Consider the following 102472-nt stretch of genomic DNA (forward strand, 5'->3'; position numbering starts at 1 on the left):
GGCCAACCTGAGTTACGGGGACGGGGAACTCGCCGGTACGCGCAAGTTGGTATGCGGTGGTGCGGCCGATGCCGAGCACGGCTCCTGCGGTCACGACGTCGGTAGTAGTGCCGAGCGCACGGACTGCGTCGACTGTCCAAGTCGATCGATTCACGACTCCTCCGATCCGGTTCGGCGCAGGATGAGCACGTCTTCGTGCTGCGGGAGCCATTGCGGGTCACCGTTGGCGATGGCGTAGCGGACGTTCTTTCGTTGGAAGAAGGAGGCGTGGTCGATCGCTCGGCCGTCTTGAACGCCAGCGATGAGAGCGACGCATTCCTCAACCAGTTCGAACCCGGCCACCTCTCCGGCGGCGACGACCATACCGGTGACGTCGATGAGTTCGCCCTGGCGGCGGTAGGGGCGGGCCGTGATGACCACGTGTCCTCCGGGACGGAGGAGGGCTTGGCATCCTGCAAGGATCTTTGTGAAGCCTTCGGCCAGTTCGTCGTGCCGGCGGTAGGCGAGATTCTTCGGATCTGCGCCATAGGTGTCGTAGATCCGGCGGACTTTGCCGCGCCCTCGGCCGGGAGTTACGGCGCGGCCGTGAACTGATGACCCATACGGCGGCGAGGTGATGACGAGCGCGACCTGGCCACGGATCTGCGGCGGCAACAGCGAAGGCAGGCACCGAGAGTCGCCCGTGTAGATCTCGCCATGGCCGGCCGCGCCGTTCTTGGTGGCGAGGGCGATGTTGATGGCGGCCAGTGCCGCCCAGCGGTCTTCGTACTCGACTCCGATGCCCCGCCGGCCAAGATGCATGGCCTCGACCACGGTGGTGCCGATCCCAGCCATCGGATCGGCGACGAGGTCGCCGGGGTCGGTGTAGGTGTTGATGGCGTAGCGGGCGATGGTGGGCAGCATCTTGCCGGGGTGGGCGATCGACTCGGCGGCGTAGCGGCCCTTACGCAATTCCCGGGAGAGCTGCTGGCCGGTGAGCCACACGGAACCGGGGTAACTCTGGGCAAGGAGCCCAGCCACGGCGGAGTTGCCGTTCTTAGAGACGCGACGCGGGATGGGCGGCGTTTCAGGCATCGACGGCCTCCAGGGTGGCCGAGGCGAACGCTAGAAGGTCGCGATGAGCGCGAACATGCCTTCCGTCAAGCAACGGCGGTCGGCCGACCGCGCCGAGTTCAGTGCGGGGTTCGGTAGGCGGCAGCGGCGCGAGGAGCACCGGGATGTGCTGGTGGTAGAGCAACCCAGCGGCGCGGGCGGCGGCGATGACGTTTGAGCGGTGCCCCATTGCGTCAGTGCCCGGCCCGCCGATGAGCAGCGTGAGCAAGAACCCGCCGGGGCGCAGGTACGCCCGCCACGCATCGATGGCGCGGCTAAGGGATGGCGTGTCGCGGCTATCGACGTCGAGGCGTGGCAGAGTGGCGATGACCAGGCCGACCTTGGGCTCCGGCTGGGCGGTCAGCCCGTAGTGCTCGCCGAGCGAAGCGTCACCCTGTGTAAGAGAACCGGCGGCGCGGCGGTGGAGGTAGTGGGCGGCCGCGGCGACGGTCGGGTGGGCGTCGAGGTCCAGCACGGTGTCGCCGTCGCGGGTGTAGTGGGCGATCAGGTGCGCGACGTGCTCCGGGTGGATGCCGTACCAGTCGGGCAGAGTAGCGCCGGAGTGTTGGCGCGGACCCTGGCCGTGCGGTCGGAACAGCAGCAGCGCGATGGGAGCGCGCGGCGGGTAGCTGTCGGTGGGTTGGGACTGCGACATGGGCGTGGTGGGCCATGTCCGCTGACGAACGCTGACATATAGAGATACAGATTTCTGGCCGATTTTCGACATCGTGCAGGGCGCGTCAGCTCCGGCACTGCTCACTCAAAGGGCGGCAGTGCGAGTCCTTGAACAAGATCCTTTAGAGATTGAACACCCAGGCCACGGCCGGTGATGCATCCCGACTCCCTGTGGCGGAGCTTGCCCGATCAGAACTTGCAGGTGGGCGCCATGAACACCACGCCCAGGCCGGCTTGATCAGGGTGACCGGACTCTCAAGCCAGATCAGTGCACACCATGAACAAGATCGCCAGCGACCGTGAACAAGATCGACTAGGGCGGATTCACACCTCCCTCAGCTTGAACACACCGCGCAGCGGCGCTCCGTTGAAGGGCTTCTCAACACCACTCGCCGCCTGCACCGCACCAATGTTCATCGATCGCGTCGGTCCGCGTTCCACTTAGGGAGCCCTCTCTTTAGTGGCCATGAACAGCGAGGCGCAAGGCCGGGTGTCAGTACGAGGCGGAGCAGGCAACGTGCCTCGCTTCCCAGCGCACCAGCCGTCGCCGCATACACAGAGTGACCCACTTGAACAAGGCCCACATGTTCAAGATCTGTTCAACCTGAGTGGCGGGATAGGTGCCGTACTCGCCAGGCGCTCACTGAGCCGCCGGGCGTTCGTCACCCACATTTCGGGGGAATCCTGATGTCCAAGTCTGTTCGTTCGACCGTGCCCGCCGGCGTCAACGCTCCGGGCCTGGTGCTCGGTGAGCAGCCATTCGACGTGGCCGCGACCGCCTTGCGGTTGCTCACCACCGGCCCGGAGCCGCTGTCGGTGGACGGTGCGGCGCTCGGCGGTGGCCTGCCGCGCCGCCGGATCGTGCTGGCGGAGCTGGCTTCGATCCTGATGCATCCGTCCTGCGGCCATGTGACCAGTGATCGGGTGTGGCGGCTGCTGATCGAGCGCGCCCGTAACGACGGCCCCGCCTGGGTGGTTGGCGCGGTGGGGGTGGCGCTGCCGGGCCTGCGGCAGGCGGCCTATCGGCTGCGTCACTACTCCGGTGACGTGCAAGCCGAGCTGCTGACCAGCTTCGTCGCCGCGCTGCCCGCAGTTAACTCATCCGGTGCCCGGGTAGTGCAACGCCTGCTCAGCGCCACCTTCACCGCCGCCCGTGCCGAGCTGCGAGCCAGCGAACCGCGCCGGGAATCCGACCACCTCGACACCACGGCGCTGTGGCCGCGAGCCGGGCATCCGGACCTGGTGTTGGCCCGCGCGGTCGCGGCCGGTGTCATCACCGCCGCCGACGCGGAGCTGATCGGCGCGACTCGGCTGGCCGGAACCTCGGTCGCGGAGTACGCCGAGAGCCTCGGTAAGCAGGTCAAGGCGATCTACAAGGCGCGGGACCGCGCCGAGGGCCTGCTCGTTGCAGCCATGAACGCCGGGCTGCTGTCGGACCCTGACGCGGAAGTCATCACCGAAGCGACCATGACCCTACGCGTCGACTTCCAGCACCGTCTTTAACCTGCGGCTTGTCGAAAACAAGGCCGGAATCTGTATCTCTTAGTGCGGACTTCTCCGCACCTGGTGACCTCGCTCGACCGGTCCCGCTGACGGCGCTGACACCCGTGACGGCTCGCCCCTTCCCCGATGAGGAGGACGGCCATCCGCACCGGTCGCACCTGGGTTCACCGCATCCCTTCACCCGTGACGCCCGGCCCCCGCGCGCTCTGATGCGAGGGCCGGGCCACCCGGAGGTGCCCACGTCCCATGACCCGCCACCCGTTGAAGAGGTCCACCCCGCCGCCGGGCCGCCCGAGCGGCGACCGCCGCCTCCAGCTCGTTCGTGGAGTACGGCTTCTCGTTCCCGCCGCCATCGCCGCCGCGGTGCTCGTGCTCGGCGCGGGGCCGGAGGCGGCCTTCGCCGCCGCGCCGGCCGAGACGGTACTCGCCGCCGATTCCATCGCCACTGTCCTGAACAACGTCCGGGCTTGGGCGATGGGTTTCCTCGCCGCCTGGGCTTCGCTGTGCCTGACCGTCGGCTTCCTGCGCTACACCAGCGGCGAGGCCGACGAGGTGGAGAAGGGCAAGAGAGCGCTGCGCAGCGCCGCCGTCGGCTATGCCGGAGCGCTGTTGGTCCCGCTGCTGCTCACGATCATCGCGGCGTGGACCGCATGATGGCCCTCCACCGCACCGCGCGCCGCCTCGTCGGGGCCGCGCTCGTGTTAGCCGCGATGCTGATTGGGCTGGCCGCTGCCGGGGCGGCGTGGGCGGATCCGCCTCCGGCTCCCGCTCCGGTTACGGGGACGCCATTCCCCACGCCGAATACGCCACCCCTGATTCCGACGCCACCACAGAACGGCCCGAGCCCGACAGCGCCGTCGTCTCCGGAGGTGCCGCAGCCGTCCCCGCAGCCGTCCCCGACTCCGGACAGTGCAGACGATGACGATCCGGGGCTGTTCGATATCCCTGGGCAGATCCGTAAGGCGATCAACGACTTTCTGATTTGGGTCGCCAAGAAGATACTGAACCCGGTTCTGGAGGCCCTCGGCTCCACAGCGCTGTCCACGCCGGACCTCACCGCGAACCCGGCGGTGACAGCAGTGTGGACCACGAGCATGGTCACCGCGAACGCCCTCTACGGGCTCCTCGTGCTGGCCGGCTGCTTCACCATCATGTCTCGCGAGTCCGTGCAAACGCAGTACGGGCTCAAGGAGATCGCGCCACGGGTGGCCGCCGGTGCGGTGCTCTCAAACTTGAGCCTGATCATCTGCGGCAAAGCCATTGAGGTGGCCAACGCGCTGACCGTCGGCGTCATGGGCCAAGGCGTTGAAGCTCAGGCCGCGGCCGACGCGATCGGCGAATACCTGACGTCGACGCTGACCGGCTCGTCAGTCAACATCATGTTCGGCTTGCTCGGCATCGCCGTCGCGGCGCTGGGCATCATCACGGTGATCACCTTCGTGATGCGGGTCGGGTTGTTCATCGTGCTGATCGGAATCGGCCCGATTGTGCTGGTCCTGCACGCCACACCCCAGACCGAGGGCATCGCCTACACCTGGTGGCGCGCAATCGGCGCGTGTCTGGGCTTGCAGGTCGGCCAGGCAGTGATCGTGCTGGTCACCGTGAAGGTGTTCCTGACCCCGAAGGGCATGGAAGTTCTCGGCGTGCCGGCCAGCAGCAAAGGTCTGCTCGGCGTGCTGGCTTGCATCACGATGCTGTGGTTGCTGATCAAGCTGCCTGGCCTGATGAAACAGTTCGTGCTCGGCCCCCTCCAGCTGCAAAGCCAAGGCCGGGGGCTGCTCGGGCAACTGCTTCAGGCGTTCGTCACTTTCAAGACCCTCGGCGCTGCCGCCGGGCTGCTTAGCGCGGGCCGCAACGCCCTGCCGCAGCGGGCCGCCATGAGCCGTCCGACGAGCGTGGTCAGGGCGGGGACTGCGACGCGATCGGTCCCCAAGAGCCGGGTCACGCCGTCCCCGGGGCGGTCCCGGCCGTCCCCGGTTGCCCCGGTTCAGTTCAGCCATGCTCCGGCCACCCAGACTCCGCTCGCCGCACCGGCAGCCGTCAACGGCCCGCCCGCGTTTAGCGACTCGCCGCAACCCGCCACGCCTATCTCGGCCCCAACCGGCACCGCTCCCGCCGTGCCGTTCTCTCACCTGCCCACCACCGGCCCGGCGATCGCTCAGCCGAGCAGGGCAGCGGCGACCCCGATCTTCAGCAACAGCACCCCTTCGCCTTCGAGCCCCTCGCCGACTAGGCCGCTACCTGAGGCAACGTTCTCCTCAGCACCGGCGAAGCAGACGGCACCAAGTCGGCCCCCAGCCCCGGTCACACCGGTGTTCTCCAACGTGCCGGCTTCGCGATCGAATAAGCCGAACACCTCGGACCCGGCGGCGGGTCAAGGTGCCACAAGGAAGGCGTCGACCGGACGGCCGACAGCGGCGCGGCGCGCCAACGATCCGCCGACCAATCCGAGTCCTCGCCGCTTGCCCACGCGGCAGGCACCTGCGACGACCGCATCGCCGCCACCTACCTCGTCAGTGAAGCCGCTCCCGCGACCCGCGCCACGCGGCACCACGACACAGGCATTTCGGCCCGCCGCGCCGTCGTCGTCTCCACAGGCCAGAGACACCGGGACGGAGCCGTCCCCGGCCTCGTCCCCACCGTCCTCGCCGCCGGCGCGGCGCCGTCCCCGAGGAGGTAAGTCATGAGCCGCCGTACCGACGAGCCGCCGATGCGCGCGCGCATTCCCGCTGACGTGGAGCGCCCGGACCGGGTCGTATTCGGGATGACCTGGCATCAGCTGGTCATTCTGACCATCACCGGCCTGCTGCTCTACGTCGCTTGGACCGTCGTGGCCACGCTGGTGCCACCGCTGCTGTTCCTCATTGTCGCGGTCCCGATCGCCGGAGCGGCGTTCTTCCTGGCTGTCGGCCGCCGCGACGGCATCAGTCTCGATCGGTGGCTGCTCAACGCGGTCCGGCACCGGCAAGCACCGCACCGGCTCGTCCCGGCCGATGGCGCTATCTATCCGGCCCCCGCCTGGGTGGCGACCACGGCCGGGCCGGGCGACCGGCTCCCGCTGCCTGCACCGCTGCAACTTCCGGCCCGTGGCATCACTGCCGACGGGCTGATCGAGCTCGGCTCGGACGGCACAACGAGCCTGGTCAGCGCCTCAACGGTGGCCTTCGGACTCCGTACGGCCACCGAGCAGAATGGCCTCGTAGCTGGGTTCGCCCGCTGGCTGCACAGCCTCGATGGCCCCACCCAAATCGTGGTGCGGGCCCGGCGTGTCCATCTGACTCACCTCGCCGATCGGCTCCTCGCCGACGCGCCTGGATTGCCGCATCCGGCCCTGGAAGAGGCCGCACGCGCGCACGCCGCGTTCCTCGACGACCTCGCCGCCCGGCGGGAGCTGCTGCATCGGCACGTCACCGTCGCGATGCGCAGCACCCGCGGCCCTCGTCACACAGTCCACCAGGCCGCCGAGACGGTCCGGGCGCTGTCGGGCTGCGAGGTCGCCGCCCGAACGCTCAACCGCGAGGAAACGGCCTCGGTGCTGGCCAGTGCACTCAGCCCGTCTCCCCACCTCGGCCCAGTCATCCGGACTCCGGCGCCTGATTTCGGCGAAAGTGAGCACCTGTGAACTTCTTGGCGCGTCGCCGCCCCCGCGCCTTCCCCCAGCCGGAAACGATCATCCCCGGCAGCCCGGACGCGGTCGAGGTCGGGGGCCGGTCGGTTCGGATCGGCGACGGATACACCGCCACCCTGGCCGTGACCGGCTACCCCTCCGAGGTCGGTCCCGGCTGGCTCGAGCCGCTACTGTCCTACCCCGGCCGCGTCGATGTGTCGCTGCACATCGAACCCGTCCCGCCGGTCATCGCCTCCCAGCGCCTACGCAAGCAGCGCTCGCGGTTCGAGGCATCACGCCGGCAGGACGCCACTAAGGGCCGCCTCGACGATCCAGAGCTGGACGCGGCCGCGGCCGACGCCGCCGAGCTAGCCTCCCGCCTGGCCCGGGGCGAAGCCCGGCTGTTCCGGCTCGGGCTCTACCTGACCGTGCACGCCGACAGCGAACCGGAACTCGCCGACCGCGTGACCGAGGTCCGCGTTTTGGCCTCGTCGCTGCTGATGGATGTCGCCCCCGCCACCTGGCGGCAGCTACAGGGCTGGATCACCAGCCTGCCCCTTGCCTTCGATGCCCTGGGAATGACGCGGGTGTTCGACACCGACGCGCTCGCCGCCGCGTTCCCGTTCACCAGCCCCGACCTGCCCAGCACCACCGGCGACGGCGTGCTGTACGGGCTGAATCTGCACTCGCCCGGCGTCGTGATCTGGGACCGGTGGGCGCAGCCCAACTACAACTCGGTCATCCTCGCCCGGTCCGGTGAAGGCAAGTCCTACCTGGCCAAACTCGACCTGCTGCGCAACCTCTACCAGGGCGTCGAAGCGTTCGTCATCGATCCCGAAGACGAGTACGTACGCCTGGCCGAGGCGGTTGGAGGGACCATCATCCGGCCGGGCGTCCCAGGCGTGCGGATCAACCCGCTCGACCTATCGGCAGGCGATGGCGAGGACGCGCTCGTGCGCAGGGCACTGTTCATGCAGACGTTCGTCTCGGTGCTGACCGGCGGAGCAGGAGTGTCGCCGGAGGAAGCCGCCGCCTTGGACGTGGCGGTCCTGGCCGCGTACCGGGCCAAGGGCATCACGTCCGATCCACGTACGTGGCGGCGGCCCGCGCCGCTGCTGGCCGACGTCGCCGCCGCCCTGGACGAGTCCGGCGAATCCGGGCGCGTCCTGGCCGCACGGCTCTATCCGTACGTCGCCGGGTCGTTCAAAGGTCTGTTCGACGGCCCGACCAGCACTGCCGCCGCCGGGCATCTGGTCGTGTACGCGATCAAGGACCTGCCGGAGGAGCTGAAGCCTGTCGGCACGTTGCTGATCCTGGACGCCATCTGGCGCATGGTCAGCTCCTCTCACCAGGCCGGCACCCGACGCAGACGTCTGGTCCTGGTCGACGAGGCGTGGCTGATGCTGCGCGCGGGGCTCGGGGCACAGTTCCTGTTCCGGCTGGCGAAGTCGGCCCGCAAGTACGAGGCCGGGCTCGGGGTGATCACGCAGGACGCGGCCGATGTCCTTTCCACCGATGTGGGCCGGGCGGTCGTCTCGAACGCGGCCACGCAGGTGCTCCTACGGCAGGCGCCGCAGGCCATCGACGCAGTCACCGAGGCATTCGGACTCACCGACGGCGAACGCGCGTTCCTGCTGTCCTGCTCACGCGGTGATGCCCTGCTCGCTGCCGGGGCGGCGCGGGTGGCGTTCCACAGCATCGCCTCCGACGACGTCGAACACGGCCTGGTCGTCACCGGCCCCGCCACGCCGCGCCGCTAATCCCTCGCTCGGATGGGAGAACCCGCCATGATCCTGTCGGCTTTTTCGTACCCGCTTTTCGGCCCCCCGTCCCCGCTGCTGGGCCCGTCTTCCCCGGCGTCGTCTCCGTCCCCGCAGCTGTCCCCGCTCGGCTGCATCCCGGGCCAGAACGGCATTCCCAGCTCGGTCACCGGCGAACTGCTGTGCGGCACTTGGGGCCAGACCGCCCCCGAGGCGCTCTGGCACAGCCTGCGTGACCGCTGGCCGCTCTGGGCGGCCGGCATCGCCGTCGTCATCACGCTCACGGTGGTGTGGCGAGTCTGGAGGCGCCGGGTGTGGCGCAAGCACGCCCGCACGGCGCGGTCGCTGGAAATCATCCCGCCCGTCTCGGCGAGCCCGGCCGCCACCGTCGGGCTCTGGCGGCTGCTCGCCACGCTGCTGCCCGCACCGAGCCGGTGGTCGCTACGCCCGGCCCGGCTGGTCTGGGAGGTCCGCGCCGACGCGCACGGAATGCGGTGCGGCCTCTGGCTCTCCCCGGGGATCACCGCGACCTCGGTTCGCCGCAACCTGGAGAGCGCCTGGCCCGGCGTCCGCGTCGAGGAAACTGCCGCTCCGCGCGTCCCGGCCACCGAGACGTCGACCACCGTGGCCCTGCGGCCCACCCGGCCCGACTGGCTACCTCTCGTGGAAGACCCGCCGACCGCGACACCGCGCTCCTGGGCGAAGGCCCAGCCGGACGAAGACCAGCTCCGCGCGGTATACGAGGGCCTCGCCGCGGCCGGGCGTACCGGCGGGGGTCTACTCCAGGTGCACCTCAGCCGCGCCCCGGCCTACCGGCTGCGGGTACTGCACCGGGCGATGACCCATCCCGAGCGTGCCCGCCGTCTCAGCGGCACCCTGCGGATGGCGGTCCTGCTCACGGACGGCCTGCGTAAGGCGTTGCTGGGCGTGACCAGCGTGTTCATGCCCGGCTCATTGAGCCATTCGAGCCGTCGGCGGACCACGATGACCGACCCGTACCTGACCGAGCTGGCCCGCCAGGCACGGCTTAAGTATCAGGCCGGGCCGCACTTCCTGGTCGCCGTCTTCGCCACCGCCGGCGGCCCGACGAAGGACGCCGCGCGCTCGGCTGCCGCCGCGATCACCGGCGGGTTCGGCCTGTTGTCGGCGCACTTCGGCCGTCGGCGCCTGCGCCGAGGCGCTCGCGCTGCGGCCGACCGGTGGGTCCGCCAGCCGCAGATGAGCCTCGCCGGGGTAGACGAGGTGGCGGCATTGGCTGGGCTGCCGATCGAACCGGCCGTGCACGGGCTTCCGGCCGCCGCGTCGCGGCGGCGGCCGGGTGGTCGCGACGTCTTCCGCGCTGGACCGGTCGTCGAACTCCGGACCATCAGGAGCCGTTCGGAGCGGCGGCGCGATGGTGACAGCGGCGAGCCGACGGCATGGAACGCGCCGTGACCGCCCCTGCGGCGAACCAGGAGCGACGGCTCACCCTAGTGCCGCTCGATCAGCGGCATGGGCTGGGCGGCAAGGTGATCGGAGTCGCCAACGCCGGCCCGCGCACGAGGATCGGGATTTCCCTGCCGGACTGCCGCTACCACCTGCACGCGCTCGGCCCGACCGGCACCGGCAAGACCACCCTGCTGATGCGGCTGATCCTCGGCGACATCGAGGCAGGGCGCGGGGTCGCCGCATTCGACCCGGCCAAAGGCGACCTCATCCGGGACCTGCTCGACCGGATGCCCAGCGCCGCCGGAGACCGCCTCGTCCTGATCGACCCGGACGAACGGCACGCACCCCCAGCGATCAACTTGTTGGACCCACGGGTGCACGGCGGCACCCCGCACGATGTGGCCGCCAACGTCACCGCCGTGATGTCGAAGGTCTTCGCCCGCTGGTGGGGACCACGCCAGGCCGACCTCTGCTATCACGGCCTGCTCACCCTCGCCTACCTCGACGGCTCCACTCTGCCGCAACTACCCCGGCTGCTCTCGGACGCCAAATGGCGGGCCGCCCGGGTCAAGGCGGTCACCCGCAGCCTGCACGCCTGGGAGGGCAACACCCTCGGCGAGTTCTGGGAGGGCTTCGACGCGCTTTCCGTGGGGCAACGCGCCGGGCTCGCCGCGCCGCTGTTGTCGCGGCTTCGCCTTGTGCTCGCGCACCCGTTCGCGATGGAGTTGTTCGGGGCGCCGGCGACCACGTTCTCGTTCGGCGAGATCCTCGACGGCGGCGTCCTGCTCGCCCGCCTACCCAAAGGTGTGATCGGGGAAGACGGTGCCCGGCTGATCGGCTCTCTGCTGCTGGCCGGGCTCTGGCAGGCCACGACCGCCCGCGCCCGCATTCCGGAGGATCGGCGGCCGGACGCCAGCGTGGTCCTGGACGAGTGCCACAACTTCCTGCACCTGCCGATCGGCATTGACGACGCTCTCGCCGAGTCCCGCGGCCTGCGCGTCTCCTGGTTGCTCGCGCACCAATTCCTCGGACAGCTGTCCGGGGAGATGGTCGAGGCGATCGACGCCAACGCCCGCAACAAGGTGTACTTCGCGCTCGCCCCCCGCGACGCCATCGACCAGGCCCGCCATCTGCGCCCGTACCTCGATGACGGCGACCTGATCCGGCTCGGCGGCTATGAAGTCGTTCTCCGTCCGGTGGCCCGCGGTCGTACACTCCCGCCGGTCACCGCCGACACCCTCCCGCCGCCAGAAGCGATCAAGGGCCGTGCCGTCGAGCTGCGCCACGCGGCACGCGAACTCACCGGCCTTCCTCGGGCTGAGCGTAAGCGGCTGCTCGGCCAGGCGACGGTCGCGGCCGGCGCCGATGCCGAGCTCCGCGAGGACCCTTCGGTGCTGCCACTGGTGGGTCGTAACACCTTTGCTGTTCAGGGCGAGAGGTCTAACGAGACCTCTAACGAGCGGTCCAACGAGGAACCCAACGGGGCCGAACACTCGCCTGAACACTCCCCCATGAACATGCCACCTGCCCTGGTGGATGACGGTGTGGAGGACTGGTGGACCGGAACCGACTGATAAGAGATATCCCTCCTACTAGCGCCACCGGCACGGCCTCCTCGCGAGGCCGACTCACCGCCTCCGTCGTAGCCGGCGAACTCACGAGAATCACACCCCGAGACCGTCACCTGCTCGACCTGCTCGATCAGCACAAGACCTTCACCACCGAGCAGCTCGTCGACCTCGCCTTCGGCTCCATTGGACGAGCCCGCAACCGGCTCAACACCCTGCACGCACGAGACATCCTCGACCGGTTCCGGCACTACCAGCGCCCCGGCTCGCAATCATGGAGGTGGACCCTCGGCCCGGTCGGCGCGGCCATCATCGCCGCCGCCAACGGAGCCACGCTGCCGCGTCCGGCCGCCGTACGCGACGTCACGGCCCGACTCGCCATGTCGCCGACACTGGCCCACCTGCTGACCATCAACGGGTTCTTCGTCGCGCTGATCGGGCACGCCCGCACCCACGACGGCGCGCGCCTGATCCGGTGGTGGAACGAGGCCCGGTGCCGGGAAACCGTCGGTGCGGTCGTGCGTCCGGACGGTCACGGCGTGTGGCACACGGGCGGGCGGGCGGTGCCGTTTTGGGTGGAGGCTGACCTCGGCACGGAAACGCTGTCGCGGGTCGCGGGCAAGCTTGCCGGATACGCCGCGTTACCGCCGTCACGGGCGCATCCGGTGCTGTTCTGGCTGCCCACCGGCGCGCGTGAGCTGAATTTCCACGCGCACCTCACCCGGTTAGGGGTGCCCGACGGGCTAACCGTGGCGACCGCCGCTGCCGACGACGCGGCCGGGCCTGGTGGCCCGGCGGGGCCGGTGTGGCGGGTCACCGGGCGCGGCGGGCGGGTGAGCCTGGCCGATCTCACCCCGGCCGGGGGCGGTGCCCGGTGGGACGCCTAGCGGCCGGTGTCGCGGTCGCGTTCCTGGCAGTCGTAGTAATCGTCGCCGCTGGAGCCGCCGGGGTGGTTGGGGCCGTGTTTGGTGGGGGCGGCGGGTACGGGGCCGGGTGTGCCGCGACGGTGACCACGCCGGGCGCGAGCACGGCCGGGTTGACCGCCGAACAGGCCGATAACGCCTCGGTGATCGTCGCCGTGGGTGAGCGGATGCGGGTACCGGCGCGCGGTTGGGTGATCGCCGTCGCTACGGCGTTGCAAGAGTCGAACCTGGTCAACCTAGGCGACTTGGGCGTGGCCAACGATCACGACTCGTTGGGCCTATTCCAGCAACGCCCTAGTCAGGGGTGGGGCACCCCGGCACAGATCATGTCACCGGACTACGCCGCCGGGAACTTCTACGAACACCTTCTAGCAGTGCCGGGGTGGGAATCGATGCCGCTCACGGTGGCCGCACAGCGGGTGCAACGATCGGCGTACCCAGACGCCTACGCCAAACACGAGACGCGCGCCTCGGTGATCGTGGTGGCATTCACCGGCGGGACGCTGCCCGCGTGCGACGGCGCGGCACTGAGCCCGGCCGGATGGACACAGCCCGTAGCCGGTGACGAGGCCGGTTCCGGGTTCCGCACCGCCGACCGGCCCGGTCATGACGGGGTGGATCTCATCGTCGGCCGGGGAACCGTGATCCGGGCCGCCTCGTCCGGGATTGTGGTCCGGGTGCGGTGCAACGTCGCCGGGCACTCGTGGGACGCCCCGTTTCACGCCGCCATGCCGTGCGACAACGACGGATACCCGGGCCTTGGTGGGTGTGGGTGGTACGTGGACGTCCGGCACGCTGGCGACGTCGTGTCGCGGTATTGCCACATGGTGCGCCAACCGATCGTGAAGGTTGGCGAGTCCGTGACCGCCGGTCAACCGATCGGCTATGTAGGCACCTCCGGCAACTCGTCGGGACCTCATTTGCACTACGAGATCCACATCGGCTATCCGGCCACCGAAAGCAACGCCATCAACCCCGTTCCTTTCATGATCAGCAAAGGCGTTTACCTTTAGCTGGAGAAGTGATTCTTCGCACATTAATGGGCTTGACTTAGTGGCCGTTTCGAGCGACAGGCTCACAGTCATGGTCAACGCCCACAGCGGCCACCCGCAACCCGCGCGCCCGGCCGTTGACCGGGTGCAGCAGGATGACTGGCCGATTTTTGACCACCCGCCCACGGCGCGCTACGTGCGCCGACACGGGCCGCCCTGACCGCATATACCGGTGCACCACGAAAATCGACCAGCGGCCACGGCGGGCCGGTTAAACGCGTTACCTGTCACGCGTCGCCGTCGCACGACCGAGCCAAATTGCGTTGCCGGTTGCCATGCCGGAAAGAGTCTTGAAAATGCGGGTTGACATTTACCCGGCGCAGAGCGTTCATGGACGTGGGCAGCAAAAACACCCACCAAAAGCGCACCGCAAATAGCGGTAACGCTATTCCCATCCCTATTTCCGGAGGTTTCTGCGTCATGGCTACTACCGCCGCCCCGTCCGCCGTCGAGTCCGTCACCGCCGCCCTGACCGCCAACCCGGGCGGCATGATCACCCGAGACCTCGCCGACGCCACCGGTCTTACCGTCACCGTGGTCTCGAAAGCGCTGTCCACGATGGAGACCACCGGGGACGCCCGCCGCGAAGCCGACCCGAAGGGCCGCAAGTCCGCTGACACCTGGTACCCCGCCGCCCCGGCCGACGACACCGCCCCGGCCACCAACACCCAGGCCGACGAGTCCACCGACGCCACCCCGGCCGACGACACCAGCCCAGCGGCTGACGCCCCGGCGACCGATGGCCCGACTCCGGTCGACGAGGCCACGGAAACCGGCGTTTACGCCGACCCTGCCGACGTCGTTCCGGCTCCGGCCGACCCGGTGACACTGCCGGAGGCCCCGGTGTCCGGTGCGCCGGTGGCCCCGGCTCAGCCCCACCTGTGGGTGCTGATGATGGCCGGTGTGCTGGGCGGTCACCCGGAGGGCGTCACCGCCGATGACGCAATCGACGAGAGCGGCCTGTCGGTCGTCAAGGGCGAGGCCGTCCTCGCCGCTATGGAGGTCGCCGGTGCCGCCCACCGCCTGCCGATCACCAACGACGGCACCGAGCTGTGGGTTGCCGGCGACAACACGAAGCTCGCAACGGTGGACCCGGCGAACGCGCCCGCCGTCATCGCGTGCCCGACGTGCGGGCACGAGCGCAAGATCCGCCGCGTATCGGCGCTGCGGCGCACGCCCACCGGCGGACCGGCCCGCGTCACCGCCGAGGTCAACACCGACGGGTCGGCGAAACTGGCGAAGGGTGAGCTGGTGCGCATTGTGGAGGCGTTCCACCGCGACCTCGGCCCCGGCCACGAGCTGTCCCCGAGCACGATCGGAAAGGCGATCAACCGGAGCCCCGGCGCGATCGTGAACGCCCAGCGCAAGCTCAGCGCACGCGGCGTGCTGATCATGACCCGCCCGGCACCGGAGACGTACGCCATGGCGGACAACGCCCCGGCCCCGGCCGACGATGTCCGCGCCCTCATGGCCCCGCCCGCGACCGACCCGGCGACCGGCTCCAACAACGCCGACGACCCCGACGACACCGAGACGTGCGACACGGCCGGTAGCGACGACACCGACGACACGGCCGGTAGCGACGACACGACCGGCACGGACACCGCTGACGCGGCCTGACAGGGACCTTCACCGGGGCCGGGCATCACGCCCGGCCCCGGCGCGCGTACACCCCGACCCACGGAAAGGCGCACTGATGACGACCCCACCGACCCACCCCGCGCACGACCCGGCCGAGCCCGGCTCGCTGCGGTGCCCCGAGTGCGGCGAACCGGCCCGCGCGGTCGCCCCGTCGGACTGGTCCATGCCCGCCGCCATGCCGCGCCCTGCCGCGTCACACCACGACGGCACCCCGCTATGCCCGGTCCCTGGACCGCATGGCTCACAACCGGCTGACCCGATCACCCACCCGGCTGCCCCGCCGACAGACGGCCTCGTGCACCTCGTCGCGGGCGGAAACATGGTCGCCGTGTTCAGCCACGCCGACACCGCCGCGATGCAACGGGCCGTCATGGAAGCCGCCGGACTCGACACCGTCACCGCACGCATCACATCGGAACAATGGGACACGGCCCGCCCACTGATCCTCACCGATAACCCGGACCTCGTCATCACCGACGTCCGGCGCGGCACCGACGGCGGCCCGGCATGACCGGCCCCGGCCCGATCCCGCCGGGCGTGCCCGCGTCGTTGGCCGCGCGGCCCTACGACACTCGGCGCGGCCTACCGATCCCGCCGGTCAACATGCACCCCGGCCCGGACGGCGGTACCGGCCCGCGTGTGGACTTCACCACGATCAACACCGTGACCTCGACCGAGCTCGCCGCCGCGCGCCGGTGCTCGCTGTGTGGCGACTTCATGGGCTATTGGGTGGCGTTTCTCGGCACGCCTCGCACGGCGGAGCTGCTGCGGTTCACCGACCCGCAGGGGCACCCCGACTGTATGCGTGCGGCACTGATGCTGTGCCCGCATATCGCGATTGCCCGGCACCGTCGCGCCCGTGCCGACCGGCCCGGCGCGGGCGTCATCCCGGCCGGATCTCACGGTGACAAACCCGCCGGGTGGACCCTAGGGATCACCCGGCGATACCGGATGGTGCCCGCCGACGGGTTCATCGTGTACCTACCGGCCCCGTTCCACACCGTGCACACCTATCTGTACAGCCCGGACGGGCGTCTATCCGACCGGGCAGACATCCCGTAGTGGCCGCACGGTGCGGCAGCGTCAGATTCGCTGGAGAAACCTCGATCGACTCCAGCCGACGGCCTTGAACCGCTCTTCCAGGTAGGAAACATTGACATTGACGGCAGGCCGTCGGGGCGCAACCCACTGGCGGCGTGCCACAGCCCCATCCCATCAGCACGGAAAGGAAACACAAGACGTGGCACACGAACTTGAAACTCTGGCCAACGGGCAGACCGCCTTCGCCTCCGCCCGTCTGTCGGCCTGGCATCGACTCGGCCAGATCACCGAGGGCTGCATGACCGCCGAAGAGGCGATGACCGAGGCGTGGCTCGGAGGCTGGAATGTTCGCAAGATCGCACTGTCCGGCACGGAGGTTACCGAGAACGGAATCACGCGGATCGACTCGCCGGACAAGTGGATGACCGTGCGGACGAACCCGCAGACCAGGACCACCGAGTACCTCGGGATTGTCGGCGACGACTACACCTGCGTGCAGAACGAGGAAGTTGCCGAGGTACTCAACCTCCTGGTCGACCAGTCCGGCGCCCACTTTGAGACGGGCGGCTCGATGCGAGGCGGACGAAGTGTCTTCGTCACCATGAAACTGCCCGAGGCGATGAAGGTCGCTGGGATCGACGACATCGACCTCTATCTGGCCGCGACCACAAGCCACGACGGCACCGCCTCGCTGCGCGTGGACGCCACCCCGGTCCGCATCGTGTGCGCGAACACGCAGCGCATGGCCTATAAGCGGTCGAAGGGCTCGTACACCTTCCGGCACACCTCCAACGTCAAGACCAAGATCTCCGAGGCGCGTGAGGCCATCGATCTGGTGTGGCGGCACATCGGGGCGTTCGAGGCTGAGGCCGAGAAGATGATCAACGACACGCTCACCATGGGCGAGTTCGAGAAGATTGTCGCCCAAGTCTGGCCGCTGGCCGATGACGCCTCGGATGTTACGAAGAACAACTCGAAGCAGCGGATGAGCACGCTGCGATACCTCATCCGGGACGCGGACACGCAGAAGGCGATCAAGGGCACCCGCTGGGCCGGATACCAGGCCATCACCGAGTGGATCGATCACTTGGCTCCGGCTCCGAGCGCCGAGATTCGCGCGACCCGCGCGTTGACCAGTGCGGGCACGGACATCAAGGCCCGCGCGTTCGAGCTGCTCACAGTCTGATGAGCCGCCGTAGGTACCGGGGCCGACACCACACGGCCCCGGTCCCGGCGGGCGTCACGGACGCTGTCCGGCGCGCCTCCCCGGACGCGACACCGACCCGGCCGCCGACCTCCGCCAGCGCGCCTCCCACGCGGCACCGGCCCGCCTCGGCGATACCGCCCCGGCGCACCGCCGCCCCGATGCCGGTGCCTTCAGCCCTGACTCTAACGATCTCGCCTTCGAGGGAGAGCCGCACCATGACCAGCCGAGACGACATTCTCGCCGTGGTTAACAGCCTGTGCATGACATGGGCCGCCGCGCAGGTCGCGCACGAGCGGTCCCGTACCGCTACCAACCCTGAAACCCAGGCGGACCAGCACGCCCGCGCACAGCACGCCCACGAATTGACGCAGCAGCACTACGACGCCCTCCTGGCACTGCTCACCGCCAGCGTGCCGGACGACGTGAGCGCGGAGGCGTTCCTTCCAGTGCAGCCGCTGCCCACCGGCGAGGTGGCCATCCACGCCCGCGACGACCGAGCAAACTCCGTACGGCTCAAACTCACCGGGGTGCAAGCCCTGACGGTGGGAGCACACCTAACCGCGTACGCCGCCATCAGCCTCGACCGATCTGGCTTGAAGGTCGCCGAGGCGCTACCGCCGCTTCCAGCCGATCCGGCGGCTTCGGTGCATCCCGCCCCGTCCCCGCCCGGAGGCACTGGACCGGCCCCGGTGGTGCCGGGCACGCCGCCGCCCGCCGTGCCGCGCCCGACGATCCGCTGACACGCGATTGGCGCGGCTGGGCCTTAACACCGGCCACGGTCGCGCCAGCACCTCCAGGGAGAAAGCTCATGCCTTTGATTGCCATAACCGACATCGCCTTCACCGCGCTCTCGCGCCGCGCCAAGGACGAGGGACTCGACCCGGCCGACTTAGTCGACGCCCTCTTACGCCCTCTCATCGATGAGGACGCTGACGTCTCCGTTGTGGCGCCGGCCGCCGTTGAAGTCGAGAACACCGCGAGCAGGGGCGTCGGATCGGAGCACCTCGGTGCCAAGCTGTCCATGCTCGTCGAGCAGTACGCCGCTGCTTACAGCCGCGCCGAGCAGGCGGCAGCCATCGCCCAGCGAATCGGCAGGCAGGAACGCGAGCGCGCCGAGGCGGACGCTGCTCTTGCCGGGCAGGACGCGATGGTGAGCAACGCCAAACTCATGACCGCGATAGACGCGCTGGCGACCGGCACCGTGAGAGCGGTCCCCGACACTCGACTCCCGGTCTGCACCTGGCAGCGAGGCGTGGTCGAGGTCCGTGCCGTCAGTAGCGACAACAGCCGCTCGGTGCGCGTGCGCTACACCCCCGCGCAGGCCGTCGCCGCCGGTGCCGCGCTCATCGCTTGCGCCGCCGTCTCCAACAGCAACTCGGTCACCCAGCTCCCCCCGATCCTGCCTCCGTTCCCGGAGCGAGTGGAGACCGGCGACTTCGCCGCGGCCGGCACGAGGAGGTCTCGATGAGCGAACCGTCCGAGACGCTCGACGGGGTGCGCTACTTCGACGCCTCCATCGCGGTCACGCTGCTCAACGGCATCCAACCCCTAGATCCCATGATCGCCGCCGTCCTTCGCGGCCTGAACCTGCGTATATACCCCGGTCGTCCAGCTGACGGTGACCGCAGCGACTACGTGGTGCTCGACCTGAACGGCGTCTCCATCGGAGTGCAGCGCCGTGCCAAGGCCCTTTACCTGCACGCCGATACCACCGAGACGAGCGACAAGGCCGTCGCGTTCGAGGTCAACGGTGGCGGCGAGAACGACTACCCCTTGATCTGAACGAGGAGAACTCCCATGGATCTCAACCTTATCGACAACACCATCGTCGAGCCGCTGCCGCGCCTGCACGACGTGGTCACCAGCCAGGGCCTCGAACCCTTCGAGCAGCGGCCCGGCGTCGTCATCGATATCTACCGTCAGCCGGATCACCCGGCCGGGGACCGGTACCGCGTCGAGTACCGAGACGGCAGCACCGAGTGGTACTGGGCCTCCGAGCTGACCGTCTTAGCGGACGCTTTCAGCCCTGCGGACGTCATCGCCGACCTCGGCTCAGCCCGCATCCAACTCTTCGAGGCGCTCACCAAGGCCGGGCAAAACGACGTGCTCACCGCCAGGCTCAGCGTACTGTTCGACAAGCTGATCGCGACGGCACGGACGTACCTCGGCGCAGACCTCGGCCACGGGCCGGACCACATCTCGAACTCGAGGCTCGACGATCAGGACGAGCCCGAGCGCCACCCCGCTGAAGGACGACCGGGCGTGACTGTTCGCCCCTCGACTCAACCGCCGCCGCAATCGCGTGAGGTAGCGACCACGGCCGACGGCCTCGCCCCTTACTACGAGAAGCGCGGCGTCGTCATCGATGTCTACCTGGCGCCCGAGCTACCCGACGGTGACCGGTACCGGATCGAGTTCCGGTACGGAGCCACCCTCCTCAACTACAACAGCACGCCAATCACCGAGCCACTGCCAGTAGACAGTCAACTCGCTGCATACGGACTCGCCGCCGCGCGCACACTGCTCGACTTCGCCTGCGCCAGCTGCCGGCCTGAAGACGTCCTCCAGATGAAGGTCAGTGCCGTCCTCGATCACCTGACGTACGTCGCCGCGACTCACCTTCCTCTCAATCTGAACAGGGAAGAGAGGTAGCTGTGACCCCCACCTGTACAGATGGTCGATCCATCGCGAGCCTGCCGCTGGCGCTAATGGCGTCGCTGGCCTGGGACGTTGCGGGCAACGAGCAGGAAGGAGTCGACCGATGACGCTCACTCCCGCGTGGATGTCGCCGACGCCCGACGAGATGCCCTTCCATTGCCGCACCTGCCGACGGGCGCTGCACCGGCACCAGGGACCCAGCGGCGCGCTCACGTTCCTACACCCGGCCGAGGTTCGCGGCGGCGAGGTCGATCACCAGGCTCGGCCGGCGCCGGTGACCGAGGTCGAGAACCCGATCATTGAGTGCGACTTTTGCTCCGGCCCGGTCGCCGCCTGGGTGTACGTGTGCGCCGACCAGGAGAGCGACCTCCGATACGTCACCCGGCGCACCGTGGAACTCGGCGACTACCAGCGTCGACACCACGCCGCCCGGACCCGCGCCGTCGAGACGGCTCTCGGGCCGGTGCAGATCTGGGGTGAACGGTGGAGTGCCTGCGACGGCTGCGCCGCCCTGATCCAGGAGCGTGACCTCTACCGCCTGATAGCCCGGGTCACCGATACCATGCCAGCCAAATTCACACGCGGCAAGCGGCTCATGCGAGTGCGCGGACACCTGCATGGCACCTACAGCACCGTGCTCAACACCCTACGGCCGGGTCGATACCGGATCACCGAGCACCATCCGCTCGGCCTATGGCAGGAGCCGAACCAGGCAGCGTCAGAGATCGTTGATGGCGGCCCGACGGAGGCGCCGCCAGAGGCCGAATAGTTCGCACTGCGGTGTAAAGATCCTGCGGCTGGGCGGCGGCCGGTCGGGGCACACCTGAAAGGGTGTGCGCAACCCCCGACCGGCCGCCTCGCCGCTCGTAGCCACCCCACGGCCCATCAGCCGTATCAAGCCTGAGCAGCGTGCCGCCGATGCTACCCAGCCATCAAGCTGGTATCGGCACTCCAGCACGCCCGCAACTCGGAGACCCGCGACAATGACGACCGTGGCTCGCCGAACCTTCTCTGACCGTGTCGCCCTCGACCGCGATGGTGTAGCTACGCAGACCGGCGTGGCGCGCACAACCGTCATCAACTGGATCCAACAGCGAGCCCGGTTCGGCTTCCCGGAGGGCTTCACCGACGACTCCGGCCGCGAGTGGTTCTGGGCCGACGACATCGACGCTTTCCACGCCGCCCATCAAGCCGCGAAGCTGGCCGAGCTGACGGAGGTCGACCGTGGCGGTGATCCGAACGAACTGGTGACCTCCGGAGAGGCCGCACGGATTCTCGGTTACAGCTCGTACCGCAACTTGCCGGTCGAGCTAACCGGGCACCCCGACCACGTCGAGATCCTGTCCGACGGCCGTAGGCGGCGATTCTGGTACCGGCGCACCGTGTGGGCGCACGCGGACGCCCGCAGAGGCCGCCAATCCACTGGTCACGCACCCCGCACCACCGGCCCGCGCAAGCCCCACCCCTACGCCGACGACCCTCGCCTGCAAGCCGCCGCAGACCTGCTCGCCGAGGCGGCAGCTACCGGACATGGCCGGCGCGGTCTCGGTGCCGAGCTCGCTCGCCGCCTCGGCGTTGCGGAGCGTACCGCCCAACGCCTGCTGACCGCCGCGGAGGCCGATCAACCGAGCTAAGGGCACTAGATACTGAGGGCATCGCCGAACATTAATCAAGCCCGTTGCTCTTGAAGCAACGCATGGATTCGTTTTTGAAGCTGCCACGTGTGACTAGTGTCGGCGAATAACTTCCGCGCCGGCTCCTTGTTTCCTGATATGCGACAGAGTAGGGCAACGGAAAGAAGCATCGAGGCACTGTCCGCCAATATTCCCAATTCCACCTCATTTGCCACATACTCAGGCTCGTGCTTCAGCTTGTTGTATGCACTCCAAAATCGATGCGACCACTCCCTGGAGTCACCCACCCAGCGATCAAAATGGCCGCCCACATGCCGCGCAATCGGCCAAGACCAGCCACATCCTTGGGAACCCTTTTTGCAGCATTTCTCCTTGACCCACTTTACTCTTCTTCTTCTGTGAGCTGCCACCCAGTACTCCATGGCTGCGGCGATCTCAAGCAGGCGGAGAGGAGCCGACGCTCGCCCTTGCCGATAGGGCTCAATAATCGGCCTTACCGCACGGAGGTGATTGTCGCATAGGACAATCCACCGCCGAAGTGCGGGCAAACCACCTATGTCCTCCAATCTCAGTAGAGGGAAATCTCTACTTTTCGCGGCCGTAGCGCCCGTGGGTGCCGCCATGAGCCAGCCATCCCAAAGCTGCGATCGATCAATCTCCGCACCATCGACGTCGGGTGTTGCACGACCGCTCTCTGCCGCAATAAAGCCTTCGTAGCAGAAGGACAGTAGGTCTTGCACACGAAGCAGAGGCTGACGTAAGTTCCACAAAGACTCCGCCCTACCGACGCTTCGGCAACTGAGTTCTACAGGCGCGTGGATGATCCTTTTGTCCGTCGAACCACGCGTATACCAATGGGCCGAGAGAACGAGCTCCCTGCCGCCAGAGAGGCGTATGCTTTGCTCTGGCTGCGACTCGACAGCGATCGTAAATGACTTTAGCTTGCCATCGTCACGATGCCCTAAAGACTCGACCGAGGTTGATAGTCCGAACCACGAGGAAATTCCGAAAAAGTGGGCTGAAATCGACTTGAGCCGCTCACTTCGGATCTTCTCTATCGGAACGTCGCGAAGAATGGTGCGACCCCGATAGTGTCGGGCCGACGCCGCACCCCCCATACGAATTTTCTGACCAGCACCCTTAAAGTCGAGCAGTAGCACTGTCCCATGTTCTGTGGATCCGGTGATTAACCGAGGGTAAGGAAGGTGACTCAACAATTCGTCTCGAAAGCTATCCTCATCAAGCGTTTTAAGTTCAAACGTATCGGGTGCGGTGAGGCTCAAGTAGCCCCGTTCGTAATCCGAATCCGTGTCCTTAGGGCCATCAAAACCCGGCCAGAACCAGCCCATGACGCCATCAGCAATAGCGAGGATTTCGTCTCCCATAAAACGCCTTTACCGGCTTCCCTGAGGGGCATCTAGACGGCGAGTGCATCACGGTCAGCATAGAGGAATGATTGACTGTCAGCTACTACTAACCGACCAGTTGTTCGTAAACGTTCAACCTTGACATGACCGGCATGTCTGGCGCCAAAGGCACGCGGCGCACTCTCGCCCATCCGCGCGCGCATTAATCCTTCGGCCTCGCGGCGAGCACCATGGCCAGCAGTTCCACGCAGGTGCGAAGGGCAGCACGAGCAAGATGCGCATCTAGACGGGCATCCCCGCGCGCGCCACGGCATGTTGTCGAGGGCAGGAGGTGACTCGACGGCGACGCGGGCGTTCGCCGTGCCGTTGCGCGGAGTGTCAGTCATCGAGCGCCCCCACTGGCGACGGGCCGTAGCTGCCGTTCCGCAACGCGGCGGGTGGCCTTCGAGGGTTCGGCGTCGAGGTCGGCCAGGCGATCCTCCAGGCAGCGGAGCGTCTGCCGGACCGCATCGGGGCGTTGTGCGCGGCCGTGAATGCGCATGATCCGCTGGTACAGCTCCTCGTTGATCGGGTCGAGGTCGGTGGCGCGTTGCAGGGCGGCGATTGCCTGCTCCGGCTGGTCGATCTCGATAATTTCGGCGATCCGCGCATACACGGCGAGGATCTGGTGCCGGTAGCTGCCTGCGTAGTCGGTGACCCAGGCTCGGTCCTGACCTTCGGCGAAGTCCCCGCCGTACAGCTCGGCGGCCTCGCGCAGCGCGGCGAGGGCGGTGGAGTCGTCGGGCGCGGTGTTGGCGCGTTCGATAGCGGTCAGCATCTGCCACAGGTCGACGGCGAACAGCTGTGAGTCGAGTTGGTAGCGGCTGGTCGCCGGGTCGTAGACCACGAACATTTCCTCGGCGCTGCCGGTGGCGGTGCGAAGGACACGGCGGGCGGTGTTGATGTCGGTGCGGATTCGTTTGGCGGCGGTGGCCATTTCAGTGTCGGGGTGTAGGTCTGCGGCGAGCTGTTCGAGGCTGCGGCCAGCTGGGTGCACGGCGAGGGAGGCAAGCACTGTGTAGGAGCCGCTGCGCATTCCAGTCGTGACCGGGCCGGTGTCGGTGGTGATCCGGACCGGGCCAAGCACCTGGAGCCGGACCGGTGCGGTGATCTCGACGGTTTGGGCAGGTACGGGCTCGGCTTCTTCGGCGGTGATCGAGTCCGATGTCGTGGTGGCGTCGTCGGCGATGCCGGCGGGGTCGTCGAAGTCGTATCCAGGTTCGGGCCGGGGCATTGTGTCGGCCAGCGCGGCGAGAACGGCGGCAAGGTCGGTGGCGGCGAGGGTGGAAAGACGACGTAGTCCGAGAGTCTGCTCGTCGCCAGTGGTGCCGTCCGCGGCGACCTCGACGGCGGTCATACCATCCAGCTCGCCGAGGACGACCGGATGCAGATGCAGTGCGGCGCGGTGCGCGCCGACGGCAAGCAGACGGCGCGCGTGCCGAGGGGCGGCTTCGATGAGCAGCACGTACGCCGGTTGGGCCTCAGCGTGGTCGGTGCGGGCGTTGAGGTCAATGATGCTGTCGGCGTCGAAGGTGTCGAGCAGTCTGCGGCGCAGGATCATTTCCTCTTCGGCATGGGTGACGGCCGCCGCAGCGTCGGCGAGTACGACGAGCCGTTCTCCGTCGTAACTGGTCCCGTCGGGGTCCAGCCCCACCAGCGGGGCACCAGCGGGCAGGAGACGGGCAAGAGTCTCGGTCGTGGTGATCACGACTGGGTGAGCTTCCGTACTCGGGGCGGCGCCGGTGGCGAGCACGGCGCTCAATAGGGCACGAGCCGCCGAATCGGCTCCGTCGCCGTGCAGGGCGAGACCGGGGCCGGGCAGCTCGAAGAGGCTGACCTCTGCTCCGGCGGCATCCACACCGATGGGCGCGGCGACAGCAGGCGCCATCGGCTGGCGCTGGGCCTGCTCGGGGTGCCGGAGCCGGTCAGCGGCGGTCTCGATCGGGGTCAGGGACTCGGGAAGTGGTGCCGGTTGTGGCTCGATCTGGGCCGGGGTGGGGACGACGAGCCGGGCGCGGCGGCGGCGTTGCAGACGGACGAGAGAAGCGACGGCAGCTAGCAACGCGGCCAGGCCGAGGCTGACCCACCCTTGCGCCGGTAGGACGATTCCGGACTCGTCGCGGTCGCGCCCATCATCTTCGGCTGTCGAGGAGGTGACCTGCGGTGCGGCGGTCGTGGGGCTGCTGTTTTCCGCTGGAGCGGTGGTTACCGAAGTCGCCGCGGAGGCGGTGGCAGAGCTGGCCGGCGCGGTACTGCTCGGTGCTGGGTTGCTCGGAGCTGGCGAAGCGGTGTGCTGCGGCGCGTTGGTGGTGGGCTGTTTGGTGGCGGCCGAGCTGGGCTTGGTCGTGGGCTCGGCCGGTGGCGTGGCGGAGGGCTTCGTGTGGAGTGGCGTGTCGTCACGCGCAGGCAGCGCCAGCACCCAGCCCACGTGGATCTCGTCAGGGTCTCTGAGCGCGTAGCCGTTGGCCTGCGTGTGGCCCCGGTTGAGCTTGTAGATCTCGCGCCACCGGTGCGGGTCGCCGAGCTTGTGCTCGGCGAGATCCCACAGGTTGTCGCCTACGACGACGTGGTGCACGCCGCCTGGTGCGTCGCGCGCCCACCCCGGAATGCCGGTGCCGATGTGCGCGGCCACTGGCCCGGCGGCGGCAGCCGTGATCGCGGGGCGGGGACGGGGAGCGGTCGCGGCCACGGGGGCGGGTTCTGCTGGGGTAACGGCGACAGCGGGCCGGTGAGCGGCGGCATCGACGGCGGCTGCGGACGCGCTGGACCCGCCGACCGTGGCAGTGCGGGCGACGTCGAACAGTAGGCCGCCGATGATCGCGCCGACGAGCACGGCCGCAACCCACCGGATCGGGCCACGCCCGGAGACCGGTGGCCGGAGCCTGCCCTGACGGGCAGCCGAAGCAGCGGCTGATGCCTCGATCACTTCGATGACGGTGTCGCGGACGAATTGCGCCCACAGCACCCAACCGATCGAGGCGAGAAGCGCCACAATCATCTGATCCGACCAGGGACTCGTGACTGTCACCATCAGCTCGGACGCTCCGGGCGGTGTGCCGAGCTGAGCCCAGCCGAGCCAGTCCAAGGGCCATCCGGCCGAGGCGATAAGCAGCCACGGCACTCCAGCGACGAAGCCGAGCATCACAGCGGCGGCGACCAGGACGCGCAGCAGGCGGCCCAGGGCGGCGAAGGCACGGAACATACCCAGTGCTCCTCGAAGAGGCTTAGGTGTTGGGGCCGTTGATGCCCTGCACCGCGACCGCGGTCGTGGAAGCCGAGACCCGCAGACTTCGTACGCCGACCAGTTGCAGTAGCTGAGTGCGGCTCGTGCGGCGCACGGTCACGGTGACGGTGGTGGCCGTGGCGGACGCCTCGCCGTCGACGCCGGCGCGGGCGAGCCAGGAGCGAGCCACGGACGCGGCGCGGCCGGGCTCGAGCTGGGCACGGCCCTGTGTGCGGTACAGGTACAGGTCGAGTTCTTGTGCTCCGGCGCGGGCGGCGGCCTGCGCGGTGTCGAGTGCGGACACCTTGACCGACAGCGCGAGCCCGGCGTCCAAGACGAGCCCAGCGACGGCGAACAATGCCACGCTGAACAGCACTGCGAACGGAGTGATCTGTCCGGCGTCTCGGCCACCGGTACGGCGGTGCACCCATGGCGCCACGGCCCCGAATCTCCGAATCATGGTCCCGCCCACCTGTCCACCGGCGAGGTCGTGCTCGCCTCCACCGTTCGACTCCCGGGAATGCCGAGCATGAGCAAGTCCGATAGGGCGACCTGGCACGACACTCGCACCGTCACGGAGCCGCCGGGCTGCTGGTTGCCCGAAACCGTGACGCTGGCCGAGCGGCAAGTCGCGCCGCGAGCGGCGAGTGTCGCGCGGGCGTTACGTTCCGCCTGCGCGACCCCAGCGCCCTCGCCGAGCAGCGACGCGGACCGGGCGCCACTGCTGGCAGCGGCCTCCGCGTCAATCTGTGCCGAGACGAGACGGCCGCACATCACCACGAACAGCAGGATCGCCACAAGCAGAGGCGTCAGCAGGGCCATCTCGGCAGTGCTGGCTCCGGCGTCCGGCGATGCGGCCGCCTGTCGGAGGCGGACGACCAGAGCCCGGCGAAGCTGCGTCACGACGCGCCTCCACCAGAGTTGACCCAGCGCTCTACCGGACGCACCACGACAGCCCGGACCTCCCACGCCATGCCCGGGACCACGGTCCCGGCACGGCCACGGATTTCCACGCGGACCTCGGTGGCGGTGCGAGTTACCGACACCGACGGGTTCTTCAGCACGCCGTTGCCGATCGCGGAGAGTGTGTCGCTGCCTGCGCCCCGGCCGGCATCGGCACTCGACTGGTAGGCGGCGGCGGCGTTTGCGGCCCGGCTCGCGGCGGCCTGCGCAACGTGGGTGGCGTGCATCCACACTCCGGCCTGGATGACCATCATGATGATGAACAGCAGCAGCGGCATGGCGATGACCAACTCGGCCGTCGCCGCGCCCTCGTCCGGGCGGGCGGCGACCCGCCCCCACCGGGCTCGCAACCGTCCAGCCGTGCCGAGCGCCGCCTTCGGTGGACGTTCGGCACGGCGGATCTGTACAGCGGTCATCAGCAGGCCCTCACCCGAGGTTGATGCTGTTGGCCTTGCCGGACACCTTGGCGTAGATGATCCCGATGGCGAGGATTGCCAGCGTTACCAACACGGCGGTAGCTACGACAGCCTCCGTGGTGTAGCCGCCGTCCTTCGTGGCGCGCACCATCTCCCAACGGTGGCGAATCTCAGCAGCGATGTAGGTCAGTACGGCGTTCATTTTCCTTCCCTCCTTAGCGGGCGACGAGGAGACTCATTCGCTGGAAGCTCACTCTGCGTGCGTAGGCGGACGCTGGTCCGAGGGTTAAAGACCGTTCATCACGGCCGCCATTGCCGGATAGCCCAGGAAGATGAGGAACCCGGCGAAGAGGAACACGATGGGCAGCGCCATGCGTTCGGTCGCCGCGTTCGCCTCGCCCTCGGCATCGGTGAGCTGCCGGTCGCGCAACGCCACAGCCCGCGAGCGCAGCGACGCCCGAACCCGCGCGCCCTCGGTGCCCGCGAGCCCGACGGTCGCGGCGAGCTGCTGCAACTCCGCGACCGTGACCCGCCGCCCCAGCGCTCCGAGCACCTCCCACGGCGGCACCCGGGCCAGCCGAGCTTCCGCGAGGGCATACCTCAGCTCTGTGTACGCCGCCCCTGAGCCGACCCTCGCGGCGTCGTCGAGCGCCTGGTCTACCCCGGCCCCGGACGCGAGGCTAATCACCACCAGATCCAGGAACGAGCTCAGCGAGTCGCGGAACGCCGCCCGGTACTTCGCCGCGTCCGCCCGCACGGATAGCTCGGGGGCCAGGAACCCGGCTGCGCCGAGGATCAGCGACGCGAAGGCGGGCGTCGTCATGCCGGTGGAGATGCCAGCGAAGCCGAGCAGCGTCGCGGCGGCCGGGGGCAGCAGGAGTCCGACTACGGCGGCGGTCGCTTGTTCGGCCAGGTGGACGTCAACCGGCTTGTCCAGTGCGGCGAGATCTCGGCGGGTACTGGCCACCGGGAGCCCGGTCGCCCGGAGCCACCGCACCGCCGGACGGCCCCACCGCCCGGTCCACCCCGACGGCGCGCCCCTCGCCTCAGCGGCCAGGGACATCGTCTGTGGGGCGTCGAGGGCCTTGTCCAGGCGCGGTGGCCGAGGGAACCAGCCGACAACGATCAGCCACAGCCCGAGGCCGGTGCCGAGACCGGCCAGCAGCACCATCCCGGTCATGACCGCACCATCTCCGCCTCGGACGGTGCGGCCACACCCGCGAGTACGCGCGCGGTGTCGCGGTCCCGCATCAGCCGGGCGAGCCACCAGAATGCGAACGCGAAGCACGCTCCGGCGGCCAGCAACACGAGCTGTCCGAACGGCGAGTCAAATGGCGCCAGATAGCCTCGGTTAAGCAAGGTCAGCACGCCGGCCATCGCCAGAGTCGCCCCGACGATCACCCGCGCGGAGGTTCGGTTGCGCTTGCGCCCGGCCGTGATCCGCTGCCGGGAAGCGACCTTCGCCCGCGCGGAATCCGCCAGCTCGCCAAGTACGTCGCCGAGCTGCCCGGCGCTGCCGCGCGCGGCCATCAGCAGCCCGGCTACGACCAGGTCGGCGGTCGGGTCGGCCAGCTCGGCGGCGAAAGCACGTAGCGCATCGGTCAGCCGCCAACTGCGCCGCAGGCGGGTCGCCAGGCGGGTAACCTCGTCGCGGATCGGCTCCGGGGCCTCGATCGCGCTCGCGGCGATGGCCTGTTCCAGTCCGGCCGCGCCGGACAGGTTGTCACGCAGCGACTCCGTCCAGGTGGCGATGGCCTCGATCCGGGCCACTCGGCGGGCGTGGTCGCGGTCCGGGCCAATGACCGCCGGAAGCACCCACGCCCCCACGGCCGCGAGCCCGGCGGCGACCGGCCAGCGGGTCAGCACCGCCACGACCAGCGCCACGGCCACGCACAGCCCAAGCCGCCGCCGGTCGACCGGTTCGCGGTTCGAGGTGAGCCTCGACCACCATGAAGGCGCATCGAGTTCCGCGGGCTTATCCTGACGGCCGGACAGCCCCACCCCTATCAGCACCAGCCCGAACGCCGTTCCCAGCCCCAGCAGCGCGGCTAGGGGCACCGTCATGGTCATGACGACCACCCGCCGCCCGGCGCGGAACGTGCCTGATCCAACAGGCTGGGATCGAATCCGGCCGCCGCCAGCGCCTGCACCAGCGCGTTCGAGGGCGGCGCACCGGGCACCGCCCACCCGTCCGGGCCGGGCCGGAAGATCTCATTGGAGGCGACCCCGGTGCCGTCGCTATCGACCACCTCACGGACCGAGGTCACGACCCGGCGACCGGTATCGGTTAGCGCGAGATGCACGATCAGATGCACCGACTCCGCGACCAGCAGATTCGTGGTGGCTGGATCCAACCCGGCCTGCGCTGCGTACAGCACGAGCTTCTTGAACACGCCGGCCGACGAGGAGGCGTGAATGGTGCCAAGCGAGCCGTCGTTGCCTTGGCTCATCGCGTTGAGCATCGGGATGACCTCGTTGCCCCGGACCTCGCCGACGATGACCCGGTCTGGCGACATCCGTAGGCCCGACCGGAACAGCTGCGACATGGTGAAGGCGCCCGCGCCCTCGACGTTGGCTTCCCGGGCCTGCATCGGCACCACGTCGGGGTGCAGCTCCTCGTCGGCGTCCAAGGCCAGCTCGTAGGTGTCCTCGATCGTGACGATCCGCTCGTCCGGCGGGATGACGGAGGCCAGCGCCCGGAGCATGGTGGTCTTGCCCGCGTTGGTCTGCCCGGCTACGAGAACGTTGAGCCGGGCCTGCACCGCGGCTGTCAGCAGGCTGCGGAGCACCGGGTTGAGGGTGGCGAGCTGCTCCAGTTCGGTCAGTGTGACCTTGACGTAGCGGTGCCGGCGGATCGAGAGTGCCGGGCGCCGGGTCACCGACATGATCGCGTGTAGGCGGGAGCCGTCGGGCAGCTGGAGGTTCAGCTCAGGCGATGCGCGGTCCCAGCGCCGTTCCTCCGCCCCTTCGCCGTCGGCTTCGGCACGGCCGGCGTCGGCGGCGAGTCGCCGGATCAGAGCCACCATCTCGGCGTCCGAGTCGGCGATCGGGCCGACTCGTTTGCGGGTGCCGTCGGCATGGCGCACGAAGACCCGATCGCAGCCGTTGGCGGTGATGCCCTCGATGCTCTCGTCGGCCAGCAGCGGTTGCAGGCCACCGGCCCCGAGCAGCATGTCCTCCACCGCGCGGGACACCCGTGACTCCACGTCGGGGCGTAGGGGCGGCCGACCGGCGCGCATCTCTTCCGTGGCGAACGCATCCAATGCCTCGGTGATCAGGCTCTTTGTAGCTTCCTGCTGCGCGGCGGCCGACATCGGTACGCCGGTCTCGGCCTCGTGCGCGCGGGTGACGCGGGTCAGCCGCTCGGCCACGTCGCGGCGGATCCGCCGGACCACCGTGATCTCGCTGACCTCGCCAGCCGGTTGCAGCATCCCTGCGAGGAGTTGCCCGTTCAACGTTGGGGCGAGCGGTGAACTCATCCGATGGTCTCCTCACGAGCCGGGTCGGAACTAGCAGGCGGCGCAACGGTCAGGTCGGCAGTGAGGCCGTCGAGCACGCTGGCGTAGGCGCGCATCAGGGGAAGCTGCCGCCACCGTTTCCCGGCTAGCAACTCCCCGGACAGCAGCGCCGCCGCTTTCCGGTCGTCGGGCAACGGGCCGAGCACCTCAACCGCGCCCGGCTCGCGTGCGAGCTCCTCCGCGACGTGGGTTTGCAGCACATGCGCGACTTCGGCGGCCGGGTAGGCCCCTCCGGCGGCGAGCAGTATCACCAGCCGACCCGCGCCGATATCCACCAGTTCCGCGAGGGCCTCCCGCAGATGCGCCAGCTCGTCGGCGCGGGCACGTGCCATCACGAGCACCACGTCGGCCAGTCGCAGCACCGGCCACGCCGCCGACCCGGTAGACAGCCGCCCGCAGTCGGCCACCACAAGCCGGTCGGGCGCCGTCAACACCGCCCGACCGGTCCCGGCCAGTTCCGGCAGCGCGGCCCGGGTCTGAGCGCCACCGGCCGGAGCTGCCACAACGGGCACCACGACATCGCCCACGACCGCCGGTTGCACCCCGGCGGCGAAGGCGGTATCCGGATCGGTCGCACCGCGTGCGGCGGCAGCCACATCCACCAGACTCGGTGTAGCGGCCAGCTCGAGGCGGCGCATCAGATCGCCGCCGGCCGGATCGCACTCCACCACGGTGGCTCGTGCGTTGGCCGAGGCTGTAGCCGCCAGCCCGAGCGCGGTCGTGGTCACGCCGGGACGGCCTTTGAGGTAAGTCACGGCCAGCAACGGCATCTCAGTTACCTTTCCGGTGCGGTCTGCATCAGCACCACTGCGCCCTCTGGGGCTGCGGCCAGCCGCGGCCCGTCCGAGGCGTCCAGCAGGAGCGTGATCACCGTGGAACCCTGGCCGTCGCCAGCGAGGTCCACGCCGAGCACGACCGCCCGCAGCCGGGTCGGCGCCGCTGTGGCCTTGGCCGCCGGATTCGCCTGGCCCTCTGCGCCTGTGCCGGTGGCAGAGACGAACACCGCCACCCTCGCCCCATTGGTAAGCCCTTGCGGATACTGGCCCGGCTTGAGGGCCAGCGACGCGGTGACTTTCCCGGGGGGCGGAAACGCCGCATCACCGATCAGAGATGGAGTCAGCAGCGTGCCGGCCAGCAGAGGCACCACCGCCGTACGGCCGATCACCTCTTCAGCCTGGGCGACCGGGATGAGCAACACTCCGGGATCGTCGGCAGCCGAAACCTGGGTAAGGTCCGCGACGGCAATGACCTGGCCCGCCGCGACCGGCCGGGCCACGGCCAGCACCTGAATCCGGTCACCGAGCCGTACCGCGCCCCAGGCGTACCCCAGCACACACACAACGACCAGCAGCGAACCCAACGCCACGAACGGCAACCTGCGGCGACGCCGGGCCGCGCGCCACGGGCCACGCCCAACACGCGGCGCGGCAGCCGCCGCACGACCGTCCGAACCTGTTTTCGGGCGCACGGAACCTAGCGCCATGACCAACGTCCTCCCCGTGTGGCGCTGCTACGACTGATGCTTACGATTCAGCGGTTGATGAGGGTCCTCGACTCTTGGACCTGGGCCTCCACCTGACCGGTCGTCGTCAATCCCGGCACAGTTCCGGTCTGTCCTGCTCCGGCCCAGCTCACTGTCCACTCCACCGTTGCCGTCACGGTGAAGGTTCCAGGCGTTTGGTAGGTGTGGCCGCAATCCGGCGATGGGCTCTCCGGGTCGAACCCCGGCGTCCATTGGGTGCCAGGTCCGGCGCAGTTGATGGCGGGCGTGCCATCGCCCATCGACCATCGCACTCTCACTGGCTGAGCGGTCGCTGTCACGCTTACGCCCGGAACCGAGGCAGTTGCCGACTCCGTCCGCCATGAGCCGGCCTCCAGTGCAAGCCAGACAGGCAAATAGCGCAGTTGCGGACCGGGTGGGTTGAGCTCAATGACAACCTTCGGGAGTACGAGCTTGGATCGCGCCTGCTGGGCCAATACCTCTGGTGATATCACCGGCGGCCCTCCCGGCACCCATACCGGTCCGCCGAATCCGGAAGAGGCTTGGCCGTCATCGCCGTAGCAGATCCGTTCGTACCATCCCCCAGCGCCTTCGGGCTGTCCGCCAAGATTTTCGATCATCGCGGGCGATAGCTCAGCCGGTTTGTAGTAGCAGCCATCCGAACCGGCTTGCCCACCGTCCCGTTGACAGGGGATCTCCTTCCCGGACGGGTTCCGGCACTTACCATCCCCACCTTGGCCGCCGCCGCCGTTGCTTCCGGAGCCGGAGCCTGGCTTCTGGGGCGTGCCGGCATTGACGTTGCACTCTGGCCGCGTACTGCCATCGCTGCACGTCACCCCGCCGGTTCCTGGGTCAGCGCGAGCCATCATCGGAAGGCCGAGAGCGGTGGAGGCCGTGATTGTGGCCACCAGCAGGACGCGCTTGAAAGGCGTCAGCATGTCCCGCTCTCCTTCAAGATAAAGGCGCTGACCTTCCATCCGTCAGCGGATCGCTTCACGGTGGCTGTAGTGCGGTGCCGGCCGCCGGGGACGTCGTTGACAAGCCCGCCACCGGCCTTGTATTTGAGCCAACTCTCGTCATTGACGCAGTCCACAATCGTGGCCTCAGTGGGCCGAGCCGACGGCGACAACTTCGTGATCTTCGGTTCAAGCTTCACGTCGCCCTTGGTGACCTGCTTCCGCTTGCGGTCCATGTAGAGAGAACTCGTGATCAGCGTCAGCGCTTGGTCCTGGGCGTACTTCCGCAGATCAGAGGACTCAGGATCCGATGTCGCCGCCGCTTCGACGAAGACCGACCACATGCCGCGGTAGGCGGCAAGAGCGTCGTTCGGAGCATCAGCGCTCGGACTGAGCGCCGCTGTGGCCGGCGAGCTAACCGGAGGTGCGGCATCTCCGACGCGTGGCTTATCACCGGTGCACGCACTGGCGAGCAAACTGACCGCGAGCCCGGCCAGTGCAAGCCGTGAAAACATCGGGAGTTACCTTTCCGGTCGCGAGCGTTCATAGTGGAGTTGGAGTTCCTGCCGCCGCGTCGACTCCAGCCTCACCGCAAGGTCACCAGTCGTGTTTACACCCACACCCACGAGTGATTGCAACCTCCGTACGTGTGCGTACGCGCCTTGCGAAAAGGGAATACACGTACGTCGAGGTACGCACTTGCCGTACGTGCCTCGCGCACGCACACTGACGGCGTAGTGGCATCCGTCGCCCCTCTTCGGGGACGCCCTTGACGACCCACCAAGGCGGTGAATCTGAGGAGGTCGAGTGGCTTGAACAGCTACAACCGGAACGAACGAACCCTCACGCTCCTCGGACGCAGAGGAGCCTACGAACTGCTGCTCGCGTTGAGCGTCCGGGACGGATCCGCAGCCTTCTCTGAGCTGGAAAAGGAGGCACCGCAGGTGATGCCTCTGCTCCGCGCCTTGATCACGGAGGGATTCGTGACCAGCGCAGGCCCCGGCACGCTGGACTTAGAGCCCGGGGCCGAGCTGCGGTTCTCGCTAACCGCTAAGGGCCAGGCCGTCACCGCCCATCTTGTGCGAATACAGCAGTGGCTGGCCGAACGGCCACCCCAGCCCCACATTGGACGTCTGCACTGACTGCCTAGCCAACGGCAAGCCGCCGAGCCGACTGCCCCGGCTCAGAGCGTCGGGAAAAATACGAGAGATCGTCACGTATTAATCGGAACGCGGTGTCGTTCGTCCGATTGATCCAATACAATGTGCCCCTTCCGGAGAGTCACGGGCTCGTAACTGAGGAGGTGGGCAGTGATGACCAACGAGCTGGAAGACATCCTCAACCTGGCCAAGCGGAAGCTAGCCGTCTCGATCTTGCGAGCCTTGAGAGACCAGCCCATGCGGTACTCCAAGCTCCACCACGCGGTGTCGCAAGCCAGCTCGCGCACGGTCCACGCGCGGACGCTGACCGACACGCTCAACTACTTGCGCGACACCGGCCTAGTTGACCATGTCCAGAATGAGAGCGGCGCCAACTACCAGTTGACCCGAGGCGGTCTCGAACTGGTGGACCTGTTGGCCGAGATCGAGCGGTGGGCCAAGCAGCATCGTACGAGCGGGCAGTAGACCAGGAGTGTTGGTCGTTGCCCTCGTTGCGGGTGCAGCTGGCATCGTCGCTGGCGTGCCGGCCACGGCACTCGCCTACTCGGTGCCCCTTGAAGGCCCAGTCCGGCTTTCTCCACGACAGTGGCGTTGGCATTCCGTGTCGGGATGGCGGGCTGTCGGCCCCTCGGTCCTCACCGGCGTTGTAGCCGCCTCGGTCTGCGCGCGTCTCCCGCTCTCGCTAGTTCTACCGGCCTTCTGGCTCTTCGCGGTCGGCGCCACGGCCTTGGCGATCATCGACGTTCGCACGTTCCGTCTTCCCCACGTACTGTCTGGAGCCCTGGCAGCCACCTTCGGCGTAGCGATGATCGCCGAAAGCCTCGCACGACAAGATGGGGACTCCTTGATCACAGCGTGCGCGGCCGGATCGGGAGCGTTCTTGCTCATGTTGGCTGTGGCGCTCATCCTGCCAGGCCAGCTCGGTCTCGGCGACGTAAGCCTGGCGGGAGTGATCGCCATGTCGCTCGGCTGGATTGACCTGGCTATGGCAGCCCGAGGACTTCTCATAGGCACCACGATTCAGGCTCTACTCGCCGGTGTTGCCTTCGCAATCTATGCCGGTGATCGCCGACGACGCATCGCGTTCGGGCCTGCCCTGCTCACCGGCTGGGTAGCGGCTGTGCTGCTCCAAGGCGCACCGGACTGGTAAACGCCGCGCGGCCAGCAGCCCTACTGACGGTGGTCGAGGGCTGGGACCGGGCGCTGACATGCCAAGTAGGACCGGGTAGCTTAGCCCCCGCGCCGGAGGTCGAAATCGCCTTCATCGTCCGGGTGACTCGGTGGATCTGAGGTGGCTGAGCACAGGCGCGGCGTGCAGTAAACGTTGCCAGGAGGCGGTCAGCTGGCGAATGCCGCGCTGTGGTGGACGGCCCGTGGGGTGGCGACGGCAGATTGGCGGGTGGGTGCAGGCTTTGCTGGCGATCCGAAGGGCCAAGGTGTCGCGGTCTTCACTGGCCGGAAGCAGCTGTGGGTGGGCAGCAAGTAGCTGGAGGGCGGCGCGGGTCCGGCCGCACCCGGCGAGGATCATGGCGTAATCGGCCAGGATGTGCACGCCCTCGTCTTCCGGGCCGTCCCCAGCTAACCAGGATGTCAGGGCGTGGTGGATGGCGGTGGTGGCTTCATCGCAGTGGCTGATGGCGTGCAGCGCCCCGGCCAGGTGACGCCGTCCGCTGACTGACTCATCCGGGTCGCCGACCTCCTCAAGAATGGTCAGTCGGGTGCGATGAATCCGATACGCGTCCAGCACCCGTCCTCGCTGAGACAGGGCCTGCCCATAGAGCAGCATCGCTCGCAGCCGAAGCGGCTCGTCGGGTTCCCACCGCTCGGCGGCCACCCGATAGGCGTACTGGGCCCAGGCCAGCCGCAAGGCCGGGTCCATGACGCGTTCGCAGTGACCGATCGCGGCGGCCACAAGCAGTGGATGGTCAGGTAGGTGAGCTGGGTCAGCGCCGTCGAGGAGCAGCTGTTCGCCGAGCGTCGGCCCGACCCGGTCACACCCTGGCGGGTCTGACTGGAAGCTATCGGGCTCGTCGTTGATCCCAGACATTGAGAGATGCGGGCGGCCGGGACGGAGGCGTCTGTGTACCTCGACCGGGTGCCGCTTGCCACGCATGATCGCTCTCCGATGAGTGTTTGTTTCGCTGGCTAGGAGGAGGGAGGGGCACACCACCGCGGTGCAGGCCACCACGCCCGCAGCGGTGTGCCCACTCGTCCGGCTCGGGTCCTCGGGGGCCCCTTCGTCCACGGGGTAGACCCGGCCGGGGTCGGGACGGCTCACCTGCGGGAATGCCGCCACATCTGGTACAGCGGAGGCCCTCCGCTGCCGGGCACGTAGAGATCGATGGGGTCATAGCCGTGCCGGGCGAACAGGAGGCTGTCGGCGTTGGTAGTGGCTTCGACGAAGGCGTGGCGGCCCTTCCTATCGAGCAGGCGGTGGTGGTGGTCAAGCAGTTGGCTGCCGAGTCCCTGACGGCGTGAGCCCGGCTGGACGGCAAGGTAGGCGAGGTGGTCGTGCCGGCCGGACGGGTGATGTGCGGCGCGGGTCTTGGCGAGTTCGACGAAGCGGCCCAGGTGCTCGCCGGTTGCTTCGGCCAAGCGGGACTTGAAGCCGGGAATGCGGGGGCCTTGCGTGCCGTCGAGTCGGTACCAGATCGCGGCGGCTTGACCTGCGCCGATGACGTCGACCTGTGCGTGAACCATCGCGTGCGGGACGATGATCCGGAAGAACCGGTGCAGCACCTGGTGTCGGGCGTGTTCGTCGCTGATCAACCAAGGGCCATGAATGCTGTAGGTAAAGGCGGTAGCCATGAGCTTGATCACCGGTTCGAGGTCGCGGGCGGCGGCCTGACGAACTGCCATTTCGCGTGTGCCAGTGCTGTCGGTCATGGGTTCCTCTTCGGCGTTGCCGCGCAGTCAGGGACGAGTCGATCAGGGTGTGGGGGTGGAGGGCGCGCCGGAGCAAGCACAGCGCGCCCTCCATTCCGGCCCGGCTCAGAAACCGGGACAGGGGGCTGCCGGGCCGGAGACTGTGGGAGGAGTTGCTAGTCCCGGAGCCCTGGAAGCCACATCGGGTACAGCAGCGGCCCGCGAGGGCCGACCTGGTACGGAGTCAGCAACGTGTAGCCGTGCCGCTCGTACAGACGGCGGTTCCGATCGCCGGTGGCTTCCAGATAAGCGGGCCGTCCGGCCGTGTCGGGATGCTTGTGACGGTGATCGAGGAGACGACTGCCGAGGCCCTTGTTCTGCAATGCGGGTTGGACGGCCAGGTATGCGAGGTAGTCGTGCTCTCGGCCGGCCGGATGGTGCCGGTGCATCGCCTCGTCCAGCGCCAGGAAGCGTGGGAGCCATTTGCCGACAGCGTTGACCAGCCGGATGTCATAGTCGGGCAGGTCGAACCTCAGGCCCTGTTGCCCCACTCGGTGCCAGATCGCCGCGGCGGCTGGCATCGCGGCTTCGTCTTCCATGATCAGGTCGACGTCGGCGCAGCCCAGGGCGTGCTCAGCGAAGATCTCGAAGTACGGCCAGTACCGGCTGGCGCGGTCGGCGATGTCGGGGACCAGGTACGGGGCGAGATCGCCGTGGAAGAACGCGGCCACTAGCAGCATCGTCAGGTGGTGCTGGTCGTCGGCGCGGGCGCGGCGGATGACCGGCAGGGGTTGTTGGGCGAGGGTCATCGGGCGCTCCGAAGCTCGGCGATGGCGCCGCCCTGCCCGATCCGCGCATAAACGGTGGGCTTCGCCAGCTTCAGGACCAGGGCGACGACCACACCGAGCAGCGCGAAGATCAGGATGGCGGACGGGAAGTACCAGCGCAGGCGGTCGCCCGCGTCGACTCCGAGCAGGAGGTGGAAGTTTGCGACCGTCTGCCAGAGGATGAGGCTGAGCAGCCCTCCAGCGACGATCGGGCACAGCACGCCCCGCCAGACACTGACGCGACGCGGTCTCGTGCGATCGATTCCAGCCCATGCGGGCGTGCCGCGGCTCGTATCGTGCGAGTCGGCTCGGCGGCGGGTCCGCTGCCGGATGAAGTAACCCAACATCGCGAATGAGGTCAACACCATCAACGTGAGCACGCCCAGGCCCGCCGAGGCGGTGATCCAGAAGAACAGCTGGGCATAGGGATCCCAGCCCGCGATCGTGTACAGGTAGATGACCGCGAATCCGATGAGTGTTTGCAGCAGCGACGCCGCCACCGGCGCCTGGGTCTTCTGCCAGGCGCGGCCGAACGCGGCGGGCAGGATCCCGTCACGGCCGAGCGCGTACGCGTACCGGTTCGACGTGTTGTGGAATGACAACGCCGCCGCGAACAGGCTGGTGACGAAGAAGATGTGCCCGGCGATGATGACGAACGCGGGCAGGTAGTCAGCGGCGAGGTTGAAGATCAGCGACGTGCTTTCCTCGCCAGCGCGCGCGACGATGTTGTCAGGTCCAGTGCGAACAGTCACAGCCCAGGCGCAGAAGCCGTAGAGCAACCCGATCGTGAGGAGCGCGGCGAACGTCGCGATGGGGATGGTCCGGCGGGGGTCTCGGGCTTCCTCGGCGAGAACGGTGGTGTTCTCAAATCCGACGAACCCGGCGATGGCGATGGTCGCCAACACTCCTGCGCTGCTGGCGAACAATGAACTCGGGGACAGGGTGGCGAAGCTGACGGTACCGCCCGCCGGGTGAGTGACGTGTACGGCGGCGAGGATCAGCGCGATGGCGATCTCCGCGATCAGCAAGGCGCCGAGCAGCTTGGCACTGAAGTCGATCCGGAGCAGGCCGAAGGTGCCGACGACGAGCCACGCGGCGAAGGCGCACCAATACCAGTCGGTGTCCCAGCCGAATTGGCTTTCGAGGAAGTTCGACGCCTCATAGCCGATGCCGCCGTAGAGGCCGACCTGCATGGCGTTGTACGACAGGAGCGCAACGAACGCGGTCATCGACCCGGCCACCCGGCCGAGTCCGGCGGTGACATACATGTAGAACGCGCCTGCATTCGGGATCTGCCGGGCCATCGCCACATACGGCAGCGCGAAGATGCCCAGGACGACAGCGACCGCGACGTAGGCGATCGGTACGCCACGCTGCCCGGAGATGGCCCAGGCTCCGGTAGCGCCGCCGGCGATGACGGTCAGTGGGGCAGCCGCCGCAAGGACTTGCACGAGAACGGCCCAGACACCAAGGCGGTTCTTGGCCAACCCGCTTTGGACGTTACTGAGGGGTGGAGCTAGGGCTGTCACGGGGACTCCAGGAGAAGTGAGGAGTTGTGCTGCGAAATCCGTGGCGAGCTCAGGCCAGCTGCCCGGTCTTGGCGTTGACCATTCGCTCGAGTACGTCCAGCAGCACGACGTCGTATGGCTCCTCCAGCTGCGCCGCTACTTGCTGCATCGCTGATTCGTAGGTGCCCGGCGGGGCCGCGAGCAGCACGTCGTGCAGCAGTCCGGAGGCGTGGCACAGTCCCACGAGGATGGCGTCGGTGTGCGACAGGGCACGTCCCGTGCAGCACTGATCTGACAGGCGCGCTCGCGGCCACGCGGCGTCGGTGCGTCGGGCCGGTTCGTAGACGTTGACCTTGCCCGTGAGACGCCGCCGATGGCTGACGGTGATCTCGTTGGCACGGCACAGGCGGTCCGCTACTTCCTCCTCGGCGGTGTCGGCGAGGAAGGCGATCCATTCCTTAAGGGCCAGGGACGGACGCTGCCCGAGAATCGTGTCGAGGACTTTGTGTCCTAGCGCGTCGCGAGGCACTGTCCCGCGCTGCCGGGCATCGTAAGTCGGTTCCACGATCTCGTCGTCGAGTTCGAACCAGGGACCGAGTTCGGCGAGCAGCGCGGCGGCGAGTGCCTTGCCGGCCAGGTCGGAATGCGCACGCAGAGTGCCGGTGCGATCGTCGAGCATGATGTAGAACAACTGATCAGCTAGAGGCGTCACTGGCATCGTGCACGCCGACGGCGGGTCCTGATGTGCTGGCACATCGTCGGCGAAGCTAGCGTCGTCGGCTGCCTGCGGATGCGCTGGCCACGCTGGTACCTGCAAGGGCGCCTGGTATGGAGATGGCGGCAAGTCCGGTCGGTGGGCTGGCGGCGCCTGCCATGCTGGCTCCGAAGCGGTGTCCGGATAGCCGGGTCCAGGGGTCGGCGCCGGTGGGACGCCGTAGCTGAGCGGCTGACCGTCGGCGTAGACGCGACCGGGCGGCGCAACGAATGGACGTGTATCCGGGGCGACAGCTGCGTGCCGGGGGCCGCTGCGGCCATCGCCGGGGAGGCGTCCCGGCTCTTGTCGCGGATGCGTCATGGCCGCCAGCACCTTCCTAGCTCTCCGGTGCGCCTTGGGCCGCCGGTATCGGTCGTGAACTGATGGGTGGTAGGGGAAGGGCCGGACGCGGCGGCGGTGACAGGGGAGAACGCGCGGCGCCCGGCCCTCCAGCGCGGCCCGGCCGATCGGGTATCCCGCGCAGGCGGGTCGGTCCGGGCACCGATCCCGGCCGCCGCGCCAACGAAGGCGATCGACGATAGATCCGGGCCTCTGCGGAGAGACGTGACAGCGGCCACCGTTGACACCGTGGTCAAACGCCGTGGTGTGGGAGGCCGAAGAGGGATTGCCTTCGCCGCGCTGGCGGGGCCGCTGAACGCGATGGCCCGTGTCTCGCGGCGGTCGTCGCTGTGCAGGCGGTGGCCTGGTTGACCGGGCGGCTGGCGGCCTGTGACGAAGCGGGCGGCTCCTTCATCGAACGCGTTGTCTATTGCGTCCAATGTGGACTTACGTACCGTCTTCTGAGCCATCGAAGGATCCTCAGAGTTGGATGCTGGTAGCGAGCGACGGGCAGGGGCGACGCAGCTGGCTGGCGTCGGATTGGACCGAGTGTGGCGTGGTCGAACCTCGCTGGCAGGATCGCCAGTTGCGGCCAAGCCTTGTTCCACCGTCGGGGAAAATGTGGAGGTTCATGCCGGCTGCCTCGGGGTCTGGGTGACGACGTGGGCCCCGTGCAAGTGCCTGCCGGGTTGGCAGTCGACTCGGGCGGCCAAAGCCTTCAGGGGTGCTTCCATCAGGACGGCCTCGTCAGCTACTACGGGTGAGAGCAGGTCGACGCTGTCGAGAGGCTCCATCGCACCCCCAAACAGGGCGGGTATGGGGCCGTCGATTGGCAAGGCCTTGGGCCGGCGGCAACGGTCATCCATGGCGGATTTTGCGGCGCGAAGCATCACCGCTGCGGCGGAATTGCCGGGAACCTTCTCAAACAGTCCCGCGAGCTGTTGGCGACCCTTCCCGCAGTCTGTGTGGTGATACTCGGCAATGGCCATGAGCGCGGCAGCCAGGACAAAACGGCTGAGGTTGGCCGTCGGGTCGTTGTGCGCACAGGCCCGCCGGTAGCTGTAACAGGCGTTGAGTACGGCATTGGGGTGAGGGCGCCCCTTGCTGTCGTGATAGCGCAGGTTCACGTCGGCGCTGACGGCCAGCAGGACGAGCACGCGGCCATGATCAGCTGCCGGTTGCATTTCCATAGCGCGTTCCGCTACGGCGGTGCAGTCGTCAAGAGCGACCTCAAGGTCAACGTAGGAGCTCAACTCGACCCGAAGGATGCTGAGATCCAAAATCTGTTCCGGAGCCAGACGATCGCTCTCCTGCGACAGCCGCCGATGGATCTCAGCGAGCGCGTCATTGACGCTGCGAGCGCCGGACGCCATGATGCTGCCCAACGGGCCACCGCGGCCGACCTTCGCTTGAGGCTTACTGGTCACGGCCGCGCCTCCCGACCAGCAACGCACGGCGCGCCCGGACTTCCGCCGCCTGCCTATCTCTGACCCGCCGGGCCGGATTGAGGTTCGGCTTCGCATCGGGTGCGAGCGTGGCGAGGCGGAGCTCAAGTTCCGAGTGAGACCCGGTCACGGCAACGCGTGTGGCAGCTGCCGCGACCGGGAGACTTTGGGTATGCAGGCGACTGGATGAGGGAGCGGATGTGGTCGCAACCGCCACCTCGTCCGAGCAGGCGAGCGGCGCCCGATGCTGATCATGTTCGGTCGTTGCGAGCATGTCCGTCACCTCCACGGTCCGGGTCGTTGGCAGCGTCCATCGATAAGGATTAGCCTGCTCGCGCGGTAGTTGTGCCACGCGCGTTCCGAGATCCAATGCTCACCCGTACGCTGTGCTCTACGGAAGACACTCCCCGTCCATATCGTGTCCCGGACATCCTGGACAGACGCGCACACTCGCAACGGGAGCCGACATGATCGACCGCTCAGAAACCTTCGCTGAGGCGCTGCGCCGGCTGATGAAGGAACGAGGTCACACGTTCCGGACGCTCGCGGTCGAGGTCAAAATATCGCGATCAAAATTGGCCAACATGTGCCAGCCAGGCACTCCCGTCACCGACGAGGACGCGGCCGCCTTGGATGTGGCTTTAAAGTCCGGCTTAGCCTTGGCTAATGCAGCCCGCAACGATCGTCAGCTGGCTGTGGCGGCGGTGCTGCACGGACGCAACCGCTACACCGACCTCGCCGTCTCCCTGAGCGGCGAGTTCGTAGTTCAAGGAGTGAGTGCTGTGGACCGACGAAGTTTCCTCCAAGCTGGCGTTCTTGTGCCTGCGGTCGTGCTCGAGCTCAGCCGGCTCGGGCTCAGCGACGCAATGACCGCGCGCGGCGACATCTCTGCGGCCGAGTGGGAAGAGATCGTCGCCGAGCACGGCTTCGCGTACATGACGACACCACCGAACGAACTCCTTGAACAACTGATGATTGACGTCCTCGCGATCCAGTACGCAGTCGACGGCGAGAGCGACGACAGCCTTCGAGCCCGCGACCTGCGCCGATGTGCCGCGCTGCTCGCCGCGTTGACCGCCATGACCCTGGCCAACCTCGGGCAGTTGCGTGAAGGACGACGATGGTGGCGCACCGCCCGCACGCTGGCGGACAGGTCCCAGGACCCAGCCACCCAAGCGTGGGTTTACGGGAGAGAGATCGTCCGCGCCCTGTACGAGAACCGACCCGTCGGCGCGATCATCAAGATGGTCAACAACTTCGAGGCCAGCCTGCCAGCAGTGCCCCAGGAATCGATGCTGGAGTTCGTCACCGGCAAAGCCCAGACCTTGGCCCTCGCCGGCCGCCGCGAGGAAGCCGAAGCATGCCTGCCGACGCTCGAAACGATCTGCGACGGCCTGCCAAGCTCGGTCATCGCGGACGGCGATTCGATCTTCGGATGGTCCTTGGATCGCCTCAAATTCACCCAGTCGTACGTGTACTCCTTCACCGGTGAATACCCGAAGGCAGCGGAGGCTCAGGCAGCCGCAATCGGGCTCTACGCCCCCACCTACACTCGCGGTCCAGCGCAGATCGAACTGCAACGAGCGATCTGCCTAGCGAGTGTTGGCGACTCGACCCAAGCGTCCACACACGCGCGTGCGATCATCGATGACCTAAAACCCGGCGATCGGATCCGGCCGGTCGTCGACCTGGGGTACCGGGTACTCGCCGCCATCCCACAGAAGGACCAGAACCTTCCCGAAGTCCGTGACTACCGGGAGTTTCTAGGCTTCACGAAAGAGATCGAGGTCTGAAGTTGGCACCCGGCACCACGAACCTCCAGCTCCGCCACACGGACGCCGAAGAGACACTCACCCTCCGGGACCAAATCCTCCCGGTGTACGCGTCATCGCACGCCGACCAGATGCATGACCCCTGGTTCGCACCAGAAAAGTTCTGGGAACGCCTCATCGACATCTACGCCAAGACGCGCGACTTCGACCTGGTCACAGCATGGCTCGACGGGACCGTGGTCGGATACGCGTTCGGAAGCCCCCGGGACAAGGAAGACCTGTGGCCGGCCATCCACAAGGTCTTCCCCCATATGAAGCCACACGGGCCGGTCTACATCTTCCGCGAGTTCGCCGTATCGCCGGAATTCCACCGCCGTCATATCGGCACGGCGATCCATGACGAGCTGCTGCGGGACAGGCCGGAACAGGTCGCCCACCTGCTTGTGCGGCCCGACAACGAAGCCGCCCACGCCGCGTACGGGCGCTGGGGATGGAAGTTCGTGGACAAGGTCCAGCCGTTCGAGGACTCGCCGACCTTTGATGCACTCGCGCTGGACTTGACCCAGCGGGCCTGACCCGCGCCGGTCAATGTCGGTGATCCTTGGGCGACGTTTGATGGCGCAGCGAAGGCACGACGATGGCCCCGAGGCTCGGGACTCGCGAGATGATCGGCCAGCCGCGGTTCCCTACTTTTGGCCGCCGGTCAAGAAATGAGCAAGGCCCAGCAGCAAGCCGACTGCCCCTGCGAAGGCGGCTCCGCCCGTAAGGATCGCGTTCGGGACCGTTGCACCACCGGCTTTCGCTAGGAGTCCGGCTGTTCCGGCAACCAGTGCAGCGACCAACAGCATCAGCAGCATCCAGACCCATCGTGGGGTTTCCGGCTCAGAAGAGCGCCTGACCTCTGGTTTGTGACACAGGTTGAGTTCCGGTTGGGTCGTGGTGGGTCGCTGACGTAAGCTCATTTCAGATCCGTTCTGACAGGATTGGGTCGAGGACGGCACCCGCGCCAACGGGTGCCGTCGCCATATCCGGCCAGGTCATGACAGGTACGGCGATACAGCGAGCCATCCTCGTGCACGTGCAAATGCTCGTGCATCGGTTCTTGCATCCGATGTGGATGCCAGAGCACTGTAGCGCACGAGAGCGCCATTTACCCTCCTCGCCAGGGTCACTAAGGGTGACATCTTTGCGTGACCATGCGGTCGCTGAGCGATACTCTGGCCATCGCTCCTGTTGTCCTATCCCGTCACCGCTCCCCAAGTCCGGATGGGTTTGCCCCACCCCCCAATTGGGATTCAACTAGTGGTTGATTCCTAAACGGGAGGCGGAGTAGTTTCCGGGGCAACATCACTCACAGTGATTTTTTTGATGTGACTCTCTAGTCGTATGAATCTGTTCTAGCGACAAGTCCTCTTGTTGGGAGTTCAGCCGGCAAGGAGCGCTCATAGTCCTAGGCGGCCCGAGGTTGGTCCCCATCTAGTCAGAGATCCAAGGAGGCAGGCAAGAACCCGGCGCACAGGCCGATTCGTCCGTTGCCCCCAAGGTCAGGAGCTGCTGCGCGTTGCCCAGCAGGACAGATAGCCTCGCGTTGATGGCCGCCCCTGGTCCCGGTTGGTCGTCTTCAGGCGCCCCGGCGCGGTGGCTGACGGCAGATAGAGCCTCCTGCCGTGCGAGGCGCAAGTCGATGTGTTGATGTAGGGCGGCGATCACCGATGTAGGCGGTGTCGTTCCCAGGTCTCCGCTGCTTCGGCCATCGCCTTCTTCCAGGAGACCGGCTCGGTGTTGGCGATTTCTGTCCACATTTTGGCGAGCGCCGCGGCGAAGATGTCGATCGAGCGCGGCGGCGCGTCTTGCCACGCGGGTGCCGGGGCCACGCAGGCTTCGGCTTCGTGGGGTGTGTGTCCGGCGTGGATGAGGCGCACGATGAGGCAACTCGGGTCGATGAAGGCGGCGCCGAGGGTCGGCCATGCCCAGTCGAGCAGGCAGGCGGTGGGGCCGTCGATGAGGACGTTGTCGTGGGCGTAGTCGGTGTGCAGGAGGGTGTCACCACGCAGGAGGGGCAGGTCGGCGTGGTCCATGTATGCCGCCCACCGTTTTTCGGCGCGTTTGAGCTGGGGCAGGTCGGGACACCATACGAGCGCCAGGCGGCGCACCGCGTCGACGACCTTGGGTAGGTCGGTGGAGCCCGGCGAGTAGTCGGCATGTCGGCCGGCTGCGGCGCGGAAGCCCAGCAGGCTCCAGCCGTCGATCTCGGTGTGCCACAGGAGTTCGGGTGACAGCAGGCTCACGTACGGGCTGACGGCCGCCTCGCGGTGCTGGGCGGCCGCGCGCGGATCTTCGGTTCGGAGCCCTTTGACGAACACGGAGCCGGCCCGGGTTTCGAGCAGCGCGGCGATCGAGGAGTTCTTACCGGATGGGGCTGTTGTGGCTGCATATACCGGTCCGGTGCAGGCTTCGATAGCTTGCCGGATGGGTTCGCTGAGCTGCTCCCAGTCGGTGCGCTGCATGATCTTCCTCGCGGTCGCGGATCATGAGGCCGCCTCGCCGTCGCAGAAGCTAAATCACAATATCGGGACAGCGCAGCGCGGATCGTCCCAGTATGTGATCCGCGCTCCGCTGCTAGGTACCAGCACTAAGCGCCTTGTTCGGCAGCCTTCAGCGCTTCACCGACCGCGGCCTCCGGTGTATCGACGTAGCGAATGCCCGGAACATGCTCGCCGTCCGCTTGAACGACTCGCCATCCACCCAGAGTAAAAACAGGCACGTCACCGCGACGCATTGCAAGGGCGACTTCGCTCAATGTTCCCCAAGAGCCACCGATGCTGATGACCGCGTCGGCACTCCATACGATGATCGCGTTGCGGGCCTCGCCCATATTGGTCACGATCGTCGCTGAAAGGTCAGGAGAAGCACCTTCTCTGCTGTCATTCGGGCGCACGCCGATCACCAAGCCGTTTCTTGATCTAGCACCGGCTGCCACGGCTGCCATCACCCCTACACCGCCGCCGCACACGATCACGGCACCTTGTTCCGCGAGCAATTCGCCTACGCGCCGGGCGTTAGCCTCGTCAGCTTCGGTGCAGAATCTTGGACCGCACACGGCTACCTGGATTGCCATAAAGGATGCACCCTCCACAGTTTGATCGACTTAGTTTGCCAATTCCGGCAGCTCACGCGTCGCGGTGTACGCGCAAAAAAGGTGAATCCGCTCTCTCAGTTCGGCAGCTAAAGCAGCATTGGAAAACTGCTGTCCGCTAAGCGTTCTGTCAATCGCAGACATCCGCTTAACCACGGGGAGCGTCCTGCTTTCAGCCGGAAGCGCGAAGACCGGTGTGAGGTGTTCCTGTGCCGCATGAAGATCGGTCAGTGCGAGGTGGGAAGCGACAAGATCAAGCTGTGCGGCAGCTACGAACTCGGGGCACTTGTCGACGTCGGCTTGGCCAGCAAAGAGAGCGAGTGCCTGCTCTGCCTCGGCTGCCGCTTTCCGCGCGTTGCCTCGTCCGCCGAGCGCTAGGCGGACCTCGCTGGCGTAGTAGGCGGCCTTGCCTGGGGCGAATCGGAAGACGCCACCGGGGTTGTCATCGCCAGGAATGACGTGAGACCGGGCTGCCTGTGACGTACCTAGCGCCCGCTCGGCCTCGCGGTGGTCGGCTGCTGCTGCGTATGCCCGCGCCTCCTGGCTCGCTAGCCGCAGCAAACTCGTGCCCATTGTCGCGTAGCGCTGTCCTGAGTGGGCGAGATCGGCTGCTCTTCGGTAGTCGCCGTTCCAGAAGGCGACGTTTGACTGTACCCAGCGAACGTACGAGCGAAGTTGGTCGTCCTCGGCGAGGTCTGCGCAGAGCCACGCTGTGCGCGTGTGCGTGTCGGCGGCGTAGCCCTGGCCGAGATCAGCGCATGTATGCGCCAGGAGTGCACACAGCTGGCCGGCCACCCGGTATAGGCCCGGAAGGACGGCAGGACGCTGCCTCTCGTCTAGCAGCTCGAAGACATCGGTGCGCAGCTGGGAGATGGGCCGGAACATCGTGAACGGTGGGCGTAGCAGGTAGTCACCGGCCAGCTTGCGCACGTCGGCATCAAGCTGCTCTAGGACATCTTGGTCTACGGCGCCTCGCTTCTGCCGTACGAAACGGGCAGCCTCCTCGGCGGACATCGCGATCTCCTCGCCTAACGTGCCATCGACGCTAGCGTGTTCCTCCTGGGTACGCGCTGCTTCAGACGGTACGTCGCTGGCCGGCATCGCCAGAGAGGGAGTCGGAGTCGTCACAGGTACGGCGGGTCGCTCGACGGATGTGGGCATAGCAGCGCTCCGGCCCACGGTGAACAACTGCGCGGCCGTTAGCCCCGGAAACATCGCCTCAAGGACGCGGCATGCGTCCGGGTGAGGAAGGCTCTTCACCTGCCCAGCAAGCCAGCGCGCCAACTGCGAACGGCTGGGAGCTGAACCCACTAGGTCCCGATCAAGATCGCCAGCGATGCGGTCCCACTCCTTGCAAAAGGTCGACCACTTTTGCCAGTGCCGCTCACGTAGCAGCGCCTTGAGGAGTGTCGGTTGATTGCTCACGGTGGCCGCCTTTCGGCTCACGCACGCTGTCGATGCCCACAGGGTAACGGCAATGTTGGCGCTCGCTAACACTCGCCGGTTCCGGCGACACCAGACGACATAGGAATGCGACAACCGCGCGACACGGATGCGGTGTCCGCGACTCTCGCACGGTCGAGACGCGACCGTGCGGCGATCCATTCTGTGATCGCGGGCTACAAGGCGATCAGCTGAGCGCCAAAGCGAAGTGGGTGTGGACTCGCTGTCACGTTACTGCACATGACGGCGTGCAGGTTGTAGATCATGCGCCTCCAGGCCCCGGATCACATCCTCCGCATTTTTTGATGTTGGCGGCAATCCGAGGGGTGGATGCATCGTGGCCAGGCCGGATGACACGAAGATCAAGCCGAACGATCTGTTGAGGGTGGCGCGGCTGCGGGTTCTGTCGCCGGCGGGGTCGGGCCGGCCGTTGTCGCGGGCGGAGTTGGCGGAGTTGGTCAGCGCGTGGGTGTATGAGCAGACGGGCCTGATCGATCCCTTCGACGCCAGCGACGTGGCCAAGCTTGAGCGCGGGGAAGTCCGGTGGCCGCGTAAAGTCCGCCGTCGGGCGCTGCGTCACGTGCTCGGTGCGTCCAACGATGCGCGGATCGGCTTGTTGTCGCCCTATGTGAATCGGAGCAGCGATGAGGCGTTCATGGCCAAGCATGGCCTGACGCCGCCGGATCCGGGATCTCGTGAGCTGGTGTCCGTACCCGCCACGGTGGTCACCACCAAGTCTGTTCCGACCGGGCAGGGGCCAGTGGGGAGTCCGACGGTGTCGTGCACGGTGGAGGGCACCGAGTCCGGTGGTGTGCGGATCGTGGTGAACCTGGAACCGGGGGTGCCGGGTGCTGAGCCCGCGGTGGTGGTGACCTCCGGGCCTGTGGCCGAAGTCCGCAGTCTTCCCGGTGTTCAGCCCGCGCGGCGGGAGTTGTCGGCATGAGCGCCCTCGATCCGGGGTCAGCAACCGCGTTCTTCGCCGCTGACGCGAGTCCGAGGGGCGGTGAGGTCGTGACGAAGAGCGACGTCGTACCCAACGAGCTGTTCTGGGATGCGCGAATGAGGGCTGGCCTGTCGCGTCCGGCGGTGGCGGATCTGGCTAATCAGCAGTCGGTGATGGCGACGTGTGAGCACGAGCCGCTGACGGAGAACTACATCGGCCGCATCGAGCAAGGCCGTATCGGCGGGGGCATGTGCCCGGAGCGCCGGTCCGCGCTGTGCCGCACTCTGGGCGTAGATGATCCCGCGAGCATCGGCCTAATCAGCGAGCGCAGGCGTCCTACGCGTTCGGCCGCGTGTCGTCCTCGGGCTGGCGAACCTGGGGCGGTGCCGGACGGTGAGCAGGTGCGTGAGGCCTTCCGGGTCCTCGGTGTGCGGCTGGCGGCAGCGCGTAAGGCTGAAGAGCTGACGCAGCAAAAGTTGGCCGCGAAGATCCCGTACTCCCGCAGCACCGTAGCCAATGTGGAGATGGGCCGGCATGAAATCGCCCGTGCTTTCTGGGAGCACGTGGATCCCGTTGTCCGCGCTCGCGGCGTGCTCCTGGCCGCCTACGACGAAGCGTCCGCCCTGTCGCGCCAGGTGCGCGCGCTCGAAGAACTCCGGCGTGGCGGGGCCGACAGCCCTCAGGATGCCGCCGGGTTGCCCGAGAGGGGTGCGTCGTCCGCTGGTCATCCTGCGACGTCCGGGCCTGTCGCGGCGGTGGCGGGGGCGGTGACGTTGACCGTGACTCCGACGGCGGCCGGTGGGGTGCGGATCGTGATCGAGACGGGGCCGCCGGATGATCCCGGCGCGGATGTCGGGTCGGATGGCGAGGGTGCGCGGGTTCTGCCGCTGGTGGCTCCAGCGCGACGCGGTGCCCGGCGTGGTCGGCGGCTGGCGTGAACGGCTCGTTGTGGGAACTGCGGGTCAAAACCCTGCGGTCGGCGCGGGGCGCCCGGATTCCATAGCGCTAGGTCCGAACCTATGGGGAGGCGAGTGGTGATGGTGCAAGCGTTCGGGACGCGGTTGGCGGTGCGGCCGGTGCCGCTGGCGGTGGAGTTGTCGGCGATCCAGTACGACGCGGAGCGGCGCGCGCTCGCGTGCGCGTGGCACATCGTATGCGGCGCTGGCGTGACCGACCCGAAGCTCGTCGTGAGCTGCCTGGTCCGGCTCGGGACGGCCGACCTCCCCTGTGGGTGTCGGCCCACGGCCATCGCCGCAAGCAGGCGGACACGAGGGCGGGACACGGCCGTGCTCGGCGAGCGGCTCACCCTCGACCAGGCGCTCGCCGAGCGTGTCACTCATCGGCGCTATGCCCCGGCCCCCCGATGCTCAGGATGCCGGGACGGTCATGAACTCCGTTGTTCACAACATGCATGTAATGAAGGGAACCACTGTGACTGACCCACCCGCCGAATCGCAGCGGACCGCCAGGCCCGACGGACAACCCCGCGAGGACGGCGTCAAGGACGTCGATCGCGCGGCCGAGCTACGCGCCGACCTGGTGGAAAAGCTTCGCGCTGAAGGGAAGATCGTCAGCCCCGCGGTGGAGGCGGCCTTCCGGGCGGTGGCCCGCGAGCGCTTCCTTCCCTCCGATGTGCCGCTCGAGACGGCCTACGCCTACGACGACGCGGTGGTCACCAAGCGCGACGAGCACGGGGTGGCGTTGTCCTCGGTGTCCGCGGCCTACATTCAGGCGCGGATGCTCGAACAAGCCGAACTCCGACCACGCGCGACGGTCCTGGAAATCGGCTCCGGCGGGCTGAACGCCGCGCTCATTGCGGAGATCGTCGGGCCGCAGGGCCGGGTGGTCAGCGTGGACATCGACCCGGAGGTCACCGACCGGGCGGCGAAGCTGTTGGACGAGGCGGGCTACGGCAGCCGCGTGCGAGTCCTGGTCGCCGACGCCGAGCACGGCGTGCCGAACGAGGGCCGGATCGACGCGATCATCGTGACGGTCGGCGCCTGGGACATCCCACCAGCCCTGCTGGCTCAGCTCGCCGACGAGGGAACTCTCGTGCTGCCGTTGATCATGAATGGCGTCACCCGCACGATCGGCTTCCGCCGCGAAGGTGACCATTTGGTCAGCACGTCGGTCGAGGTGGCCGGCTTCGTGCCGATGCAGGGCGCCGGCCGTCACCCGGAGCGGGTCTTCGTGCTGACCGACCCGAACGGCAAGCAGGTGAAGCTCCGATTCGACTCCGGTGTCCCGGCCGACATGAGCCCGCTCGACGCGGTGCTCGCCACCGAACGGACGGAAGCGTGGTCGGGCGTGACGATCCCGCACCGGACGTCCTTCGCCGACCTGTACCTATGGTTCGCCTGGCACCTGCCCGGGTTCTGCCTGCTGACCGTGGACGACGGCACCGAGCTAGCCAACGAGCGCGGCACCTGGTTCCCGTTCGGCGCCGTACGCGGCGGCGGGTTCGCATACCTGGCGATCCGACCCGCGATGGAGGGTGCCGGGGTGGAGTTCGGGGCTCGCGCCTACGGCCACGACCGGGAACTCGCCGCCATGGCGCTGGTAAAGCAGATTCGGGCATGGGACCGCGACGGCCGGCACGCCGAGCCGGTGTTCGGCTACTGGCCCGCAGGCACCGACGTAACCCGGATTCCCGCCGACGCCGCCGTCATGGACAAGACGCACGGCGTCGTCACGATCTCCTGGCCGGCCCCGTGAGTGAGCAGCGCGCGGCTCGCCCGCACCGGCCAGGTGGCCAACAAACCCTCCGCACCCCGTAAGGAGATGATGTCGATGGCTCCGCCGACTGCGGTCCTCGACGCACCCACCGCCCCCGAGGCCGAGGCCGTCACCGACGACGACTTCGAGCTCGACATGCGCGTGGTCGAGGCCACGACGCCGCTGGAGGTGTTCATGTGCAACACCAACGACGGCTGCGGTTCGACGTGTAGCACGAGCGCCTGCTCCACGTCCTCGTACGACCCGCGCTGACCGCGCAACACATCCCCTCTGACGCCGTCGGAGCCCGCGCCGCCTCGCGGGCTCCGACGGCTTCACCCCTTGGCTCGCTTGGAGGAGCGGCATGCCGACCGTTGTCCACCCCTACCGGCCGGTCGGCCCCGTGCTGGTCCGCGCCAGCACCACCCCCGGCGCCGCCGACAGCGCGCCACCGTCCGGCTCGGCCGCATCCGACGAACTCGCCTGGCTGGCCACCCAGTGGTCCCAACCCGAGCTGCGCGACGCGGTCACCCTGGCCAGTCCCGACCTCGCCGCACGCGTCCACCAACTGCTCACCGACGGTGACCCGCCCACCCGAGCGGTCCACCGCGTCGTCACGGCGACCGCCTCCTACCTGGCCCGCTGGCAGCGGCGAGCCACCCCGTTCGGGTTGTTCGCCGGTGTCACCGCCGTCACGATCGGCCCCACCGTCGCGCGGATCGGAGAACGGCACACCGCCGTGGCTCGGGCCGACGCCGACTGGCTCACCCGGATCGTTGACCGGCTGGAACAGGACCACGGCCTACGCCGCACGCTCATGGTGGTCGCCAACAGCGGCGGCCACGTCCGCGATGGCCGGTTCATCGTCGCCGCCCGCCCGGCACCCGGCCAGCGCTCGCCCGGCCCGCTGCGGGAAATCTCCACGCGCTGCACCCAGCCGGTGCGGCTAGCGCTCGCCCACGCGGCCACACCGGTGCGGTTCGACCACCTTGCAGCGCAGCTCGCCGGGCAGCTTCCGCAGACCGAGCTGCGCACCATCGAGGCGCTCTTGCACGGCCTGATCGACGGCCAGGTCCTGATCACGAACCTGCGCCCGTCGATGACCGCCGTGGACCCCCTCGCCCACGTGCTCGCCGCGCTTGGGGAGGCCGACACCCAGAATCTGGCCGAGATTCCCGCGCTGATCGACCGACTCGACGACATCCACGCAGAACTGCGCCGCCACAACAAGCAGGCCGATCCTCGGAGGCAAACGGCGTTGCGCGCGGTGGCCACCGAGATGATGGCCGCGATCGTGCCGGCAGCGGCCGAGCCGCCGTTGGCCGTGGACGTCCGGCTCGACGCGACCGTCAGCTTGCCGCAGCGAGTTCTCGATGAAGCCGCGTGCGCGGCCGGGGTGCTGCTGCGGGTCACCACCCAACCGTTCGGGTCACACGCCTGGCTGGACTACCACGCCCGCTTCCGCGCCCGGTACGGTTCCGGCGCGGTCGTGCCGGTCCGCGACCTCCTCGCGGACTCCGGCCTCGGCTATCCGCCCGGATACCTGGGCGAACCACGGGCACGACCGGCGTGGCGCACGCTCACCGAACGCGACGCCTACGTGCTGGCGCTCGTGCAGCGGGCGATGCTCGACGGCGCCGACGAGATCCGCCTCACCGACGCCGACATCGAGGCCCTCACCGTGGGCGACCCCGCCGCTGCCGTGCCCCCGGCGCGGCTGGAACTCGGCGTCTCCGTGCACGCCGTCTCCACCGAGGCGATCGACCGCGGACAGTTCGAGCTGCGGATCACCGCAGCGCCCCGCACGCACACCAGCATGGTCGGACGGTTCGCCCACCTGTTGACCGCCGCCGACCGTGACCGGCTGGCCCGCACCTATCCGCCGGGCCACGGGCGGGGTCTGGTCGTGGCGCAACTGTCGTTTCCGCCCCGCCGGGTGCACAACGAGAACGTCGTGCGCGTGGCCCGGCGAACCGCCCGCGTGGTGTCGGTCGGCGAACACCCGAACGGCGACGTGATCCGCATCGACCACCTCGCCGTCACCGCCGACGATGACCAGCTCTACCTCATCCACGCGCCGACCGGCCGGCGCGTCGTCGCGTACCTGCCACACGCCCTCGCGGCCGTGCAGATGCCGCCGCTGGCCCGGTTCCTCGCCGAGGTCGGCGACGCCCGCACCGCCGTCTTCGGTCCGCTCGACCTCGGCGCCGCTGCCCGCACCCTGCCGTATGCGCCCCGCATCCGCTATCGGCAGACCGTGCTCGCCCCCGCCCGCTGGTGGCTGACCACCGCCGACCTCACCGCACCGCACCCCGACGGCGACAGCGAGACCTGGGACAAGGCCCTCGACCGGTGGCGACGGCACTGGCGTGTCCCAAGCAGGGTGATCGCATGCCACGACGAACTGCGCCTCCCGGTCAACCTCGACGAGCCAAACGACCGGCGGCAACTGAACACCCGACTCAGCCGCGCCAGCCGGCTCGAACTCCGCGAGGACGCGCCCACCGACGGCGACGGCTGGCTCGACCGCCCGGCCGAGCTCGTCATCCCCATGACCCTCACCACGCCGCAAGCCCGGCCGGTGCCGGTCACCGCCCCGCCAGGCCGCACCTATCGGCCCGGCGCGTCCGCCGTCGTCCACGCCCGGCTCATCGGCAATCCCGCCCGCTTCGACGACCTCCTCACCAGCCACCTACCCACATTCGCCGACGGCCTGACCGACCACGGCCTCCTGCGCTGGTGGGTCAGCCGGCACCGGGACATGATCCGCCTGGACGCCGACCAGTACCTGTCCGTCTGCTTCCGCCTGAAGTCACCCACCGGGTACGCGGCCGTCGCCGCCCGCCTCGGACAGCTCGCCGACGACCTGCACGCCAGAGGGCTGCCAAACGATCTCGTCTTCGCGGAATATCACGAGCAGCCCGGCCGGTACGGCGACGTGCCAGCTCTGGCCGAGTGCGCCTTCGCCGCCGACACCACCGCGGCGATCGCCCAGCTCCGCCTGGTCCAGCAGACCGGCATCTCCGGTCAGGCGCTCGCCGCCGTGTCCCTGGCCGAAGTCGCAGCCGGATTCGCGCCCGACCCGGTAACCGGCTACGAGACGCTGCTGGAGCAGCTCAAACGGCACACCGACCCGGTCGACCGCGCACTGAGCGACGTGGCCCGCAACCTCACTGACCCGGTCGGCCTGTTTCCCCGGCTGCGCGCACTCGCTGGCGGTGAAGCCGTTCTCGCCGCGTGGGACGCCAGACAACAGGCACTGCGCGCCTACTACAGCGCGCTCGACGACGAACGTGCCTCAGCCCGCGTACTCCGGACGCTCCTGCGCGAGCACCACCACCGAGCCGTCGGGGTCGATCCCGACTTCGAGCGCCAGACCAACCACCTCGCTCGCGCCGTCGCAATGCGATGCCTCCACATCGGCAGCCTCAACCTCAGAACCGTCCAATGACCGCCGCCACACCAATCACCCTCACCGAGACCGAATCCGGTGCGCAGTCGCTCGCCTCCGGAACCGCCGGGCACGCGCTGCTCGCGGTCGAGCGGGCGATCAACGGCGGCGCCAACTGGACAATGGCTCAACATCTGATCAAGCAGGCGGCGGCCCGGGTCGACGCCGCGCTGCATACCGGGCTTTACTACGGTGCGCCGGCCATCGCCTTCCTGCTGCACTCCACGATGGCCGACGGCCGCGACCGCTACCACGCCGCCCGGCAAGCCCTCGACCGGCACGTCCGCAGACTCACCCGCACCCGCCTTGCCCACGCCACCCAGCGGCTACACGATGGCCGGCCGGCCACCTTCGGCGAGTACGACCTCTTCACCGGCCTGATTGGCTTCGGCGCCCTGCTGCAACAGTTCGCGCCCGACAGCCAGGAGTACGGCTTGGTGCTGTGCTATCTCGTTGAACTGGCCCATCCCCGCTACCACGACGGTCTGCACGTTCCCGGATGGTGGGTCGACCATGACCCTGATCCGCTCTACCCGACCGCCGGCGGGCACGCCAACCTCGGGATGGCCCACGGCGCGGCCGGGCTGCTCGCGCTGCTCTCCAATGCCGCCCGCCTCGGCCATCAGGTGCCCGGCCAGTCCGAGGTGATCGTCTGGCTGTGCGGCTGGTTCGACCAATGGCGCCAGGAGTCCCGGCACGGCCCCTGGTGGCCGCAGTGGATCACCCGGGACGAGCTGCGCACCGGCCACCTCACGCACGGCTGCCCCGGCCGGCCGTCGTGGTGCTACGGCACCCCCGGCATCGCCCGCGCGCTGCAACTGGCCGCCATCGCCACCGGCGACCGCGCCCGTAAGACCGTCGCCGAACACGCCCTCGCCGCCTGCCTCACCAGCCCACAGCTCGACCGGCTCACCGACCCCGGCATCTGCCACGGCCTCGCCGGGCTGTACCAAACCGCGCACCGGGCCGCCGCCGACACCGCCAGTCCCGTCATCGCCCAGCAGCTCCCCGCCCTCGCCGACCGCCTCACCGCAACCGAAGACGGGGACGGCGACGACAGCGGATTCCTGACCGGCACTATCGGTGTCCGGTTGGTGATGGAAACCATCCGCGCCGGCCAGACCTACACGAGGTGGGACGCATGCTTGCTGATCGCCTAACAGTCAACCCCGGGCAGCTCGCCCAGCGGGTGGAAGCGGTGCTCGCCGGCACCGCTGTCGAACACTCCGCCGTCGACGGCATCGACCTGACCGACGCGGTGGAAACTTACCGAGCTGCCGGGCGGGCCGCCCTGGACTGTAGGCAAGAGCGCGCCTGGTTCCAGGCGCGGATTACTTGGCCGGAGTGGGTCGACGCCGAATCGGTGTTCGCCGCGCACGTCGCACCCCGCCTGGACGACGTCCGAGACGGACCGGCCTGGTGGTTCCTGCGCAAGTACCCGCACTGGCGGCTGCGGGTTCGCACCTGCGACCACCGCGCGGTCGAGACCCTTCTCGATGACCTCTCATCGGCCGGCACGATCGCCGGCTGGCAGCCCGGCATCTACGAGGCCGAGACCGCCGCCTTCGGCGGCGAGGTCGCCATGGCCATCGTCCACGACCTGTTCTGCGCCGACAGCCGAGGCGTGCTCACCTACGCCCGTCAGCACACGCCACCGCTCGGCCGCCGCGAACTGTCTCTCCTGCTCCTCCAGGCGCTGAACCGGCATGCCGGGCTGGACTGGTTCGAGATCGGCGACGTCTTCGCCCGGGTGGCCCAGATGCGACCCACCCCGGCCGACCACGACACTCCTGGGATCGACGCCTTGGCCGCGAAGGTGCATCCCGTGCTGGCAAGCGACATCACCACCGAGATGCCTCTGTTCACACGCGGCGGACCGGTCGCCTACGCCGCCGACTGGCTGGCCGCGTTCATCCAGGCCGGCCGGCTGCTCGGCGAAGCCGCCGCCACCGGCCGCCTCGACCGCGGCCTACGGGCAGCTCTCGCACAGATCGTGATCTTCCACTGGAACCGGCTCGGCTTGCCCGCCCATACCCAAGGCATCCTCGCCCACGCCGCGAAAGCCGCCACCCTACCTCGGAGTTGACCCATGCCTCCGTCACCGCTTACTGCCGCCATCCGCCGGTTCCCGCTGCTCGGCCGCCCCCGGCCCGACTGCCCAGCGCTGCCGCTGCGCATCCAGGAGATCGCCGACGCCGTGGACGCCGCACGGCAGAAGGCGGACCACGGCATGGCCGACGCCGCCCACGCCCTCAACAAGGCCGCCCTGATCGCCAGCGACGCCGGCATGACCGACCTCGCCAGGCACTTGTGCTGGCAGCACATCGACACCTACCGCCATGCCGGACGGCCCCTGACCATCCTGGAAGCCCGCTACCTGCTCGAACCGGTCCTCAACCTCGCCCGCCTCCAGATCCGCACCGACCAGGGCACCGCCGCCGTACGGCTCCTGGAATCGATGTACTCGGCCGTCACCAAGCGCTGCGATCTCGTCGTCACCGACCGGACCCTGCCGCTGGCCAACCTCGTCGGTGAACCCGCAGACCGGCGCCAGCTACGGCAATGGGTCTGGCTCCAACTCATCGGCGAAGGCGTCCGCGCCCTCGCCCTCGCCGGCCGATGGGACGCCGCCGCCGAACACGCCCGCCACTACAACGGCATCGGCGACCACCTGATGGAAGGCCGCCAAGCCGACATCATCAAGCACTGCCTGCGCGGTGACCGCCCGCAGGCCCGCACCGTGCTTGCGGAGACCACTACCACCGAGCCCTGGGAACAGGACGTTGCTGCCTGCCTCCATCTGATGTGCCTCCATGCCAGCGACGAACCGACCGCACCAACCGACTCAATGCCGCTGCTACAGGCAGCCGTCACCCGGTACGACGGCTGCATCGGCACCGCCAACTACGCCTCGTACCGCGCCCGACTCGGCCTCATCATCGCCACTCTTGCCGACAGCATCAGCCCAAGCATGGCGACCAGCCTGCTCAGCCGGGTCGCAACGAACGCGATCAGCTCCGCAGACGGATACGCGGCCCGCGACGTACTCGGCTTCCGCGACCTCATCGAGGGCATCACCGACGCCCAACGTAGCGGTCTCAACTGCCTCGCCGGGGAGGCAGGTCTTGCGATCGGGACGCTGCCCGAGTCAATCCTGCAGTCGCTGACCGCGGTGAGCGACGAGGCAGCGGCCGTGCTGCATGCCGCGCTTGCGGCCCGCAGCGTCGTTCACACCAGTGTGGCCATCAAGAGCGGGGTGACGACGCGGTGAAGGGCAGCGCGGACCTCGCCGTGGCGCGGTCGTTTACAGATGCCCGGTAGAAACGGTCCCGTCCGGCTCATGGACGCATGCGAGTGCGTGTGAGCGGAGAACCAAGATTGCTGACGCCTACCTCATCTCCCGGCGTGCACCGGCCGAGACGCGGAGTCGCCGGACCTCAACATCGTTCCGACGTGTCTGACCGACGCCGTGAACGCCAAGACCTGCGCGCCGCCCTACACCGTCGTTCAACAGCCGGCCGGACCAGCCGTCGACCTTCCGTACCTGCTCGCAATCTGCTGGCAGCTACTTCTCCGACACAACTCGCCTAACGCAAGACACGCTTTACGGTCATGGCCAACAACCAATAATGTTGGGGCGGATCATCGGAGTCGCTGCGCCCACGCTACAATGGCGCGGCCCAGCGAAGGGAGAAAGGTGGCAGGGCAGGACGACCGCAAGGACGGTCCGCGTCCAGCGAGTCGTACCGCGCCATGGCCGCCGGCTCAGGTGGAGGTCAAGCCTGATCCCGTCGATGACACGCGTCAGTACGCCGCGTCGGTCGTGAGCCCCCTACGCTATCCCGGTGCCAAGCGACAGCTTGTTCCGCTCATTGAGCGGATAATCGCCGGAAATGTTCCACCACCTCGATTGTTCGTGGAGCCCTTCTGCGGAGGAGCGACAACTGCGCTGCGACTGGCCGGCACCGGGGTCGTTGAGCATGTCGTGCTTGCAGACGGCGATCCTCTGGTGGCAGCGTTCTGGTACACGGCCGCATTCGACACAACGTGGCTGATAGACGCGATGCGCGAGGTGCCGGTAACAGTAGAACGGTGGAAGTGGTGGCGGAACTGCAATTCGACTTCAGTTCGGGACCTAGCGCTCAAATGCCTTTTCCTCAACCGAACTACGTTTTCTGGGATTCTGCATGGTTGGGCCGGCCCGATCGGCGGCCTGAACCAGAACGCCGAGACCAAGTACAAAATTGACTGCCGCTTCAACAAGGATGCCCTCGCGCAGCGCATCAGCGCCGTCGGGCAACTAGCAGACACGGGGCACATACTTGAGGTGTGGAGTCACGACTGGGGAACCAGTCTAGACCTTGTCGGCAGTCGGTACCGAGGGCTTGTGGGGCCGGAAGAGGCGGTGGTGTACCTCGATCCACCGTATGTTGAAAAGGCCCCGTATCTGTATCAGTGGTCCTTTCAAGATGATCAGCATCGCGCCCTCGCACAGGTGCTTTCCGGCGACACCCCGTTTCGGTGGCTGTTGTCATATGACGACAACGCCCTCGCACGCGCACTGTATCCTCCCGCCGAAAGGCACCACGTACTACACGCCATGCACCGGTACACCGCAGCAGGGCTAAAGGCGGACGAAAAGAAGGGGAAACGACAAAGAACCGTCCGCGCCGAGCTACTCGTGACCAACTTCCCGGACATCCCAGAGTCGGACGACTACCACGTCGTTGGTGACACCACGTGCGTCTCATGCCAGAAGGCCGACTCGGCAGACGCGGACCGGAGCTAAGAGAGGGCTTCCGTCCTCGGCGGACAGACGGCATCATGATTGATCGTGTCGTTGACGCCACTGAGTGTATTTTCTGATCTTGTTTCGCGATGCGCCGCCCGGGGCGCCGTGACCGGCACTGAGCCGCCGACCACCCGAGGCGCACGATGGGCCTCTGGTCGATCGCCCCAAGGTGTCGTGCACTATCGCTCCTGATGCAGCCGCTGTCGCGTAGAGCCGTCGGTACTCCGAATGGGTGAAGCCGCAGCTTTTCTGTCGTACCCCCCTGGTACCTCTATCTGCGGTGCGTTCAGCGTCCAGCGGGCGCATGACCAAGGAGGATTCACGTGACCATGTTGTCCGGCATCGCCGGGGCTGCGTCGGCTGGCGGCAACCCGCTCACCTGGCTGCTCGACGGTGCTAGCCGCCTAGGCGGCATCTATCACCTCGGCTATGACCGTGCGACCGTCATCACCGACGATCTGGTCAAGCGCGACGCTGGCGGAGTGCCCCGCAACGGATTCCTCCTCGCGGCGGCGACGAAGCCGACGAAGGAGACCAACGCACCGCTCGATGAGGAGGAAGTCATCCTCCTGCGCGTGCGTAGCACCGCGGCACTGCCCAATGAGGCCGAGTTGGTCGCGACCCGGCTGGCCGCGATGCGTGACGCCGACATCCGCGACAAGACTCCCTCCGAAGTAATGGACAACCTCACCTCGAGCCAGACCCAGCTATCGGCGTTCGAGTGTGACGTGCTCGGCACCTTCTACGCCGACACCGTCGCTCGCCGGCCCTTCATCCAATGGGGCGCCGACATCGACAACGTCTACGCCGGCGCCCGATACTTCGTGTACCTGCCCTCAGCCGAGGTGTTGTCGTTCGTCGCCTCCTACCCTGAGCGGACTGAGCAGGAGATCGCCGAGTCGGCCACTCCAAGCCTGATCGAGTTGGGCACCGTGCGGTTCGCCTCGACCCGCCGTCGGGCGACAGCGGCGAAGATGGATGCCGTGCCGGTGAAGGTTCGAGTCACGGACTTCATCTCACGCAAGACAGCCGTGCTCGGCATGACGCGCGTGGGCAAGTCCAACACCAACAAGACGATCTGCACGGCTGTGTTCGAGCATGCCGCTCGCACAAAGGTCAAAATCGGACAGTTGATTTTCGACCCACAGGGTGAATACGCCAACGTCAACGACCAAGATAAAACCGGCCTGAGACTGCTCGGTACGGGAAGCGACCTGGTGCACATCTACAAGATGCGCCCGGACGCGAAAACCGGGCAGGAGTTCCCGCTGGCCGTCAACTTCTTCGACACCGACGAGCTGCCTATGGTGTGGGAGTTCGTGCAGAACTCTTTGGCCGACGTGACCACCGCCTACGCCAACGCGTTCAAGACCGCGGCCATCTTCGACCCGGATCGCACCGACTTCCCCAGCGGCCCGGCCGGTGACAAGGAGTTCTACGACGAGCTGGGCAAGGCGCAGCGTGCCCGGTTGGCGTTCTACGCTCTGTTGTCCAAGGCCGACTTCCCGCCGCCGCCGCGCGGGTTCTCGCTGTTGTTCAAGATAAACAAGCCGCTGCGGGAGGCATTCGAGCAGGTCCGCCCCCAGCACATCCGAGTCGTCAACGAGCGTCAAGGCTTGTGTGCGGTCGACTCACCGGTCGCTGCGAAGCGGCTGATGGACTGGCTGTCAGCGCGGATCGATGAGGTGGTGACGGGGAGGGTGCCTGCCCAGTACGCCTCGCTCGACCTCCAGTCGTGGCAAAACTGCGACGCGTTCATGAACATCCTGACCGTGTACGACGCGAAGGTGGGCAGCGTCGTACTCAATAAGATTCGTCTGCTGACGGACTTCCACGACCCGACTAGCACCGGTGATCTTGCTGACCGGGTGTGGGCGGACCTGAAGGAAGGCCGGATGGTCATCATCGACCTGTCGATCGGGTCGGACCAGGTCATTAAGATGCTCTCCGAGCGCCTGGTGGTCCGGCTGATCGACAAGGCGAACGACCGGTTCCGCAGCAACCAGCCCGCCGTGCCGATCCAAATAGTCGTGGAAGAGGCACACAACCTGTTCGACCGTGACAAGTCGGGCAAGTCGAAGGTGCAGGATGACCCATGGGTACGGCTCGCCAAGGAGGCCGCCAAGTACGAGATGGGACTCGTCTACGCCACCCAGGAAGTCACCAGCATCGACAAGCGGATCTTGTCGAACACGTCGAATTGGGTGGTCGCTCACCTGAACTCGGACAACGAAACGCGGGAACTGGCCCACTACTATGACTTCGGGGTCTTCGCGGACGGCCTCCGCAAGGCCGAGGACAAAGGCTATGCCCGAGTGAAAACCTTCTCCGGCAAGTACATCGTGCCGGTGCAGATCGCCAAGTTCGACCACGACATGATCAACCGGGCGCGGGCCGCAGCCGGTCTCCCGGCCATCTCGGTCGAGGATTGAGGGCAACGAGCAGATGTCGTACGACCAGGAACGTGCTTCCCGCATAGGCCACGTGCCCACTGTTCTAAGCCCCGCCGTGGCTGAAGCGATGAAGCGTTGGGTGACCCCTTCAGTCAGCGTCGAGGAACCAACACAGATCACCAGCCGGCTCATCCCGCTGGATGAGGTTCCTCGCGACCAGCGCCCCGATCCGTCGTTCACCATCGCCTTCGACGGCTCCAACCAGGAAGTCGAGGCCCGCGCGGGATTCCCGTCCGTGCGGGTGGGCTTCCTGCAGATCGCGGGCGTCTACGTCGACATCCTGCGCTTCCTCAATGCCAACCGCAGCGGCCTGGTCGACGCCCGGGAACTCGAACGCGCCCAAATCACTCAGACGGTCAACGCTGTACTGCCGGGCTCGAATGTGACGATCAAGGGGTTCACCGGCAAGGAGTCCTGGCGCGCGGAGTTCGACCGTGCGCTACACGAATCCGGCATCGACGACTTCGGCGCGAAGTTCACCCTCGCTGACGCCTTGATGACCATCCACGGCGCCCCGGGCAGGCCGGCGCCTCACGCCGAACTCGCTAAGTGTCCCAGCTGCGAGAAGGCCAGCTCTCCAGTGCAGACCGTCCCACCTGGCGGCGGGCGCTGCAGCCAATCTGGCTGCGGCGAGGCACTGCATTTGGCCGACGTGCTTCGCGTGTACGAGGAATTCAGCGACGAAGGGGAGAACCTCGGCCCCCTGAACCGAGCGATGAACATCGCCGAACGGCTGTTGCTTGTCGCATATATTGACGGCTTCTACCGCGAGGACCCAAGTAGGCTTTCTCAGGGACTGTTCATCACCGACGGACCCCTGGCCCTCTACGGACCGATGGCTCCGATGAAATCGAAGTTTCTGTCCTACTGGGAGCAGCTATGCAGTGACCTCGACCGCCGCGACATCGCGGCGCCGTTGCTTGTTGGCATCGAGAAGACGGGCCGCTTCGTAGACCACGCCCGAGCCATCCAGGATCACATCAAACCGGGCCACGTGATGGTCCTCGATACGCCGTACGTCAACCAGTACATCGTTAACCAAAAACCCGAACATTTCTACGGTCAGGACGAGTTCTACGGACGCCGGTTCTTCTACCGCACCACGACAGGGGAAGTTCTTGTCGTCACCGTGCCGCGGCTGCCGAGTGGCAGACCTTATGAGAAGCCGCAGAAGAATCCGGACGGCACCTTTGTCTCTGGGCCAGAAGAGCAACTGGCCTCGTACCCGACGCTGCGTGCCACACTTGAGGCACTCGACCTTCTACAGACTCGCCTCTACCCCAACGCCGTCATCCCCGTCGCGCTGGCACACTCGGCGTCCTCGTTGCCGCTAGGGACCGGTCGCAGCGTTCTAACTCTTCTTGCCCAGCAAGCGCTAAACATGCCGCGCGACACGATCAGTCTCAGTAGGTTCAAACCGCCGCGATACGGTCAGAGGTAGGCGGGAGGGTCTTTTCTCGCCCCCGCATACCTCCCACTTGCGGCTACCCGCGCCCTAACGTTGCCTCACCCGCCACGCCGTCCCTGGTGAGGCGGCAACTCCTTCGGCGACCCAAAGCGCCGGATCGGCCCGGCCATACATCTCGCGCAGTCCGCCGTCAACCCAAGGCGAGACTGCGAGACCGCAGCGGGCCAGGATCAGCGGAAGGGCACGGGCAACGCGTCGCCGGGCCGAAGAACGACAATGCCGTCGAACTCCACGAAGCCGTCGGGCTCCAGACCATCAGGCAACCTGAAGAACCGTGCTTCCAGACCCCCGGCAAGCTCACCAGTGCGTGTCACCGGGATCGGCCCACGGTCCCGCTCGGCGAGCGCAAACGAGGCTCGGTGACCGAACAGCCCAACCAACCCAGCCGGCACGAACTCGTCGCCCGGCATCAGTACCTGCCGACGCCGCACGCCGGGCTCGATCTGCGTTACGTGGATGACACTCTTCGGCGACAGCGACCTACCCGCCGCCACCGGCAACTCCATCCGTTCCGCCGCAGTAATCCACCGGCACCGATGCTGGGCATCAGGCCGCTGCTCGAACCAGGCCGCGTCCGTAACCATGAGCGCATCCAACGACGTCGCCATGGGGCAGGTTGGCTCATGGACAAGTGTGCCGCCCGACGGGCGCTTGCCACAGTCCGGGCATTTAGGGCCGGCAGGGTGTCCGCTGCGACGTCGACTTGCAGGCACGGTTTATCAGACTCCTCGCCCTGTCAGGCCGCCTCAAAGCGGTCTCTAAATACCATACCGATCGATGTCACGCAGGGCGGCCGTGAAGGGGCCAAGGCGCTATGGCGGACGACGACCGCGCCGCCCTGAGGCCGAAGTCCGGTGATCAGCTCCGGGTGTTACCGAGGATCAGAGCGCGTGTCCTGGGCGCATAGCACCATCTTCGTACTAGTGTACGAGAGTTCGCGATCGCCCCGGTCGAAGGCTGGTACCGCGAGCTCAAATAAGGGCAAAAAGCGCGCAGCGAACATTGCGACTCGAACTGGAGGGTGACCGTGATGGAGCAACGCCAGGCGGCAGAACTGACTTGGGTATTCCGCCCGGCTTCAACGCGACCTGAGCGTTTCCAAGCCTTGGCTGGCACGCCAGTGCACGGAACCGGGCCGGTCTCGCCCGACGGAGAGGCGGAGGTCGTCCTGGGCGACGGCACTCGTCTGCGCGCAACACCAGCCGAGATCGTCGCCGAATAGCGTCAGGATCGGTAAGACCGCAACCTGGGGCTGTGCCGAGGTTATCCACAGGGCGTCCCAACGGCTGTGGATTCTGCGATGCTCGACAGGTCGTCGAGGTCACTCCCTCGCATCGCCGGCCACGGCTACGAGCAGGTGGGGCGAGGCGAGCAGCAGCGCCATCGACAAGCGGCGGCCCGCCCGCGATGTCGCAGACGGGCCGTCGCCCTTTGCCTCAGTGCCAGCCTCGGCGCCCGGCATCACTCGCACAAGGCCCCGGCACATCGCGAAGAACTGCGCGACAAGATCGTCAGCGTCGGAGAACAGTGACGTCTCTTGTGCGAAGTCAAGGGTGATGTATGCGACCTCGAATGGCGGTGGCGAAAGCGACTAACTGCTCGACCGTTCCTTGCTCTGCTATGCGTCGGAGCGCATATCCAAGGGCTTGATCGTGGAAGCCTTGTTTGCTCACCCATTCGATAATCTGGTCGAGGTCTATCGGAAGTTTCTCGTCCTGCATGTTGCCGCGCACTCGACCCTGCAATTGGCCCAGTGGCCGACCGATGCGTCCGCGATCACGTGGCGTCGTGGCCGGCGATGACTCCCTATTATTTGCCGATTTCGGATCTACGATTTGGCTGCGCCGGGCCGGCCAGTTGCCCTCCGGCAATTTGCGAATCTCCTGTCGCCTCTTCACGAGAAACGATGGACCGAAATCGCTCGTTACCCATTGCCAAACGCCGTCTTTGCCTTCAACGGGATCGATTCCGTGGATGGGTTTGACCCAACCAATTCCGCCGATCGCCACTTGGCCTCCCGCCAGTCCAACCGCTTCGAGTTGACTCCGCGGCGGTGACCAGTGCAAAAGATCTGGGTAACTGAATGTCTCGGTAGGGCCATTCGTTGCAATCGTCGCGAGCCGAATTGCTTCCTCGCGCATGTAGGCCGAGTCTAGCAATGGCGCCGGCAACGTTGGCTCATCTGAAACACCGACGATCGCCGCCGCCATTGTGGCGATGGTGTCGGTGTCCGTTTGGAGTGAACGGGCTGCGAGTAGGCTGACGGCTGCCGGATCTGATGGGAGAGCGGCGGCTAGCACGAGTGCCGCGACTGCCGTGGTTGTACCGCTGCCTCGCTGTGCTGGATCCGTAAGCTTCAGGGCTGCAATGAGGCCCTCGTACATCCTTTCGGGGCTGTCTGTCGTTTCGGTAACTTGCTGAGCCGTGACGAGTAGCTCGCGACATTCATCAACTGTGACATGCCATGCTTCGGCAAATGGGCGACCGGTAGCCTTTTCCCACGATGGGCGCCACAACGAAGCTAATTGATGATTTCCGTCGATTAGCTCGACAGCTTTGTCGACGACGTTGAGTAGTTCAGGCAAATCTTTGAACTTTGGTGCGACCCCAGAGTCAATCGCAACGCCTAGTGCAACGGCGTGCAAGACAGCGCCAACCAATGCGCGGGGGTGGCCGTGGGTTGTCGTTCCGTTGACGATGACATCGAGGAGGTGCGGTCCGAGGCTGGCAGGACTCTGAGCAGACCAGATATGCGGTTGAATACGCATGGCGACGCCATTGCCGCCAGCATCGTGCCATCCTTCAAAGAAATTGCCGAACCATGGGATGTTGGGCTTTGCCAGGTTGGCCGCCGCCGCCTTGCTCGCACGTCCGCCGCCTAGGGCATAGGCCGGCCATACCGGGAGTTCTACACGTGCAAATGCCTCTACATCGAACCCGTGGCCCGAGATCGCCCTCGCCGTGGCCAGGCGTAGCTGAGTGTCATCTGAATAGCATCCGGCGGGAAGAGTGACTTCTACGCCGAATCGTCCTCCTACGCGGCGCACCCATTCCACGGGCTCCACGAGCGGACGACCGCCGAGCCGCCGGCTGAGGCCATTTTCATCCGTGAGTTCTGAGATAAAGCCGACAGCGTCGGCCCAAGCCGCCCACAACATTGAGGAAATGGTGCGCTGCCGGCGCTTCGCCTCGCTTTGAGTCTCGTTCACTGGAATACCTCCGGCCTCACTGTGACTGGCACTCGCGGCACATGCGGGAAGATCGCAAAGAGCCCGTGCACGTGATCCACATTCTCGCCGTCACGTACGTATATGGCCGTCAGCTTACTGATCGATAATTCGCCGGGATACAATACTTCCGCCTGAGGGTCGGTGGTCCACTCCAGCGGCATTCCCTGGTACCGGACCTTCCTTGAACCGTAATATCCCCATTCGACCGACCCCGCAAAAAGCTTGCGCAGCGCGGGCGCCCCCATGCCGCGTTCAACGCAATTATGATATGTGTTGTTCGTGGTGGTGAAATAGACCCCAGGGTCGGCCAGAATGGAGCGATCGAACGCCAGTACGGCCCACCAGGTCTCGCCATCGTTATGCCAGCTATTTGCTGAAATTCCAAGCATTCGCCCGTTAACGCGGCTTATGGACAGATTGACGTAATCAGTCCAGTCGGCATCCTTTAAGCGGTCGGTGCAGTTTGGTTTATATATGTGCTCAATGTAATGATCCGCGTCTAGTCGATCACGTGACCGGACCGCGCCGGTCGCGAAGATCCCGAGCAGGCCGTTGCCGGTTGTGAAGTGCAGTACCTCGGTGATCCCTCGTTCGGCGACGTATGTGGTGATCTCGTCAGTTTTGGCCGGTCCGCCGCTCACAAGGTCACCAACTCGTAGGTATCGGGCTTGAGCAGACCGAGGACCGTCGAGGGGTCGTCCGATTTGTAGCCAATGATGACAGATTTCCGTGCCCGGCCTACGGCCATCGCGATGAGGCGGCGGAGTCGGTCGAGCTGGGCGTCTCCGTCGCCGCCACCATGCGGCGTGACCTCTTGGTTGAGGCCCGGCATGATGACATGGTCGAACTCCAGGCCCTTGGCCGAATGGATCGTGCAAAGTGCCACTTGCTCGGGGCCTGTCGGCCATGTGCTTGCCCGGGTCAACTCCGTCCATGGAATCCCAGCCGCCTTGAGCCGTGATCGCAGGTAGTCAAACCATCGTCCGCCACGGGGCTGGAGGAACACGACCGACTCGCTGGTCAAGTCCACGGTGTTCAAGAGCCTGGCCAAGACGTAGTCGACCTGGCGGCTGTACTGGCCCGACACCACCACCGGCAGCGGTCCGTCAGACTCGCACGCTTCAAAGTCAGGAAGTGTGCCGTCATCCTCAAGCGGAAGACCCTCGACGAGGGGCCGGGCAAAGGCGGCGATCTGCTTGGTGTTGCGGTAGTTGCGCTTGAGCGGGTGGATCTTGGCGAACGAGTCGATCCCGGCTTCCTTCCACGTGAAAAACCGTGGGTAGATTCGCTGGGCCGCGTCGATCACGAACGTGGCCGAGAAGGGATCGTTGAGGTGCTGTAGCACCGTGCGGATCTGGTTGGCGGAGAAGTCTTGGGCCTCGTCGATGATGACAACGTCCCACGGGGGTACATCGTCGACCCGCCCAGCCGCGACGGCGATATCGTTCCAGTCCATCAACCCCTTCTGCTTCTTCAGGTCGATGTACGGGAAGATCACCTCGTCCAACAGTCGTCGCCGCAGCCCCTGGTCCACCCGAGGGGTGGCACCGCGCCCACCACGCCGGGCCGGCAGGTAGGCTTCAAGGTCATCCAGCTCGAACCGGCCTAAGACGTAATCAACCTCCTCAATAAGGAAGTCGGTGTCTCCGGCCAAGGGCCTGACCAGGGGCCGCAACAGCTTCGCCGAGTCGTCTCGGTCCAGAATCTCGGCGCCGCCCAAAAGGTCCACGGCCCACTTTCCGAAGGTCAACACTTGGAGTTCCAGCCCGACGTGGCCAATGACCTGAGCCCGAGCAAGCTCGCTGATGTATCCCTCAAGAGTTCGGTTGTAGGTCAGTACCAGCACCCGAACCGGGGCTTCCAGGCCGAGTCGGGCGCGGCGTGACGACCATGACTCGCACAAGATCCGAAGACGATAGAGAGCTGTCGTTGTCTTTCCGCTCCCAGCGGCACCGCGGATGAGGACATACCCCGGCTTGGTGTCCCCGAGGATGGTCAACTGTTCGGGGGTAGGGGAGATAGGCGGAAGGATCCGCATGGCCGCCTCCTGGCGGGTCGGGGCTCGGTGTGCCGAGCTCACATGGCGGCCATATTACTCCGCCGACGCCCAACGAGCAGATGCGTCCCTTCTTCTTCCCCTTCGGCTGGTCCGCCTCGGCATGCTACGCGGCGCGGACCGCCGGGTGGGGGTTGATTCCGCTGGCGTTCGAGCGCCAGCGGACGAGATCCTCCGAGGCGCCCAGGTGCCGGCCGTCTGGGTGTGGTCCAGGCCAGCGAACTTGACCTGCTTGATCGCCGCCTCGGGCACGGGCCCGGCAACTGGTTTGCCCACGCCAGGCGCCCCCACGATCGTGGAGGTCACCTGGCCGACGGGTGGTACCGCACGGTGGGACAAGGGTGACATGAACGGCGGTCCGCATGGTTCCTGGGCGGACGAGCTAGCGGCCAACACCCCAGTTCGCACGCCGGGGCGGCGGAAGGGGAAGGGTCACGCTTACCACCAAAACACGGCCGGATGTGTCGCAGTTGTTTGTGGTGCCCCCGGCAGGGCATCAACCTGCGCCAGCCGCAGGCGGCGGTGGGTGCGCTGACACGGAACGGCCCCCGTTTACCCCCCGAAACCCGTGCATACTGCTGACCAGTCCTGACAAGTAGCGATCATCTTGGGTTGGCTTTTTGCAGGTCAACGCCAAGTTCTGGTGCCTGATGACAAGTCAACAGGCGTGATGGTTGAGGAGCGTAGGTTGACGGTTCAATTCGCTGTGGGCACCGGGCAGCCCGTACGCACCGGATTTGGTTCGCGGGTGGACCTTGGTGTGTCGCTGCGTGGCCCCACCGGGTTGGTGCGTGGTCTATAAGTGATCCATGCGTGATCCACGGTCCTGGTACCGGATGTCACACGTCAGCCTAAGCCGGCATTCCGAAAGCACGGACTTGCACGCAAACTGGTATGTAGCCGCGTAAGGCGACACGACGCGGTAGCGCCTGACAGGCAGAGCAGCGGACTCTTAATCCGCGGGTTGTAGGTTCAAGTCCTACGCGGCGCACCGGTGATCGGGGCTCTGATCAGACCTTCACGTCTGATCAGAGCCCTTTTCGTATCCCTTGCGGATGGTTGTGTGATCCATGTGTGCTCTGGGTCCCTGACGGCCGCCGACACGAGCCGCCAGTCGCCGCCGTTCCGGCCCAGGTGGCTCAGATCCTGGACCCCGCAGTCACCGTTTCCCGCCCTGCACCACCGTTCCAGTTCCTGGTCGGTGAGTCGGATCGGAGAACAACACTGCGGCGTCATCGCTCTCACGGGCGAGGGCCAGCGGCCATCGACCACCGACCTGCGCCAGAGATGACACCGGCCCGCCGGCGCGCCAGTGGATTCGGCGTACCGGCACGCGCGACCAGCGTTGTCCGAGCGGAAAAGTGTCATACCCGAATGCGATCGTCTGCCGGTGGCGAAGAGGAACCTGCTGCGGGACACACACCCTGACCTGTATGCGCAGTTGCACCCGGCGCTGAACGACAACGTCGCGGAGATCGCATCTGGCTGCGCACGCAAGAAGGTCTCCGTGACGAACTCGCTCGCAACGAGGTCGCCGCACAGCTCGACCCCGAAGGGAACAACGGCCTGCTCGCCAGCAAGATCGTCTTTGGTAGTAACGCCAAGGTGTGGTGGCGCTGCCCGTCCTGACCGCCCGTGGGCTTCGACGGCAGCCTGGTGCGGGATTGCCGTGCAGGAGGCGCTCTTCGATCGCGCTACCTTCGCACCGGACCCTCCATGAGTCATACGGGGGTCGGCGCCGCCACCAGCGCCATCTCCGAGTACCGCGGCGCGGGCCACCCGCCGCCGCCGAGCGACGCGCAGCTTTCCTGCTCGCTGACAACGGCTGGATGAGGCGCACGACGGGGCAGCTCGGGTCGATGAAGGCGGCTCCGAGGGTCGGCCATGCCCAGTCGACCAGTCGGGCGGTGGGGCCGTCGACGAGGACGTGCGAGGCGAAAGCCGAGCAGGCTTCAGCGTCGATCTCGGTGTGCCAGCGGAGTTCGGGTGACAGCGCCCTGATCCTTGGCCCAGCGGTCGTCCCGGAGCTGGCAGGCAAAGTGGTCACCGCGTTCGCCTCAAGCCCTCGGTCAAGGATCCGACAAAGTCCATCCACTCGAGCCGGTTGTGCGAATCGCCGTCAGATGGAAGCTCCGATACGTCGTGGGCTTGGCCGTGCACGAGGAGGGACCTCACATGGGTACCAAGTTTCTGTCCACACCGAACCGGTCGTGGAGATGGCGACTGCTGGCGACGGTGGTGGCCGCGGCCGCGGTCGCCGTTCCCAGTCCTGCGATCGCGGGGAACAATTCGGGAGTCAACGCCGGTTTGCGTGACTTCGACGCGGTCACGACGGTCAATGAGAACAACGTCTGGAAGCACATGGCGCTCATCCAGGACCGCTACGTCATCTACAACGACAGGGGCATCATCGAAGGGCCCCGCCGGATCCAGGACAAGTGGCCCTTCCTGCCGGCCCTCTTCCACCAGGATCTGGACGGCGCCTCGGTCGACTTCCTCGGGCCGGGCTTTCGCTGGATCTATACCTTCACCAAGGGGCCTTTCGTCATCACCTTCCAGGACAGCGGCATCGTCGCCGGCCCGATCCTTCAGGTTCAGGACTATGACGGCATCTCCAGCTACAACCCCGGGCAGGGCATCCCGGTGAGCTACTTCGCCGTCCGGGGCTCGCAGTTCGTCACGTTCACCAACCTTGCCGGTCCGGCGGTGAACACGCCCCTGTCGAGCATCCCGGGGGTGACCGAGCAGTTCACCCACGACCTCGACGACGTGTCCGTCGAGCTGGAGAGGGGAAGCCTGAAGTACAGCTTCTACCGCGACAACCAGCGGCTCATCGTGCAGAACGGCAGGGTTCTCGAACTTGCCGATCTGGCGCAGAAGTGGCCCTTCCTGGTCAACTTCCGCCAGCCATAACGAAGTCAGCCGTAACGAGGAACGACGCTCGAGGGTTGCGGCGACCCGGCCAGGGTCGCCGCCCCGGCGGCCTCATTCTCCCCCTCGTGAACGCCGAGAGTGCGACCGCGCCGTGAAGGGGCGGACGCGTCTATAGGCTTGCCGGGTGAGTCATTTTGATGTCCTTGTCCTCGGCGCCGGGCCCGGGGGATATGTCGCCGCCATTCGTGCTGCGCAGCTCGGCAAGACGGTTGCTGTGGTCGAGCACAAGTACTGGGGTGGGGTCTGCCTCAACGTGGGCTGCATCCCGTCCAAGGCGCTGCTGCGCAACGCCGAGATCGCGCACATCATCACGCACGAGAAGAAGACGTTCGGGATCGAGGGGGACGCCACCATGTCCTTCGCGCCGACCCACCAGCGCAGCCGCAAGGTGGCCGAGGCGAGCGCCAAGGGCGTCCACTTCCTGATGAAGAAGAACGCGATCACCGAGATCAACGGCTGGGGCACGCTGACCGGGCCGAAGTCGATCGACGTCGACGGTGAGCAGCACACGTTCGACAACCTCATCATCGCCACCGGCGCCACCGTGCGGATGCTGCCCGGCATGACGACCAGCCAGAACGTCGTCACGTACGAGGAGCAGATCCTCGACGAGAAGCTCCCCGGCTCGATCATCATCGGCGGGTCCGGCGCGATCGGCGTCGAGTTCGCCTATGTCCTGGCCAACTTCGGCGTCGACGTGACGATCGTCGAGTTCCTCGACCGGATGGTGCCCACCGAGGACGCCGACGTGTCGAAGGAGCTGTTCAAGCACTACCGCAAGCTGGGCGTGAAGGTGCTACTGAGCACCAAGGTGGAGCAGGTCGAGGACACCGGCACCGGTGTACGCGTCACGGTGAGCCCGGCCGGCGGCGGCGAGTCGAAGGTGCTCGAGGCCGACCGGATGCTCGCCGCGTTCGGCTTCGCCCCGCGCACCGAGGGCTACGGGCTGGAGGCCGCCGGGGTCAAGCTCACCGATCGTGGCGCGATCGAGGTCGACGCCCGCGGCCGTACGAACGTCGACGGCGTCTACGCCATCGGCGACGTGACCGGGAAGCTGATGCTCGCGCACACCGCTGAGGCGATGGGCGTGGTGGCCGCCGAGACGATCGCCGGCGCCGAGACCCAGGAGATCAACTTCGACATGATCCCGCGGGCCACCTTCTGCCAGCCGCAGATCGCCTCGTTCGGCTACTCCGAGGAGCAGGCCCGGGCCAAGGGGTACGACGTGAAGGTGGCCCAGTTCCCCTTCTCGGCCAACGGCAAGGCCCGCGGCATGGCCGAGACCGCCGGCTTCGTCAAGATCGTCGCCGACGCCGAGCACAACGAGATCGTCGGCGCCCACCTGATCGGCCCCGAGGTCACCGAGCTGCTGCCGGCCCTCACCCTCGCCCAGATGTGGGACCTGACGGCCGACGAGGTGGCCCGCAATGTCTTCGCCCACCCGACCCTGTCCGAGGCGGTCAAGGAGGCGATCGAGGGCATCGCCGGCCACATGATCAACCTCTAGCGACTCAGCGACACCGTTGGGACGCGCCGCGGCCGCACAGCTTCCTGGGCTGTGCGGCCGTGATCTTTATGGAGCCCTCCTGCCTGCGGTCAGCGTGGCATTGTGGCCCTCGATGGGGACGGGAGAACGATGACGAGTGTTCGTGCGGCGACCTCGATCGACGAGGTCGCCGAGCTGTGGAAGTCGCTCGTGCGGCATCACTACGCGGTCGGCTCCGCGATCAGCCAGGCGGGCGAGCCGATCGGGCCGGAGCAGAGCTGGCTCGCCCGCCGCCGGCAGTACGAGGCGTGGTCGCGGGAACCGGGCTGGCTGCTGCTCGTCGCGGAGCGGGACGGTGAGGTGGCGGGCTACGCCGCGGCCCGGATCACGCCGTCGGCCAGCGCCTGGGACTTCGGTGATCGGGTCGGGCGGCTGGAGACGCTGACCGTGGCGCCGGCGGCCCGATCGCACGGGCTCGGCACGGTGCTCGTCACCGAGGTGCGTAGGCACTGGCGCGACTGCGGGATCCGAGCCGCGACTGTCACCGTCATCGCGGGTAACGACGACGCCCTGCGCTTCTACGAGAGACTGGGCGCTGTGGACTTCAGCCGGACGGCCGTCTTCCCGATCTGACCGGCACCAGATCGACGAAGGTCCACGATGTCGCGTCAGGCGAGGATGACAGTCTTGCCGGGGAGTTCGCCCGCGGCGGCCTGGGCGTGGACGGTGGGCAGGTCGGCCAGGCCCACCCGCTGGGCGATCTCGACGCGCAACTCGCCGGTGCCGACCCGGGCGGCCAGGTCGGCGAGCTGGTCGGCGTCGCTGCGGACGTACAGGTCGATGCCGCGCACGCCGCGGTGCTCGTCGGAAGGGGCGGGCATCCAGACGGTGGTGTTGACCAGGGTGCCGCCGTCACGGATCAGCGTGAGCAGCGCGGCCAGCTGGTCAGGGGTGATCGGCGCGAGATTGAGGACCAGGTCGACCGGCTCGGTCACCTCGGCGGTGGTGTGGCCGATCACCTCGTCGGCGCCTGCGGCCTTCACGCGCTCGGCGCTGCGCGGGCCGGCCGTGGCGATCACGTGGGCGCCGATCTCCTTGGCCAGCTGCACCGCGTACCCGCCGACCGCTCCCCCGGCGCCGTTGATCAGCACCCGCTGGCCGGCGGTCAGTTTGCCGTGGTCGAACAGCGCCTGCCACGCGGTCAGGCCCACCAACGGCAGCGCCGCCGCGTCGGCCAGCGGGATGTTCGCGGGGGCCCCGGTCAGGATCTCCGCCGGCGCGATCACGTACTCCGCGGCCGCCCCGTTGCCGGTCATCGGCAGGAAGCCGATGACCCGGTCGCCGACCGCGACGTCGCTCACGCCGTCACCGAGCGCGTCGACCGTGCCGGCGACGTCGATGCCGGGAGTGTGCGGCAGCTCGACCGGGATCGGGCCCTGCATGTAGCCCGCGCGGATGTTGCCGTCGACGCCGTTGAACGACGTCGCGGCGACCCGGATCCGGACCTGGCCGGGGCCCGGAGCGGGCTGCTCGACATCCTCGTGGCGCAGGACCTCGGGACCACCGAACTCGTGAAAACGCACTGCCTTCATTGCCGCACCTGCTTCCGTGAGCGCCGTCGATCGGCTTCACTCAACTTCGCAGGATCCGGCGCGGTTAGCCTGGGCCGGCCTGGCCCACCTTGATGATGGCCGGTTCGCCCGCGTCGACGACGATCTCGGCCAGACGCGCCGCATCGGCCGATCCGGGCGCCGCGGTGAGCATCAGAGCCGCCAGGTCGTCGCCCGGGATGGCGAGCAGGCTGCCGACGAGCGTGACGGAGCCGCCGTCCGGGTGGAGGAACGCGGCACTGCTCTCGTACGCTGTCACCGGCCGGGGCGCGCGCCACAAGGTGTCGAACAGGCCGCTCCGGCTGCGCATCTCGTCCACCAGGGCGGCGAGCGACGCGTCCGCGGGGTACCGCAGCAACGCGTTCCTCAGGCGGTTGACGAGGATCGCCTCGTGATCGGTCGCGTCGGCCGCGGATTGCCGGAAGCCGCTGAACGGATCGCAGAACGTACGCCAGGCGATGTTCCACTCCCAGGGATCCCCGGTGAGATGCCAGTGGCCCAGGGCCAGGAACGCGCTGTTGACCGCGACCAGGTTCATCGCCGCGTCGGAGACGAACATCGGAGTGTCCGTGAACCGCTCCAGCAGCCGCATCGCACCCGGGCCGACCTCGTTCGGCACCTGCCCGTCCGCGGCGGCATACCCGGCCAGCGCGCAAAGGCGCTCGTAGTCCGCACGCCCCACCCGCAACGCGCGGGCGATGGCATTCACCACCCCGGCCGACGGGTGGCTGCGCCCCTGTTCCAAGCGGCGTACGTAGTCCGCGGACATCCCCGCGAGCTCGCCGAGCTCCTCGCGCCGCAGCCCGTTCACCCGCCGGCGGCCGACCGGGAGCCCGACAGCCGCAGGGGCCGTCCTCTCCCGCAACTGGCGCACCGCGGCGCCGAACTCGTGACGTTCCACGGCCCCAGTCTGCCGGGCCGGTTCCAGCGGCGGTGATGGCGTACCGCTACCTTCTCCTGGTGGCTCGCCATGACGCCGTCCGAATCGGACGGACCCTGAAGGGGCTCGGCCCGGTCCTGGCCGTGGTCGTCGCCGCGGCGGCCGTAGCGGGTGCGGTCGCCTGGGCCGAGGTGCCCGCCAGGCTCAGTCTGCACGGCGGGTTCGTCGACATCTCTGCTTACCGGTACGGCGGCCGGCTGGTCCTGGACGGTCTGCCCCTGTACGGGTCTCGTGACCCGGCGACCAATCTGCGCTTCACCTATCCGCCGTTCGCCGCGTTGCCGATGGCGCCGCTGGCACTGCTGCCGTTCTGGCTCGTCACGGCGTTGTGGACGGCTGCTTCGGTGGGCGCGCTGGCCGGGGTCATCCTGGTGGTGGGCCGCGCGCTCCGACGTCCCGTTCCCGGATGGCTGGTCGCGCTGCTGACCGCCGGCGCGTTCGCTCTGGAGCCGGTGTGGCAGAACCTCACGTTCGGCCAGATCAACCTGTTGCTGATGCTGGCCGTCCTCGTCGATCTGACTTATCCGGAACGGCGCTGGTCAGGCGTACTCGTGGGCATCGCGGCCGGGGTGAAGCTGACGCCCCTGGTGTTCGTCGTGCTTCTGGTGCTGGCCGGCCGGCGGACGACAGCGGGGCGGGCGCTGCTGGCCTTCGCCGGCACCGTCGCGATCGGCTTCGCGACGATCCCCGGCTCGGCCAGGACCTACTGGGCCGACAATCTCGTCAAGGCGGGCCGGGTCGGGCCGCCGGAGCTGGCGCACAACCAATCGGTGTTCGGGACGCTCACTCGGCTGCTGGACGGTGTGCCACCGACTCTGCTGTGGCTCGCGGTCGCCGGTCCGCTCGCTCTTGCGATCGTCGCCCTCGGCGCCGTGTGGTGGCGCCGCGGCGACCGGGTGCTCGGGGCGGGCTTCGGAGCGCTGGCCATGCTGCTCGCTTCGCCGGTCTCGTGGTCACACCACTGGGTGTGGGCCGTGCCTGTCGGGTTGGCGCTGTGGACGCACAGCCGATGGGCGAGTCTTCTCTGGACCGCGGTGTTCGTGGCCCGCCCATTCGTGTGGCCGCCGTGGGGTGATCGCCGCGAGTACGGCTGGGGCCCGATCGAGCACGTCCTCGGCAACGCCTATCTGATCGCCGCGCTCGTCCTGTACCTCTGGGCGGCGGTGCGGCTCAGGGCGCACGGGACAGGTCCGGCCCCAGGCCGTAGCCGGCGTGGATCTCCACCGCGCTCACTCCCAGCGCGTCGAGACTTCGGTGCCGTTCGCGGTACGCCCTGATCTCCGCCGTCACGTACCGGTCGACACCCGGGTACGGATGCCACGCTCGGCGCAGTAGGCGAGCATGCGCCCGGGAAACGTGTGCGGGTTGCCGTCGAGAGGGTAGTGCCGCCCGCATCGCTCGGTGTCGAACCACAAGAACGGGATCGACATCGGGCGGCAAGGGCGGGCGAGCAGGATAGGTCTCGGATCGGAGCGCCAGAAGCCTGTCCACAGTGATGTGCTGCCGGCCCACGCGACCAGAGGCTCGTCGGCGAAGTCGGCGGAGGCCTCCGCTTCCCTGCGGGCCAGGCCGAACTCGCCGTGGACGGGGCGGTTCGCAGATCTAAGCGAGCTTCGGAACTTTTGTCTGACGGAGCAAAAGTTAGTTCTATCTTGGACTATCTTTCGCATGAGGCGCGCGATACCGTGCTGACATCTAGGCGTAACACCGTTCACATGTGTGACGCCGGCGCTTCGGCAACGCCGGCTCTCTTCCGTTCTGTCGCTTCTGACATTCGTCCTGTCGTACCCGACAGCGGCTCCCCCGTGGGCCGCGGTTGGAAGGTGGAGAAGTCATGTCCGAGCCGCAAGCCAAGAAGTCCCTCACTCGCCGCCGTCTCCTCACCGCCTCGGCCGGCGCCGCCGCGGCGCTGGGTGCCGCCGGGCTCCCGATCCTGTCGACCGGCACCCCCGCGATCAGCCACGGCAAGCTGCGCGCCGAGCCGCTCGTCCCGGCCCGCAACCGGGGAATCATCCTCTACAGCGTCCGCGACCGGATCTCGGCGGCGCCGGACGACTCCGGCGTCCCGTACGGCTTCGAACGGGTCCTCGCCCGGCTCGCCGAGATCGGCTACAAGGAAATCGAGTTCGCCGGCTACAACCAGCACACCTCGATCCTCGGCCGCCAGATCACGCCCGCCGAGATCCGCAAGATCCTCGACGACAACGGCCTGGTCGCCAGCGGCACCCACACCCAGATCAACGCGGCCACCTTCGAGCAGCAGCTCGACATCGCGCAGACGCTGGGCATGAAGCACATCGGCACCGGCTCCGACCCGACCGGCAGCGCCTACCGCAGCGACTGGGACGCCGCCGCCGACCTGTGGAACGAGCTCGGCCGCACGGCCCGCAAGCGTGGCCTCAAGCTCTACACCCACAACCACGACGCCGCGTACGGGTTCCTGCTCGACGCCGGCCCGCTCGACGCCAACGGCAAGCCGACCCGCTCCACCGGCACCCGCAAGCTCGAGTATTTCTTCACCAAGGCCGATCCCCGGTACGTCTTCTTCGAGATGGACATCTACTGGGCGTACGTGGCCCGGTTCAAGCACCACACGTACACCGACGCCTGGGGCCGCACCAAGACCGACCTGTTCGACCCGATCCTCACCGTGGTGCCGCGCACCGAACGGTTCCCGCTCTTCCACGCCAAGGACGGCGACAAGCAACCCACCCAGGCCAACGGGTACGTGATGACGCCGCTCGGCGAGGGCGACATCAACTTCCAGCAGTTCTTCGAGGAGATCGGCGAGCAGAACTACCACCACGCGAACTGGGAGCAGGACACCGCTCCCGGCGGCGCGGCGAACCCGGGCCAGTCTCTGAGCTTCGCGGAGCTGAGCTACCGGAACATGTCCGAGCTGACCATCTACCGCCGATGAACCGGCGATGGCTGGCCGCCGCCGCGGCCGCGGTCATCACGATCGGCCCCGCGACGGTGGCCCACGCGCACCCGGGCGGTCAGCAGCCCGACGTGCTCGTGTTCACCGAGACCGCCGGCGTCCGGCGTGACTCGATCGACAAGGGCGTCCGGACGATCCGCGACCTGGGCCGGCAGCACCGTTTCAGCGTGACGGTCAAGGCCGACTCGTCGGTCTTCACCGCCGCCGGCCTGGCGAGATACGAGGCGGTCGTCTTCCTCAACACCACCGGCGACGTGCTCGACGACGCCCAGAAGAGCGCTTTCGAGGCGTACATCAAGAGCGGTAAGGGTTTCGTCGGCGTGCATGCCGCCGCCGAGACCGAGCCGGGCTGGACCTTCTATCGGGACCTGCTCGGTGCCGCCGCGACGAGCGCTGCCACAGGCGAGAAGGCCGTGACCGTGGCCGACCGGGTGCACCCGTCGACCGCGTCGATCCCGCGCACGGCGACGTACACCGAACAGTGGTACACGTTCGACAAGGACGTGACCGGCGTCTCGCACGTGCTGGCGAGCACGGACAGGCCGCTCTCCTGGTGCAAGGACTTTCAGGGTGGACGGTCCTGGTACACGGGACTCGGGCACGCGACGGCGACGTACGCGAACAGCTCCTTCAAGAGGCACCTGCTGGGCGGCATCCAGTGGGCGTCGGGGCAGGTCCCCGGCGACTGCGGCGCCACCGTGCAGAGCAACTACGAGAAGGTCACCCTCAACGACGAGCCGGGCGAACCGATGACTCTCGCGGTTCTGCCCGACGGGCGGGTGCTGCACAACACGCGTACGGGAGAGGTGAGGCTCTACGACCCGGCGACCGGCCTCAGCCCGGTCATCGCCGAGATCCCCGTCTACGTGCACGATGAGGACGGCCTGCAATCGGTCGCCGTCGACGCGAACTTCGCCGAGAACCGTTGGGTCTACCTCTATTACGCGCCCAAGCTGGACACGCCGGTCGACAACCCGGCCACGCCCGCGGTCAACGAGGGCGACGCGCCCGCCACCAGCACCGACCCGACCGTCTGGGACAAGTTCAAGGGCTACAACCAGCTCTCCCGGGTCAAGCTGGTCGAGACGCCGTCGCCGCACCTCGACCTGAGCACCGAGCAGCAGATCATGCGGGTGCCGGTCGACCGGGGCAACTGCTGCCACGTCGGCGGCGAGGTCAAGTTCGACGGCAAGGGCCTGCTCTACCTGGTGACTGGCGACGACACCAACGCCGGCGGCTCCGACGGCTTCACCCCGATCAACGAGTCGCCCACGCAGGGTCCGGCCTACGACGCGCAGCGCTCCTCGGCCAACACGAACGACCTGCGCGGCAAGGTGCTGCGCATCAAGGTGCGCGGCGACGGCTCGTACACGATCCCGTCCGGCAACCTCTTCCCGCCCGGCAAGGCCAAGACCCGTCCGGAGATCTTCCTGATGGGCGTGCGCAACCCGTTCCGCTTCGACGTGAGCAAGAGCGGTTACGTGTACGTGGGTGACTACTCGCCCGACTCCCGGGTGCCCAACCCGGCCCGTGGCCCCGAGGGCACCGGACGGTGGATCGCCACGAACAAGGCCGGCAACTACGGCTGGCCGTACTGCTACTCGCCGGACCTGCCGTACATCGACTTCGACTTCGTCACGCGTACGTCGGGAGCGGCCTTCACCTGCACGACGCCGGTGAACGAGTCGCCGCGCAACACCGGGCTGCGTGAACTGCCGCCGGTGCGCGACCCGCAGCTGGCGTACACGTTTAACGCCGTCACCCCGTGCCCGACCGCCTACCTCCAGGATCCGCCGGTGGCGTGCGGCTTCGACTGGCCGGCGCTGGGCACCGGCGGGGTGGGGCCGATGGGCGGCCCGCAGTACTCGTACGACCGCCGGCTCGACAACGACATGAAGTTCCCGGCGTACTACGACGACACCGTGGTGCTCGGCGAGTTCACCCGGAACAAGCTGTTCGCGCTGCGCACCGACGGCAGGGACAAGCTGCTGGCCATCGAGCCGATGCTCACGGGCTTCACGTGGGCGAATCCGATGGACCTCGAGTTCGGGCCGGACGGGCAGCTCTACGTGCTCGAATACGGCAACGGCTTCTTCCGGGCCAACCCGGAGGCGCAACTGTCGACGGTGCGCTACGTGAAGGACGGCCGCTCCCCGGTCGCCCGGATCACGGCGACCCCGCTCTCGGGCCAGTCGCCGCTGACCGTGCGGTTCTCCAGCGCCGGCACGTCCGATCCCGACCCCGGTGACACGATCACCCTGGCCTGGGACTTCAACGGGGACGGTGTGGTCGATTCGACCGCCGCCGAGCCGGCCTACACCTACACGTCGAACGGCACCTACAGCGCCCGGCTGACCGTCACCGACAGCACAGGGCGCACGGCGGTGGCCACCCGCACCATCACGGTGGGCAACACGGCACCGGTGGTCGAGGTGGTGACGCCCGCCAACGGGTCCTTCTTCAACTGGGGTGACACCGTCCCGTTCGAGGTGAGGGTCACCGATCCCGAGGACGGCGCGGTCGACTGCTCCAAGGTCGAGGTGTCCCTGGTGATCGGCCACGACGAACACGGGCACGGCATCAACTCGACGACCGGCTGCACGGGCACCCTGCCCAGCCCAGCCGACGGAGCCGACCACGCCGGCGGCTACCTGTTCCTGGGCGTCAGCGCCACCTACACGGATGCGGGCGGCCTCTCGGCGACGGGACAGGCCACCGTGCAGACGTGGCGCCAGCAGGCCGAGAACGCCCAGGTCAAGAGCGCCGTGGCCGCAGCGGTCACCAACGACGTCGACGGCTCCGAACACCTGGCCGCGATCGACAACAACGACTACATCGCCCTCCGCCCGATCGACTTGAACGGCATCACCTCGGTCACGCTACGAACGGCGGGTGGCTCCGCGGCAACGGCCGGCCAGCCCAGGGCGACGGTCGAGGTCCGCAGCGGCTCCCCCACCGGCGAGCTGGTGGCCACCCTCCCGGTGAACGCCACGGCCGGTGGCGCCTACTGGGCGAGCCAGACCTTCCCGCTGAGCGGGGAGGCCGGGGAGCAGGAGCTCTACTTCGTCTTCAAATCCATAGCCGGCGGCCCGACCACGAACCTGTTCACCTTGAACTGGGTCGAGTTCGGGGCCGCCTCCTGAGAGTGGCGGGCGAGGGCCGGACCGCCGAACCGGCCCCGCCCGTCCACCCCGCCATCCATCGCCGCGCCAGTCGACGGTGGCCAGACCTGGTCGAGCCCTGGTCCGCAGTCATGAAGATGAAAGATGCGCCCGAAGAACTGACATACGCACCGCAGCGAATTACGAGTATTCGAGCTCTCGAATAATCCGGCCTGCTTGCTCCCGATGGTCTATTGAGCTGGGCTCGAACTCGCTCAAGTCATCTTCCGTAAGGAATAGGCTTCCCGCAACAATGTACCCGCCCCGACCCCGTCCATCCATTAACGAAAACACGTAACGTCCATCGGTTTCTCTTTCCTCGAGGCCAAACATGCGTAACGCTTCTTCAGTTGGAACAACATCGACCACTAGTGAGTCATAGCGCTGCTTCAACTGCAATGTCCGTACCGCACGAAACATCAAATCTACACGGGTATCCGCACCGGGAGCGATCCCGCTTCGCAGTAGTGCGACGCTGTGGCTCACCTGGTAGGACCAGAACTGGAAGCGGCGATCAAGAACAATAGGCACTGACAGTGTGCGCACAACACCTCACTAGCTAAACGGGTTGATCTGCTTTATTCCTTCGACATAGAAGTCAATCTTCCCTAAGGTGCCCGCATCACGGAAAAAGGCCAGCTCCAGATCTGTTGCACCGCCAATTTGCCGCGCATTGCGCAACAATGACTGCCCCACCACAGAGGCCACTCCGTCCTCAACACCATGCATGCTGTCCAGATTGAAGGAGACACGAATCCCGGGATTGTCGAACTTGAGCAGATTGGCGGCGGTCCACACCGTACCGCGCCAATCCGTGTCATTCATTAGCGTTTCGGCACCATTTTTCTTAGCGAAGTCGTCCAAGGCGTCACCCTCAAGGCCCAGTGCGACATGCTGGTCTCCACAATTGTGGACCAACACCGGCGTGTTGCCGACCACCACATAGTACGTGTGGATCCTGTCGACGGTCAGGTCGTACATGGTGCGGGTACCGGCGTAATTGACGGTTCCCGAGATACCGACCGAGGTGGAATGGTCGGACCGCAACCTGTCACCGGCGCTCAGATCGCCCGCGTCCATCCATCGCTGTTGGGCAGAGCTCCAGAAGGGGTGATGCTGCGTGGTTTGGACAACGGCAACCCGGTCACCGACCTGCACCGTTAGATCGGTCAAGACGGCGCCACGATCGACCGCGGCGGCGTCATCCCGTGGTGGGCGACCGCCGGTCCCGTCGAACCTCGGCAGATCCCCGCCGGCCGGCGGTCCAGAGCGCAACCACCACCGCAACCGCGGCCACCAGGCCGGCAGCCCACGGGATGACCTTGCGGAACGGCGAGGGCTCCGCGGCGATCGTCGTGGTGATCCACTCGCTGATGTTGTCGACGCGGGCGCTGTAGTCCGGCCCGCTGTGCGGGCACCCCGGTCCCGCGCTGACCACGCCGACCAGCGCCGGCGCCTCGCCCTTTCGCTCGCGGAAGTACGGCCCGCCCGAGTCGTGCGGGCACGGGCTGGTGTCCTCGTTCGGCGCCACCCCCGTCATGCCGAGCAGCGAGTCGCCCACGCTGTCGATCCGGAAGCGGCCGGTCTGCAGGCGGGTCACCGGCACGTAGGCGCCGTCGCGCGTGGTCAGCCCGAAGCCGGTCAGGCGCACGGTCTCGCCCACCTCCGGCGGGGTCGTCGCGAGCCGCAGCGGTGTGACGTCCGTTACCGGTGAGGCCAGCTCGGCGAGCGCCACGTCGGCGGTGTCCGACTGGCGCACGGCCACCACGTCGACGTCGTGGCCGCCCTTTCCGGCGACCTTGACACGGCCGACCGTCGCCGTGGTGCGCTCCGCGACGGGGTGGCCGACGCGCTTGCCGGACGCGTCGCGGAAGCAGTGACCTGCGGTGATCACCCAGCGTGGGGCGATCAGCGCGCCCGAGCAGGAGCTGTCCCGGGTGCCGTGGTCCTCGGTGGGCAGGCCCTTCATGGTGAGCAGCACCGCGAAGGGGTAGGCGCCGTCGCGCGCGTTCTCGCCGTACGCGATCGCTGCTGCCGGCGAAGCGGGCCACAGCACGACGAAAGCGGCGAAGAACGCGGAAAGGATTCTGAACACAGGAGACCATGGTTATGAGCGGGTGGTCGGAGGGGCGTCAGCAGCGCCCTTATGAATCCTTTATGCGAGCTGTGCGAGCGTGACGCGGTGCGAGTGTTGGTGGCGGAGGACGAGCGGGTGCTGGCCGACACCGTGGCGGAGGGGCTGCGGCGGCTGGCCATGGCGGTCGACGTGGTCTACGACGGCGAGGCGGCGCTCGAGCGGCTGGCCGTCAACCGGTACGACGTCGCCGTGCTCGACCGGGACATGCCGGGGCGTACGGGCGACGAGGTCTGCCGCTGGATCACCGGCACGCAGAGCGAGACCCGGGTGCTGCTGCTGACCGCCGCGGCCGGCATCCGCGACCGGGTCGAGGGGCTGGGCCTCGGCGCCGACGACTACCTGACCAAGCCGTTCGCCTTCGCCGAGCTCGTGGCCCGGTTGCAGGCGCTGTCGCGGCGCACCGGTCCCGCGCTGCCGCCCGTGCTGGAGCAGGACGGCGTGGTGCTCGACGTCGCCCGGCACACCGCGAGCCGCGACGGCCAGATCCTCGCGCTGTCGCCCAAGGAGTTCGCCGTGCTGCACGTGCTGCTGCGCGCCGGCGGGCGGGTCGTGAGCGCCGAGGACCTGCTCGAACAGGCGTGGGACGAGCACGCGGACCCGTTCACCAATACCGTACGGATGACCGTGATGACCTTGCGGCGCAAGCTCGGCGACCCGCCCGTGATCCACACCGTGCCGCGCGCGGGATACCGACTCGGTTCATGATCCGCCGCCGCGTTCTCCTGCTCTGCGCGCTGGTCCTGCTCGCGTCGCTCTTCGTCCGGCAGCTCGCCGAGCGGCTGCTGGCGCTCTGGTACGACTTCGGGCCCTCCTGGTGTGCCACGCCCGGCCCGGACAGCCCCTCGGCCGTGTGCCGTCAGCTGTTCCGGCATCCGAGCATCCCGATGGTGGCCGCCGAGGCGATCGTGCTGGTGCTGCTGCTTCTCGCCTGCCTTCCCCTCGTACGCTGGTGTCTCGCTCCGCTGAAGAGCCTCGTGCCGGTGATCGCGAACGTCGGCCCGCAGAACCTGGGTTATCGCCTGCGCCCCGAGGGCGGCGACGAGCTCGCGGTCGTCGGCCGGGCGATCGACGACATGATGGACCGCATCGCCGTCGGCTACGAGGCGCAACGGCGCTTCGCCGCGGACGCGTCGCACGAGTTGCGCACCCCTCTCGCCGTACAGCGGACCCTGATCGAAGTCGGCATGGCCCACGCGCTCAGCGAGGATCAGCTCACCCTGCTCACCGCCCAGTTGCTGGAGACTAACGAACGCAACGAGCGCCTGATCGAGGGTCTGCTGGTGCTCAGCGAGAGCGACCGGGGCCTGCTGTCGCGCACCCCGCTACGGCTCGACGAGATCACCGCCGAGGTGCTGGACGCGTACGAGTCGCGCGCCGCCGAGGCCGGGCTCACCATCTCGCGGGAGCTGAGCCCGCGGGTGGTCGAGGGCGAGCGGGTGCTGCTGGAGCGCCTGGTCACCAACCTCGTGCAGAACGCGATCAAGTACAACCGCCGGGGCGGGACCATCGACGTGCGGGTCGGCGACGATCCGGCCCTGCTGGTCGCGAACACCGGCGACGACGTGCCGCCCGACGAGGTCTCGGCGCTGTTCGAGCCGTTCCGGCGGCTGCACGGCGCCCGCATCGACCACAGCGGCGGCGCGGGTCTCGGCCTGGCGATCGCCCGTTCGATCACCCGGGCGCACGACGGCATCATCGCCGCGTCCTCCACCGGCCGTGACGGCCTCCGCGTGCAGGTGTCGTTCCCGCGCCCGTTGACGAAATAGTCACACATCTGAAACCTTGAATGCCTGCCCACGAAAAAACTCAGCAGGCTTCGCGAAATTTTCTCGTAGCAGGCCGAATCTTCGGGGCAGTAACTCCCCTCCATCCCCGGCCGGCCGCCGGGACCCCCGAACCTCGGCGGCCGGCACCCCCGCAGAACAGAGGTCTGCCCATGAGAAGACGGAGACTGTTCGCCGGCATCGCGGTGGCCGTGCTGGCCGCAGCGGGACTCTCGCCCGGCGCGGCGCACGCGGCCGGCGGCCCCAACCTCGCACCCGGCAAGCCCACCTCGGCGAGCGCGGCCAACGGGCCGTACGTCGCCTCGAACGTCAACGACGGCAACGCCGACACCTATTGGGAGGGCCCCAACAACGCCTTCCCCCACTGGGTGCAGGTCGACCTCGGCACCGCCACCGCCATCGACCAGGTCAAGCTCAAGCTGCCACCGGCCGCCGCGTGGGCCACCCGCACGCAGACCCTCGCCGTGCAGGGCAGCGCCAACGCCTCCTCGTGGTCGACCCTGTCCGCCTCCGCCGGCCGCACCTTCAACCCGGCGAGCGGCAACACGGTGACCGTCGACTTCACCGCGGCGAGCGTCCGATACGTCCGCGTCACCATCAGCGCCAACACCGGCTGGCCCGCGGCCCAGCTGTCGGAGCTGGAGATCTACGGCACGGGCGGCACCAACCCGGACCCCGATCCGCCCACGGGCACCAACCTCGCCGCCGGCAAGCCGATGGAGGCGACCTCCTCCGTCTTCTCGTTCACGGCGCCCAACGCCAACGACAACAACCTCGCCACCTACTGGGAGTCCAACGGCTTCCCCGCGACGCTGACCACCCGCCTGGGCGCCAACGCCGACATCACCGGCGTGGTCGTCAAGCTCAACCCCGACCCCGCCTGGGGCGCCCGCACCCAGGGCATCCAGGTGCTCGGCCGGCAGCAGGGCGCGGCCGGCTACACGTCGCTGAAGGCCCGCGCCGACTACGCGTTCGGCGGCGGCGGCCAGAACACGGTCACCATCCCCGTCACCGGCCGCGTCGCCGACGTGCAGCTGCAGTTCTTCACCAACAGCGGCGCGCCCGGCGGCCAGGTCGCCGAGCTCCAGGTCCTCGGCTCGTGGGCGCCCAACCCCGACCTCACGGTCACGTCCGTGACCTGGTCGCCCTCGGCGCCCGACGAGGCCACCGCGATCACCGTCTCGGCCACGGTCCGCAACGCGGGTTCCGCCGCGTCGGCGGTCACCTCCCTGGACGTACGCCTGAACGGCACCGTCACCGGAAGCGCGAGTGTCGGCGCCCTCGCCGCGGGCGCCTCGGCGACCGTGCAGGTCGACGCGGGCCGCCGCGCCCAGGGCAGCTACCAGGTGTCGGCCGTCGTCGACCCGGCCGACACCGTCGCCGAGCTGAGCAACGACAACAACACCCTCACCGCGTCGTCGGCGCTGGTCGTCGCGCAGGCGCCCGGCCCCGACCTCCAGGTCACGAGCGTGACACCGTCGCCCGCCAACCCGGCTGTCGGCGCTCAGGTGAGTTTCGCCGTGGCAGTCAACAACAGGGGTACGACGGCAGCGCCCGCCACGATCACCCGGGTGACGGTCGGCGGCACGACCCTGAACGCGAACACCGGCACGATCGCCGCCGGGGCCACCGTCACCGTGACGGCCGGCACCTGGACGGCGACCAGCGGCGGCGCGACCATCACGGCCGGCGCCGACGCGACGAACGTGGTCGCCGAGACGAACGAGAACAACAACAGCCGTACGCAATCCCTCGTCGTCGGGCGCGGAGCGGCGGTTCCCTACGTCTCGTACGAGGCGGAAAGCGGCACGTACAGCGGAACGCTGGTGGAGGCGGACGCGAAGCGCACGTTCGGACACACGAACTTCGGCACCGAGTCGTCCGGCCGCAAGTCGGTGCGGCTCGCGAGCACCGGCCAGTACGTGCAGTTCACCTCGGCCAACCAGGCCAACTCCATCGTGGTGCGCAACGCCATCCCGGACGCGCCCGGCGGCGGCGGCATCACCGCGACGATCAGCCTCTACGCCAACGACCAGTTCGTCCAGAAGCTGACCCTGTCGTCGCGGAACAGCTGGCTGTACGGGACGACGGACGACACCGAGTCGCTGTCGAACACGCCGTCCGGCGACGCGCGCCGGCTCTTCGACGAGTCGCACGCGCTGCTGTCCCAGTCGTATCCGCCGGGCACCCGCTTCAAGCTCCAGCGCGACGCGGGCGACACCGCCGCGTACTACGTGATCGACCTGGTGGACCTGGAGCAGGTCGCGCCGGCGCTCTCCCAGCCCGCCGGGTGCACGTCCATCACCTCGTACGGCGCGGTCCCGAACGACGGCCTCGACGACACCGCGGCGATCCAGCGCGCGGTCACCGACGACGAGAACGGCGTGATCGGCTGCGTCTGGATCCCGGCCGGCCAGTGGCGGCAGGAACAGAAGATCCTCTCGCCGGACCCCACCCGCGGCCAGTGGAACCAGAAGGGCCTGCGCAACGTGGTGATCCGCGGCGCGGGCATGTGGCACACCCAGCTCTACACCAACACCGAGCCGCAGAACGTGGTCGGCAACATCAACCATCCGCACGAGGGCAACGTCGGCTTCGACATCGACGACAACACGCAGATCTCCGACCTGGCCATCTTCGGCATGACCACGAACCGGGCCAACCGCGGCCACGGCATCAACGGCCGCCTCGGCAAGAACACGAAGATCAGCAACGTCTGGATCGAGCACGTCAACGTCGGCGCCTGGGTCGGCCGCGACTACTCGGACACCCCCGCCTACTGGAACCCCGGCGACAACGTCGAGTTCACCGGCATGCGCATCCGCGACACGTACGCCGACGGCATCAACTTCAGCAACGGCACCCGCAACTCGCGGGTCTTCAACTCGTCGTTCCGCACCACCGGCGACGACTCGCTGGCCGTCTGGGCGAACCCGCGCGTACGCGACACCTCCGTCGACGTCGCCTCCAACAACCACTTCGTCAACAACACCATCCAGCTGCCGTGGCGCGCGAACGGCGCCGCCATCTACGGCGGCTTCGGCAACACCATCGAGAACAACCTGATCGCCGACACGATGAACTACCCCGGCATCATGCTGGCCACCGACCACGACCCGCTCCCGTTCAGCGGCACCACGCTGATCGCCAACAACGGCCTCTACCGGGCCGGCGGCGTCTTCTGGAGCGAGGCCCAGGAGTTCGGCGCCATCACCCTCTTCCCGGCGTCGAAGGACATCGTCGGCGTCACCATCCGCGACACCGAGATCATCGACTCCACGTACGACGGCATCCAGTTCAAGACCGGCGGCGGCAACATGCCCAACGTGGCCATCACCAACGTCCGCATCGACAAGTCGAACAACGGCGCCGGCATCCTGGCCATGGCCGGCGCCCGCGGAAACGCCACCCTGACCAACACCACCATCACCAACTCAGCCGACGGCGACGTGGTCATCCAGCCCGGATCCACGTTCACCATCACCCGCAACTGACCGGCCGGTTCCCGGGCCTCGCCACGAGGCCCGGGAACCCGCCCCGGCACGGTGTTATGGTCCGCCGATGACCGCGGTGTGGGGACGTGACCAGACCGGCAGATGGCAGCCGATGGCGGCCGGCTCCTACGCCGCGGAACTGGAGTTGCACCAGCTCGTCGCGGAGGGCTCGCAGATGTTGCCGCTCTCCGGCTCGCCCCGCCTCACCGTCGTCGGCTCGGAGGTGCAGCTCGGCGCCGGACGGGCGGACCTCCTGGCCGTGGAGTCGACGGGCCGCATGGTCGTCATCGAGATCAAACTCACCGGCAACCGACTTCCGCGTGGCGGCGGCGCAGGCGCCCGCGGAGTTTCGCCCGCTGCTCGACCGCCTCATCGCCTGGGCGGACGACCTCAACCGGCGCGGGCTGGTGCGACTGGCCACCTACCGCGGCAAGAACCAGATCACCACATTGTTGCCCCGCCTGCGCGGCGACGACGCCGGGCTGGCCACCGTCTACCTGGAACCGAAGAACGCCTACATCCAGTTGTGGCCGACGGTCTTCAAGCGGCGAGCCCCCGGCTCCATCGCCGAGGTCACGAGCGAACTGGGCACGGAGATGAAGCCGCACCAGCGCATCTTTCAGGTTTCCGACGGACTGCTCAGCGCCTTGACGGCCGCCTACGAGGAGGCGGCGGGCCGGCAGGCCCCGCCGAAGTGACCGCGGTGCGCTTCCGGATCAACGAAACCGGGACGCGGCACTCGCTGCCGTTGCGCTCGAGCACGCAAGGCAGGCGGGAATCGCGCTTGGGTCTCGGGCGGGGCCGCCGTCAGGCAGGGACGATGCCGGTCACGCCCACCTGTTCCCAGGCGCCGGCCACGGCGTCGTGTTCGGTGCTTGCCGGGCCGTAGAGGCGGGCTGCCGTGGTGGCGGTCGTCGCGGCGAAGTCGGCGAACCGGGTCCGGGGCGTCGAGACCTGGACCGCCTCGTACCAGATGCGGCCGGCCCGCTCCCAGGCGTGACCGCCGAGCGCGGTGGCCGCCAGATAGAACGCCCGGTTCGGGATTCCCGAATTGATGTGTACGCCGCCGAAGTCGCCTTGCTGGGTCTCGGGAAGGGCTCGGTAGTCCTTCATGTGCGCGGGTTGCGGGTCCTTGCCGACCAGCTTGTTGTCGTAAGCCGTGCCCGGTGCCTTCATCGAGCGCATGGCGTCCAGCCCGATGCCCGGAGTGAAGATGGAGCCGCCCAGCAGCCAATCGGCTTCGTCCACGGTCTGCCGCAGCGCCCATTGCCGGACGAGGCTGCCGAAGACGTCGGCGACGGACTCGTCGAGTGCCCCGGACTGGCTCCGGAACTCGAAGTTCGCCGTGGCCGCGGTCATGGCGTGGGTGAGCTCGTGACCGAGGACGTCGAGACCGTACGTGAGGTCACGCATCACCTTGCCGTCACCATCACCGATCTTGATCTGCTGACCGTCCCAGACCGCGTTGTTGTACCGGTTCGCGAAATGCACGTAGGCCCTCAGTCCCCGGCCGGAGTCGTCGATCGAGTCGCGGTGCAGGACCTCCCGATAGAAGTCGCGGACAACGCCCAGAGCGTCGTAGGCCCGATTGACCGTCGCGTCCTCGACCGGTGGCTGGCCCTCGCCGCGTATCAGAACCCCGTTGTCCGGGGTCTCCGCATGCCGGCAGTCGAACACTTCGCGGGCGGCTCCGGTGCGCGTAATGCCCGTGCCGGCTTTCCGCTCGGAGCGCTCGGCCCGCAGGTGGGCGGTGGTGCGCAGCGTGGCGCGAGCGGCGTCGCTCAGGTCCGCGTCGGCCGCGCCACTGAGCTGATCGAGCACGTGGGGCGGAACGAAACAAGCCACAGGTTCCACCATCGAACCGTCTCCTCCGTCAGAACCGGACCTTCCTCCCCGCGTTCGACGGATCGCGGGCAGCCGAGTTCACGGCTAAACCCGCCAGGGCCCTCGGCCGTACGGGCGAGGGGCCCCGGCGGTCAGCCTCAGCGCGCGGCGCGCAGGATCAGGTCGGTGACCGCGTCCGGGTGGGCGACCATCGCCGCGTGCGAGCTGTGGATCATCACGGTGCGGCCCTTGGCGGCGCGGGCGGCCATGGCCTTCTCGGCTACCGGCGGGATGGTCTGGTCGTTCAGCGACACCAGGTACCAGGCCGGGATCGTCTTCCAGGCCGGCACGCCGGTCTCGCCCTCGAACGCCGCCGTGGAGAGCGGGCGCTGCTGGGTGGCCATGAGCCGGGTCTGGCTCAGCGGGGCGTCCGCGGCGAAGAGCTTGGGGAACCAGGCCGGGTCGACGGTGGTGTCGACGTACCCGCCCGCGTTCGGGTAGGGGCGCTTGACCAGGTGCGACACCAGCACCGAGTTGTCGCCGCCGGCGAGGGCGCCGGCCTCGGCGATCGTCTCGCCCTGGTCGGGGGCGTACGCCGAGACGTAGACGAGCGACTTCACGTTCTTGTTGCCGGTCGCCGCGTTGGTGATGACCGCGCCGCCGTACGAGTGGCCGACCAGCACGATCGGCCCGCTGATGGTGGCGAGGAAGCTCCTGAGGTAGTCGCTGTCCTCGGCGACCCCGCGCAGCGGGTTGGCCGGCGCGATGACCGGATAGCCCTGGGCCTGGAGCTTCGCGGTGACCGCGTTCCAGCCCGAGGCGTCCGCCCAGGCGCCGTGCACGAGCACCACGGTCGGCTTGACCGCCGGCTGCGGGCGGCGCCATCCGCCGGACTACTGCAGTGACGGGCGTGGCACGTGACCGGGGCTACTGATCGAGAACGGACAGTGTGTCCGTTCCGTTGACCGTTTTCTCCCTAAGACTCCCCGGACGTCGTCGGGCCGGTCTGGGGAGGCTGTGGGTTTGCAGGGTCGCGTCAAGGTGCCCGTACATCCCGCTCTCTCCGGCGAGACGGTCCTGCTTCCGAACAGGTACGACTATCCGGCGTACAGCGTGCTCGCCGGGCCGCCGCTCAGGGTGGAGGAGGCCGGCGGGACGATCGCCATGCGGCGGCTGGCGCGGCGGCGGCCGTTGACGACGCTGGCGATCACGGTGCTGGCGTTCGCGTTCGAGACGACGTTCTTCTTCTGGCTGGTGTCGTCGATCGAGCTGCCGGACCGCGACATGCGGCCGTGGCTGTTCGGGGCGACCGCCGTCATGATCGTGGCGACCGCGCTGATCGAGCTCTTCCGGCTGGTCAACGTGGTCACGCTGTGCCTGGCCACGATCTGGGCCCGCGATCCGCAGCCGGTCGTGCCGTCGCGGGAGCTGCGGGTCGCGTTCCTCACGACGATCGTGCCGGGCAAGGAGCCGATCGACATGGTCGAGCGGACGTTGCGCGCGGCGCGGCAGATCCGGCACGGCGGGGCGTACGACGTCTGGCTCCTCGACGAGGGCGACGACGACGCCGTCAAGGCCATGTGCGCGCGGATCGGGGTGCGGCACTTCTCGCGCAAGGGCGTCGAGGCGTACAACGCCGCGGCCGGCGCCTTCAAGGCGCGCACCAAGCACGGCAACTACAACGCGTGGGTCGACCGGCACGGCGACGCGTACGACGTCTTCGTCTCGGTCGACCCCGACCACGTGCCCCTGCCGAACTTCTGCGAGCGGCTGCTCGGCTACTTCCACGACGAGGACGTGGCCTTCGTGGTGGGGCCGCAGATCTACGGCAACTACGACAACGTCGTGACCCGCTGGGCGGAGTCGCAGCAGTACCTCTTCCACTCGCTGCTCCAGCGCGCCGGCAACCGGCACGGCATCGCGATGCTGGTGGGCACCAACAACGCCGTACGGATCAGCGCCCTGCGCTCGATCGGCGGTCTCCAGGACTCGATCACCGAGGACATGGCGACCAGCCTGGCGATGCACGCGGCCCGCAACCCCGCCACCGGCCGGCGCTGGCGCTCGGTCTACACCCCGGACGTGCTCGCGGTCGGCGAGGGGCCCTCCTCCTGGACCGACTACTTCAGTCAGCAGCACCGCTGGTCGCGCGGCACCGACGAGGTGGTCGTGACGACGTTCGGCAGGCTCGTGTGGCGGCTCGGCTTCCGGCGCAGCCTGCACTACGGGCTGCTGATGTCGTACTACCCGCTGACCGCGCTGGCCTGGCTGCTCGGCGCCGTCAACGCCACCTGCTACCTGGTCCTCGGCGCCAAGGGCGTGCAGGTGCCGCCGGAAGTGTGGCTGATGTTGTACGTCGACGCCGCGCTCTTCCAGGTCGGCCTCTACGTCTTCAACCGCCGGCACAACGTCTCGCCGCACGAGGAGGCCGGGTCGTCGGGGCTCACCGGCATGATCGCCTCCACGCTCTGCGCACCGATCTACGTGGCCTCGTACGCGGGCGCCGTGCTGCGTCGCCGCGCCGGGTTCGTCGTTACTCCCAAGGGCGACTCGACCAGTCCGGACCGCCTGAGCACCTTCCGGCACGGCCTGCTCTGGGCCGCCTTCTACGCCGTGCTGCTGATCAGCGCGCCGATCGGTGATCACGTGAACGGCGCGATGTGGCTCTGGCCGAGCCTCAACCTGGCCATCTGCCTCATGCCCACCGCCATGTGGCTCGGGAGAAGAAGAAGGAAGCGTCCATGAAACCCCGTCCGAGGCCGACCGTCGCCCGGCGCCTGCTCAGCTACCTCGTCACCCTGGTGGTGCTGGGGTTCGTCGTCGCGGTCAACCGGCCGATGATGGCCGCCGCGAACGAGGCCTACCGCGAGTTCACCATCAACCGGCAGTCCTACAAGGAGAAGCACGGCCACTGGTCGCGGCTGCACGTGCCGCAGCGGTTCCGGGTGAACGCGATCCACGCCGCCCTGCTGCACACCGGCAAGGTGCTGATCATCGCGGGCAGCGGCAACAACCGCGAGGCGTTCGAGGCCGGCACGTTCCGGACGGTGCTGTTCGACCCGGCCACCGACCGGTTCACCGAGGTGCCGACGCCCACCGACGTCTTCTGCGCGGGCCACACGTTCCTCGGCAACGGCAACGTGCTCGTGGCCGGCGGCACGAAGTCGTACGAGAGACTGGAGCGGGACATCACCCACGCCGCCGGGGTGATGAAGCTGAAGAACGAGTCGCCGAACGGCGGCACGCGGACCTTCCCCAAGGGCACCACGCTGCTCTCGGCCTCTGGTGATCGTTATCGGACACGTGCGCAGGTCACGCTGAAGCCGGCGACGGCGATGAAGCACGGGAGCCAGACGATGATCCACGCGTCCGAGGTGGAGGTCTGGGTCGACGCGGAGAGGCCCGGCGACGGCCCGATCGTGCGCCGGCCGGCCCAGTACCGGGTCGCGGGCCTGACCGGCGACGACCAGCGCAACATCTACGGCCTCGCCGACAAGATCACCCGCGAGAAGCAGGAGTACGGGGGCGACCGGACGTCGTACGAGTTCGATCCCCGCACCGAGCGCTACGTGCGCGTCGGCGACATGGTGAAGCACCGCTGGTATCCGACGCTGACCGAGATGCCCGACGGCAACGTGCTCGCCGTCTCGGGCCTGGACGAGTTCGGCCGGCTGCTGCCCGGCGACAACGAGCGCTACCTCGTGGGCCAGAAGCGGTGGGAGGCCACGCCCCGGCTCAAGCGCCAGTTCCCCACCTATCCGGCCTTCCACCTCATGGACGACGGGCGGCTGTTCTACTCCGGCGCCAACTCCGGCTACGGCTCCGACCGGATCGGGCGTACGCCGGGGGTCTGGGACCTGACGAAGAACTCGTTCCGCGAGGTGCCCGGCCTGCGTGACCCCCGGATGACGGAGACCAGCTCGTCGGTGCTGCTGCCGCCGGCGCAGGAGCAGAAGGTGATGATCTTCGGCGGCGGCGAGGTCGGCGAGTCGCCGGTCTCCACCGCGCGCACCGCCATCGCCGACCTCAACCAGGCGCGCCCGGTCTATCGCCCCGGCCCCGACCTGCCCGAGCCCGCCCGCTACCTGAACGCCGTGATCCTGCCCGACGACACCGTCTTCACCACCGGCGGCTCGTCGGGATACCGCGGCGGCCCGTACCGGGGCGAGCCCCGCAGCGACCTGTTCAACTCGCAGATCTACCACCCGCGCGCCAACCGGTTCGCCAAGGCCGCCGACTCGACGGTCGGCCGCAACTACCACTCCGAGGCCGTGCTGCTCCCGGACGGCCGGGTGATCACGCTGGGCAGCGATCCGCTGTACGACGAGAGCGGGCGCAACCCGGGCACGTTCGAGCAGCGCATCGAGGTCTACAGCCCGCCGTACCTCTTCAAGGGTGACCGGCCGGTCATCACGGGCGGGCCGCGCGCCGTCGCGCGGGGCACCAACGCCGCCTTCGCCACCCCCGACGCGCGGAGCACCACCACGGCCCGGCTGATCCGGCCGAGCGCCGTCACCCACGTGCTCGACGTCGACCAGCGGTCGGTCGCGCTGCCGTTCACGCGCAACGCCCACGGCGTCACCGTGCACATCCCCAAGCGCAGGGGCCTCGTGCCGTCCGGCTGGTACATGCTCTTCCTGGTCGACGGCCGCGGCGTGCCCTCCGAGGCCCGATGGGTGCGGGTGCAGTGAGGCGCCGCTCCGTGCTCATCACCGTCGCCGCGCTCGCCGTCGCCGGCATCGCCACGCCGATGGCCATCAGCGCCGGCCAGTCCGTCTCGGCACCCGAGCCGGTCGCGGCCCCGGCGCCACAGGAAGCGTGGGACGGCCGCCTCACCGGCCAGGGCCTCTACGTGGCGCCCGGCGGCGCGGCGGCCGATCAGGTGCGCGCGTGGGAGGCCGCCGGCCGTACGAGGGACGCCGCGCTCATCCGGCGCATCGCGGACCGGCCCATGGCCACCTGGTTCACCGACGAGGCCACCGGATACGCGGCCCGCGCCCGCCAACTGGTCACCGACGCCGCCCGGACCCGGACGCTGCCGGTGCTGACGCTCTATCACATCCCGAACCGGGACTGCTCCGGTCACTCCGCAGGCGGAGCGGCGAGCGCCGTCGCGTACCGCCAATGGGTCAACGCCCTCGCCGCCGCGATCCGCGGATATCGCGCGGTCGTGGTGCTGGAGCCCGACGCGGTCGCGCAGACCGTGCGCGGCTGCCTGGCGGGCGCCGCGGCGGCCGAACGGTTCGCGCTGCTCACCCACGCCGTGACCGTGCTGCGCGCGAACCCTGGCACGCTGGTCTATCTGGACGCCGGCAATCCGACGTGGATCCGCAAGCCGGCGCAGATGAGCGCGGCGCTGCGCCGGGCGGGCATCCAGCGGGCGAGCGGCTTCGCCCTCAACGTCGCCAACTTCGAGACGACCGCCGACAACATCCGGTACGGCACCGCGCTCTCCCGCCAGCTGCGCGGCACCCACTTCGTCATCGACACCAGCCGCAACGGCAACGGCCCGGCGCGAGTGGGCGCGGGCGATCACCACTGGTGCAACCCGCCCGGCCGCAAGCTCGGCGAGGCGCCGACCACGCGCACCGGGCACGCGCTCGTCGACGCGTACCTCTGGGTGAAGAGACCCGGAGAGTCCGACGGCGCCTGCTCCCCCGGTGCGCCGCCGGCGGGACAGTGGTGGCCCGAGTACGCGCTGGCGCTGGCATCATGACGGCGTGACGCTGATCGACATCGTGCCGCCGGAGGTGGTGGTCGTCGAGTCCTTCGGCGACCACCCCGGCGAGGAACCCTTCCCGGGCGAGGAGCATCTGATCGCGCGCGCCGTCGAGGGGCGGCGCCGCGAGTTCATCACCGGCCGGCGCAACGCCCGCGAGGCCCTGGGCCGGCTCGGCTTCGCGCCCGCGCCGATCCTGACCGGACCCCGCCGCGAGCCCCTGTGGCCCGGCGGGGTGGTCGGCAGCATCACGCACTGCCGGGGCTACCGGGCGGCCGCGGTGGCGCTGTCCCGCGACGTCACGTCCGTCGGCGTCGACGCCGAGCCGCACGCCGCGCTGCCGCCCGAGGTTCTTCCCGGGGTCACACTGCCGGTGGAGCGCGAGATGCTGCACACCTTGGACAGCGGCGACACCCACTGGGACCGGCTTCTGTTCAGCGCCAAGGAGTCCATCTACAAGGCGTGGTTCCCGATGACCGGGCGCTGGCTCGGCTTCGAGGACTGCGTCCTGTCGATCGACCCGCCGGCGCGGACCTTCGCCGGCCGGCCGCTCGTCGACTCGCCGCTCCCCGAGTTCCGCGGCCGCTACACGATCGACCGCGACCTGGTCTTCACGGCCGTGACGGTCACGGCAGCGGTGACCAGCGGGCGTTGACGAAGTCGGACCGGCCGCCCTCGAGGCGACCGAGCAGGATGCCCTCGCGCAGGCCCCACGGCGTGATGCGCAGCGACGTCAGGCCCAGGCCACGCATGACCTCGTCGGCGACGATGGAACCGGCGACGATCTGGCAGGCACGGTGCTTGGAGACGCCGGGGAGCTTCGCGCGGCGCTTGGCGGGCATGGCGGCGAGCCGGTCGGTCCACGGGCGCAGGCGCTGCCGGTGCAGGCGGCGGGCCACGTACGGGCCGCGGCACATCGGGGCGGCGCCGGTGAGGCGGGCCAGCTGCTGAAACGTCTTGGAGGCGGCGACAGCGGTCGTCCGGGACTCCCACGACGTGCCGGCGAGGGCCCGGCGCACCTCGGACCGCACGTGCTGCCGCAGGTCACGGGCCGCCCGGCGGGCCGGTGACTCGCCGCCGCGCAGGAACCGCCGGGTCAGGACGCGGGCGCCCAGGTCGAGCGAGACCGCCCAGTCGGGCTTGAGGTCGCGCCCGAAGGCCAGCTCCACCGAGCCGCCGCCGATGTCCGCGAGCAGCAGCGGGCCCGGGTTCCAGCCCTCCCAGCGGCGGGCGGCCAGGAAGGTGGCCTCGGCGTCCTCCACGCCGGTGAGGGTGCCGAGCCGTACGCCGGTGGCGGCGGCGACCTCGGCCAGCACCTCGTCGCGGTCCGGGGCGTCACGGATCACCGCGGTGGCGTACGGCAGAAGCTCCTCGACACCCACCCGGCGCGCCTCGGCGACGGCCTCGCCCACCGCGGTGATCAGCCGCCGCCGGCCCGCCGAGCTGAGGCCCCCGTCCCGGCGCAGGTCGCCGGCGAGATAGGTGTGGGTCTTCCACGAGCGGAACATCGCGCCGGGCTCGGCGATCGTGAGATTGACCGCGTTCGATCCGACGTCGAGTACTGCCGCGCGCATCGTCTGGTGCCTCCCCGCCGAGGTGTGCCCGGGCCAGGGCGGGTACCACGCGGGGCGCCACCCTAAACTCGGCGCCCCGCCATCGCGTTTTCGCGCCGCCGCGGCGGGGAATCCGGGACGCATGGAACCGAACAATCCGACCGAACCGCTCCCGATCGCCCGGGTGAACGTGGGCATGACGGTCTTCGACGCCACCGGCGACGAGGTGGGCTCCGTGGCCGCCGTGCAGATGCCCGGCACGCAGGCGCGCCCCGACACCGCCGCCGGCGTGGCCGAACACCTGATGACCAGCGGCTACCTGCGCATCGACGGCACCGGCCTGCTCTCCAACGACGTCTACGCCGCCGGCGACCAGATCGCCGACAGCGTCGAGGGGCAGCCGGCCGTGGTCAACCTGCGGGTCCCGAGCGACGAGCTCTACCGCGCGGCGAGCTGACCACCCCTGAACGCCTCGGCGGCGCCGGCGCGCTCCAGGGGAGGCGCGCTCCCCCTGGATCGTTTCGACGACGTCGCCGAGGCCCGGCCGTCCCCACGCGCTACCCGTGCTCGATCAGTCGGTCGTCACGGACGGAAGCCGGGCCGAACAGCGCGAACCCCACCGTCGTCGGGTCATCGTCGAGCAGACACGCGCGCGCGTCCGAGGCCGCCACATCCTGCCGGTTCGTGAGCGCGACGGGAGCGGTCGCCCGCGGCTCGAACGGGTCCATCGGCCGGGAGGGGACTGCCCGAAGGACCGCCACGCGTCGGGCCGTCCGCCTCACCCAGCGCCGAGACGATGCCCGTCGCCTCGCCCTCGTCGCGGGCCCGACCGCAGGGCGTCGATCAGCTGCCGCTCGCCGGACGGACTGCACCGAACCGCCTCGGCGACTGCTTCCTCGCTCCAGCCCGCGTCCTCGTCGAACAGGTTCACCAGACCATCCCGTCATTGGCAGATCGCGCTCGTCGTCGCCGGGCTCGACCGTCGGCCGAGTCGTCGAGCCGAGCCGTCGAGCCGAGCCGTCGAGCCGAGCCGTCGGGCCGACAAGATCGGACGTGCCGACGCCGTGGCCCCCGCCCAGAAGGGGCCCCGTCGCGCGAGGCCATTCTTGCCGACAACGGGGGATCTTGCGGGCGGGCCTGTGGATAACCGCCACTGTGGATTGCGCCCGTGCGGGTCGTGCTGGGCGGGGTAGCGTGTCAGGAATGCGCGTTCTGGTGATTGGTGGGCACGGGAAGGTGGCGCGGCTGCTGCTGCCGCTGCTCGGCGAGGCGACGGCGGTCTTCCGCAATCCGGATCATCAGGCCGACGTGGCGGCCACGGGGGCGGAGCCGGTGGTCTTCGACGTCGAGAAGGCGAGCGTCGACGAGCTGGCCGAGCTGATCGGCGGGCACGAGGCGGTGGTCTGGTCGGCCGGTGCGGGCGGGGGCAATCCCGCGCGGACGTACGCGGTGGATCGCGACGCGGCGATCCGGTCGATGGATGCCGCTCAGCGGGCCGGGGTGCGGCGTTATGTCATGGTTTCGTACTTCGGGGCGGGGCCCGAGCATGGCGTGCCGCCGGAGAACGGGTTCTTCCCGTACGCGGAGGCGAAGGCCGCCGCCGATGCTCATCTGCGGGCGTCGGAGCTGGACTGGACGATCCTCGGGCCGAGCGCCCTGACGGACGAGCCGGGCACGGGGCGCATCGAGACGGCGGCTCAGGGCGCCACGTCGGGTTCGGTGTCGCGGGCCGACGTCGCGGCGGTCGTGGCGGCGGTGCTCGGCGAGCCGGGCACCGCGGGACGCACGATCAACTTCAACAACGGTGCCACGCCGATCGCCGAGGCCATCAAGCTTCCCTAGGCGAGATCACCACTCGTCGTCGGCGGCGGGAGCGCTCCACCAGTGCGGATCGGCCCGCGGAGCCTCGGACGCCGGCGCTACGTAGGCCTCCGGCACAGAAGCGGAGGCGCCGCGAGCGGGAACGTCGTGGGCGGGAACGCCGTGAGCGGGAAAGTCGTGAGCGGGGGCGCCTTGGGCGGGAACGCCGTGAGCGGGGGCGCCGTAAGCAGGGGCACCGTAAGCAGGCGCGCCGTCAGCAGGGGCACCGTGAGCGGGGGCACCGTGAGCAGGGGCGCCGTAAGCAGGCGCGCTGTAAGCGGGAACGCCGTGAGCAGGAACGCCGTGAGCAGGAACGCCGCGAGCGGGAACGCCGTGAGCAGGGACGCCGGAGACGCGAGCGCCATGAGCCGGATCGCCGTAGGACGGCTCACCCTGGACCGGAGACACGTAGGGCGGGGAAACAGGGACGGGCGGCCCGTAAGCAGGAGAAACAGGCGCCGGTGCGCTCACACGGCCCGAGAACGGTGGATTAGCGGCGCCATATCCGGATAGCGGCGTATGTGGGCCAGCAGGCGGGCGGGGCTGGGGGACGGCAGGCGGAAGCGCCTCGCGATAGACCGACTCGGCCGGGCGGCCGGGATAGGCAGGCGCCGCGGGGTGGTGGCCGTAAGGGGTGGGCGCTGACGGATCGCCGGGATAGGCGGGCGCGTGACCATAGGGAGCGGACTCGATCGGCCGGCCGTAAGAGGCAGGCCCGACGCGCTGATCGTCAGGAGCGGACGCAATCACGGGGCCGTAAGACCCGGGCTCGACCGACCGGCCATGAGAGGCCGCCGGGATCGCCTGGCCATGAGGGGCGGACGCAATCGGCTGACCGTAAGAACCAGGCGCAACAGGCTGACCGTAAGGAGCCGACCCAACAGGCTCACCATACGAAGC

At 68.1% G+C, this 102472-nt stretch carries 89 protein-coding genes, 1 tRNA gene and 1 pseudogene; 53 read left to right on the forward strand and 38 right to left on the reverse strand.

All coding sequences use genetic code 11. The features are described from left to right. Positions 1 to 150: 150 nt before the first annotated feature. Together Ade02nite_RS11580 and Ade02nite_RS11585 are read right to left on the reverse strand one after the other, a co-directional pair. On the reverse strand, positions 151 to 984 hold the full coding sequence (locus tag Ade02nite_RS11580) for a TRM11 family SAM-dependent methyltransferase (RefSeq protein WP_239168690.1): 834 nt from the start codon (positions 982 to 984) through the stop codon (positions 151 to 153). A gap of 82 nt (positions 985 to 1066) precedes the next feature. Next, positions 1067 to 1747, reverse strand: coding sequence for a hypothetical protein (locus tag Ade02nite_RS11585; protein WP_203761595.1), 681 nt, complete (start codon positions 1745 to 1747; stop codon positions 1067 to 1069). Positions 1748 to 2454: 707 nt separating this feature from the next. Between Ade02nite_RS11585 and Ade02nite_RS11590 the strand changes: the two genes are divergently transcribed. The 19 genes from Ade02nite_RS11590 (at position 2455) to Ade02nite_RS11680 (ending at position 21789) form a co-directional block, all read left to right on the forward strand. Further along, a complete protein-coding gene (locus Ade02nite_RS11590) occupies positions 2455 to 3270 on the forward strand; it encodes a hypothetical protein (RefSeq protein WP_203761596.1) in 816 nt (271 codons plus the stop codon). A gap of 246 nt (positions 3271 to 3516) precedes the next feature. Further along, positions 3517 to 3924 (forward strand): pilin, encoded by a 408-nt coding sequence (locus tag Ade02nite_RS11595; RefSeq protein WP_203761597.1) that lies wholly within the window; start codon positions 3517 to 3519, stop codon positions 3922 to 3924. Beyond that, positions 3921 to 5957, forward strand: a complete 2037-nt coding sequence (locus Ade02nite_RS11600) for a TrbL/VirB6 family protein (protein ID WP_239168702.1) — start codon at positions 3921 to 3923, stop codon at positions 5955 to 5957. The genes Ade02nite_RS11595 and Ade02nite_RS11600 overlap by 4 nt, the downstream gene beginning before the upstream one ends. Next, positions 5954 to 6892 (forward strand): PrgI family protein, encoded by a 939-nt coding sequence (locus tag Ade02nite_RS11605; RefSeq protein WP_203761598.1) that lies wholly within the window; start codon positions 5954 to 5956, stop codon positions 6890 to 6892. Before Ade02nite_RS11600 ends, Ade02nite_RS11605 begins: the two co-directional genes overlap by 4 nt. Further along, complete coding sequence (locus Ade02nite_RS11610) at positions 6889 to 8637, forward strand: VirB4 family type IV secretion system protein (protein WP_203761599.1); 1749 nt, start codon at positions 6889 to 6891, stop codon at positions 8635 to 8637. The genes Ade02nite_RS11605 and Ade02nite_RS11610 overlap by 4 nt, the downstream gene beginning before the upstream one ends. A 27-nt stretch (positions 8638 to 8664) precedes the next feature. After that, complete coding sequence (locus tag Ade02nite_RS11615) at positions 8665 to 10071, forward strand: hypothetical protein (protein WP_203761600.1); 1407 nt, start codon at positions 8665 to 8667, stop codon at positions 10069 to 10071. Further along, positions 10056 to 11639 (forward strand): type IV secretory system conjugative DNA transfer family protein, encoded by a 1584-nt coding sequence (locus tag Ade02nite_RS11620; protein WP_203761601.1) that lies wholly within the window; start codon positions 10056 to 10058, stop codon positions 11637 to 11639. Before Ade02nite_RS11615 ends, Ade02nite_RS11620 begins: the two co-directional genes overlap by 16 nt. Before the next feature lie 8 nt (positions 11640 to 11647). Then, on the forward strand, positions 11648 to 12520 hold the full coding sequence (locus Ade02nite_RS11625; RefSeq protein WP_203761674.1) for a replication-relaxation family protein: 873 nt from the start codon (positions 11648 to 11650) through the stop codon (positions 12518 to 12520). After that, entirely contained in the window at positions 12508 to 13569 is a 1062-nt protein-coding gene (locus Ade02nite_RS11630) for a M23 family metallopeptidase (protein WP_203761602.1), read from the forward strand. The genes Ade02nite_RS11625 and Ade02nite_RS11630 overlap by 13 nt, the downstream gene beginning before the upstream one ends. Positions 13570 to 14028: 459 nt before the next feature. Next, entirely contained in the window at positions 14029 to 15228 is a 1200-nt protein-coding gene (locus Ade02nite_RS11635) for a MarR family transcriptional regulator (protein WP_239168691.1), read from the forward strand. A gap of 316 nt (positions 15229 to 15544) precedes the next feature. Beyond that, positions 15545 to 15760 (forward strand): hypothetical protein, encoded by a 216-nt coding sequence (locus Ade02nite_RS11640; protein WP_203761603.1) that lies wholly within the window; start codon positions 15545 to 15547, stop codon positions 15758 to 15760. After that, positions 15757 to 16311 (forward strand): hypothetical protein, encoded by a 555-nt coding sequence (locus tag Ade02nite_RS49200; protein WP_239168692.1) that lies wholly within the window; start codon positions 15757 to 15759, stop codon positions 16309 to 16311. Before Ade02nite_RS11640 ends, Ade02nite_RS49200 begins: the two co-directional genes overlap by 4 nt. A gap of 178 nt (positions 16312 to 16489) precedes the next feature. Next, positions 16490 to 17476 (forward strand): DUF932 domain-containing protein, encoded by a 987-nt coding sequence (locus Ade02nite_RS11650; RefSeq protein ID WP_203761604.1) that lies wholly within the window; start codon positions 16490 to 16492, stop codon positions 17474 to 17476. 236 nt (positions 17477 to 17712) lie between these two features. Beyond that, positions 17713 to 18237 carry a hypothetical protein gene (locus tag Ade02nite_RS11655; RefSeq protein WP_203761605.1) on the forward strand — a complete coding sequence of 175 codons (525 nt, stop codon included), beginning with the start codon at positions 17713 to 17715 and terminating at the stop codon, positions 18235 to 18237. Between the two features lie 68 nt (positions 18238 to 18305). Further along, entirely contained in the window at positions 18306 to 18965 is a 660-nt protein-coding gene (locus tag Ade02nite_RS11660; RefSeq protein WP_203761687.1) for a hypothetical protein, read from the forward strand. Next, positions 18962 to 19279, forward strand: coding sequence for a hypothetical protein (locus Ade02nite_RS11665; protein ID WP_379035865.1), 318 nt, complete (start codon positions 18962 to 18964; stop codon positions 19277 to 19279). Before Ade02nite_RS11660 ends, Ade02nite_RS11665 begins: the two co-directional genes overlap by 4 nt. A gap of 15 nt (positions 19280 to 19294) precedes the next feature. Continuing rightward, a complete protein-coding gene (locus Ade02nite_RS11670; protein WP_203761606.1) occupies positions 19295 to 20149 on the forward strand; it encodes a hypothetical protein in 855 nt (284 codons plus the stop codon). A gap of 109 nt (positions 20150 to 20258) precedes the next feature. Then, positions 20259 to 20924 (forward strand): hypothetical protein, encoded by a 666-nt coding sequence (locus Ade02nite_RS49205; protein ID WP_239168693.1) that lies wholly within the window; start codon positions 20259 to 20261, stop codon positions 20922 to 20924. Positions 20925 to 21138: 214 nt separating this feature from the next. Continuing rightward, complete coding sequence (locus Ade02nite_RS11680; protein ID WP_203761607.1) at positions 21139 to 21789, forward strand: hypothetical protein; 651 nt, start codon at positions 21139 to 21141, stop codon at positions 21787 to 21789. 35 nt (positions 21790 to 21824) lie between these two features. Here Ade02nite_RS11680 and Ade02nite_RS11685 read toward each other — a convergent pair whose 3' ends face one another. The 13 genes from Ade02nite_RS11685 to Ade02nite_RS11745 all read right to left on the reverse strand — a co-directional run bounded on the left by Ade02nite_RS11685 (position 21825) and on the right by Ade02nite_RS11745 (position 34287). Then, on the reverse strand, positions 21825 to 23174 hold the full coding sequence (locus tag Ade02nite_RS11685; RefSeq protein WP_203761608.1) for an ApeA N-terminal domain 1-containing protein: 1350 nt from the start codon (positions 23172 to 23174) through the stop codon (positions 21825 to 21827). A gap of 364 nt (positions 23175 to 23538) precedes the next feature. Next, positions 23539 to 26397, reverse strand: coding sequence for a BTAD domain-containing putative transcriptional regulator (locus Ade02nite_RS11690; protein ID WP_203761609.1), 2859 nt, complete (start codon positions 26395 to 26397; stop codon positions 23539 to 23541). 22 nt (positions 26398 to 26419) lie between these two features. Next, positions 26420 to 26878 (reverse strand): pilus assembly protein TadG-related protein, encoded by a 459-nt coding sequence (locus tag Ade02nite_RS11695; protein WP_203761610.1) that lies wholly within the window; start codon positions 26876 to 26878, stop codon positions 26420 to 26422. Next, the gene (locus Ade02nite_RS11700) at positions 26875 to 27321 is read right to left on the reverse strand and encodes a TadE/TadG family type IV pilus assembly protein (RefSeq protein WP_203761611.1); all 447 of its coding nucleotides are present in this window, start codon (positions 27319 to 27321) and stop codon (positions 26875 to 26877) included. The genes Ade02nite_RS11695 and Ade02nite_RS11700 overlap by 4 nt, the downstream gene beginning before the upstream one ends. Then, positions 27318 to 27797 (reverse strand): TadE family protein, encoded by a 480-nt coding sequence (locus tag Ade02nite_RS11705; RefSeq protein ID WP_203761612.1) that lies wholly within the window; start codon positions 27795 to 27797, stop codon positions 27318 to 27320. Before Ade02nite_RS11705 ends, Ade02nite_RS11700 begins: the two co-directional genes overlap by 4 nt. 10 nt (positions 27798 to 27807) lie before the next feature. After that, complete coding sequence (locus Ade02nite_RS11710; RefSeq protein ID WP_203761613.1) at positions 27808 to 27999, reverse strand: hypothetical protein; 192 nt, start codon at positions 27997 to 27999, stop codon at positions 27808 to 27810. Positions 28000 to 28083: 84 nt separating this feature from the next. After that, positions 28084 to 28977, reverse strand: a complete 894-nt coding sequence (locus Ade02nite_RS11715) for a type II secretion system F family protein (RefSeq protein ID WP_203761614.1) — start codon at positions 28975 to 28977, stop codon at positions 28084 to 28086. Beyond that, the gene (locus Ade02nite_RS11720) at positions 28974 to 29867 is read right to left on the reverse strand and encodes a type II secretion system F family protein (RefSeq protein ID WP_379035860.1); all 894 of its coding nucleotides are present in this window, start codon (positions 29865 to 29867) and stop codon (positions 28974 to 28976) included. The genes Ade02nite_RS11715 and Ade02nite_RS11720 overlap by 4 nt, the downstream gene beginning before the upstream one ends. Next, a complete protein-coding gene (locus Ade02nite_RS11725) occupies positions 29864 to 31228 on the reverse strand; it encodes a TadA family conjugal transfer-associated ATPase (protein WP_203761678.1) in 1365 nt (454 codons plus the stop codon). Before Ade02nite_RS11725 ends, Ade02nite_RS11720 begins: the two co-directional genes overlap by 4 nt. Positions 31229 to 31272: 44 nt before the next feature. Continuing rightward, positions 31273 to 32085 carry a hypothetical protein gene (locus Ade02nite_RS11730; protein ID WP_203761616.1) on the reverse strand — a complete coding sequence of 271 codons (813 nt, stop codon included), beginning with the start codon at positions 32083 to 32085 and terminating at the stop codon, positions 31273 to 31275. A gap of 5 nt (positions 32086 to 32090) precedes the next feature. Beyond that, positions 32091 to 32681, reverse strand: coding sequence for an SAF domain-containing protein (locus tag Ade02nite_RS11735; RefSeq protein WP_203761617.1), 591 nt, complete (start codon positions 32679 to 32681; stop codon positions 32091 to 32093). A 164-nt stretch (positions 32682 to 32845) separates the two neighbouring features. Continuing rightward, complete coding sequence (locus Ade02nite_RS11740; protein WP_307871213.1) at positions 32846 to 33793, reverse strand: PKD domain-containing protein; 948 nt, start codon at positions 33791 to 33793, stop codon at positions 32846 to 32848. Continuing rightward, positions 33748 to 34287 (reverse strand): hypothetical protein, encoded by a 540-nt coding sequence (locus tag Ade02nite_RS11745; RefSeq protein ID WP_239168694.1) that lies wholly within the window; start codon positions 34285 to 34287, stop codon positions 33748 to 33750. The genes Ade02nite_RS11740 and Ade02nite_RS11745 overlap by 46 nt, the downstream gene beginning before the upstream one ends. 297 nt (positions 34288 to 34584) lie before the next feature. Here Ade02nite_RS11745 and Ade02nite_RS11750 point away from each other — a divergent pair, with 297 nt between their 5' ends. The 3 genes from Ade02nite_RS11750 to Ade02nite_RS11760 all read left to right on the forward strand — a co-directional run bounded on the left by Ade02nite_RS11750 (position 34585) and on the right by Ade02nite_RS11760 (position 36082). Next, entirely contained in the window at positions 34585 to 34914 is a 330-nt protein-coding gene (locus Ade02nite_RS11750; protein ID WP_203761619.1) for a hypothetical protein, read from the forward strand. 171 nt (positions 34915 to 35085) lie between these two features. Further along, positions 35086 to 35397 (forward strand): winged helix-turn-helix transcriptional regulator, encoded by a 312-nt coding sequence (locus Ade02nite_RS11755; protein ID WP_203761620.1) that lies wholly within the window; start codon positions 35086 to 35088, stop codon positions 35395 to 35397. 136 nt (positions 35398 to 35533) lie between these two features. Continuing rightward, positions 35534 to 36082: a prepilin peptidase gene (locus Ade02nite_RS11760; RefSeq protein WP_369076659.1), complete on the forward strand. Its 549-nt coding sequence runs from the start codon at positions 35534 to 35536 to the stop codon at positions 36080 to 36082. Positions 36083 to 36193: 111 nt separating this feature from the next. Here Ade02nite_RS11760 and Ade02nite_RS11765 read toward each other — a convergent pair whose 3' ends face one another. The 6 genes from Ade02nite_RS11765 to Ade02nite_RS11790 all read right to left on the reverse strand — a co-directional run bounded on the left by Ade02nite_RS11765 (position 36194) and on the right by Ade02nite_RS11790 (position 42652). Beyond that, on the reverse strand, positions 36194 to 36979 hold the full coding sequence (locus Ade02nite_RS11765) for a hypothetical protein (RefSeq protein WP_203761622.1): 786 nt from the start codon (positions 36977 to 36979) through the stop codon (positions 36194 to 36196). Between the two features lie 227 nt (positions 36980 to 37206). Continuing rightward, positions 37207 to 37818 (reverse strand): GNAT family N-acetyltransferase, encoded by a 612-nt coding sequence (locus tag Ade02nite_RS11770; RefSeq protein WP_203761623.1) that lies wholly within the window; start codon positions 37816 to 37818, stop codon positions 37207 to 37209. 155 nt (positions 37819 to 37973) lie between these two features. Further along, on the reverse strand, positions 37974 to 38606 hold the full coding sequence (locus tag Ade02nite_RS11775) for a GNAT family N-acetyltransferase (RefSeq protein WP_203761624.1): 633 nt from the start codon (positions 38604 to 38606) through the stop codon (positions 37974 to 37976). Further along, positions 38603 to 40111, reverse strand: a complete 1509-nt coding sequence (locus Ade02nite_RS11780) for an APC family permease (RefSeq protein WP_239168695.1) — start codon at positions 40109 to 40111, stop codon at positions 38603 to 38605. Before Ade02nite_RS11780 ends, Ade02nite_RS11775 begins: the two co-directional genes overlap by 4 nt. 91 nt (positions 40112 to 40202) lie before the next feature. Continuing rightward, entirely contained in the window at positions 40203 to 40823 is a 621-nt protein-coding gene (locus Ade02nite_RS11785) for a GOLPH3/VPS74 family protein (protein WP_203761626.1), read from the reverse strand. 1031 nt (positions 40824 to 41854) lie between these two features. Continuing rightward, positions 41855 to 42652 (reverse strand): hypothetical protein, encoded by a 798-nt coding sequence (locus Ade02nite_RS11790; RefSeq protein ID WP_203761627.1) that lies wholly within the window; start codon positions 42650 to 42652, stop codon positions 41855 to 41857. A 485-nt stretch (positions 42653 to 43137) separates the two neighbouring features. Here Ade02nite_RS11790 and Ade02nite_RS11795 point away from each other — a divergent pair, with 485 nt between their 5' ends. Both Ade02nite_RS11795 and Ade02nite_RS11800 read left to right on the forward strand, forming a co-directional pair. Continuing rightward, on the forward strand, positions 43138 to 44463 hold the full coding sequence (locus tag Ade02nite_RS11795) for a helix-turn-helix domain-containing protein (protein WP_203761628.1): 1326 nt from the start codon (positions 43138 to 43140) through the stop codon (positions 44461 to 44463). Positions 44464 to 44465: 2 nt separating this feature from the next. Continuing rightward, a complete protein-coding gene (locus Ade02nite_RS11800) occupies positions 44466 to 45017 on the forward strand; it encodes a GNAT family N-acetyltransferase (RefSeq protein ID WP_203761629.1) in 552 nt (183 codons plus the stop codon). 1131 nt (positions 45018 to 46148) lie between these two features. Here the strand turns inward: Ade02nite_RS11800 and Ade02nite_RS11805 are convergent. The 3 genes from Ade02nite_RS11805 to Ade02nite_RS11815 form a co-directional block, all read right to left on the reverse strand. Continuing rightward, the gene (locus Ade02nite_RS11805; protein ID WP_203761630.1) at positions 46149 to 46949 is read right to left on the reverse strand and encodes a hypothetical protein; all 801 of its coding nucleotides are present in this window, start codon (positions 46947 to 46949) and stop codon (positions 46149 to 46151) included. 125 nt (positions 46950 to 47074) lie between these two features. Then, complete coding sequence (locus tag Ade02nite_RS11810) at positions 47075 to 47560, reverse strand: SLOG cluster 4 domain-containing protein (protein WP_203761631.1); 486 nt, start codon at positions 47558 to 47560, stop codon at positions 47075 to 47077. Between the two features lie 30 nt (positions 47561 to 47590). Next, positions 47591 to 49003: an NsdA family TPR-like regulatory protein gene (locus Ade02nite_RS11815; RefSeq protein WP_203761632.1), complete on the reverse strand. Its 1413-nt coding sequence runs from the start codon at positions 49001 to 49003 to the stop codon at positions 47591 to 47593. A 355-nt stretch (positions 49004 to 49358) separates the two neighbouring features. On the opposite strand from Ade02nite_RS11815, the gene Ade02nite_RS11820 reads away from it, so the two are divergent. The 11 genes from Ade02nite_RS11820 to Ade02nite_RS11870 all read left to right on the forward strand — a co-directional run bounded on the left by Ade02nite_RS11820 (position 49359) and on the right by Ade02nite_RS11870 (position 64816). Next, a complete protein-coding gene (locus Ade02nite_RS11820; protein WP_203761633.1) occupies positions 49359 to 49964 on the forward strand; it encodes a helix-turn-helix domain-containing protein in 606 nt (201 codons plus the stop codon). 68 nt (positions 49965 to 50032) lie between these two features. Next, a complete protein-coding gene (locus Ade02nite_RS11825) occupies positions 50033 to 50902 on the forward strand; it encodes a helix-turn-helix domain-containing protein (RefSeq protein WP_203761634.1) in 870 nt (289 codons plus the stop codon). A gap of 391 nt (positions 50903 to 51293) precedes the next feature. Then, a complete protein-coding gene (fxlM, locus tag Ade02nite_RS11830) occupies positions 51294 to 52679 on the forward strand; it encodes a methyltransferase, FxLD system (protein WP_239168696.1) in 1386 nt (461 codons plus the stop codon). Between the two features lie 75 nt (positions 52680 to 52754). After that, entirely contained in the window at positions 52755 to 52952 is a 198-nt protein-coding gene (locus tag Ade02nite_RS11835) for an FxLD family lanthipeptide (protein WP_239168697.1), read from the forward strand. A gap of 91 nt (positions 52953 to 53043) precedes the next feature. Continuing rightward, positions 53044 to 56130, forward strand: coding sequence for a lantibiotic dehydratase (locus tag Ade02nite_RS11840; RefSeq protein ID WP_203761635.1), 3087 nt, complete (start codon positions 53044 to 53046; stop codon positions 56128 to 56130). After that, positions 56127 to 57290, forward strand: coding sequence for a lanthionine synthetase C family protein (locus tag Ade02nite_RS11845; RefSeq protein ID WP_203761636.1), 1164 nt, complete (start codon positions 56127 to 56129; stop codon positions 57288 to 57290). Before Ade02nite_RS11840 ends, Ade02nite_RS11845 begins: the two co-directional genes overlap by 4 nt. Further along, the gene (locus Ade02nite_RS11850; protein ID WP_203761637.1) at positions 57272 to 58216 is read left to right on the forward strand and encodes a thiopeptide-type bacteriocin biosynthesis protein; all 945 of its coding nucleotides are present in this window, start codon (positions 57272 to 57274) and stop codon (positions 58214 to 58216) included. Before Ade02nite_RS11845 ends, Ade02nite_RS11850 begins: the two co-directional genes overlap by 19 nt. Before the next feature lie 3 nt (positions 58217 to 58219). Next, positions 58220 to 59401 (forward strand): hypothetical protein, encoded by a 1182-nt coding sequence (locus Ade02nite_RS11855; protein ID WP_203761638.1) that lies wholly within the window; start codon positions 58220 to 58222, stop codon positions 59399 to 59401. Positions 59402 to 59899: 498 nt separating this feature from the next. Continuing rightward, positions 59900 to 60919, forward strand: coding sequence for a DNA adenine methylase (locus tag Ade02nite_RS11860; RefSeq protein WP_203761639.1), 1020 nt, complete (start codon positions 59900 to 59902; stop codon positions 60917 to 60919). Positions 60920 to 61251: 332 nt separating this feature from the next. Then, positions 61252 to 63354: an ATP-binding protein gene (locus Ade02nite_RS11865; protein WP_239168704.1), complete on the forward strand. Its 2103-nt coding sequence runs from the start codon at positions 61252 to 61254 to the stop codon at positions 63352 to 63354. Positions 63355 to 63454: 100 nt separating this feature from the next. Beyond that, the gene (locus tag Ade02nite_RS11870) at positions 63455 to 64816 is read left to right on the forward strand and encodes a hypothetical protein (protein WP_203761641.1); all 1362 of its coding nucleotides are present in this window, start codon (positions 63455 to 63457) and stop codon (positions 64814 to 64816) included. A 197-nt stretch (positions 64817 to 65013) separates the two neighbouring features. On the opposite strand, the gene Ade02nite_RS11875 is transcribed toward Ade02nite_RS11870, so the two are convergent. The 4 genes from Ade02nite_RS11875 to Ade02nite_RS11890 all read right to left on the reverse strand — a co-directional run bounded on the left by Ade02nite_RS11875 (position 65014) and on the right by Ade02nite_RS11890 (position 70111). Beyond that, positions 65014 to 65451: a hypothetical protein gene (locus tag Ade02nite_RS11875; protein WP_203761642.1), complete on the reverse strand. Its 438-nt coding sequence runs from the start codon at positions 65449 to 65451 to the stop codon at positions 65014 to 65016. A gap of 939 nt (positions 65452 to 66390) precedes the next feature. Beyond that, positions 66391 to 68052, reverse strand: coding sequence for an ADP-ribosylglycohydrolase family protein (locus Ade02nite_RS11880; RefSeq protein WP_203761643.1), 1662 nt, complete (start codon positions 68050 to 68052; stop codon positions 66391 to 66393). Continuing rightward, positions 68049 to 68714, reverse strand: a complete 666-nt coding sequence (locus Ade02nite_RS11885; protein ID WP_203761644.1) for a DarT ssDNA thymidine ADP-ribosyltransferase family protein — start codon at positions 68712 to 68714, stop codon at positions 68049 to 68051. Before Ade02nite_RS11885 ends, Ade02nite_RS11880 begins: the two co-directional genes overlap by 4 nt. Next, positions 68711 to 70111 carry a 3'-5' exonuclease gene (locus Ade02nite_RS11890; RefSeq protein WP_203761645.1) on the reverse strand — a complete coding sequence of 467 codons (1401 nt, stop codon included), beginning with the start codon at positions 70109 to 70111 and terminating at the stop codon, positions 68711 to 68713. The genes Ade02nite_RS11885 and Ade02nite_RS11890 overlap by 4 nt, the downstream gene beginning before the upstream one ends. Before the next feature lie 937 nt (positions 70112 to 71048). On the opposite strand from Ade02nite_RS11890, the gene Ade02nite_RS11895 reads away from it, so the two are divergent. The 5 genes from Ade02nite_RS11895 (at position 71049) to Ade02nite_RS11915 (ending at position 75182) form a co-directional block, all read left to right on the forward strand. Next, positions 71049 to 71120: transfer RNA gene (locus Ade02nite_RS11895), tRNA-Lys, on the forward strand. A gap of 494 nt (positions 71121 to 71614) precedes the next feature. Beyond that, entirely contained in the window at positions 71615 to 71758 is a 144-nt protein-coding gene (locus Ade02nite_RS50715) for a zinc-ribbon domain-containing protein (RefSeq protein ID WP_369076660.1), read from the forward strand. Positions 71759 to 72304: 546 nt separating this feature from the next. Then, positions 72305 to 73042, forward strand: coding sequence for a hypothetical protein (locus tag Ade02nite_RS11905; RefSeq protein WP_203761646.1), 738 nt, complete (start codon positions 72305 to 72307; stop codon positions 73040 to 73042). Positions 73043 to 73187: 145 nt separating this feature from the next. Then, the gene (gene lpdA / locus Ade02nite_RS11910; RefSeq protein ID WP_203761647.1) at positions 73188 to 74570 is read left to right on the forward strand and encodes a dihydrolipoyl dehydrogenase; all 1383 of its coding nucleotides are present in this window, start codon (positions 73188 to 73190) and stop codon (positions 74568 to 74570) included. Between the two features lie 129 nt (positions 74571 to 74699). After that, on the forward strand, positions 74700 to 75182 hold the full coding sequence (locus Ade02nite_RS11915) for a GNAT family N-acetyltransferase (RefSeq protein WP_203761648.1): 483 nt from the start codon (positions 74700 to 74702) through the stop codon (positions 75180 to 75182). A gap of 35 nt (positions 75183 to 75217) precedes the next feature. Here Ade02nite_RS11915 and Ade02nite_RS11920 read toward each other — a convergent pair whose 3' ends face one another. Both Ade02nite_RS11920 and Ade02nite_RS11925 read right to left on the reverse strand, forming a co-directional pair. After that, positions 75218 to 76141, reverse strand: coding sequence for an NADP-dependent oxidoreductase (locus tag Ade02nite_RS11920; RefSeq protein ID WP_203761649.1), 924 nt, complete (start codon positions 76139 to 76141; stop codon positions 75218 to 75220). Positions 76142 to 76205: 64 nt separating this feature from the next. Beyond that, on the reverse strand, positions 76206 to 77060 hold the full coding sequence (locus Ade02nite_RS11925; RefSeq protein WP_203761650.1) for a helix-turn-helix domain-containing protein: 855 nt from the start codon (positions 77058 to 77060) through the stop codon (positions 76206 to 76208). A gap of 59 nt (positions 77061 to 77119) precedes the next feature. Between Ade02nite_RS11925 and Ade02nite_RS11930 the strand changes: the two genes are divergently transcribed. After that, a complete protein-coding gene (locus Ade02nite_RS11930) occupies positions 77120 to 78376 on the forward strand; it encodes a glycosyltransferase 87 family protein (protein ID WP_203761651.1) in 1257 nt (418 codons plus the stop codon). 15 nt (positions 78377 to 78391) lie between these two features. On the opposite strand, the pseudogene Ade02nite_RS11935 reads toward Ade02nite_RS11930, so the two are convergent. Next, a pseudogene (locus tag Ade02nite_RS11935) lies at positions 78392 to 78578 on the reverse strand (hypothetical protein); the annotation flags it as partial. Between the two features lie 355 nt (positions 78579 to 78933). Here Ade02nite_RS11935 and Ade02nite_RS11940 point away from each other — a divergent pair. After that, positions 78934 to 80019 (forward strand): sugar phosphate isomerase/epimerase family protein, encoded by a 1086-nt coding sequence (locus Ade02nite_RS11940; protein ID WP_203761652.1) that lies wholly within the window; start codon positions 78934 to 78936, stop codon positions 80017 to 80019. Further along, positions 80016 to 83183, forward strand: a complete 3168-nt coding sequence (locus tag Ade02nite_RS11945; protein WP_203761653.1) for a ThuA domain-containing protein — start codon at positions 80016 to 80018, stop codon at positions 83181 to 83183. Before Ade02nite_RS11940 ends, Ade02nite_RS11945 begins: the two co-directional genes overlap by 4 nt. A gap of 573 nt (positions 83184 to 83756) precedes the next feature. Here the strand turns inward: Ade02nite_RS11945 and Ade02nite_RS11950 are convergent. Next, positions 83757 to 84374 carry a polymorphic toxin-type HINT domain-containing protein gene (locus Ade02nite_RS11950; RefSeq protein ID WP_203761654.1) on the reverse strand — a complete coding sequence of 206 codons (618 nt, stop codon included), beginning with the start codon at positions 84372 to 84374 and terminating at the stop codon, positions 83757 to 83759. A gap of 28 nt (positions 84375 to 84402) precedes the next feature. After that, the gene (locus Ade02nite_RS11955) at positions 84403 to 85296 is read right to left on the reverse strand and encodes a S1 family peptidase (protein WP_239168698.1); all 894 of its coding nucleotides are present in this window, start codon (positions 85294 to 85296) and stop codon (positions 84403 to 84405) included. Between the two features lie 87 nt (positions 85297 to 85383). Here Ade02nite_RS11955 and Ade02nite_RS11960 point away from each other — a divergent pair, with 87 nt between their 5' ends. The 4 genes from Ade02nite_RS11960 to Ade02nite_RS11975 all read left to right on the forward strand — a co-directional run bounded on the left by Ade02nite_RS11960 (position 85384) and on the right by Ade02nite_RS11975 (position 91314). Continuing rightward, the gene (locus Ade02nite_RS11960; protein WP_203761655.1) at positions 85384 to 86043 is read left to right on the forward strand and encodes a response regulator transcription factor; all 660 of its coding nucleotides are present in this window, start codon (positions 85384 to 85386) and stop codon (positions 86041 to 86043) included. Next, positions 86040 to 87104, forward strand: coding sequence for a sensor histidine kinase (locus tag Ade02nite_RS11965; RefSeq protein ID WP_203761656.1), 1065 nt, complete (start codon positions 86040 to 86042; stop codon positions 87102 to 87104). Before Ade02nite_RS11960 ends, Ade02nite_RS11965 begins: the two co-directional genes overlap by 4 nt. Before the next feature lie 170 nt (positions 87105 to 87274). Beyond that, positions 87275 to 90616, forward strand: a complete 3342-nt coding sequence (locus tag Ade02nite_RS11970) for a CARDB domain-containing protein (protein ID WP_203761657.1) — start codon at positions 87275 to 87277, stop codon at positions 90614 to 90616. Between the two features lie 320 nt (positions 90617 to 90936). Further along, entirely contained in the window at positions 90937 to 91314 is a 378-nt protein-coding gene (locus Ade02nite_RS11975; RefSeq protein ID WP_203761658.1) for a hypothetical protein, read from the forward strand. 109 nt (positions 91315 to 91423) lie between these two features. Here Ade02nite_RS11975 and Ade02nite_RS11980 read toward each other — a convergent pair whose 3' ends face one another. Both Ade02nite_RS11980 and Ade02nite_RS11985 read right to left on the reverse strand, forming a co-directional pair. After that, positions 91424 to 92437: a M4 family metallopeptidase gene (locus tag Ade02nite_RS11980; RefSeq protein WP_239168699.1), complete on the reverse strand. Its 1014-nt coding sequence runs from the start codon at positions 92435 to 92437 to the stop codon at positions 91424 to 91426. Between the two features lie 161 nt (positions 92438 to 92598). Further along, positions 92599 to 93291 carry an alpha/beta hydrolase gene (locus Ade02nite_RS11985; RefSeq protein ID WP_203761660.1) on the reverse strand — a complete coding sequence of 231 codons (693 nt, stop codon included), beginning with the start codon at positions 93289 to 93291 and terminating at the stop codon, positions 92599 to 92601. Between the two features lie 190 nt (positions 93292 to 93481). Here Ade02nite_RS11985 and Ade02nite_RS11990 point away from each other — a divergent pair, with 190 nt between their 5' ends. From Ade02nite_RS11990 to Ade02nite_RS12005, 4 genes are read left to right on the forward strand one after another with little or no spacing between them, the layout of a single operon-like run. Next, complete coding sequence (locus tag Ade02nite_RS11990) at positions 93482 to 95185, forward strand: glycosyltransferase family 2 protein (protein WP_239168700.1); 1704 nt, start codon at positions 93482 to 93484, stop codon at positions 95183 to 95185. Further along, entirely contained in the window at positions 95182 to 97131 is a 1950-nt protein-coding gene (gene glxA / locus Ade02nite_RS11995; protein ID WP_203761661.1) for a radical copper oxidase GlxA, read from the forward strand. The genes Ade02nite_RS11990 and glxA overlap by 4 nt, the downstream gene beginning before the upstream one ends. Further along, complete coding sequence (locus Ade02nite_RS12000; protein ID WP_239168701.1) at positions 97128 to 98156, forward strand: glycoside hydrolase family 6 protein; 1029 nt, start codon at positions 97128 to 97130, stop codon at positions 98154 to 98156. The genes glxA and Ade02nite_RS12000 overlap by 4 nt, the downstream gene beginning before the upstream one ends. 4 nt (positions 98157 to 98160) lie before the next feature. Beyond that, positions 98161 to 98814: a 4'-phosphopantetheinyl transferase family protein gene (locus Ade02nite_RS12005; RefSeq protein ID WP_307871215.1), complete on the forward strand. Its 654-nt coding sequence runs from the start codon at positions 98161 to 98163 to the stop codon at positions 98812 to 98814. Here Ade02nite_RS12005 and Ade02nite_RS12010 read toward each other — a convergent pair. Beyond that, positions 98786 to 99733 carry a Ppx/GppA family phosphatase gene (locus tag Ade02nite_RS12010; protein WP_203761662.1) on the reverse strand — a complete coding sequence of 316 codons (948 nt, stop codon included), beginning with the start codon at positions 99731 to 99733 and terminating at the stop codon, positions 98786 to 98788. The two genes, Ade02nite_RS12005 and Ade02nite_RS12010, sit on opposite strands and share 29 nt — an antisense overlap. Positions 99734 to 99854: 121 nt before the next feature. Between Ade02nite_RS12010 and Ade02nite_RS12015 the strand changes: the two genes are divergently transcribed. Continuing rightward, positions 99855 to 100169, forward strand: coding sequence for a hypothetical protein (locus tag Ade02nite_RS12015; RefSeq protein WP_203761663.1), 315 nt, complete (start codon positions 99855 to 99857; stop codon positions 100167 to 100169). Between the two features lie 100 nt (positions 100170 to 100269). Here Ade02nite_RS12015 and Ade02nite_RS12020 read toward each other — a convergent pair whose 3' ends face one another. Continuing rightward, positions 100270 to 100440, reverse strand: coding sequence for a hypothetical protein (locus Ade02nite_RS12020; protein ID WP_203761664.1), 171 nt, complete (start codon positions 100438 to 100440; stop codon positions 100270 to 100272). A 475-nt stretch (positions 100441 to 100915) separates the two neighbouring features. Between Ade02nite_RS12020 and Ade02nite_RS12025 the strand changes: the two genes are divergently transcribed. Beyond that, entirely contained in the window at positions 100916 to 101554 is a 639-nt protein-coding gene (locus Ade02nite_RS12025; RefSeq protein ID WP_203761665.1) for an SDR family oxidoreductase, read from the forward strand. A 77-nt stretch (positions 101555 to 101631) separates the two neighbouring features. On the opposite strand, the gene Ade02nite_RS12030 is transcribed toward Ade02nite_RS12025, so the two are convergent. Continuing rightward, positions 101632 to 101937: a hypothetical protein gene (locus Ade02nite_RS12030; protein WP_203761666.1), complete on the reverse strand. Its 306-nt coding sequence runs from the start codon at positions 101935 to 101937 to the stop codon at positions 101632 to 101634. Between the last annotated feature and the right edge of the window lie 535 nt (positions 101938 to 102472).

The sequence above is a fragment of the Paractinoplanes deccanensis genome, from assembly GCF_016862115.1.
GTDB classification, from domain to species: domain Bacteria; phylum Actinomycetota; class Actinomycetes; order Mycobacteriales; family Micromonosporaceae; genus Actinoplanes; species Actinoplanes deccanensis.

What these genes read in the sequence shown, in the direction of transcription:
- Ade02nite_RS11620 (WP_203761601.1), top strand. Translation starts at nt 10,056, where the DNA reads ATGGAACGCGCCGTGACCGCCCCTGCGGCGAACCAGGAGCGACGGCTC.
- Ade02nite_RS11920 (WP_203761649.1), bottom strand. Translation starts at nt 76,141, where the DNA reads ATGAAGGCAGTGCGTTTTCACGAGTTCGGTGGTCCCGAGGTCCTGCGC.
- Ade02nite_RS11635 (WP_239168691.1), top strand. Translation starts at nt 14,029, where the DNA reads ATGGCTACTACCGCCGCCCCGTCCGCCGTCGAGTCCGTCACCGCCGCC.
- Ade02nite_RS11710 (WP_203761613.1), bottom strand. Translation starts at nt 27,999, where the DNA reads ATGAACGCCGTACTGACCTACATCGCTGCTGAGATTCGCCACCGTTGG.
- Ade02nite_RS11585 (WP_203761595.1), bottom strand. Translation starts at nt 1,747, where the DNA reads ATGTCGCAGTCCCAACCCACCGACAGCTACCCGCCGCGCGCTCCCATC.
- Ade02nite_RS11945 (WP_203761653.1), top strand. Translation starts at nt 80,016, where the DNA reads ATGAACCGGCGATGGCTGGCCGCCGCCGCGGCCGCGGTCATCACGATC.
- Ade02nite_RS11810 (WP_203761631.1), bottom strand. Translation starts at nt 47,560, where the DNA reads ATGGCAATCCAGGTAGCCGTGTGCGGTCCAAGATTCTGCACCGAAGCT.
- Ade02nite_RS11770 (WP_203761623.1), bottom strand. Translation starts at nt 37,818, where the DNA reads ATGACCGACAGCACTGGCACACGCGAAATGGCAGTTCGTCAGGCCGCC.
- Ade02nite_RS11905 (WP_203761646.1), top strand. Translation starts at nt 72,305, where the DNA reads ATGGGTACCAAGTTTCTGTCCACACCGAACCGGTCGTGGAGATGGCGA.
- Ade02nite_RS11765 (WP_203761622.1), bottom strand. Translation starts at nt 36,979, where the DNA reads ATGTCTGGGATCAACGACGAGCCCGATAGCTTCCAGTCAGACCCGCCA.
- Ade02nite_RS11690 (WP_203761609.1), bottom strand. Translation starts at nt 26,397, where the DNA reads ATGTTCCGTGCCTTCGCCGCCCTGGGCCGCCTGCTGCGCGTCCTGGTC.
- Ade02nite_RS11890 (WP_203761645.1), bottom strand. Translation starts at nt 70,111, where the DNA reads ATGCGGATCCTTCCGCCTATCTCCCCTACCCCCGAACAGTTGACCATC.
- Ade02nite_RS11725 (WP_203761678.1), bottom strand. Translation starts at nt 31,228, where the DNA reads ATGCTGCAACCGGCTGGCGAGGTCAGCGAGATCACGGTGGTCCGGCGG.
- Ade02nite_RS11665 (WP_379035865.1), top strand. Translation starts at nt 18,962, where the DNA reads ATGAGCGAACCGTCCGAGACGCTCGACGGGGTGCGCTACTTCGACGCC.
- Ade02nite_RS11740 (WP_307871213.1), bottom strand. Translation starts at nt 33,793, where the DNA reads ATGGAAGGTCAGCGCCTTTATCTTGAAGGAGAGCGGGACATGCTGACG.
- Ade02nite_RS11970 (WP_203761657.1), top strand. Translation starts at nt 87,275, where the DNA reads ATGAGAAGACGGAGACTGTTCGCCGGCATCGCGGTGGCCGTGCTGGCC.
- Ade02nite_RS11940 (WP_203761652.1), top strand. Translation starts at nt 78,934, where the DNA reads ATGTCCGAGCCGCAAGCCAAGAAGTCCCTCACTCGCCGCCGTCTCCTC.
- Ade02nite_RS11695 (WP_203761610.1), bottom strand. Translation starts at nt 26,878, where the DNA reads ATGATTCGGAGATTCGGGGCCGTGGCGCCATGGGTGCACCGCCGTACC.
- Ade02nite_RS11685 (WP_203761608.1), bottom strand. Translation starts at nt 23,174, where the DNA reads ATGGGAGACGAAATCCTCGCTATTGCTGATGGCGTCATGGGCTGGTTC.
- Ade02nite_RS11850 (WP_203761637.1), top strand. Translation starts at nt 57,272, where the DNA reads ATGCTTGCTGATCGCCTAACAGTCAACCCCGGGCAGCTCGCCCAGCGG.
- Ade02nite_RS11715 (WP_203761614.1), bottom strand. Translation starts at nt 28,977, where the DNA reads ATGACCGGGATGGTGCTGCTGGCCGGTCTCGGCACCGGCCTCGGGCTG.
- Ade02nite_RS11655 (WP_203761605.1), top strand. Translation starts at nt 17,713, where the DNA reads ATGACCAGCCGAGACGACATTCTCGCCGTGGTTAACAGCCTGTGCATG.
- Ade02nite_RS12025 (WP_203761665.1), top strand. Translation starts at nt 100,916, where the DNA reads ATGCGCGTTCTGGTGATTGGTGGGCACGGGAAGGTGGCGCGGCTGCTG.
- Ade02nite_RS11615 (WP_203761600.1), top strand. Translation starts at nt 8,665, where the DNA reads ATGATCCTGTCGGCTTTTTCGTACCCGCTTTTCGGCCCCCCGTCCCCG.
- Ade02nite_RS11660 (WP_203761687.1), top strand. Translation starts at nt 18,306, where the DNA reads ATGCCTTTGATTGCCATAACCGACATCGCCTTCACCGCGCTCTCGCGC.
- Ade02nite_RS11805 (WP_203761630.1), bottom strand. Translation starts at nt 46,949, where the DNA reads ATGCAGCGCACCGACTGGGAGCAGCTCAGCGAACCCATCCGGCAAGCT.
- Ade02nite_RS11755 (WP_203761620.1), top strand. Translation starts at nt 35,086, where the DNA reads ATGACCAACGAGCTGGAAGACATCCTCAACCTGGCCAAGCGGAAGCTA.
- Ade02nite_RS12020 (WP_203761664.1), bottom strand. Translation starts at nt 100,440, where the DNA reads ATGGACCCGTTCGAGCCGCGGGCGACCGCTCCCGTCGCGCTCACGAAC.
- Ade02nite_RS11835 (WP_239168697.1), top strand. Translation starts at nt 52,755, where the DNA reads ATGGCTCCGCCGACTGCGGTCCTCGACGCACCCACCGCCCCCGAGGCC.
- Ade02nite_RS11590 (WP_203761596.1), top strand. Translation starts at nt 2,455, where the DNA reads ATGTCCAAGTCTGTTCGTTCGACCGTGCCCGCCGGCGTCAACGCTCCG.
- Ade02nite_RS11605 (WP_203761598.1), top strand. Translation starts at nt 5,954, where the DNA reads ATGAGCCGCCGTACCGACGAGCCGCCGATGCGCGCGCGCATTCCCGCT.
- Ade02nite_RS11600 (WP_239168702.1), top strand. Translation starts at nt 3,921, where the DNA reads ATGATGGCCCTCCACCGCACCGCGCGCCGCCTCGTCGGGGCCGCGCTC.
- Ade02nite_RS11865 (WP_239168704.1), top strand. Translation starts at nt 61,252, where the DNA reads ATGTTGTCCGGCATCGCCGGGGCTGCGTCGGCTGGCGGCAACCCGCTC.
- Ade02nite_RS11855 (WP_203761638.1), top strand. Translation starts at nt 58,220, where the DNA reads ATGCCTCCGTCACCGCTTACTGCCGCCATCCGCCGGTTCCCGCTGCTC.
- Ade02nite_RS49200 (WP_239168692.1), top strand. Translation starts at nt 15,757, where the DNA reads ATGACCGGCCCCGGCCCGATCCCGCCGGGCGTGCCCGCGTCGTTGGCC.
- Ade02nite_RS11795 (WP_203761628.1), top strand. Translation starts at nt 43,138, where the DNA reads ATGATCGACCGCTCAGAAACCTTCGCTGAGGCGCTGCGCCGGCTGATG.
- Ade02nite_RS11595 (WP_203761597.1), top strand. Translation starts at nt 3,517, where the DNA reads ATGACCCGCCACCCGTTGAAGAGGTCCACCCCGCCGCCGGGCCGCCCG.
- Ade02nite_RS11730 (WP_203761616.1), bottom strand. Translation starts at nt 32,085, where the DNA reads ATGCCGTTGCTGGCCGTGACTTACCTCAAAGGCCGTCCCGGCGTGACC.
- Ade02nite_RS11745 (WP_239168694.1), bottom strand. Translation starts at nt 34,287, where the DNA reads ATGTTTTCACGGCTTGCACTGGCCGGGCTCGCGGTCAGTTTGCTCGCC.
- Ade02nite_RS11680 (WP_203761607.1), top strand. Translation starts at nt 21,139, where the DNA reads ATGACGACCGTGGCTCGCCGAACCTTCTCTGACCGTGTCGCCCTCGAC.
- Ade02nite_RS11705 (WP_203761612.1), bottom strand. Translation starts at nt 27,797, where the DNA reads ATGACCGCTGTACAGATCCGCCGTGCCGAACGTCCACCGAAGGCGGCG.
- Ade02nite_RS11720 (WP_379035860.1), bottom strand. Translation starts at nt 29,867, where the DNA reads ATGACCATGACGGTGCCCCTAGCCGCGCTGCTGGGGCTGGGAACGGCG.
- glxA (WP_203761661.1), top strand. Translation starts at nt 95,182, where the DNA reads ATGAAACCCCGTCCGAGGCCGACCGTCGCCCGGCGCCTGCTCAGCTAC.
- Ade02nite_RS11845 (WP_203761636.1), top strand. Translation starts at nt 56,127, where the DNA reads ATGACCGCCGCCACACCAATCACCCTCACCGAGACCGAATCCGGTGCG.
- Ade02nite_RS11840 (WP_203761635.1), top strand. Translation starts at nt 53,044, where the DNA reads ATGCCGACCGTTGTCCACCCCTACCGGCCGGTCGGCCCCGTGCTGGTC.
- Ade02nite_RS12030 (WP_203761666.1), bottom strand. Translation starts at nt 101,937, where the DNA reads ATGGCGCTCGCGTCTCCGGCGTCCCTGCTCACGGCGTTCCCGCTCGCG.
- Ade02nite_RS11875 (WP_203761642.1), bottom strand. Translation starts at nt 65,451, where the DNA reads ATGGCGACGTCGTTGGATGCGCTCATGGTTACGGACGCGGCCTGGTTC.
- Ade02nite_RS12015 (WP_203761663.1), top strand. Translation starts at nt 99,855, where the DNA reads ATGGAACCGAACAATCCGACCGAACCGCTCCCGATCGCCCGGGTGAAC.
- Ade02nite_RS12010 (WP_203761662.1), bottom strand. Translation starts at nt 99,733, where the DNA reads ATGCGCGCGGCAGTACTCGACGTCGGATCGAACGCGGTCAATCTCACG.
- Ade02nite_RS11775 (WP_203761624.1), bottom strand. Translation starts at nt 38,606, where the DNA reads ATGACCCTCGCCCAACAACCCCTGCCGGTCATCCGCCGCGCCCGCGCC.
- Ade02nite_RS11915 (WP_203761648.1), top strand. Translation starts at nt 74,700, where the DNA reads ATGACGAGTGTTCGTGCGGCGACCTCGATCGACGAGGTCGCCGAGCTG.
- Ade02nite_RS49205 (WP_239168693.1), top strand. Translation starts at nt 20,259, where the DNA reads ATGACGCTCACTCCCGCGTGGATGTCGCCGACGCCCGACGAGATGCCC.
- Ade02nite_RS11965 (WP_203761656.1), top strand. Translation starts at nt 86,040, where the DNA reads ATGATCCGCCGCCGCGTTCTCCTGCTCTGCGCGCTGGTCCTGCTCGCG.
- Ade02nite_RS11670 (WP_203761606.1), top strand. Translation starts at nt 19,295, where the DNA reads ATGGATCTCAACCTTATCGACAACACCATCGTCGAGCCGCTGCCGCGC.